The 115343-nt window shown below is 69.4% G+C and carries 106 protein-coding genes and 1 pseudogene (2 of these 107 cut by a window edge); 41 read left to right on the top strand and 66 right to left on the bottom strand.

The genetic code is table 11. From position 1 onward, the window contains the following. Positions 1-976 carry the 3' portion of a hypothetical protein gene (locus tag IEZ13_RS29000; RefSeq protein ID WP_183224049.1) on the top strand. The gene continues 632 nt to the left of window position 1, outside the view, so the window shows 976 of its 1608 coding nt (coding positions 633-1608); its start codon lies beyond the left edge, outside the window; it ends in the stop codon at positions 974-976. 66 nt (positions 977-1042) lie between these two features. On the opposite strand, the gene IEZ13_RS28995 is transcribed toward IEZ13_RS29000, so the two are convergent. Beyond that, positions 1043-3247, bottom strand: coding sequence for a galactose oxidase-like domain-containing protein (locus IEZ13_RS28995; RefSeq protein WP_183224051.1), 2205 nt, complete (start codon positions 3245-3247; stop codon positions 1043-1045). 340 nt (positions 3248-3587) lie between these two features. On the opposite strand from IEZ13_RS28995, the gene IEZ13_RS28990 reads away from it, so the two are divergent. Both IEZ13_RS28990 and IEZ13_RS28985 read left to right on the top strand, forming a co-directional pair. After that, positions 3588-3998, top strand: coding sequence for an SSI family serine proteinase inhibitor (locus tag IEZ13_RS28990; RefSeq protein WP_183224053.1), 411 nt, complete (start codon positions 3588-3590; stop codon positions 3996-3998). Between the two features lie 62 nt (positions 3999-4060). Then, complete coding sequence (locus tag IEZ13_RS28985) at positions 4061-4516, top strand: hypothetical protein (protein ID WP_183224055.1); 456 nt, start codon at positions 4061-4063, stop codon at positions 4514-4516. Between the two features lie 99 nt (positions 4517-4615). Here the strand turns inward: IEZ13_RS28985 and IEZ13_RS28980 are convergent, their stop codons facing one another. After that, positions 4616-5536, bottom strand: a complete 921-nt coding sequence (locus IEZ13_RS28980) for a universal stress protein (protein WP_183224057.1) — start codon at positions 5534-5536, stop codon at positions 4616-4618. Between the two features lie 351 nt (positions 5537-5887). On the opposite strand from IEZ13_RS28980, the gene IEZ13_RS28975 reads away from it, so the two are divergent. Then, the gene (locus IEZ13_RS28975; RefSeq protein ID WP_183224059.1) at positions 5888-6373 is read left to right on the top strand and encodes a DUF1269 domain-containing protein; all 486 of its coding nucleotides are present in this window, start codon (positions 5888-5890) and stop codon (positions 6371-6373) included. Between the two features lie 58 nt (positions 6374-6431). Here the strand turns inward: IEZ13_RS28975 and IEZ13_RS28970 are convergent, their stop codons facing one another. The 5 genes and pseudogenes from IEZ13_RS28970 to IEZ13_RS47585 form a co-directional block, all read right to left on the bottom strand. Continuing rightward, positions 6432-7361: a SpoIID/LytB domain-containing protein gene (locus tag IEZ13_RS28970; protein ID WP_183224060.1), complete on the bottom strand. Its 930-nt coding sequence runs from the start codon at positions 7359-7361 to the stop codon at positions 6432-6434. After that, on the bottom strand, positions 7358-8134 hold the full coding sequence (locus IEZ13_RS28965) for a peptidase inhibitor family I36 protein (protein ID WP_183224062.1): 777 nt from the start codon (positions 8132-8134) through the stop codon (positions 7358-7360). Before IEZ13_RS28965 ends, IEZ13_RS28970 begins: the two co-directional genes overlap by 4 nt. 38 nt (positions 8135-8172) lie before the next feature. Next, positions 8173-9036: a peptidoglycan-binding domain-containing protein gene (locus tag IEZ13_RS28960; RefSeq protein WP_183224064.1), complete on the bottom strand. Its 864-nt coding sequence runs from the start codon at positions 9034-9036 to the stop codon at positions 8173-8175. A 175-nt stretch (positions 9037-9211) separates the two neighbouring features. Further along, entirely contained in the window at positions 9212-9805 is a 594-nt protein-coding gene (locus IEZ13_RS28955) for an NBR1-Ig-like domain-containing protein (protein WP_229795163.1), read from the bottom strand. Between the two features lie 75 nt (positions 9806-9880). Further along, positions 9881-10090, bottom strand: a pseudogene (locus tag IEZ13_RS47585) (helix-turn-helix domain-containing protein); the annotation flags it as partial. A gap of 137 nt (positions 10091-10227) precedes the next feature. Here IEZ13_RS47585 and IEZ13_RS28950 point away from each other — a divergent pair. After that, positions 10228-10647 carry a hypothetical protein gene (locus tag IEZ13_RS28950; protein WP_183224068.1) on the top strand — a complete coding sequence of 140 codons (420 nt, stop codon included), beginning with the start codon at positions 10228-10230 and terminating at the stop codon, positions 10645-10647. 85 nt (positions 10648-10732) lie between these two features. Here the strand turns inward: IEZ13_RS28950 and IEZ13_RS28945 are convergent, their stop codons facing one another. Further along, on the bottom strand, positions 10733-12355 hold the full coding sequence (locus IEZ13_RS28945) for a methyl-accepting chemotaxis protein (RefSeq protein WP_183224070.1): 1623 nt from the start codon (positions 12353-12355) through the stop codon (positions 10733-10735). A gap of 150 nt (positions 12356-12505) precedes the next feature. Then, positions 12506-13072, bottom strand: coding sequence for a hemerythrin domain-containing protein (locus IEZ13_RS28940; RefSeq protein WP_183224072.1), 567 nt, complete (start codon positions 13070-13072; stop codon positions 12506-12508). A 144-nt stretch (positions 13073-13216) separates the two neighbouring features. On the opposite strand from IEZ13_RS28940, the gene IEZ13_RS28935 reads away from it, so the two are divergent. Further along, a complete protein-coding gene (locus IEZ13_RS28935; RefSeq protein ID WP_183224074.1) occupies positions 13217-13375 on the top strand; it encodes a hypothetical protein in 159 nt (52 codons plus the stop codon). A 42-nt stretch (positions 13376-13417) separates the two neighbouring features. Here the strand turns inward: IEZ13_RS28935 and IEZ13_RS28930 are convergent, their stop codons facing one another. Further along, a complete protein-coding gene (locus IEZ13_RS28930; protein WP_229795152.1) occupies positions 13418-18250 on the bottom strand; it encodes a sensor histidine kinase in 4833 nt (1610 codons plus the stop codon). A 163-nt stretch (positions 18251-18413) separates the two neighbouring features. Here IEZ13_RS28930 and IEZ13_RS28925 point away from each other — a divergent pair, with 163 nt between their 5' ends. From IEZ13_RS28925 to IEZ13_RS28915, 3 genes are all read left to right on the top strand, one after another. Continuing rightward, entirely contained in the window at positions 18414-18695 is a 282-nt protein-coding gene (locus IEZ13_RS28925) for a PLDc N-terminal domain-containing protein (RefSeq protein WP_183224078.1), read from the top strand. A gap of 391 nt (positions 18696-19086) precedes the next feature. Beyond that, entirely contained in the window at positions 19087-20106 is a 1020-nt protein-coding gene (locus IEZ13_RS28920) for a PKD domain-containing protein (protein ID WP_183224080.1), read from the top strand. 253 nt (positions 20107-20359) lie between these two features. After that, complete coding sequence (locus IEZ13_RS28915; protein ID WP_229795150.1) at positions 20360-21526, top strand: WD40 repeat domain-containing protein; 1167 nt, start codon at positions 20360-20362, stop codon at positions 21524-21526. Here the strand turns inward: IEZ13_RS28915 and IEZ13_RS28910 are convergent. Both IEZ13_RS28910 and IEZ13_RS28905 read right to left on the bottom strand, forming a co-directional pair. Further along, positions 21495-23132: an aspartate:alanine exchanger family transporter gene (locus IEZ13_RS28910; protein WP_183224081.1), complete on the bottom strand. Its 1638-nt coding sequence runs from the start codon at positions 23130-23132 to the stop codon at positions 21495-21497. The genes IEZ13_RS28915 and IEZ13_RS28910 overlap by 32 nt on opposite strands. A gap of 63 nt (positions 23133-23195) precedes the next feature. Then, the gene (locus tag IEZ13_RS28905; protein ID WP_183224083.1) at positions 23196-23819 is read right to left on the bottom strand and encodes a calcium-binding protein; all 624 of its coding nucleotides are present in this window, start codon (positions 23817-23819) and stop codon (positions 23196-23198) included. A 157-nt stretch (positions 23820-23976) separates the two neighbouring features. On the opposite strand from IEZ13_RS28905, the gene IEZ13_RS28900 reads away from it, so the two are divergent. After that, on the top strand, positions 23977-24774 hold the full coding sequence (locus IEZ13_RS28900) for a calcium-binding protein (RefSeq protein ID WP_183224085.1): 798 nt from the start codon (positions 23977-23979) through the stop codon (positions 24772-24774). Positions 24775-24833: 59 nt separating this feature from the next. Here IEZ13_RS28900 and IEZ13_RS28895 read toward each other — a convergent pair whose 3' ends face one another. Further along, a complete protein-coding gene (locus IEZ13_RS28895; RefSeq protein ID WP_183224087.1) occupies positions 24834-26036 on the bottom strand; it encodes a glycosyl hydrolase family 18 protein in 1203 nt (400 codons plus the stop codon). A 28-nt stretch (positions 26037-26064) separates the two neighbouring features. Beyond that, the gene (locus IEZ13_RS28890; protein ID WP_183224089.1) at positions 26065-27330 is read right to left on the bottom strand and encodes a chitinase; all 1266 of its coding nucleotides are present in this window, start codon (positions 27328-27330) and stop codon (positions 26065-26067) included. Between the two features lie 158 nt (positions 27331-27488). On the opposite strand from IEZ13_RS28890, the gene IEZ13_RS28885 reads away from it, so the two are divergent. Beyond that, positions 27489-28475, top strand: a complete 987-nt coding sequence (locus IEZ13_RS28885) for a calcium-binding protein (RefSeq protein ID WP_183224091.1) — start codon at positions 27489-27491, stop codon at positions 28473-28475. Between the two features lie 109 nt (positions 28476-28584). Here IEZ13_RS28885 and IEZ13_RS28880 read toward each other — a convergent pair whose 3' ends face one another. Both IEZ13_RS28880 and IEZ13_RS28875 read right to left on the bottom strand, forming a co-directional pair. Further along, positions 28585-29655, bottom strand: a complete 1071-nt coding sequence (locus IEZ13_RS28880; protein ID WP_183224093.1) for a calcium-binding protein — start codon at positions 29653-29655, stop codon at positions 28585-28587. A 70-nt stretch (positions 29656-29725) separates the two neighbouring features. Continuing rightward, entirely contained in the window at positions 29726-30802 is a 1077-nt protein-coding gene (locus tag IEZ13_RS28875; RefSeq protein ID WP_183224095.1) for an LCP family protein, read from the bottom strand. Positions 30803-31081: 279 nt separating this feature from the next. Here IEZ13_RS28875 and IEZ13_RS28870 point away from each other — a divergent pair, with 279 nt between their 5' ends. Beyond that, positions 31082-32329: a glycoside hydrolase family 16 protein gene (locus IEZ13_RS28870; protein WP_183224097.1), complete on the top strand. Its 1248-nt coding sequence runs from the start codon at positions 31082-31084 to the stop codon at positions 32327-32329. Between the two features lie 47 nt (positions 32330-32376). Here the strand turns inward: IEZ13_RS28870 and IEZ13_RS28865 are convergent, their stop codons facing one another. From IEZ13_RS28865 to IEZ13_RS28840, 6 genes are all read right to left on the bottom strand, one after another. Next, a complete protein-coding gene (locus IEZ13_RS28865; protein ID WP_183224098.1) occupies positions 32377-34002 on the bottom strand; it encodes an Eco57I restriction-modification methylase domain-containing protein in 1626 nt (541 codons plus the stop codon). Positions 34003-34110: 108 nt separating this feature from the next. Further along, positions 34111-34458, bottom strand: coding sequence for a hypothetical protein (locus IEZ13_RS28860; RefSeq protein ID WP_183224100.1), 348 nt, complete (start codon positions 34456-34458; stop codon positions 34111-34113). Then, on the bottom strand, positions 34455-35087 hold the full coding sequence (locus IEZ13_RS28855; protein ID WP_183224102.1) for a hypothetical protein: 633 nt from the start codon (positions 35085-35087) through the stop codon (positions 34455-34457). The genes IEZ13_RS28860 and IEZ13_RS28855 overlap by 4 nt, the downstream gene beginning before the upstream one ends. 28 nt (positions 35088-35115) lie before the next feature. After that, entirely contained in the window at positions 35116-37266 is a 2151-nt protein-coding gene (locus IEZ13_RS28850) for an AAA family ATPase (protein WP_183224104.1), read from the bottom strand. A 30-nt stretch (positions 37267-37296) separates the two neighbouring features. Then, positions 37297-37548, bottom strand: a complete 252-nt coding sequence (locus IEZ13_RS28845) for a hypothetical protein (protein ID WP_183224106.1) — start codon at positions 37546-37548, stop codon at positions 37297-37299. Between the two features lie 62 nt (positions 37549-37610). Next, positions 37611-38093 carry a hypothetical protein gene (locus tag IEZ13_RS28840; protein ID WP_183224108.1) on the bottom strand — a complete coding sequence of 161 codons (483 nt, stop codon included), beginning with the start codon at positions 38091-38093 and terminating at the stop codon, positions 37611-37613. A 46-nt stretch (positions 38094-38139) separates the two neighbouring features. On the opposite strand from IEZ13_RS28840, the gene IEZ13_RS28835 reads away from it, so the two are divergent. Beyond that, complete coding sequence (locus IEZ13_RS28835) at positions 38140-38688, top strand: hypothetical protein (RefSeq protein WP_183224110.1); 549 nt, start codon at positions 38140-38142, stop codon at positions 38686-38688. Positions 38689-38707: 19 nt separating this feature from the next. On the opposite strand, the gene IEZ13_RS28830 is transcribed toward IEZ13_RS28835, so the two are convergent. Together IEZ13_RS28830 and IEZ13_RS28825 are read right to left on the bottom strand one after the other, a co-directional pair. After that, entirely contained in the window at positions 38708-39301 is a 594-nt protein-coding gene (locus IEZ13_RS28830) for a hypothetical protein (protein WP_203833925.1), read from the bottom strand. Next, entirely contained in the window at positions 39262-40278 is a 1017-nt protein-coding gene (locus IEZ13_RS28825) for a hypothetical protein (protein WP_183224114.1), read from the bottom strand. Before IEZ13_RS28825 ends, IEZ13_RS28830 begins: the two co-directional genes overlap by 40 nt. Positions 40279-40444: 166 nt before the next feature. Here IEZ13_RS28825 and IEZ13_RS28820 point away from each other — a divergent pair, with 166 nt between their 5' ends. Continuing rightward, entirely contained in the window at positions 40445-42310 is a 1866-nt protein-coding gene (locus tag IEZ13_RS28820; RefSeq protein WP_229795149.1) for a site-specific DNA-methyltransferase, read from the top strand. A gap of 3 nt (positions 42311-42313) precedes the next feature. Further along, entirely contained in the window at positions 42314-44599 is a 2286-nt protein-coding gene (locus tag IEZ13_RS28815; RefSeq protein ID WP_183224116.1) for a DEAD/DEAH box helicase family protein, read from the top strand. Here IEZ13_RS28815 and IEZ13_RS28810 read toward each other — a convergent pair. The 4 genes from IEZ13_RS28810 to IEZ13_RS28795 all read right to left on the bottom strand — a co-directional run bounded on the left by IEZ13_RS28810 (position 44520) and on the right by IEZ13_RS28795 (position 48209). After that, on the bottom strand, positions 44520-45260 hold the full coding sequence (locus IEZ13_RS28810) for a heme ABC transporter ATP-binding protein (RefSeq protein WP_229795147.1): 741 nt from the start codon (positions 45258-45260) through the stop codon (positions 44520-44522). The two genes, IEZ13_RS28815 and IEZ13_RS28810, sit on opposite strands and share 80 nt — an antisense overlap. An 11-nt stretch (positions 45261-45271) precedes the next feature. Next, entirely contained in the window at positions 45272-46279 is a 1008-nt protein-coding gene (locus IEZ13_RS28805; protein ID WP_229795145.1) for a FecCD family ABC transporter permease, read from the bottom strand. A 95-nt stretch (positions 46280-46374) separates the two neighbouring features. Then, positions 46375-47409, bottom strand: coding sequence for a heme/hemin ABC transporter substrate-binding protein (locus tag IEZ13_RS28800; protein ID WP_229795143.1), 1035 nt, complete (start codon positions 47407-47409; stop codon positions 46375-46377). Positions 47410-47450: 41 nt separating this feature from the next. Beyond that, positions 47451-48209 carry a hypothetical protein gene (locus tag IEZ13_RS28795; protein WP_183224122.1) on the bottom strand — a complete coding sequence of 253 codons (759 nt, stop codon included), beginning with the start codon at positions 48207-48209 and terminating at the stop codon, positions 47451-47453. 105 nt (positions 48210-48314) lie between these two features. On the opposite strand from IEZ13_RS28795, the gene IEZ13_RS28790 reads away from it, so the two are divergent. The 3 genes from IEZ13_RS28790 to IEZ13_RS28780 all read left to right on the top strand — a co-directional run bounded on the left by IEZ13_RS28790 (position 48315) and on the right by IEZ13_RS28780 (position 51513). After that, positions 48315-49457 (top strand): HtaA domain-containing protein, encoded by a 1143-nt coding sequence (locus IEZ13_RS28790; RefSeq protein ID WP_183224124.1) that lies wholly within the window; start codon positions 48315-48317, stop codon positions 49455-49457. Between the two features lie 90 nt (positions 49458-49547). Further along, positions 49548-50666 carry a WxL protein peptidoglycan domain-containing protein gene (locus IEZ13_RS28785; protein WP_183224126.1) on the top strand — a complete coding sequence of 373 codons (1119 nt, stop codon included), beginning with the start codon at positions 49548-49550 and terminating at the stop codon, positions 50664-50666. 88 nt (positions 50667-50754) lie between these two features. Beyond that, a complete protein-coding gene (locus IEZ13_RS28780; protein WP_183224128.1) occupies positions 50755-51513 on the top strand; it encodes a biliverdin-producing heme oxygenase in 759 nt (252 codons plus the stop codon). A 208-nt stretch (positions 51514-51721) separates the two neighbouring features. On the opposite strand, the gene IEZ13_RS28775 is transcribed toward IEZ13_RS28780, so the two are convergent. Further along, positions 51722-55057: a DUF4132 domain-containing protein gene (locus IEZ13_RS28775; RefSeq protein ID WP_183224130.1), complete on the bottom strand. Its 3336-nt coding sequence runs from the start codon at positions 55055-55057 to the stop codon at positions 51722-51724. Between the two features lie 57 nt (positions 55058-55114). Here IEZ13_RS28775 and IEZ13_RS28770 point away from each other — a divergent pair, with 57 nt between their 5' ends. Next, on the top strand, positions 55115-56227 hold the full coding sequence (locus IEZ13_RS28770) for a threonine aldolase family protein (RefSeq protein WP_183224132.1): 1113 nt from the start codon (positions 55115-55117) through the stop codon (positions 56225-56227). Here IEZ13_RS28770 and IEZ13_RS28765 read toward each other — a convergent pair. Then, the gene (locus tag IEZ13_RS28765) at positions 56206-56376 is read right to left on the bottom strand and encodes a hypothetical protein (protein ID WP_183224134.1); all 171 of its coding nucleotides are present in this window, start codon (positions 56374-56376) and stop codon (positions 56206-56208) included. The genes IEZ13_RS28770 and IEZ13_RS28765 overlap by 22 nt on opposite strands. A 233-nt stretch (positions 56377-56609) precedes the next feature. On the opposite strand from IEZ13_RS28765, the gene IEZ13_RS28760 reads away from it, so the two are divergent. Together IEZ13_RS28760 and IEZ13_RS28755 are read left to right on the top strand one after the other, a co-directional pair. Further along, positions 56610-57752, top strand: coding sequence for a Gfo/Idh/MocA family protein (locus IEZ13_RS28760; protein WP_183224136.1), 1143 nt, complete (start codon positions 56610-56612; stop codon positions 57750-57752). Next, positions 57749-58888 (top strand): dihydrodipicolinate synthase family protein, encoded by a 1140-nt coding sequence (locus tag IEZ13_RS28755; protein ID WP_183224139.1) that lies wholly within the window; start codon positions 57749-57751, stop codon positions 58886-58888. The genes IEZ13_RS28760 and IEZ13_RS28755 overlap by 4 nt, the downstream gene beginning before the upstream one ends. A gap of 37 nt (positions 58889-58925) precedes the next feature. Here IEZ13_RS28755 and IEZ13_RS28750 read toward each other — a convergent pair whose 3' ends face one another. Further along, positions 58926-59906 carry an RNA-guided endonuclease InsQ/TnpB family protein gene (locus IEZ13_RS28750; RefSeq protein ID WP_203833923.1) on the bottom strand — a complete coding sequence of 327 codons (981 nt, stop codon included), beginning with the start codon at positions 59904-59906 and terminating at the stop codon, positions 58926-58928. 114 nt (positions 59907-60020) lie between these two features. Here IEZ13_RS28750 and IEZ13_RS28745 point away from each other — a divergent pair, with 114 nt between their 5' ends. Next, positions 60021-60812, top strand: a complete 792-nt coding sequence (locus tag IEZ13_RS28745) for a sugar phosphate isomerase/epimerase family protein (RefSeq protein ID WP_183224141.1) — start codon at positions 60021-60023, stop codon at positions 60810-60812. Between the two features lie 178 nt (positions 60813-60990). Here IEZ13_RS28745 and IEZ13_RS28740 read toward each other — a convergent pair whose 3' ends face one another. Further along, positions 60991-61317, bottom strand: coding sequence for a TfoX/Sxy family protein (locus IEZ13_RS28740; protein ID WP_183224143.1), 327 nt, complete (start codon positions 61315-61317; stop codon positions 60991-60993). A gap of 133 nt (positions 61318-61450) precedes the next feature. On the opposite strand from IEZ13_RS28740, the gene IEZ13_RS28735 reads away from it, so the two are divergent. The 4 genes from IEZ13_RS28735 to IEZ13_RS47980 all read left to right on the top strand — a co-directional run bounded on the left by IEZ13_RS28735 (position 61451) and on the right by IEZ13_RS47980 (position 65179). Further along, on the top strand, positions 61451-62386 hold the full coding sequence (locus IEZ13_RS28735) for a phosphotransferase (protein WP_183224145.1): 936 nt from the start codon (positions 61451-61453) through the stop codon (positions 62384-62386). 88 nt (positions 62387-62474) lie between these two features. Then, positions 62475-63890, top strand: coding sequence for a calcium-binding protein (locus tag IEZ13_RS28730; protein ID WP_183224147.1), 1416 nt, complete (start codon positions 62475-62477; stop codon positions 63888-63890). An 86-nt stretch (positions 63891-63976) separates the two neighbouring features. Further along, complete coding sequence (locus tag IEZ13_RS28725) at positions 63977-64738, top strand: calcium-binding protein (RefSeq protein WP_183224149.1); 762 nt, start codon at positions 63977-63979, stop codon at positions 64736-64738. Positions 64739-64768: 30 nt separating this feature from the next. Further along, entirely contained in the window at positions 64769-65179 is a 411-nt protein-coding gene (locus IEZ13_RS47980) for a calcium-binding protein (protein WP_183224420.1), read from the top strand. Here the strand turns inward: IEZ13_RS47980 and IEZ13_RS28715 are convergent. Then, a complete protein-coding gene (locus tag IEZ13_RS28715; protein ID WP_183224422.1) occupies positions 65176-65514 on the bottom strand; it encodes an ArsR/SmtB family transcription factor in 339 nt (112 codons plus the stop codon). The genes IEZ13_RS47980 and IEZ13_RS28715 overlap by 4 nt on opposite strands. Before the next feature lie 287 nt (positions 65515-65801). Between IEZ13_RS28715 and IEZ13_RS28710 the strand changes: the two genes are divergently transcribed. Both IEZ13_RS28710 and IEZ13_RS28705 read left to right on the top strand, forming a co-directional pair. Next, positions 65802-66173 carry a hypothetical protein gene (locus IEZ13_RS28710; RefSeq protein ID WP_183224151.1) on the top strand — a complete coding sequence of 124 codons (372 nt, stop codon included), beginning with the start codon at positions 65802-65804 and terminating at the stop codon, positions 66171-66173. A gap of 61 nt (positions 66174-66234) precedes the next feature. Continuing rightward, on the top strand, positions 66235-66954 hold the full coding sequence (locus tag IEZ13_RS28705; RefSeq protein ID WP_183224153.1) for a YqjF family protein: 720 nt from the start codon (positions 66235-66237) through the stop codon (positions 66952-66954). A gap of 63 nt (positions 66955-67017) precedes the next feature. On the opposite strand, the gene IEZ13_RS28700 is transcribed toward IEZ13_RS28705, so the two are convergent. From IEZ13_RS28700 to IEZ13_RS28690, 3 genes are all read right to left on the bottom strand, one after another. Further along, positions 67018-67608, bottom strand: coding sequence for a biotin transporter BioY (locus IEZ13_RS28700; RefSeq protein WP_183224424.1), 591 nt, complete (start codon positions 67606-67608; stop codon positions 67018-67020). 159 nt (positions 67609-67767) lie between these two features. After that, positions 67768-69726, bottom strand: a complete 1959-nt coding sequence (locus IEZ13_RS28695) for a M4 family metallopeptidase (protein WP_183224155.1) — start codon at positions 69724-69726, stop codon at positions 67768-67770. A gap of 138 nt (positions 69727-69864) precedes the next feature. Beyond that, positions 69865-70455, bottom strand: coding sequence for a DNA mismatch repair protein MutL (locus tag IEZ13_RS28690; RefSeq protein WP_183224157.1), 591 nt, complete (start codon positions 70453-70455; stop codon positions 69865-69867). Positions 70456-70491: 36 nt separating this feature from the next. Between IEZ13_RS28690 and IEZ13_RS28685 the strand changes: the two genes are divergently transcribed. The 5 genes from IEZ13_RS28685 (at position 70492) to IEZ13_RS28665 (ending at position 75224) form a co-directional block, all read left to right on the top strand. Next, entirely contained in the window at positions 70492-71178 is a 687-nt protein-coding gene (locus IEZ13_RS28685; protein ID WP_183224159.1) for a response regulator transcription factor, read from the top strand. Then, positions 71175-72479 (top strand): ATP-binding protein, encoded by a 1305-nt coding sequence (locus IEZ13_RS28680; protein WP_183224161.1) that lies wholly within the window; start codon positions 71175-71177, stop codon positions 72477-72479. The genes IEZ13_RS28685 and IEZ13_RS28680 overlap by 4 nt, the downstream gene beginning before the upstream one ends. 104 nt (positions 72480-72583) lie before the next feature. Next, positions 72584-73393: a lytic polysaccharide monooxygenase gene (locus IEZ13_RS28675; RefSeq protein WP_183224162.1), complete on the top strand. Its 810-nt coding sequence runs from the start codon at positions 72584-72586 to the stop codon at positions 73391-73393. Next, positions 73390-74007, top strand: a complete 618-nt coding sequence (locus tag IEZ13_RS28670) for a DUF305 domain-containing protein (protein ID WP_229795139.1) — start codon at positions 73390-73392, stop codon at positions 74005-74007. Before IEZ13_RS28675 ends, IEZ13_RS28670 begins: the two co-directional genes overlap by 4 nt. Positions 74008-74090: 83 nt before the next feature. Then, positions 74091-75224, top strand: a complete 1134-nt coding sequence (locus IEZ13_RS28665; RefSeq protein WP_183224164.1) for an outer membrane protein assembly factor BamB family protein — start codon at positions 74091-74093, stop codon at positions 75222-75224. Here IEZ13_RS28665 and IEZ13_RS28660 read toward each other — a convergent pair. Further along, positions 75205-75618 carry a hypothetical protein gene (locus IEZ13_RS28660; protein ID WP_183224166.1) on the bottom strand — a complete coding sequence of 138 codons (414 nt, stop codon included), beginning with the start codon at positions 75616-75618 and terminating at the stop codon, positions 75205-75207. The genes IEZ13_RS28665 and IEZ13_RS28660 overlap by 20 nt on opposite strands. Before the next feature lie 190 nt (positions 75619-75808). On the opposite strand from IEZ13_RS28660, the gene IEZ13_RS28655 reads away from it, so the two are divergent. After that, positions 75809-77056 carry an MFS transporter gene (locus IEZ13_RS28655; protein ID WP_183224428.1) on the top strand — a complete coding sequence of 416 codons (1248 nt, stop codon included), beginning with the start codon at positions 75809-75811 and terminating at the stop codon, positions 77054-77056. 48 nt (positions 77057-77104) lie between these two features. On the opposite strand, the gene IEZ13_RS28650 is transcribed toward IEZ13_RS28655, so the two are convergent. Then, the gene (locus IEZ13_RS28650; RefSeq protein WP_183224167.1) at positions 77105-77548 is read right to left on the bottom strand and encodes a hypothetical protein; all 444 of its coding nucleotides are present in this window, start codon (positions 77546-77548) and stop codon (positions 77105-77107) included. An 81-nt stretch (positions 77549-77629) separates the two neighbouring features. After that, positions 77630-78115: a very short patch repair endonuclease gene (locus IEZ13_RS28645; RefSeq protein ID WP_183224169.1), complete on the bottom strand. Its 486-nt coding sequence runs from the start codon at positions 78113-78115 to the stop codon at positions 77630-77632. A 53-nt stretch (positions 78116-78168) separates the two neighbouring features. On the opposite strand from IEZ13_RS28645, the gene IEZ13_RS28640 reads away from it, so the two are divergent. Continuing rightward, a complete protein-coding gene (locus tag IEZ13_RS28640) occupies positions 78169-79275 on the top strand; it encodes a DNA cytosine methyltransferase (protein ID WP_183224171.1) in 1107 nt (368 codons plus the stop codon). Between the two features lie 50 nt (positions 79276-79325). Here IEZ13_RS28640 and drmB read toward each other — a convergent pair whose 3' ends face one another. The 7 genes from drmB to IEZ13_RS28610 all read right to left on the bottom strand — a co-directional run bounded on the left by drmB (position 79326) and on the right by IEZ13_RS28610 (position 92070). After that, positions 79326-81128, bottom strand: a complete 1803-nt coding sequence (drmB, locus tag IEZ13_RS28635) for a DUF1998 domain-containing protein (protein WP_229795135.1) — start codon at positions 81126-81128, stop codon at positions 79326-79328. Next, complete coding sequence (locus IEZ13_RS28630; protein WP_183224175.1) at positions 81121-84297, bottom strand: helicase-related protein; 3177 nt, start codon at positions 84295-84297, stop codon at positions 81121-81123. The genes drmB and IEZ13_RS28630 overlap by 8 nt, the downstream gene beginning before the upstream one ends. Further along, the gene (locus tag IEZ13_RS28625; protein WP_183224177.1) at positions 84294-85814 is read right to left on the bottom strand and encodes a nuclease-related domain-containing DEAD/DEAH box helicase; all 1521 of its coding nucleotides are present in this window, start codon (positions 85812-85814) and stop codon (positions 84294-84296) included. The genes IEZ13_RS28630 and IEZ13_RS28625 overlap by 4 nt, the downstream gene beginning before the upstream one ends. Further along, complete coding sequence (locus tag IEZ13_RS28620; protein WP_203833922.1) at positions 85811-89437, bottom strand: DEAD/DEAH box helicase; 3627 nt, start codon at positions 89435-89437, stop codon at positions 85811-85813. The genes IEZ13_RS28625 and IEZ13_RS28620 overlap by 4 nt, the downstream gene beginning before the upstream one ends. A gap of 52 nt (positions 89438-89489) precedes the next feature. After that, on the bottom strand, positions 89490-90485 hold the full coding sequence (locus IEZ13_RS46895) for a sacsin N-terminal ATP-binding-like domain-containing protein (protein WP_203833921.1): 996 nt from the start codon (positions 90483-90485) through the stop codon (positions 89490-89492). Between the two features lie 47 nt (positions 90486-90532). Continuing rightward, positions 90533-90739, bottom strand: coding sequence for a hypothetical protein (locus IEZ13_RS28615; RefSeq protein WP_183224179.1), 207 nt, complete (start codon positions 90737-90739; stop codon positions 90533-90535). A gap of 221 nt (positions 90740-90960) precedes the next feature. Then, entirely contained in the window at positions 90961-92070 is a 1110-nt protein-coding gene (locus IEZ13_RS28610; protein WP_183224181.1) for a NaeI family type II restriction endonuclease, read from the bottom strand. Between the two features lie 181 nt (positions 92071-92251). On the opposite strand from IEZ13_RS28610, the gene IEZ13_RS28605 reads away from it, so the two are divergent. Beyond that, positions 92252-93088 (top strand): phosphoribosylaminoimidazolesuccinocarboxamide synthase, encoded by an 837-nt coding sequence (locus tag IEZ13_RS28605; RefSeq protein ID WP_183224183.1) that lies wholly within the window; start codon positions 92252-92254, stop codon positions 93086-93088. 44 nt (positions 93089-93132) lie between these two features. Here IEZ13_RS28605 and IEZ13_RS28600 read toward each other — a convergent pair whose 3' ends face one another. The 4 genes from IEZ13_RS28600 to IEZ13_RS28585 form a co-directional block, all read right to left on the bottom strand. Further along, positions 93133-93738, bottom strand: a complete 606-nt coding sequence (locus IEZ13_RS28600) for a malonic semialdehyde reductase (RefSeq protein WP_183224186.1) — start codon at positions 93736-93738, stop codon at positions 93133-93135. A gap of 197 nt (positions 93739-93935) precedes the next feature. Then, a complete protein-coding gene (locus IEZ13_RS28595) occupies positions 93936-94274 on the bottom strand; it encodes a winged helix-turn-helix transcriptional regulator (RefSeq protein WP_183224188.1) in 339 nt (112 codons plus the stop codon). A 10-nt stretch (positions 94275-94284) separates the two neighbouring features. Further along, on the bottom strand, positions 94285-94479 hold the full coding sequence (locus tag IEZ13_RS28590) for a hypothetical protein (protein ID WP_183224190.1): 195 nt from the start codon (positions 94477-94479) through the stop codon (positions 94285-94287). Then, positions 94476-94778 (bottom strand): hypothetical protein, encoded by a 303-nt coding sequence (locus IEZ13_RS28585; RefSeq protein ID WP_183224192.1) that lies wholly within the window; start codon positions 94776-94778, stop codon positions 94476-94478. The genes IEZ13_RS28590 and IEZ13_RS28585 overlap by 4 nt, the downstream gene beginning before the upstream one ends. 281 nt (positions 94779-95059) lie before the next feature. Between IEZ13_RS28585 and IEZ13_RS28580 the strand changes: the two genes are divergently transcribed. Continuing rightward, positions 95060-95950 (top strand): helix-turn-helix domain-containing protein, encoded by an 891-nt coding sequence (locus IEZ13_RS28580; RefSeq protein WP_183224194.1) that lies wholly within the window; start codon positions 95060-95062, stop codon positions 95948-95950. 59 nt (positions 95951-96009) lie between these two features. On the opposite strand, the gene IEZ13_RS28575 is transcribed toward IEZ13_RS28580, so the two are convergent. Then, complete coding sequence (locus IEZ13_RS28575) at positions 96010-96246, bottom strand: DUF397 domain-containing protein (RefSeq protein WP_183224197.1); 237 nt, start codon at positions 96244-96246, stop codon at positions 96010-96012. 261 nt (positions 96247-96507) lie between these two features. Here IEZ13_RS28575 and IEZ13_RS28570 point away from each other — a divergent pair, with 261 nt between their 5' ends. After that, positions 96508-96741, top strand: a complete 234-nt coding sequence (locus IEZ13_RS28570) for a hypothetical protein (RefSeq protein ID WP_183224199.1) — start codon at positions 96508-96510, stop codon at positions 96739-96741. Continuing rightward, positions 96734-97093, top strand: a complete 360-nt coding sequence (locus tag IEZ13_RS28565) for a hypothetical protein (RefSeq protein ID WP_229795133.1) — start codon at positions 96734-96736, stop codon at positions 97091-97093. The genes IEZ13_RS28570 and IEZ13_RS28565 overlap by 8 nt, the downstream gene beginning before the upstream one ends. Before the next feature lie 454 nt (positions 97094-97547). Here IEZ13_RS28565 and IEZ13_RS28560 read toward each other — a convergent pair whose 3' ends face one another. From IEZ13_RS28560 to IEZ13_RS28550, 3 genes are all read right to left on the bottom strand, one after another. Next, positions 97548-98369 (bottom strand): SAM-dependent methyltransferase, encoded by an 822-nt coding sequence (locus IEZ13_RS28560; RefSeq protein ID WP_183224201.1) that lies wholly within the window; start codon positions 98367-98369, stop codon positions 97548-97550. A gap of 90 nt (positions 98370-98459) precedes the next feature. Further along, on the bottom strand, positions 98460-100034 hold the full coding sequence (locus IEZ13_RS28555) for a GGDEF domain-containing protein (protein ID WP_183224203.1): 1575 nt from the start codon (positions 100032-100034) through the stop codon (positions 98460-98462). A gap of 116 nt (positions 100035-100150) precedes the next feature. Further along, positions 100151-101722, bottom strand: coding sequence for an MDR family MFS transporter (locus IEZ13_RS28550; protein WP_183224205.1), 1572 nt, complete (start codon positions 101720-101722; stop codon positions 100151-100153). Between the two features lie 110 nt (positions 101723-101832). Between IEZ13_RS28550 and IEZ13_RS28545 the strand changes: the two genes are divergently transcribed. After that, complete coding sequence (locus tag IEZ13_RS28545) at positions 101833-102432, top strand: TetR/AcrR family transcriptional regulator (protein ID WP_183224207.1); 600 nt, start codon at positions 101833-101835, stop codon at positions 102430-102432. 5 nt (positions 102433-102437) lie between these two features. On the opposite strand, the gene IEZ13_RS28540 is transcribed toward IEZ13_RS28545, so the two are convergent. Beyond that, positions 102438-103001: a TetR/AcrR family transcriptional regulator gene (locus tag IEZ13_RS28540; RefSeq protein WP_183224210.1), complete on the bottom strand. Its 564-nt coding sequence runs from the start codon at positions 102999-103001 to the stop codon at positions 102438-102440. Positions 103002-103059: 58 nt separating this feature from the next. Here IEZ13_RS28540 and IEZ13_RS28535 point away from each other — a divergent pair, with 58 nt between their 5' ends. Further along, positions 103060-103815: a dienelactone hydrolase family protein gene (locus IEZ13_RS28535; RefSeq protein WP_183224212.1), complete on the top strand. Its 756-nt coding sequence runs from the start codon at positions 103060-103062 to the stop codon at positions 103813-103815. On the opposite strand, the gene IEZ13_RS28530 is transcribed toward IEZ13_RS28535, so the two are convergent. From IEZ13_RS28530 to IEZ13_RS28480, 11 genes are all read right to left on the bottom strand, one after another. Continuing rightward, complete coding sequence (locus IEZ13_RS28530; protein WP_183224215.1) at positions 103808-104230, bottom strand: VOC family protein; 423 nt, start codon at positions 104228-104230, stop codon at positions 103808-103810. The genes IEZ13_RS28535 and IEZ13_RS28530 overlap by 8 nt on opposite strands. Before the next feature lie 38 nt (positions 104231-104268). Then, complete coding sequence (locus IEZ13_RS28525; protein WP_183224217.1) at positions 104269-104619, bottom strand: hypothetical protein; 351 nt, start codon at positions 104617-104619, stop codon at positions 104269-104271. Positions 104620-104624: 5 nt separating this feature from the next. Continuing rightward, positions 104625-105788 (bottom strand): non-hydrolyzing UDP-N-acetylglucosamine 2-epimerase, encoded by a 1164-nt coding sequence (wecB, locus tag IEZ13_RS28520; protein WP_183224219.1) that lies wholly within the window; start codon positions 105786-105788, stop codon positions 104625-104627. A 290-nt stretch (positions 105789-106078) separates the two neighbouring features. After that, a complete protein-coding gene (locus tag IEZ13_RS28515) occupies positions 106079-106852 on the bottom strand; it encodes a hypothetical protein (protein WP_183224221.1) in 774 nt (257 codons plus the stop codon). A 122-nt stretch (positions 106853-106974) separates the two neighbouring features. Next, positions 106975-107601 (bottom strand): GTP-binding protein, encoded by a 627-nt coding sequence (locus IEZ13_RS28510; RefSeq protein WP_220147543.1) that lies wholly within the window; start codon positions 107599-107601, stop codon positions 106975-106977. Continuing rightward, positions 107579-108040, bottom strand: a complete 462-nt coding sequence (locus tag IEZ13_RS28505; protein ID WP_183224223.1) for a DUF742 domain-containing protein — start codon at positions 108038-108040, stop codon at positions 107579-107581. Before IEZ13_RS28505 ends, IEZ13_RS28510 begins: the two co-directional genes overlap by 23 nt. Beyond that, entirely contained in the window at positions 108037-108483 is a 447-nt protein-coding gene (locus IEZ13_RS28500) for a roadblock/LC7 domain-containing protein (RefSeq protein WP_183224225.1), read from the bottom strand. The genes IEZ13_RS28505 and IEZ13_RS28500 overlap by 4 nt, the downstream gene beginning before the upstream one ends. Beyond that, positions 108480-111431: an ATP-binding protein gene (locus IEZ13_RS28495; RefSeq protein ID WP_183224227.1), complete on the bottom strand. Its 2952-nt coding sequence runs from the start codon at positions 111429-111431 to the stop codon at positions 108480-108482. Before IEZ13_RS28495 ends, IEZ13_RS28500 begins: the two co-directional genes overlap by 4 nt. After that, complete coding sequence (locus IEZ13_RS28490; protein WP_229795131.1) at positions 111418-112482, bottom strand: hypothetical protein; 1065 nt, start codon at positions 112480-112482, stop codon at positions 111418-111420. Before IEZ13_RS28490 ends, IEZ13_RS28495 begins: the two co-directional genes overlap by 14 nt. A gap of 514 nt (positions 112483-112996) precedes the next feature. Further along, positions 112997-114667, bottom strand: coding sequence for a DUF885 domain-containing protein (locus IEZ13_RS28485; RefSeq protein ID WP_183224232.1), 1671 nt, complete (start codon positions 114665-114667; stop codon positions 112997-112999). Positions 114668-114686: 19 nt separating this feature from the next. Continuing rightward, positions 114687-115343, bottom strand: partial view of a PHP domain-containing protein gene (locus tag IEZ13_RS28480; protein ID WP_183224234.1) — the 3' portion only. It continues 402 nt past the right edge of the window; the window shows 657 of its 1059 coding nt (coding positions 403-1059); its start codon lies off the right edge, out of view; the stop codon is at positions 114687-114689.

Here is a 115343-nt window from a genome sequence, read left to right as displayed (position 1 = left end):
CGGCACGGTCACCGTCGACTCCCGGCGGGGCCCGTCCGGCTCGAACAGTGCCGATCTGGCCATCCAGCCGCAGACTGGCGGGTGCGGCAACAACATGTACACCGGCCTGTCGTACTCGGACCAGCCGGGCACCTCGAAGATCCACCTTAGCCCCGGTACCTGGCACATCGACAGCAGCGCCTACGGGCACGCGAACAATGGCGAGGGCAGCTACCTCAGCAGCTTCTATGCCGAACGCAAGGTCGCGGCGAAGAAGTCGTACTTCGTCCGGTTCTATGGGGCGACCTGGGGACCCGGCGTTATCCTCCCGATGATCGTCCGGGGCGAGGTCTTCTACGGGCTCGACAACATGTTCGAGGATCCCGCCTTCAATGATGTCGTCGGCAGTTGGGGCAGCGAGGCCGGCGAGAAGGCGAAGGCCACCCTCAAGTTCGGCGACAAGACCGTGAAGACCGCGCTGGACCGAGGCGCCACGCAGTACCCGAACCTGGAGTACCGGGTGAAGAAGGCGGGCTGGTACACGCTGACCAACACCGCCACCCGCTACCGCGCCGGCTACACCTACCCGAGCGGGATGCTCTCCACCGCGTCGACCGTCACCCACCGGTTCTACGCCAAGCCGAGTTCCAACACGATGATCCAGTCCTACGCCGTGCAGCAGATCCCGGCCGGCCTGGACGGCTACAACCGGGCCGACGCGGGCAGCAGCACCGACGTGGCGCTCCGGCTCACCCGGTACCGCGCGTACGACGACGTCCCGCGGGGCGCGAACCCGAAGCTGAAGTCGCTGGCCACCAAGGCGTCGTTCGACGGCGGGAGGACGTGGCGGGCAGTTCCGGTCAAGAAGATCGGCGGGGTGTGGACGGCTGTCGTCCCCAACCCGGACTCCGGCGCGGTGTCGCTGCGCACCCGGGCCACCTACACCAGTGGGGGCTACACCGAGGTGACCGTCTACCGGGCGTACGCCATCGGCTGATCGGGAAGGTTCTCGAAAAACGGCCCGGCCTGATGCCGGGCCGTTTTTCGTGAGCCGTGACGGGTGTCAGCGGCGGTAGGTGCGCTTCGCGGTGTACACGACGTTTCCGGCGCGGTCGTACGCCCGGAGCCGCATGACGAACGTCTTGCCGTACTTCTTCGGGTCCAGGACCAGCCGGTAGGCGGCCTTCTTGTCGATGGCGACCACCTTGCCGTCGATCAGCAGCTCGACCCGCTTGATGCCGGACTTGTCCGCGGCGGTGGCCGTGATGGTCACCTCGGCGCGCAGCTTGCTGTTGTTCGACGGCGCGCTGGTGATCCGCAGCGTCGGCTTGGTGTTGTCGACGACCACCTTCCTGGAGACCACCGTGACGTTGTTCAGAGAGTCGTAGACGCGGACGGTCATCGTCGCCGTACCGTTCTTGGCCTTCGGGTCCCAGCGCAGCGAGGGCTGGCGCTTGCCGTTGATCAGCAGCTCGGTGCTGGTGATCCGGTTGGCGTCACTGGCGTCGACACGGAGGGTCTGGCCCGCCTTGATGTAACCGTCGGTGACGGGGAAGCGCACCTTCACGCTCGGGCCGGCGAAGTCGGCGGCAGTGCGGTCCTTCTCGTAGACGGTGACCGTGCCCGCGCCGGACCTCTTGACCGTGACCAACTGCGCCGGAGTCGGCACACCGTTCTTGTCCACACCGGACAGCAGGTACGCGCCGGGCGGCAGCAGGTTCGCGTTGGCCGGCATCGTCGCGGTCACGGTGTTGCCGGACTGGCGGAACGACAGGGGCACGCGACGCTGGTCGGTGTTGTAGGAGTGGGTGACGCTGGTGGCCCGGATCAGCGACAGCGACGACAGCTTGCGGCTGTCGGAGAGGCCGAGCGACACCGTGCCGCCGTAGGTCAGCGAGCCGCTGATGCCGGTGATCTGCGGCCGGTTCGCCCAGCGCACCCGTCCGGCGGCGCCCTTGGCGAACAGGTACGGCGGGTAGTAGATCTCGGCGTTGAAGTTGTCCTCCGGGCCGGGCACCCCGCCGCCCGCGGTCAGCACCGAACCGCTCGGCATCAGCACCGCGGTGGAGTGGTAACTGCGGATCCGTTGCGCCTTGGCGGCGTCACGCCACTTGCCGGTGACCGGGTTCCAGATCTCCGAGTCGTAGGTGGAGTTGGCCGCGCCCGACTGTGTGCCGACCCGGGTGCCGCCGTTGGAGAGCACCTCGCCGTTGGGCAGGACCGTCAGGTTGAGCCAGTTACGGGCGAGCCGCATCGCGCTGGTCGCGGCGGTCCTCGGGGTGGCGCCGTTGATGTCGACGACGGTGGCCCGGTTGGTGGCGACCTGGTTGCTGCCGTTGTTGTACTGGCCGCCGCCGGCGAACAGCAGCTTGCCGGGCGCGTACATCACCGAGGAGCCGGAGACGCCGATCGGCACGGGCAGCGTGCCCAGCGAGGTGACCTTGCCCGTACCGGACGGATCGAGTTTCCACATCCGGTCGTACGAGACGCCGAAGACCTTGCCGTCCGGCGCGACGTACGCTCGCGGGTACCACCAGCGGTTGTCCCGCGCGCCGAACGCCACCGTGCTGTCCGCTCCGGTCAGCCTGGTCCACGCCCCGGTCCCGTTGCTGATCTCGGGGGTGGTGGCGACGGTCGTGTTGTCGTTCGGCTTCTGGAAGGCGTCGACGTTGTAGGAGTTGCCGCCGCCGAGGGTCAGCATCCGGTCGTCGGGCAGGCGCAGCACCGTGGCGTACCACCGCTGGCGGTTGAGCTGGGCGCCCATCGTCTGCCCGCCGGTGGCCGGGTTGTAGATCATGGTCGCGGTCGTGGAGTTGCCGCCCACCATCAGTAGCCGGCCGTCGGGCAGCCGCTCCAGCGAGTTGCAGAAGGCGTCGTACGAGTGCATGGACGCCGTCTGCCGGTGCGCGTCGGCCCCCACCCCGGTGGCCGGGTTCCAGTCGTCGTAGGAGAAGCCGCCCTGCCTCGCCTCGCCCGGCGGGGTCCCGTAGCCGACCACGTGACCGTTGGGCAGCAGCGCCATGTGGATGCCGACCAGCGGCCAGGCGACCTGCGACGAGTACATGCCGGTCACGTGGGCGTTCGAGCCCGGGAGGATCTTTCCGAGGTAGGGGTCGGCCGGCTGGTTCAGGGTGATCCGGCCGGATCCGACGGTCACCTGGGCTGCGCCGGCTATCGCGGCGAGCGCCTGGTGAGCCGTGTGGTCCTGCTCGACCGACTGCGCGGTGCCCGCCGACAGCGCCATACCTCCGGCGACCGCGGCCGTCACAGTGGCTCCCGCCATCAGCCGGCGACCGAGACCCGACACTCCACGAACCATTCCAGCTCCTGTCGAGAGTTTCCCGCATCGGACGTCGATACGATGCCGGTCGATCGTACGGTCATCGATGTACGCCATGGCGGGAGGGTCCCCCGGCCTCACCCTTGTGGCTGTCCGGTGCGACGCGGCGCCCCTCCGAAAATAGAGAATTCGCCTTGTATCGATACCGGGCGGTTGACTCGACCCGATGCCGCAATTAGCTTTGCGATGACAGATGCAAGCGATCCGAGGGTGCGGTTCCACGAGAACGCATCGAGATCGCGTCAACCCCCTTCCACGAGGAGGAAAAATGAAATTGTTGCGTCAATTCGGCGTCACGATCGCGTCATTGTGTGCGGTGACCGCTGCGGCTGTCGCGGTGCCGGGGCAGGCGCAGGCGCGCGACGACCGGCCGAGCACCGCCCTCCTGATCAGCGTCCAGTTCGTTGACGAGCCCGAACAGCCCAGCCGGACCGCACTGCTGTACTGCGAGGCCGATGGCGGAAGCCACCGATCGGCCGCGGCGGCGTGCCAGGATCTGCGCGCCGTCGACGGCGACTTTCACGCTCTGCCGGACACCGGCGGAATCTGCACGCGGGAATATCGTCCGGTGGTTGCCACCGCCGTCGGGCTCTGGGCCGGAAGAATGACGTCGTACCGCGAGGTCTTCGGTAACAATTGCCTTCTGCTGCGCGCCACCGGCAGCGTATTCGACATCTGAACGACTCCGTCGAGTCATTATTCGTATTCTTGTGACGATGACATGAAAAGATGGAGATCAAGATGAACAATTCGATCGCTCGCCTGTTCCGGAACCGCATTCCAGCCGTCCTCGTGCTGGTGACGCTGCTGAGCGTGGCCGGCACCACCGCGCCGGTACCGGCGGTCGCCGCCGCCCCCGACGAGCCGCGGACGGAGTCGGTTCTGATGCGACGCTCGGGCGGCCTGACAGGCATGGTTGAACACTTCACCGTCGACCGCACCACCGCGAACCGCTACGCGGCCGAGGTGCTGACCACGACGGCGAGCCGCCGGTTCCGCGTCCTGCGGTCGGCGTACCTGCCGGCCGACCCCTGCTGCGACCGGTTCACCTACACCGTCGTGGTTCGCTACAGCGACAACACGGTCAAAACGGTGACGACGGTCGAGAACACCGCCGGCACCCCGCAGGTCCTCCTCGACGTCATCCAGTCTACCCTGCTCGCCGGGCGGACGGAGAGACGAGCGCAGCCTGCCTGACGAACGGCCGCCGCCGTCCTGAACGGTGAAACGGCCCGGTCCCGCATGTCGGCGGGGCCGGGCCGTCCGCGTTGACGACGGATCGAAGGGTTACGTTCGTCAGAGGCGCTCAGCGGTGACCGGCGGGGTATCGGCGTCAGGAAGGTCGACGATGGCGACCGGCCGGTCGGCGTCGTTCAAGATCTCCCGGCTCACCGAACCGAGCAAGACCCGGTGGACCAGGCCCTTGCCGTGCGTGCCGACGACGATCAGCTGCGCATCATCGGCATGCTTCAGGATCGCTTCGGCCGCGCGGCCCTCCACTACGACGGGGCTCACGCTCACCGACGCGGTGTCCATGCCCTGCACCTCGTCGAGCGTCCGGGTGATGGCTTCGGCGGCTTCCGCCTTGGCGCCCGCCCGCATCCGGGCCAAGAGCTCCGGGTCGAGCTGGGGAAACGAGCGGGGTAGCAGAGAGTCCATGGCGGCGACAGCTCTTACAGAAGTCTTGCGCACAGCAGCCTCGGTGATGGCGTAGCGGAGTGCGTTCGTGCCGAACTCCGACTCGTCGACGCCCACGACGATCGGGCCCGTCAACGGGCGCTCGCCCTCTCCGACGACGACCAGCGGGCACTTCGCCTCGATCGTCAGCCGGTTGCTCACCGAACCCAGCAGGGCGCTCGCGGCGCTGCCCAGGCCGCGCCGACCGACCACGACGGCGTCTGCGCCCTCCGAAGCCGCCGCCAGTGCGCCGGCGGGATGGCCCATGGTCGAGGTCTGAGTGCAGGTCAGGTCGGGGGCGAGCTCGCGTACGTGCGCCGCCGCAGCGTCGAGCACGTGCTCGGAGAACTCGATGAGCTGCACCGTGGACTGGCTCGATGGGAGGCCGTGGAAGCCGAAGAAGTCGACGGTGGGAATGAGCGTGTAGGAGTTGACCAGCTCAAGCTGTTCGCCGCCGAGACGTGCTCGGGCCACCGCCCAGTCGAGTGCGTAACCGCTCTGCTCTGAGCCGTCGATGCCGACGACGATCCGGCCGGTCATGTGATGAACTCCCCGCGAGAGAACCAACGGATCCGAACCCGGCCCGCAACAAGCGGGTGCAGCGGCGCGGCACGGCGGACGTGGTGGGCCACCCCCAGCAGCATGCCACGGATGGCCCGCCCACTCCGGTCAGTTGGTCACTACGGGTTACCTGCCTGTGCGGATGGCGCAGGGTGGCCGCGATGCAGAGGTTCTGAGGCCAGCCGGTTTCGGCCACATTCGCCAGATTTACTTCGCTGGACCCGGCAGGATGGGAGGCGTTGGCGGATCTTGAGTCAGGTCCATCAGGAGCGGAACGGTGACCGAGTCGGATCAGGCTGACGAGCGTGCCGATGCCGATTTGGAGGGAAGATGTCCGAACTGATCATCATCGGGTACGAGGGCCCGCAGACCGCTCGACAGGCCTATGAGCAGGTGCAGCGTCTGCAGGACGATTTCGTCGTCGAGTTGCGCGGACTGGCCATCGTCGACGTCGACGCCGATGGCAAGACTCACGTCGACACGCCTCAGCGGATCGTCGGAACGTCCGCGGCTGGTGGTGCGCTCTTCGGCCTGCTGCTCGGCCTGCTGTTCTTCGTCCCGGGCATGGTGCTGCTGGGTGGCGCGATGGGCGCGCTGATGGGCAAGTTCAACCAGAAGGGAATCGATGCCGAGTTCCGCAATCGCGTCGAGCATCTGGTCGAACCCGGCCACTCCGCGATCGTGATCATGGCTTCGAAGATCACCGAGGACAAGTTCGCCAAGGCTCTGCAGCCCTTCGGCGGCACCATCCTCAAGACCTCGCTGTCCGAGAGTGATGAGAAGGAACTCGCCGAGGACCTTGCCGAACAGAGCTGAGACACAACCCTGCCGCCCGCCGCGGACATGCGGCGGGCGGCTCGGTCGGCTCGTTACGTCAGGAGAGAACCACGTTGCTGTAGTAGTACCGCAGAATCGCCTGGTAATTCTTGCCGTCGTTCGCGAGGTCACGCGAGCCGTACTGCGACAGCCAGTCCCCGGTCACCCATCCACCGCACGCCGTCGTGGTCGCGCAGTAGTGGGCTCGCAGGATGCTGCCGCTCCGGGTCATCCGGGTCGACCAGGTGCGGTCCACCGCGGCTGACGTCGAGGACTGCGCCGACGACGGCTTGTAGACCTGGTCGTTGGTGTTGTCCGCTACGTCGTAGCACTGTCCGCCGGGGGTCTTCCGGGTCGAGTGCAGCGCCCAGTACCAGGCGTAGCTCTTGACCGCCACGGCGCCGGCCTCCAGCGAGGCGTCCGGCCAGCTCGTCACCCATTCGTTCGGGAGGACGTTCTTGACGTACGTCTTGAAGTCGACCCGGTCGACCCGGCCGAGACTGACCCGGTAGACCAGAATGCTGGTCGGCAGCGTGCTGTTGGTGCCGTCGGTGGTGCAACCCGTCGACCCGCCCATGAACTGGTGCGAGGCGTTGTTGTTCTTCAGCGTGGCGTTGAGGTTGCCCTTCGCCCCGGCCGCGAAGTCCTGGGTCGCTCCGCCGAAGTCGCTGTTGAAGTAGACCCGCACGGTCTTGCTCGTACGGTTCCACACCGAGGCGGCGTTGTTCTTGACGCACAGGCCCTGGCCGTTTCCGGCGCTCTTGAATTCGTAGCAGGACGGCTGGGTGGTCCCGTAGTCCTCGATCGAGTCGTCGAAGTCCGAAGCCGAGCCGGCCTGACCACTGTTGTAGTAGTAGCAGAACTCGCCGCTGTCACAGACGCCGTCACGGTCGGCGGCGTATGCCGCGCCCGGCGCCACCGCGATGCTGACGAACGCCGCCAGCACGGCAACCAGAATTCCCGGAATCCTCTTCACCGCGGTCGTCACCAGCCGCTCGGGACGTACGCCCAGCCGAGGTAGTCGGCCCGGTCGCGGAACGTGTTGGTCTGGTAGACCGTCGGGCCGGTGCTGATGGCGCTGTTGCCGCCGATGGAGAGCATGACGTGTCCGGCCGAGTCGGTGGAGGTGAAGAACACCGCGGTACCGGCGGGCGGCACCGAGCCGGTGTGGATGCGCCCGTTGTCCCGCTGCCACACGTAGTGGGCGCGTGCTGTGGCGAACCGGCCGCTGGTGCCGAACGCCCGCTCGACGAAGAGCTCGCACTCGCGGTTCCAGTCGGTGGCGCCGAGCCGGGCCCGAGCGAACGCGACGGCCTCGGAAGCGCGCGGGTCGGCCGGGAAGGTGGTGCTGCCGCCGATGGCGTGCGAGGCGTTGTTGTTCTTCAGGGTGGCATTGAGGTTGCCCTTGGCCCCGGAGGCGAAGTCCTGGGTCGCGCCGCCGAAGTCGCTGTTGAAGTAGACGCGTACGGACTTGCCGGTGCGGTTCCACACCGAGGCGGCGTTGTTCTTGATGCACTGGCCCTGGCCGGCGCCGTCGCCCTTGAATTCGTAGCAGGACGGCTGGGTGGTGCCGTAGTCCTCGATCGACTCGGTGAAGTCCGAGATCGAGCCGGCGTTGCCACTGTTGTAGTAGTAGCAGAACTCGCCGCTGTCGCAGGTCCCGTCGCGGCCCGCCGCCGATGCCGGCGAGCCGAAGCTCAGGATGGAGGTGGTCATGGCGAGTGCGGTACCGACGAGGGCGAGGTTCTTACGGATGTTCATGCCATTCCTTTTTGTGGATGAGAGAGGGATGGGAGCGGTCACTGGGCGCGCTTGTACTGCTCCCAGGTCTTGATGGAGACCTGAGGGCCGTCGTCCGGGCCGCGGTTGGCCAGGCCGTTGAGGCCGAGGTAGTAGTCGCCGACCTGGTGCTGTGCCTGGGTGGACAGGTCGGTGTCGTTGATCGCGGTGGCGTGGATGTGCCACGGCCAGTCGCCCTGGCTCGGGCTGCGGACCCAGGCGGCGAAGCCGACCTGGCGCAGGGCCTTGGCGACGGCGGTGCGCTTCGCCGCGGTCATGCCGGTGACGGAGATGTCGACAACGCCGCCGCCGTCGTGGGTGCCGGCCGAGGTCGGGTCACCGCCGGGGTTGTACGAGCCCTGGTCGAGCACGATCTTGTAACCGAGCAGCCGTTCGGCCTCGGTGAGCATCGCCTGGGTACGGGCGTTGACGACGTATCCGTCACGCGCGACCTCCGCGCCGGGGCTGATCGTGTTGCCGACGGTGTACCGGTCCTGGCCGAGCTTCGTCAGCGACGTCGTTCCGGGCAGCCCGTTGGCGTCCAGGCCGGTGTAGCCCAGCGAGCGCTGATAGGCCGCGTACGCCGAGACGGTCTGGGTGCCGAAGTAGCCGTCAACCCACTGTGCGGCCAGCAGGCTCTTGGCCTGGAGCGCCTGCTCGACAGCGAGGACGGACGCCTGCGCGCCCGGGGTCAGGGTGCTGTCGGCACGGCGGGGGTCGATCTGGGCCGCCAGGACGGTGGCCTCCATGTCCACGACCGGCCGGGCGGCCGTGGTGAGAGTCTGCCGCGTTGTGGTGTCGGACGTCCCGGCCCAGGCGTGGACCGGGAGACCGACGGCTACGCAGAGCGTGGCGAGCCCGATGGCTAACCGCGGACGGCGCATGGTCGAACCTCCTCGAAGGTGGTGAGTCGCGTTCGGAACGGACATCACCTTGCGAGAAGGGACCTACTGTTCGGTACCCCGTGTTTCCTGTCAGATCCGTCAGACCTCAGCTGACCTCGACGGATAAAGCGTTGTCAGTTCGGACGGTGCCTGGGACTGACACCGGAGCCGGTGTTCAGACGGTGACGTTGACCAAGAAATACACCGGCCGACGGCTGGGAAAGTAGGGCTGCCCCTGTTCGTCGACCATCTTCCAGCTCACCATGCACTTTCCCGGGTTGCTCGGAGCGACGACCGGAACGGTGATCATCACCTGTTCGCCAGGTGGCGTGTCACCGATCTGAACCCGGTCCGGTACGGTGCAGCCGCCTTCACCGGTGGGGTTGATCGGAGCCAGGAAGCGTTTGTGCCAGGCGACCTGTCCCACGTTCGCGAGCGCCCACACCTTGTCGAAGTGTTGGTTCACCTTCACCTTCGCGCCGTCGGGAAAGGTGATGTCGCCGACGAACCTGCTCGCGTCCCCGGGGATCAGTGAGTCCGAGAAGCTTCCTGACGGCGATGGGGTCGCCACGGGGTCGTCACCGCGGCCGCGGATGATGACGCCCACGGCGGCGAGGCCCGTCACCACCGATGCCGCCATGGCCGCGATCCACCGGCGGCGCGGTGTGCGCTGAACCGTCGGCGCGACTTTCGAAGACGTGGCGACGCCGGGCACGACGGCTCCGCTGACCGCCGGGGCATCCACGTCGCTGAACGTCCTGATGTCCACGGCGCCGGAAGCATTGTCCTCTGTGGTGGACTCGACCTCGTCCTGGCGCTGAGCGTCCTCCCAGAGGCGCCGCCACTCGGCCTCGTCCGCCTCGCAGGCCCGGACGAACTCGCGTGTGGTCTCCCAAGAGGGAAACCTGGTCCCAGCGGCGGCCTCGTGCAGTGTCGTGTGTGAGATCCGGCCCGATCGCCCGGCCATCTTCCGGAATGACGGATTGCCCACGCTGGTCCGCAAGGTCCGCAACTGGTCTGCGAACTTCTCGGTGGCAGCACGCTGGTCTTCCATCCAACCCCCATGTCAGGCGTCTTCGTCAGACGTTGTCAGAGCGTGTAAGAGGGTACCGAACACGTCTCGTCGGCCATCAATGTGATCGGCGACGACACCGGGCGCGACGGGTTCCGGTGCATTGAAGGAGGTCACCGATGAAGAGCCTTTCCCGACGTGGCGTGCGCATCCTCGCGGCCGCCGGGTTGGCTGTGCCCGCGGTGCTGGCGTTCACCGGGCCCGCCCAGGCGGCTGAGGTCAATCCGCGCTGTGCGGACTCGGTGCAGATCGGCGCGACGGCGTACGTCACCGCCGGTGGCATGACGGCCGCATCGGTCAAGCAGTACAAGGGATGCGGCAAGAACTACGCCTACACGTACGTGTGGCAGCAGTACCGGGACAGCCACGGCTCGTACCAGGTCTGCACCTCGATCGTGACCGGAAGCACGCTGCGCGACCTGCAGTGTTCGAGCGGCAAGGAGGTCTGGTCCCTGGGTGCCAACACGCTGTCGGTGTGCACCCGGGCGATGGGCGGGATCTCCGACGTGGCGCACAAGGAGACCGAGGAGCGCTGCTGACCGCACGACTGTGCGGATACGTCCAGGAATGTGCCGGCGGGCCGGCCGGGGTGATAATCACCCCGGCCGGCCCGCCGGCCGCCTGTCAGGGCTGGACCGAGAATCTGCCGGCTACCCCGCGGAGTTGGTCGGCGGTCGACCCGAGCTTCCGTACGGAGTCGGCGGTCGCCGCGGTCGCGGCGGCCATCCGCTCGGTGGACTGCACGTTCGCGCTGGCGAACACACCGACCTCGTCCAGTGCGACCCGCAGCGAGGAGGTGCCGGTGGCGATCCGCTCGAAGGCGCCGCGGGCGTGCTCGTCCACCATCCGTACGGCGTCGCCGCTGGTCCGCTGAATCTCGGCGACCAGGCCCGCAATGGACTGTGCCGAGGCGCCGCTCTCCTCGGCGAGCGCGCGGACCTCGCCGGCCACTACCGCGAAGCCGGAGCCGTGCACACCCGCGCGGGCGGCCTCGATGGAGGCGTTGAGCGCGAGCAGGTTCGTCTGCGCGGCGATTCGGGTGATCGCCTCGACGATCCCGCCGATTTCCTTGGACTTGATGTCGAGCACCCGCATCACACCGTCCAGCTGCTGCACGGTCGCGATGCCGCCGGTGACCAGATCGACGGTCTGCTCGGCCGCGTTCTGCGCTTCCCGGACGAGGGTGACCTGCCGCCCGGCGTTGTCGACGACCTCGCTGGAGGCGCCGCGTACCCCCTCGGAGACCTCGGTCAGGTCCTGGGAGGCTTCATCCAGGGCAACTACGGCGGAGTGAACCTGCCCGATCGAGTCGTTCAGGTTCGCCACCATTGCGGCGAACGCCTGCCCGAGACGGTCCTGCTCCGACTTCGGCCGCGCGTTGACGGCCAACTGGCCCTCGGCCATCCGCTGCGACACGTCGGCCATCCCGGTCAGGTACTCCACCATCCGGTCGAAGGCGGCGGCGACCTGGGCGATCTCGTCGTCGGTCGTGGTCTCCACCCGCTGCTCCAGATCACCGCGGGCGATGCCCTCCGCCGCCTCCGTCAGGGTGTCGAGCCCGTCGGTGATCCGCCGTGACAGCGTCCGCCAGACCAGGAACGCGACCGCCACGGCGATCGTCAGCAGCACCCCGAGCAGGCTGAACGCGACGATCACGGAAAGCTGGGAGGCGTCCCGGTCCGTGTTGGCGATCTCCGTGGCGGTGGCGTGCCAGGACTTCACGTCGTCCTTGAGGGCGTCCCACAGTTCCTCGCCCTGGCCGTCGTCGAACGTGCCCCGCGCGGCCTCGTGGTCGCCCTTGTCAGCCAGCGCCGCCTCACCGGCGGTGGCTTGCACGTACTCGTTCCAGTGCGCCTCGAACGTCGCCAGCGCCGTCATGCTCGTGTCCTCGACCGGCAGCTTCCGGTAGTCCGCGAAGAACTCCTTCATCTCCGCGTCCTCCTCCTGCATGGAGGCCAGCGTGTCGGTGCGCCCCTCGTCACCGGGAGGCAGCGCCAGGTACTGCCACTGCTCCTTGCGGTATTCGTACATCAGCGCACTGATGCGGCCGACGATCTGCTCACCCGGCACCGAGGCGTCGGCGAGCGAACTGACCCGCCCGGTCGACTGCCCGAGGCTGACCGCGGTCACCACGGCCGGCAAGACCAGCAACGCCACCACCACGGAGAAGCCCAGGCGCATCGAACGCCGGATGGGCAGCGTGGTCAGGATCCGGTTCATCGTCAGGGACTTCAGAATTCGAGGCATGGCACGTCTCTCATTCTCGAGGGGGCGCGTGTCCGGTCACCCATCCCGATCGACGTTCCAGCGAAAACTTTGACCTTAATCCCTAGCGAGTTACTGGATAAATGCTGTGAGCCTGATCCCGAGCAGCGTCGGAATATCGGCCCGGTGTTCTCACTCCTCGTTCGTCCGGTGCCAGTCCCGAACGGCGTCGCGCATCCGGTCGAAGAGCGCCATCGGCGGCCCGGCCAGCATCATCGTCGTGCCGCTCTCGCCCACGCCGGCGTGTGGGCGGGTGGGCGAGACGGCCTCGGCGGCGCGCACGGCACCCGCCATGCGGCGAAGCTTCGCCGGGTCCATCTTGCGCCGCAGCATCGGGAACTCCCGCTGCTCCTCGTGCGTGTTGTGGGCCATCACGGCCTGCTCGAACGCGGCGAACATCTCGTCGAAGCCGGGCCCGTCGGTGCCGATCGCGTACAGGTTGTTCAGCTCCCGCTTCATGTCGCCCTCCTCCCGGAGGAAGCCGTCGATCGTGGCCTTGCTGATGTCGTGCCGGGAAGCCGGGTGCACCACCAGCTCCTCCGCGCTCTCGTGCACGGCGAGCAGGCGTACGAGTTGATGGAAGGCACGCTTGCGGGGCTCACCGGTCGTGCTCTTCACCTCGGCGAACAAGGCCCTGATCTCGTTGTGCTGGGTGAGGAGCAGGTCGATCACGTCCTGGTCCTGCTGCGTCGTCGTCACGGCGAACCTCCACGTCTCGTTGGCGAAACCTCTGCCGGATACCCGGCGTGGGCTCGCCTATCCCTGCGAGTCGAGGGCAGCGTTCCGCCGGGTGCCCGGAATCCGGCAGAACGTCACCTTTTCGAAGGTTCTGGATGCGTACAGATGCTGGTCAACGGCAAGGTGGTGGCGACCGATGCGCAGGCCGCCTACAGCTTCGTGCCGAATCCGAAGAAGTACGGCAAGAAGTTCACCGTGCAGCTGCGCGCCTACGACAAGGCCGGCAACCTCAGGTACAGCGCGAAACGCACCTACCGCCGCTGACGCCGGCGCCCTCCACCTGACCGGAGCAGGGTGAACAGATCCTCATGAGCCGGATGCCGGGGGGAGTGAGATCACGAAGACCGATCCTCCCCTGGGTGAGGGGCGGTAGCGTACGTCTCCGCCGTTGGCGCGGGCGAGTTCGCGGACGATGTAGAGGCCCAGGCCGGTGCCGGGGGCCTTGCCGGCGGTGGATTCGGCGCGGGCGAAACGGTCGAAGAGGCGGTCGCGGAATTCCGGTGGTACGCCGGGGCCCCGGTCGGTGACGTCGATGGTGACGGGGCCGCCGTCGGAGGCGTGTGCGTCGATCGTCTCGACGCCGCCGCCGTACTTGGCGGCGTTGCTGATCAGGTTGGCGAGGATCTGGTCGAGGTGGCCGGGTTGGACGGCGGCGGTCAGGTCGGGCGGGCAGGAGACGGTGACCGCGGTGGTGGTGGCGAGTGCGGCTTCGATGTGGTCGGCGACCCGGACCGGGCGTGGGGCCGCGGTGAGCCGCCCGGCGTCGATGCTGACCAGGGCCAATACTTCGTCGACGATGCCGGCCAGCCGCCGGGTGGTGTGCTGGACCTTGACGACCAGTTCCTCGGCTGACGGTGGCAGGGGGTCGTCGGTCAGGATGAGGTCGAGGTAGCCGAAGATCGTGCCGAGCGGGTTGTTGATCTCGTGGCCGAGCATGCCGATCAGGTCGGATTTGAGTTGGCCGGCGGCTTCCAGGTCGCGGTTGCGGTCGGCGAGTTCCGCGGTACGGGCCCGGACCTCGTTCTCCAGGGAGTCGTAGAGCAGAGCGTTGTCGAGGGAGACGGCCAGTTGTCCGGCGATCAGTTCGACGGTCTGTAGACGGCTGGTGGAGAAGACGCCGCGTTGCCTGCGGTTGGCCAGGACCAGGACGGCGTCCTCGGCGCTGTGGCAGGGCACCGGGAGGACGAGCAGGCTGCATGCCTCCAGATCGGCCAGGTAGGGGTCGTGGGCGAACCGGTCGTCGTGGGTCGCGTCGGCGACCAGCAGCGGCTGGTGGGTGCGCTGGACGTAGCGGACGGCGGCCGACGGCAGATCCGTGTGGCAGCCGCTGGAGACGGTGCGGTTCCGCAGCGACAGGCACACGTCGGTGGCCCCGGTCATGGCACACAGCACATCGGTGACCTGCGCCGACAGTCCGGCGAGGGTGGTCTGCGAGCTGAGCGCCCGCGCCGCGCGCAGGATCGCCATCAGGTCCAGATGATCGGCGGCCCGGCTGTCCGAACCACCACTCGCGGTGTTCCGCAGGAAGGGGTGCGCGGTCTCCAGCCGTGCGACCGGCGCCCCGGCGCCCCACGCCCGGTACGCGTCGCGCGCCTCGGCCAGCAGCCGGCGTCCGGTGTGTGTCAGCCCCTGTTCCAGGTGCAGGCGGGCGGCCCGTTCGGCGAGCAGGGCGTGATGCCACGGGCGGCCGGTCACCTCGTGCAGACCCGTGTCGAACAGCCGGAGGGCAGCGGCGGCGTCCCCCTCGGCCCGGGCGATCTCGGCGTCCACGAGCAGCAGCAGCGGCCGGAAGTTGCGGGGCGCGTCGGTGGCCCGGCGAGCCAGCCAGTCACGGGCGTCCGTGGTCGCGGGCGAGGGATCGCTGAGGCATCGGGTCACCCGGGCGAGCGCGCCGCCGTAGAACCCACGAAACGCGTCGCAGTACCGCATCGCCTCGGCCGAGTGCTTCTCCAGGGCCACGGTGTCGTCGCCGAGCAGCGCCGCCAGCGCCCGGTCCAGGTGATAGCCGGCCAGAGCGGGCAGGTTGTCGTCGATGTCCTTCAGGTGTGCCGTCTCGTCGAAATCTTCGGCGGCGAAGGATCCCTGCCCGCGCAGCGCCCGGATCAGCTGCCGGTGCCCGAGAACGAACAGCCGGGTGTGCCGGTTGCCGCTCCGCTCCGCGAAGGCCAGCGCCGCCGCGGTGTCCTCGGCGCAGGTCTCCAGGGAGTCCTCGGTCTCCAACTGGAGGATCAGCAGAAGAGCCCAGTGCAGCACGCCGAGCTGTACGTCGCCGACCGCGAGGAGATCGTCACGGACCTGCCAGCAGCTCTCGACGACCTCCTCCAGCGGCTCGAACCAGGGCGCGGCCAGCATCAGATGCTGGTACGCGGCCCCCGCGGCCGCCGTGTGGTAACCGTGCTCCCGGGCGGCTCGCAGCGCGTACCCGGTCAGCAGGTATCCGGTGCGGTAGTCGTCGAGCAGCCAGGTGGTCACCCGGATCACCAGGCCCAGGGTGGCGGCCAGCGGCTCGCACACCCCGTTGTGCTGCCACAGCGTGTGCATCTGCAGCACCAGCCAGGCGTGCCAGTCCCGGTCGATCAGGTAGGCAGGTCCGGTCATCCGTCGCAAGATCCGGGCCACCGCGATGATCCGCGGATCGGTGGACTCCCGGGCCGGATAGGCCGGTCCGTGGGCGGCGACCCAGTCCCGGAGTTCGAGCAGCGTGCGCTGGTTGTCCGCGACCAGATCGGCCGGCGGGGTGATGTCGAAACGCCGCAGCGCGTCGAGCCCGAGAGCGATCGCCGCGCGGCATTCGCCACGCACGGTCAGGCTGTTGATCTGTACGGCGGTGGCTGCGGCCAGAGTGAGCGGGTCCGGGGAACGAGCGGCGAGATCGTGGTAGATCCGGTCGGCGTCGGCGTGCCGGCCCAGGCAGTAGAGGGTGGCGTGCCGGTCCACCGCGATCGCGTCCCGGTCGGCGGCGGCGTCGGCGGTGGCCAGCATCCGGTCGGCCGCGGCCAGCAACTCGTCGGCGACCGGGTAGTTGGTGGTGCGCGCGGCGCGGCGGCCGGCCCGGTGCAGCAGGGCGGCCGCGGTCCGGCGCTCGCCGTCGTCGCCGATCAGGCCGGGGACCTCGAGGTACTGCTCGGCGGCCTGCTGCTCGTAGCCGTCGTGGGCGGCCAGGCGACGGGCCATCGCCAGCCGCGCTCGATCCAGCTCGACGGCCGGGAGCAGATCGCGGGCCGCCCGCAGGACCAGGTCGTGGCAGAACGTGACGGTGCTGTCCACGCTGATCAAGCCGTCGGTGACGGCGGGAGCCAGGTGGGCCGGCAGGGTGTCCGGCTGGGTCGCGGTGGCGGTGGCGAGCAACTCCGGGGGTACGCCGGAACCGAGACAGGTCAGCGCGACCAGCAGGCGCCGGGTCGCCGGGGACTGCTGCGCCAGCCGGGTGGTGAGCAGTTGCGGCAGGTGGTGGCGGGTGACGAAATCCCGTACCGGATCCGGGTCCCAGTCCCAGCCGGCTTCCGCCGGTCTCAGCAGGCCCTCCGTGCGGAGCCCGTTGATCAGTTCAACGGTGGCGTACGGGTTTCCGGCGCTCGCCGTGCCGATCAGGTCGGCGAGCGCCGCCGTGGCCGCGGGCTCCGCCCGCAGTACCGCCCCGGTCAGCTCGGCCAGCCCGGCCCGGTCCAGCCCGGTCAGCCGCAGCGGCGGCGCGACGAGACCGTCCCGCTCCCAACGCGAGACGAGGCTGGCGAGCGGATGGCCGGCGTCGACCTCCTCGTCGCGGTACGCGCACACGACCAACACCCCGGGGACCGGACCGACGGTCACCAGCCCGTCCAGCACCCGCAGCGACACCCGGCCGGCCCACTGCAGATCGTCGACGACCACGACCAGCGGGCGATGGACCGCCACCGTGCGCAGCAGCGTGATCAGACTGTCGCTGGCCCAGGCCGGTGGGGTCACCAGCTCCGGCGGCTCGGCCGTCACCCGCCCGCCGAGCAGGACCTCCACCTCGGGAGCGGCTTCGGACAGCACCTGGCCGGCCTCACCCAGCGCGGCGGCCAGCCGCTCCCGATGGCCCTCCAGTTCCGTCTCCGGCAGGGCGAGCAGCCGCCGGGCCAGGCCGCCGACGACCTGGACCAGAGCGCCGCCGACCCCGGTGCCGAACTGCTCGTACTTGCCGGCGAGGAACCAGCCGTCGTGCGCGGCGACCAGCGGGCGCAGCGTCCGCAGCAGGGCGCTCTTGCCGATCCCGGGCGGGCCGCTGACCAGCACCGCCCGGCCGTCGCCGGCCAGTGCCCGGTCCAGGGCCGTGGTGAGCGTGCCGAGTTGCCGGTCCCGGCCGACCAGGGTGGGCGGCGCGGGCAGGAACGGCGGGAAGTCACGCTCGCCCAGCTCCCAGTCGCCGTCCGGGTCGGCCGTCCACCGGGTCAGATCGTGGGCCAGGCCCTCGGCGCTCTGGTAGCGCCGGTCCGGGTCCTTCTCCAGCAGCCGCATGATGATGTCGCCCAACCGCGGCGGCAGGCCCGGTGCGGCCGGCGTCCCGACCAGGGTGGCGTGCATCAACTCCAGCGGGTCGCGGCCGGTGACCGGGGCGACGCCGGTGGCCAGGGCGTAGAGGGTGGCGCCGAGGCCGTAGAGGTCGGCGCGGCGGTCGATGCCCAGACCGCTGCGGCCGGTCTGCTCCGGCGGCAGGAAACCGGGGGTGCCGACCGGGCCCTCGCCCGCCTCCGGCGTGCCGGTGACGGCGAGATCGAAATCGATGAGCAGTGGCGGCGCGTGGGACCGCAGCAGCACGTTGGCCGGGGTGATGTCGCGATGCAGGACGCCGGCGCGGTGGACCCCGGCGAGTGTGGTGGCCAGGGCGTGCGCGGTGCGAGCCAGGTCGGGCAGCGGCATCGGTCCGGCCGGTGGCGGGGCACCGCCGTCGTCCTGCATGACCAGGGTCCGGCGCGGCTGGTGTGCGGCCGGGCGGGGGACGCCGGGCAGGCCGGCGAGCTTCTCCAGGACGGCGCGTTCGTGCTCGATGCGGTGGGCGGCCCCGGGCCCGGCGGCATGTTTGCAGACCACGCCGGGGCCAGCGGGTGAGATGTGGCGGGTGACCTGCGTCCGGTCACTCAGGTAGAGCGATTCCTCACCCTGGTAACGGATAATCACACCTTCGACGTGATCTTCTTCCGCTTCCATAGCCAGCCGATCTCGTGGACCCCCGTGTTCCGATGGTAATCATCGGACGACCAGGGGCACCTCGGATGCGCGGCAACCAATCGGCACCGTGGGGGGACCGGCACTGCCGCCTACGGCCGCCACCGTAATGGGCATGACCCGACTGCTCACCATTCTTCTCTTCGCCGTCGTCGCGCTCAGCGTGCTGGCCCTGATCGACTGCCTGCGCACCGACCGGTCGCGGGTCCGGTCGTTCCCGCGCGCCGCGTGGGCCGCGATCATCCTGCTCATCCCGGTCAGCGGCGCGGTCGTGTGGTTCCTCGGCGGTCGTGCCGCGGCCGCGCCGGCCGGCGTCGCGGCCGCTCGTCGCCCGATGGGGCCGGACGACGACCCCGTGTTCCTCCGCCAGCTCACCGAGCAGTTGCGCCGGCGCTGAGGGATCACCTGGTCAAGACGGGCCGGCCGGTGATCGTTGATCACCGGCCGGACTGCTGTCGGACCCGCACCGCGGCGCTGGTGGCACGGCCGTCGGCGTAGCCCACCCTCACCACGATCACCGTCACGGTGATCTTTTTTGCGTTTCGGAGTCGGTGGGGCGCAGGAATGACACGTCTTTTCCCGTTTCGCCGGAGCCGTCGTTCATCGGCGGCTCCTGATCTGGTCCGGATCCTGAGGCATGGCGACACTCAATCGTTACGACGAACCGGGAGCGATCCGTCGCACGAATCGATCCCGGTTGAGTATCTTGATCGAACTCTGCACCGTCGGGACGTCGTGGCACGGCTGGCCCGGTCCGGCATCCCCCTCGTGACATTTCCGGGAGAACCATGCGACCCCTGCGACACCGCGCGCTGTCCGCGTTGATCACCGTGGTGACAGGTGCCATGTCGGCCCTGGCCGTCGGTGCGCCCGCCAGGGCCGACGACCCGGACGTCACCGCGCCGGTCGGGCGCTACCAGCTCGACTTCACCAAGCTCTGGGACGGCCAGAGCGCCACCCTGACCGCGCTGGAGGTCTCCGACGACGTCACGGCGCAGGCGGACATCCGCCAGTACATCGACTGGGGTGACGGGGACTTCTCGTACCTGGACGGCGACGAGAAGTCGGAGCGGCACCAGTTCTACAACCCCGGCACCTACACCGTGACCGTCCGGCTCACCGACCGGGCAGGCAACTCGTCGTCCGGAGTCTTCGCGGGGACGGCCGCGGTCACCGTGGTGAGGATGCCCGGCACCTTCAAGATCGCCAAGAAGGAGGTGTACGTCGGTGACCCCGCGATCGTCACCCTGGCCGGCATCCCCAGCGATGTCACCAAGGTGCGGGTGTGGTGGGGCGACGGCACGGACACCACGGTCAGCCGGACGACCACGCAGGTCAAGCACTACTACACCAGCCAGACCAGTTGGTACGTGAGGGTCATGCTGACCAACGCGGCGGGCGAGGCCTACGGTCAGGAGATCGGCCCCATCAACACCCCGTTCGACGAGATCCCTCCTCAGATCTCGCTGACCAGGCCGAAGAAGCCGACGTACGTGTCGTCCTGGCGCACCGTCGGCGGCAAGGTCTACGACCGGGGCCGGGGGACGACCGCGGTGGGTACCGCCTTCATTCAGCAGCGGGGCAGCTCCTGGTACTACTACACCGGCAAGAAGTGGATCAAGGCCAAGACGCTCAACCAGGCGCTGAGCAAGGCGCGGACGATCACGGTGCGCCCGACCGCGAAGAACACCTGGCAAGTCAAGATCAAGGGCCTCAAGAAGGGCACGCTGTACGCCTTCTACGCCGCCGTGGACAAGGACGGCAACCAGTCGGAGGCGAAGGTCAAGAAGCAGAAGCTGACCCGGTGACCCGATAGCCCCAGCCAGAATGGCCGTGACCCGCGAATACACGGGTCACGGCCATTCTGTTTGCCGCTCCTGGTCAGCGCACGTCGATGTAGTCGGAGACGCTCCAGTCGGCGCGGGTGAGCCGGAAATGATCAGTGCCGACGCGCCGTCACGGTATCGATCCGTCGATCGAGGCACAAGCGTGCCCGCACCCGGGTGGATGAATTGGGTAAAACGGAACATTAGCCACAAGGCATGTCGTTATCGTGCAGATGTGACTACCAAGAGTAATTTTGCGGTGGCTCTGGCCGGGTTGCTCGCGCTCACCGCCGTGGCGGCCGGCCCGCAGCCCGCGCACGCGGTGGAGGCCGAGCCCGTCGCGGCGAGTAGAGCTCGCGTCGTCGTGCCCGGTGAGGACGGGGAGATCGCCATGCGCCCCGGCGGGCGGGCGTTCGCGACCGTGAGTCACGGGACGGTGCGGCAGTGGAGCGCGAGGACCGGGCGCCCGGTCGGCGCGACGATCACCGGCCATACCGGACCGATCCACTCCGTGGCGTACAGCTTCGACGGCAAGCGGCTGGCGATCGCCGGTGATGACGGCGTCTCGCTGTGGGACGCCGCCACCGGGCAGCCGGCCGGGCCGTCGCTGACCGGCCACACCGGGCCCGTGCGCTCGGTGGCGTTCAGCAAGCCCGCCCGGCTGATGGCCACCGCCGGTGACGACGGCACGGTGCGGCTGTGGGATCCGGCCGGGGAACCGGTGCGGACCATCGAGGCCAACCCCGGCGGGGTGCACTCGGTCGTGTTCAGCGAGGACGGCGAACGGCTCGCGACCTCCGGCGCCGGCGACGTCCTGCGGCTGTGGGAGACCGGCACCGGCCGGCCCGTCAGCGAGGTGCTGACCGTGAAGCCGGGCCCGGTGTACGCGATGAGCTTCAGCCCGGACGGCAGGCTCTTCGCCGCCTCCGGTGGCGACGACGTCGTGCGGCTGTGGAACCCGGCCACCGGCGAGTCGGCGGGCCGGCCGATCATCAGCGCGTCCGGGCCGGTCTACGCGCTCACGTTCAGCCGGGTACGGAAGCTCCTGGCCACCTCGTCCGGCGGCGACAACACCGTACAGCTGTGGAACACGGTGACCCGCCGGCCGGCCGCCGCGCCGCTCGCCGGGCACACCGGGCCGGTGCGGGCCATGCGGTTCGGCCCGAACGGCAGGTTGCTGGCCACCGGGGGCGACGACGGGACCGTACGGGTGTGGGAGTCCCGGACCGGGAAGGCCGTGGGCGTGCCACTGACCGGGCACCGCGGGGCGGTCTGGTCGGTGCGGATCACCCCGAACGGCAAACGTGTGATCAGCGCCGGCGCGGACGACAAGGTTCGGCTCTGGCGGGTCCCCACCAGTGGGTCGCCGCTCAGAGCAGCACGATCATCAGCTGGGCGATGAGGACCTTCAGGACCATCGCGATCGGGAAGACCATGGCGTAGGCGAGGGCCGGCAGTTCGTTCTTGGTCCGGTCCTCGGCGAAGGTGAGCACGGCGGGGTTGGTGTCGATACCGGCCATGACGCCCATCAGCCAGGAGAGGGGCATGCGCAGGAGCCGGCCGCCGACGATGCAGACGACGGCGGTGCCGGCCGCGACCAGGGCGCCGGCGGCGATGATCTTCCAGGCGTCGCCGTCGGAGAAGCCGCGTACGAGCACGCCGCCGGATTTCAGGCCGACTCCCGCGAAGAACAGCGCCACGCCCAACTGGCGCAGCACCAGGATCGTGGAGCGGGGCTGGTGCCAGGTGATCGGGCCGGTCCGCCCGGCGCGGCCCAGGACCAGCCCGGCGATGAGCGGGCCGCCGGCCAGGCCCAGGCGCAGGGTGGCGTTACCGGTGAGCGGTATCGCGACGGTGCCCAGGAGCAGGCCCAGTGCGAGGCCGAGGGTGAGGCCGGTGAAGTCGACCCGGGTCAGCGACTGGTCGGAGTCGCCCAGCAGCGCCGTCACCTCCGGCATGCGGTCCCGGTCGGCGACCACCCGGACCCGGTCGCCGAGTTGCAGCCGGGTGGCGGGCGTCGCGATGAGGTCGTGGTCGCCCCGCCGTACCCGGGTGATCATCGCGTGGTGACGGCGCGGCAGGTCGAGTTCGGCGACGGCCATGCCGGCCAGGCCCGGATCGGAGACGGTGATCCGGCGGAAGTCGAGGGTGCCACGATCCAGCGACAGCGCCGGTTTGACGTTCTCGCCGAGCCGGGCGACGAGGTCCCGGGTGGCGTCGCGGGTGCCGACGACCGACAGCAGGTCGCCCTCACGCAGGGTGGGGACGGTCTCTGCCAGGTACATCCGGTCGCCGCGCCGCAGCCGCACCAGCAGGGCCTCGCCGTCCTGGGCGAGCTGGCCGGTGAGATCGCGAATGCCGGTGCCGGCGCCCCGGGTGACGAGCAGGGTGCGTTCGACCAGCCTCTTCGGGGCGGGCGCGAGGCGGGTGTTCTCGGCGGCCTCACGCCCGAAGTCGACCCGCACGAAGATCATGTAGGTGATCAGGGCGCCGATCATGGCGATCACGCCGTACCCGTAGGTGAGGCTCATGCCGACCGCCGCGTCGTTGGCGAGCCGTCCCCCCTCGGCCGGGTCGACGGCGCGTAGCGCCTCCTGGGCGCTGCCCAGCGCCGGCACGTTGACCAGCGCGCCCGCGAAGACGCCGGCGGCGGTGGCGGGATTCAGGTGGAGGACGGCCGCGGCGCCGACCGCGGTCAGCGCCGCGACGGTGAGGACCGCGGCGACGAAGGCGTTGTCGCGCAGACCGCGCCGGCGCAGCGCCGCGAAGAAGGTCGGGGCGCTGGCGAGCCCGATCAGGTAGACGAACAGGGCCAGGCCGAACTCGTCGGCGAAGTCCGGCAGCCGCAGCCGATCGTCCAGCGCGCCGATGCCGAGACCGACGAAGAAGACCGCGGCGACACCGAGGGCGACGCCGCGGATCCGGAGATTGCCGAGGAGATGTCCGAGGCCGAGGACGATCGCGCAGAGCAGGACCTCGTTGGCCGCCAGAATCTCGATCGGGGACAAGATCACCCTCCATACCCCGTGATCACACTACAAAATCCAGATCACGGGGTACGGCGAACGCCCTTACTGGGTGATCCGGTCGACCCCGGGGCCACCGATGAGCTCGTCCCGGCCGGCGCCCCCGACGAGGGTGTCGTCGCCGTGGCTGCCGTTCAGCCAGTCCTTGCCGGCGCCGCCGAAGAGGTGGTCGTCGCCCGCCTCGCCGTCGATCGCGTCGTTGCCGCCGTTGCCGCTCAGCCTGTCGTTGCCGGGGCCACCGATCAGCCGGTCACCGTTCGAGCCGCCGCTCAGGACGTCGTTGCCGGTGCCGCCGTCGGCCGCCATGAACACGCCGGTGCGGTTGTAGACCCTGTCGCTCCGGTCGCCGAGCAGGATGCTGAGCTCGGTGGGCGTACGGGAAGTGGTGCACTTGACCTTGGTCTTGTCGCCCTTGACCGTCTTGCAGCCCTTGCCGGCCTTGATCGCGACCTTGTCGTCGAGCGTGACGGTCCGGCCGGAGATGGTGATGGTCAGCGAGTTCGCCTGTCCGGCGGCGGCGGTGAACCTGACGATGCTCTTGTGCGCGCCCACCACCTCGGCCTTGCCGACGGTGGCGGCCTGTGCCGCGGAGGCGAAGAGGGCGCTGGTGGCCACGGCCGTCGCCGTCGCGCCGATGAGGGCCAGGGTCTTGCGGTTGAAGATGTTCATCGGATTCCCCCGTTGTGCTCGCTGTCGCTCGGTCATCTGGTGCGATGCGGGGCCGGCCGGGGTGGTTCGCGGATTCTGATCACGGATCGATAACGGTGGTTGCGGGCGGCCGTTACCGTACCGTCCCGTGACGTTGATCGATCTTGGAAAGGTAGCCATGACTTCTATTCCGCGCATCGCGACGGCCGGCCTGATCGCCGCCCTCTCGGCCACCGCTTTCGCCGCGCCCGCGCAGGCCGCCTCCGTCGGTGTGGCCTCGGTGACGTCCGCGTCCGAGGTTCATTTCAAGGCGGCGTCCGGTGCGCAGAGCCGGGTGGTGGTGCTCCGCACCGGGAACCAGATCACGATCTGGGACGAATTCGCCCCGCTCACGGCCGGCAAGGGCTGCGTGGCGGACGCGGGCGACAAGAGGATCGTGCTCTGCACGACGGCGGAGACGCCGAAACGGGTCACCGTCTGGGCCTACGACCTGAACGACGAGATCGTCAACGACTCGGACGTGGCGACGACCGTCTACGCCGGAGCCGGTGACGACCGCATCATCGGCGGCACGAACCGGGACCGGTTCTTCGGACAGTCCGGCAAGGACAACATCGACGGCGGTGGCGGCAACGACAGCATCTGGGGAGGGGCCGGCAACGACACCCTCGCCGGCCGCACCGGCGACGACCGCCTGTTCGGCGGCTCCGGCCGCGACAGCCTCTACGGCAGCGAGGGCAACGACATCCTCCGCGGTGAGAACGGTGTCGACTACCTGAGTGGCGGGGACGGCAACGACCGGCTCGTCGGCGGCAACGGCAAGGACGCGCTGTCCGGCGGAGCCGGCGACGACAGGCTGTACGGCAAGGACAGCCGCAAGCAGGTCGCCGACACGCTCGACGGCGGCGTCAACGGCACCAACGGGGACATCTGCCGCGGCACCCGCCTGGACAGCCGGGTCAACTGCGAGAAGTGACCACCGAACGCTGAGGGCCGGCATCCCGGAAAGGATGCCGGCCCTCAGCCGTCGCTACCTCAGAATCCGGCGCTCACCCTGGTGAACGCCCAGTCCGCCTGGGCGATGCCGGAGCAGTTGCTGACCACGCCGCCGCCGGCGCAGCCGCGGTCCCGGTTGACCGCCCAGAACGCGAAGCGGGCCAGGCCCTTGCTCGTGGCGTAGTCACGGATCCGGGTCCAGGTCTCCACCGAGGTGACCTCCTGCTGGTCGGAGAGACCGTTCATGCCGGAGATGCCCATGTGCGAGTACGCCTGCGCGTCGGTGTACCCGAACGTCGACTTGAGCACGTTCTTCAGGCCCTCGGTGGCGCCGACGGTCGCGGCGTACATGTCCGCGTGCCCGCTGAAGTCGAACGGCATCTGGGTGAAGATGTCGATGTTCGCACCCTTGGCCTTGGCCTGCTGGATCAGCCGTACGCCGTGCGCGTTCGGGCCGGTCGTCGAGGTGCCGAAGGTGAGGATGGTCTTCACGCCCGGGTTGCGCTGCTTGACGATCTTCAGCGCGTCCACGATCCGGTCGGCCACCACGTAGTTCTCGAACTCGTCGGTGTTCTCGATGTCGACGTCGATCGCCTTGAGCTGGAAGGTGTCGATCACCTTCTGGTACGCGCCGGCGAGCGCCTCCGGGGTGGAACAGTTCGGGCCGAGCTTGTTGCCGCTCCAGCCGCCGATCGACGGGACCACGTCGGCGCCGGCCGCCCGGATCGCCGCGATGGTGCTGGCGTGCGCGCCGCCGGTGAGCCCGCTCGAGCCGTCCCATGCCGGGTTGCAGCCGTTGCTGGCCAGGACGAACGCCATGGTGAACGCCTTGATGCCGGTGGCGTTGACGACCGTGGACGGGGCCGGCGGGTTACCCCAGCCCGGGTAGATGTAGGGGGCGGCGGCCATCTTCGTACCGGTCGCCGGGGGTGTCGTGGGGTTGGTGGTGGGGTTTGTCGTCGGGGGCGTGGTCGGGTTGGTGGTGCCCCCGCAGACGCCGTTGTCGATCCAGACCGCCCACTGGCTGCTGTTGGTGGCCGGCGACTCGTTCTGGGTCCACCACTTGGCGGTGTAGTTGTGGCCGCTCTGCGAGGCCACGTTGTCCTTCACGTAGACCGCGGAGGCGCTCCACGCCGGGGCGCACGCGACGGCCGCGTTCGAGGTGGCCATCGGGAGGATCGCGGCGGCCGCGCCGACCGCCCCGACCGATGTCACGAGGGCGATCTTCCTGCTCAGCTTCATGGGGATGCTTCCTGAGAGGGGTGAGAGTTCAGGGGAGGGTGGCGAGGTGCGGGTCGATGGTGTTGGCCCAGGCGTTGCCGTTTGTCACGTCCCAGTTGATCGACCAGGTCATCGCGCCGCGGATACCCGGGTAGGTGGCCGGCGGCTTGAAGGTGCCGCAGTTGGTGGCCTTGGCCAGGCAGTCCAGGGCGTTGTTGACGACCGACGGGGCGACGTAGCCGCCACCGGCGGCCCGGGTGCTGGCCGGCAGGCCGAGGGCGATCTGGTCCGGGCGCAGCCCGTTCTGCAGCGGGATGCAGGCCAGCGCGGTCAGGAAGTTGACCGTGCCCTGGCTGTACGCGGCGTTGTTGTCGCAGCCCAGCATCGAACCGGAGTTGTAGTACTGGGTGAAGACGACGGTCAGGATGTCCTTGATGTCGAGCGCCAGTTTGAAGTACGACGACTGCGGGTTCTGCATGTCGATGGTCTGCGGCGCCATCGTGATGATCAGGTTCGCGCCGGCCTTGGCCCGCAGGCTGCGCAGCGCGCTCGCCATGTAGGTTGGGTTGAGCCCGTTCTCCAGGTCGATGTCGACGCCGTCGAACCCGTACGTCTGGATCAGCGAGTAGACCGAGTCGGCGAACGCGGTGGCCGCGGCCGTGCTGTTGACGGCGACCGTGCCCTTCTCGCCGCCGACCGAGATGACCACCTTCTTGCCGCGCGAGTGCAGGGTGGCGATGTCCGCCTTGAACTGGGCGGTGGTGTAGCCGCCGACCGCGGTGGCCAGGCCCGGGTCGAGGTTGAAGGTGACCGCGCCCTGGGTGGCGGTGGCGTCCGCGAAGGCGACCGCGATCAGGTCGTACGTGGCCGGGACGTCGGCGAGCTTGAGCGGCGCGGCGCCGTTGTCGAAGTTCTGCCAGTAGCCGGTGAGGAAGTGCTTCGGCAGCGAGCCGTTGGGCGGGGTCGTGGTGGGGGGAGTTGTCGTCGGCGGGGTGGTGGGTGGCGTCGTGGTGGGCGGGGTGGTGGTCGGCGGCGTCGTCGTGGGCGGCGTGGTGCCGCCCCCACAGACGCCGTTGTCCGCCCAGACGTCCCACTGACCACTGCGGACGGCCGGCGACTCGTTCTGCGTCCACCACTTGGCCGTGTAGTTGTGGCTGTTCTGCGAGACCACGTTGCCGTTGACGTACACGGCGGTCGGACTCCACGCGGGCGCGCAGGCCGCGGCGGCCGAGGCCTCGCCCGAGAACCAGGTCGCCGCGCCACCGGCGACCAGCGCCGTGACCGTTGCGAGGATTACCGATCGGGAGCGCTTCATCGGCGTCCTTTCGAGTGATCTGGGGATTCTCCAATCTTTAGGACTGTTAACAGTAAAAGTAAAGAGTGTGGCGACCTTAAACATCCTTAAATTTCAATTCGTGACGCTGTGGCGACGGTGATCTATCATCCGGGCACCGATCTTGAGAGGGGACGCGGATGCCCAGGACCACATGGCTGAGCAGGGTTGGCACGGTTCTGGCCGGCAGCACGGCGGTGGTCGGGGTGTTCGCCGCGCCGGCGCAGGCCGCGACCACCGGCAAGGTGTACGTGCAGTACGCCGAGCCGGGCGACCCCGGGCAGATCGTCTACGAAGCCGGCCCGGGCCGGCGGAACGCCGTCGTGGTCACCCGCTCCGGCCGCACGGTCACCATCGACGACCGGGTCACCGTCCGGGCCGGCAAGGGCTGTAGGGCGGTCAAGGGCGACAAGACCAAGGTTCGCTGTACGCCCAAGGCGTTCCAAGGCGTGACCGTGTTCCTCGGATCCGGCGACGACCGGGTCACCAACCGCGGCAACGTGCCGCTGTTGGCCCTGGGCGGCTCCGGGAAGGACACGCTGATCGGCGGCTCCGGGAGCGACATGCTGATGGGCGGCACCGGCGCGGACCGCCTCTACGGTCAGGGCGGCGCCGACAACCTCTACGGTGAGAGCGGCTACGACCTGCTCGTGGCCGGCACCGGCGACGACCGGCTGTACGGCGGCACCGGCAACGACCGGGAGTACGGCGGCGACGGCAACGACCTGCACATCCAGGGCCGGGACACCACCGCCTCCGACGCCGACTGGCTCTCCGCCGGCAACGGCACTGACTCGGTCTACTACACCTACCGGACGAAGGGGGTCAGCGCCGACTCCGACGGCGTGCGCGGGGACGACGGCCGCAGCGGTGAGGGCGACACCATCATCAGCGCCGAGACGCTGTACGGCGGTGACGGCGACGACCGGCTCCACGGCACCAGCGGCGCCGACACGCTGATCGGCTTCGGCGGCGCCGACCAGATCTACGGCCGGGGCGGCGACGACCACCTGGACGCCGGGCACGACGAGAAGGTGGACCTGCTGGACGGCGGCGACAACGGCACGGCCGGCGACACCTGCGTGGCACCCGGCGACGACGACACCCGGGTCAACTGCGAGCGTTGACGAAGGCGTTACCACCGCATCGGCCGTGATCAGCGAAAGACGCTGATCACGGCCGATGTCGTCAGGCGGGTGGGGCGGTCACGAGAGGGACCGCTCCAGGAGAACCGGATCAGCGCTCGCAGCCGACCGTGGTGTCCGGGCCGGAGACGATGCACCGGTCGCCGAGGGTCACGTGGCTGCCGCCGTCCAGCAGGTCCGCGTCCAGGTCCCACTCACCGATCTCGTCGTCACCGGCCTCGCCGTAGATCCGGTCCCGCCCGTCCAGGCCGATGAGCGTGTCGTCGCCCGCGCCGCCGCGGAGCACGTCGTCGCCCATGCCGGAGTCGAACCGGTTGGCGGACGCGTTGCCGGTCAGCCGGTCGTTGCCGTCGCCGGTGTAGACGTCCTCCACGTCGGCGCCGACCGTGTCGTGCTCACCGGCCTGGCCGTCGTCGCCGGCCGAACCGTCGAGGTCGACCGTGACGCCGTTGCGGTAGGTCGAATAGATCACCGAGTCGCGGCCCGGCCCGCCGCGGATGACATCGGCGGTGGGTTCGCCGAGGCCCGGCTCGTCGCCGTAGAGCGAGTCGTTCCCGGAGCCGCCGTCGATCCGGTCGGAGCCGAGCTCACCGCTGAGGAAGTCGTCGCCGCTGGATCCGAGCAGGACGTCGTTGCCGCGTTCACCGAGGATGCCGTCCCGGCCGGCGCCGCCGTTCAGCCGGTCGCCGCCGGTCCCGCCGTAGATCAGGTCGTCGCCGCCGTACCCGTGGATCCGGTCGCCTCCGGAGCCGCCGCGGAGGATGTCCGCGCCCGGCCCGCCGCTGATCGTGTCGCCGCCGGTCCCGCCGTCGGCGGTCATGCCGAGACCGGTCCGGTTGACGATCGTGTCGACGCGGTCGCCGGTGGCGATCCGAATCCGGGTCGGTGCGGTCGCGGTGCGGCAGACGACCCTGGTCCGGTCGCCCTTGACGGCCTTGCAGCCGGCGCCCGCCTTGATCGCGACCCGGTCGTCGACCGTGATCCGGTTGCCGGACCGGGTCACCACGACCCGGTTCTGGGCGCCTTTCGCGGCGGTGTAGAGCACCCGGGTCCCGGAGACCCGGGCGTTACCGGCCGCGGCGGCCTCCGCCGGCACGGCCACGACCAGGCCGCCGAGCAGGGATGTGAAGAGAACGGCTCCAAATCTGGTGGATCGTCGCATATGGGTTCACCTCGTGATAGCGAGACCGGGATCACACAGGGAAACACATCGATGCAAGGAGCGGCAGGGGTCAGCTGTCCTTGTTCACCAGGCCGGGGTTGTCCAGCAGGAACGGGGCGACCCGGTCCTCCCGGACGGCCTTGAAGAAGTCCTCGGCCGTCGTCGCCGGCCGGAACTCCTCGCCCAGGTAGTCGCCGTCGGACTCGAACTTGCCGCCACCGGGCAGCTTGATCGTGGTCATGTCGTCGACGTTGAGGCCCTTGAGCGCGAACGCCCACTCGAGCGGGTCGCTGCCGCCGCCCGCGAAGGTCAGCGACTCGCCGGCCGCGTCCAGGATCTTGGTGAGCTTCTTGACGTCGGTGATGACGCTCTTGCTCATCGCCTCCTTGGCCATGGCCTTGATGAACTGCTGCTGGTGGCGCTGCCGGTCGTAGTCGCTCATCGGGACGCCGGCGTTCGGGTAGCGCTGCCGCACGTAGTCGAGCGCCTGCCACGGCTGGAGCCGGACCGGCTTGGTGCTCTTCTTGTAGGACGCCTGCGGCCCCGTGTACGGGTGCGGGCAGTCACTGGTGACCGGGCAACTCGACTTGCGCGGCCGCTGCTTGCCCTCGGGCGTCAGGTGCTCCGACTTCACGTCCATGTCGATGACCATGGAGACGCCGCCGAGCGCCTCGACCATCTTCTTGAAGCCGCCGAAGTTGATGATCGCCGCGGCGTCGAACTTGTCGATGCCGGTGTAGTTGCGGACCGTCTTGGAGAGCAGCTGGAAGCCGTTCACGACGTCGATTTTGCCGTTCACCTGGCTGCCCAGCGCCATCGCCGAGTTGATCTTCCCGCTGTGCGCGCGGACGCCGGACTTCGAGTCGGCCGGGATGTCCACGTACAGGTCGCGGGGCATGGAGAACAGGTAGGCCGTGCTCATGTCCGCGGGGATGTGCGCGATCAGGATCGAGTCGGACAGCGGCGGCGTCGAGGACTTCCGCGGGTCGATGCCGACCAGCAGGATCGTCAGCGGGCCCTTGATCTCCTTGTCGGCCGGCGCCGCCTGCGCCGCACCGTTGTCGAGCAGGTCGTTGTTGGTGATGCCACCGGTGTACTTGGCGACCAGGGCCTGGCCGCCGACCATGGTCCCTCCGCTGACGACCATGAGTGCGCAACCAGCACTGGCACACAGCCGCGCCCACAGGGGTGTGCGGCGCTTCGCGGACTTTGGCAACCCTGTCTCCAACCTCGATGCGGGCGATGCGGCGGGTGACACCTTATCTGAGAGATTCCACGGCACGGGCCGGTCGATGGTTCACCGAAGGTCGCTGTGCGTTTCCTGTTATCCGGCGGTTCCGGAACCCGTCGTCATTGACTGGCGGTCATCGAACTTTAAAGATTGTTACAAATAAAGTTCAGGTTCCCTCTCCCCCGGAGGATCCCCATGCGGAAGTTACGAGCCCTTCTCGGCGCGGCGACCGTCGCGCTCACCCTCGCCGGAACCCTGACCATCACGTCACGCGGAGACACGGCGGACGCCGCCATCGGCCCGGTGACCTGGTCAGATGAGTTCAACGGCGCGTCCGGCGCGGCGATCGACGGATCGAAGTGGAACTTCGACGTCGGCGGTGGCGGTTTCGGCAACAGCGAGCTGCAGTACTACACCAACTCCACCAGCAACGTCCGCCAGGACGGCCAGGGTCACCTGGCGATCACCGCGCGTAAGGAGAACCCGGCCAACTACCAGTGCTGGTACGGCACCTGTCAGTACACGTCGGGCCGGATCCTCACGTCCGGAAAGTTCACACAGAAGTACGGCCGGTTCGAGGCCAGCATCAAGGTCCCGAAGGGGCAGGGCATCTGGCCCGCGTTCTGGATGCTCGGCGACAACCTGGGCAGCGTCGGCTGGCCGCAGTCCGGCGAGATCGACATCATGGAGAACGTCGGCAAGGAGCCGAACAAGCTCTACGGCACCATCCACGGGCCCGGCTACTCCGGCGGTTCCGCCATCGGGGGCAACCGCACCCTGGGCGCCCCGCTCGGCGACGCCTTCCACTCGTACGCGGTCGAATGGTCTCCGAATCTGATCGTCTGGTACCTGGACGGCGCCGAGTACTTCCGCGTCACCCCGGCCTCGCTCGGCGGCCGCCAGTGGGTCTTCGACCACCCGTTCTTCATGATCCTGAACGTCGCGGTCGGCGGCAACTGGCCGGGCAGCCCGGACGCGAGCACCTCGTTCCCGCAGACCATGCTGGTCGACTACGTGCGCGTCTCGGCCTGGAACGACTCCACCACGCCGCCGCCGGCCACCGGCAACGCGCTGAAGAGCAACCTCAACGGCCGCTGCATCGACATCCCCGGCGCCAACGCCGTCGACGGCGCGCGACTCCAGATGTACGACTGCAACGGCACCGCCGCCCAGCAGTGGACCTTCGCGAGCGACGGCACCCTGCGAGCCATGGGCAAGTGCATGGACCCGGCCGGCGGCGCGCTGGCCAGCGGCACCCCGATCCAGTTGGTCACCTGCAACGGCAACCCGGTCCAGCGGTTCACCCTGTCGGCCGCCGGCGACCTGGTGAACATCTCGGCGAACCGGTGTGTCGACATCACCGGAGCGAACAGCGCCAACGGCACCCAGCTCCAGCTCTGGGACTGCAACGGCACCGCCGCCCAGAAGTGGGCCAGGGCCTGATCCGCCCCCCGGTGGGAGACCGGCGACCCGGTCTCCCACCGGAAGGATCAGGAGCGGTTCCGGTCGAGGCGGCGCTGGAGAAGCGTGCGACGGGCGTCCGCGAGGGTGGCGATAACCGAGTCGTCCAGGCCGTCCACCGCCTTCGCCAGCCGCCGGTCCGTCTCCTCGACCAGCAGGCTGTCCTTGTCCGGATCGGTGGACCGGGAGATGCCGTCCAGCCGGCCCAGGTCCTCGGCGAGCTCGTCGGCCACGAAGATCCGCAGCCGGGCCACCTCGCTGGGCACCAGCTCCAGCACCCCGCCGCCGAAGCTGCGGCCCTCGATCTCGGCGCTCAGGATGGTCAGCGAGTTGTGGAAGGACGCCGCCACGGCCCGGCCCCGCCGCGCGTACGCCGCGGTGAGCCGGCCCTGGTAGATCGTGTCGGTGGTGGTCGCCGACATGGTGTTGAGGACGACCCGCGGGAACAGGTGCGACCGCTTGGAGAGCAGCAGTTCCCCGGGCGCGACCACGGGAACCCGGTACCACGGGGTACGGATCCGGCACTTGTACCGCTCGTGCAGCAGATCCCGCTCACCCAGGCCGAGGTAGCCGGTGGGGCCGGGCATCCCCATCGGGTCCGGTGCGGTGGCGGAGAAGTCCAGGAGCCGGCCCTTGCCGCCCTCGCTCCGGATCAGCTCGTGATCCTCCCGGGTGAAGACCAGGCCGGGCGCGTTACGGATGCGGGGCAGCAGCGGCCGGGCCCAGGGCGCCAGCTCGTGCCGCTCCACGGTCGCCTCGTCCACCGAGAAGAAGTCGTTCGCGCCGGTCACCGTGGCGACCCTGAACCGCACCGCGTGACCGAGGCCGATGCAGCCCGCCAGCCGGGAGGCCCCGGTGTACGCGTCCGCCTGGGCGGGGGTCAGCAGGAAGTTCGTCCATGTGGGTGTGCCCGGACGGACCCGATGGCTCCAGGCCGGCCGATCTCCGCTGTGGTCGAAGACGGTGAGGCTCGCCGTCCCGGCGGAGACGTCGAGCCGCCGTCCGCTGAGCACCACGACCTCCTGGAGCACCGCCGGGAAGGAATTCGGCGGGAAGAGGTCGATCCGCAGGTCGGTGGTGTGGGCCAGCAGCCAGTCCCGGACCGTCGAGGCGGAGATCCCGGTGAGGAACTCGGCGGGCAGGATGAAGGCGAACACCCCGCCCGTACGCAGGCAGGAGACCGCCTTCAGCAGGATCGGGATCCACAGGTTGGAGACCCCCTTGAGGGTCACGCCGAGCCGCGTGGCGATCGCCTCCGCCTTGCGCCGCTCGTCGGCGTCGACGAACTGGAAGCGGACGAAGGGCGGATTGCCCACCACCACGTCGAAGGACGGCGCCAGCCCGACGTGGTCGTCCAGAAAGCTGCCGTGGTGCACGTGCAGATCCTCGCCGAGAGCCGCGCCGCCGTCCCGGCAGGCGGCCGCCTCGCGCTCCAGGATCTCCACGGCCACCACGTCGCCGACCCGCTCGCGGAGCGGATGCGCCACGATGCCGCGCAGGAACGCCCCGTCACCGGCGCTGGGCTCCAGCACTCGAAGGGAATCGGTGCCGGTCACCAGGGCGGAGACCCGCTCCAGGCACACCCGGACGAGCCCGGCCGGTGAATAGAAGCCGCCCCGTAGCTTGTCGGCGGAGACCTCACGGGCCAGCTTCACTGTGGATCTCCCTGGCCGATCGGTCTCCGGGCGCAGGCCCAGTCTAGGCGTGGCCGGATCGACCACGAAGGAGCCGGTGGCGTACCTGCCCCGGCTCCTTCGCCATTCTCACCACTCGCCGAGGTTCTCCAGGAACCGCTGCATCCACTGCCGGCCGGCCACGCTGGTGATCTGCCCGGCGGTGGACAGCGCGTTCGCCAGGTGCGCCGACGAGGTGGGGCGGAAGTCGGTCTGGTGCGCCTCGCACGCGTACCGCCAGCTCTTCACGTGCTCGACGCACCGGCAGCTCGTGCAGCGGTACTGGGCACTGCTGCCCACCTGCACGAACCCGTCGTCGGAGGCGTGGAACCACTGCGCCGCCGGGCCGGGTTCCTTCTGTTCGGACAGGCAGGCCGGGCAGCGCATCACCAGGCTGAACCACTCGGCTTCCGGAACCTGGGTGTCGTACTGGCTCATCTGGGTTCCTCCTTCGCGGGCTGGGGGTGGTCGATCACATAGGCCAGGTGCACGGCCAGCATCCGGTTGAGTTCGCTGAGCCGGACCAGACCGCTGCTCCGGCTGCGGGCGCGGGTGTGGAGATGCCGGGTGGCCTCCAGCCGGGAGTCGGCGAGGAACCGTTCCTCGATCTTGTCGGACTCGTGCAGGCCACGGCCGAGCGCCTCGGCGGCGTCCAGGATGTCCGTCTCGGTGGGCACGACCTCGTCGAGATCCGGCAGCTCGTACGGGTGGTCCATGATGCAGTGCAGGACCGGTACGGCGTACTCGTCGGTGACCGCGAGCGGCCGCCGGGCCCGGCCGCCGAACCAGCGCAGGAAGTCGTCGATCATCCACTGCGCGTCCTCGATGACCGGCTTGACGATCCGCTCGAGGCTCTTGATCTGGAGGTGGACCTCCCACCGGACGTCCAGCTCCGACTCGGTGATCCGGTCCCGGTCCGGGTGCTGGTCGAGCCGGGTGGCGGTCAGATTGCGGTAGCCCTCGCTCACCTGCTCGAGCCGCTCCAGCGAGTTGAGCAGCCGCTCCCAGGTGTCGTCGAGGAACTGGAGGGTCACCTGCTTCGGCGATTCCACGGTCTGCCGTGGCACGGCTTGACGGCGACCTCCGTTGGGGATGTCAGACACTGAGCTCGTCCTCCTCCGGACTGGTGGTACGGGTGTGTGTGGCACGGTCGAGAGCCGTGATGAGGTGTTGTTTCCGGACGACCGGGTGATCCGGTTCGTCCCACAGCGCGCCGGTCAGCGCGTCGTCGCAGACCCGCAGCGCCTCGCCGATCGAACGGTCGCGGAGTTCGGCGGCCAGCTCGTCGGCGGTCACCTCGCCGTCCAGGTACGGGGCGAGGCGGCGCTGCACGACCGTACGGATCTCCGTGGACGACGGCGGGCCCAGCTCGACGACGTCGGAGAAGAGCGGGTCGTGCCGGACCGCCGGAGGCAGGCCCCCGGTACGGGCGGTCACGATCACCGAGGCCGCGGTGGCGTACGTCAGCTGGGTCATCTCGTTGTCCACCTGCGCGAGCAGGCGGCGGACCAGGTCGGGATCGCCGGCGGTGAGCCGGTCGAGGTCGTCGATGAGCACGATGCTCGGCGACGTCTGCCGGGCCTTCACGAAGGTGTCGCGGATCATCCGCTCGGCCTCACCCGCCCACGGGCTGAGCAGCTCGATCGCCGGCAGCCGCAGGAGTGTCGCCGACATCCGCCGGGCCAGCGCCCCGACCAGGCAGGTCTTGCCGCCGAGTGGCGGTCCGGTGAGCAGCAGCGCGCCGGGCCGGGCCACGCCCAACCCGGCCAGCCGTTCCCGCCGGGTGAGCGGCCAGTCGACGAGCTGGAGCAGGGCCTGTTTCGCCGCCTCCAGGCCGGTCAGATCGTCCCAGTCCGGTCCGCTGAGCGCCGGGCGCAACTCACGGAACGCCGACGGCTGCACGGTCCGCAGCCCTTCGGCGAAGTCGTCCGGGCCCACCTCGGCGCGGCTCACCGACGCCGGATCCAGGCTGGTACGCATCAGGCGCCGGGCCGCCGCGAACGCCGCCTCCTGCACCAGGCTGGCCAGGTCGGCGCCGACGAACCCGACGGTCCGTTCGGCCAGGTCATCGAGGTCCACGCCGACGGCCAGCGGGGTGCCACGGCTGTGCACCCGCAGGATGTCGCGGCGCCCGGCCTGATCCGGTGCGGCGATCTCCACCTCGTGGTCGAAGCGGCCCGGGCGGCGCAGGGCCGGGTCGATCGCCGCGGGCCGGTTGGTGGCGCCGATGACCACCACCTGGCCGCGGCCGTGCAACCCGTCCAGCAGCGTGAGCAGCTGGCTGACCAGGCGTACCTCCAGGTCGCCGGAGACCCGGTCCCGGGACGGCGCGATCGAGTCCAGCTCGTCGATGAAGACCACGCTCGGCTGCTTCTCGGCCGCCTCGGCGAACACCTCGCGCAGCCGGCGCTCGGCCTCACCGTAGAACTTGGACATCACCTCGGGACCGTTGATCAGGAAGAAGTGCGCGCCCATCCGCTTGGCCACGGCCCGGGCGAGCAGCGTCTTACCGGTGCCCGGCGGGCCGTGCAGGATGATGCCGCGGGCCGCGCCGATGCCGAGCCGGGCGAACAGCTCCGGCTGCTCGGCCGGCCAGATGACCAGCTCGGTGATCCGCCGGATCGCCGCGTCCAGGCCGCCGATGTCCGCGAAGACGTCCTCCGCGGCCTCCGGGCGGCCGGTGGTGCGGTCGGCGGTGTCCGGGCCGGTGGCGTCCTGGAGGGTCAGCACGGTCTCCGGGGTGCACCGGACCGGTACATCGGGCGGGTCGGCGGCGATCACCTCGAAGGTCAGGTCCGCCCCGCCGGCCGGCAGCGAGAACCGGTGACCGGGCACGAAGGTGAGCCCGGAGTCGGTGAGGCGGACCCGTACCCCGCCGGCCTGCACCCGCCCGGCCGGGAGACCGGCGACCCGGGCCAGCGTCACCTCGGTCGCGGGCCGGGCGTCCCGCTCCGGATCCCACCGCTCCACCCGGACGCTCTCACCGGCGGTGATCCCGGCGTTGTCCAGGATGTATCCCTGCACCGCCACGATGCCCGGCGCGAGGTGCTCGCCGGTGTGCAGGCGGGCATATCCGGCCGCTCCGGTGGCCGGGTTCACCAGCCGGACGTACCGGGGTGCGCGGTCGTCGTGCCCGCCGGAGACGCCGAGTCGCGGGGCGACGTCGGCCGCCACCACGGCCAGATGCATGCCGCGATGCCGCGGCTCCTCCGGCACGGCGGTCAGGACGACGCCGGGTTCGGCCACTCGCAATGCATTTCCCCTTTCGGTACGCCCTCACCAGTCCGCGAGGTTGGTCAGCACACTCATCAGCCAGCGGCGGCCGCCGGCCTGTACGAGGGCGGCGGACATGCTCATCGAACTGGCGAACAGCGCTGAATTGGTGGCGCGGTAGTCACCGCTGTGGTTGCTGCACGAATAGCGCCAATTCGACACATGGCTCTCCTCCCAGCAGCTCGTACAGCGGATCGCCGCATTGCTGCCGAGCTCCAGTGGGCCGCCGCAGTCGTGGTACCAGTAACTGGCCACGGTGCTTCGCATCCCGCTGCCGACACATGCCGGGCACCGGAAGTAGAGGCGGTGATAAGTGATCACCAGTCGCCGAGGTTTTCCAGGAAGGTCATCAGCCAGCGGCGACCGGCGACGCTGGTGAGCTGGCCGGCCGTCGACACGGCGTTGGCCAGGTGGGCCGAGGTGGTCGGCCGGAAATCCGATTCGTGCTGCTGGCAGGCATACCGCCAATTACGCACATGGTGGCGCTGATAGCAGCTTTTGCATTGGTAGTTGGCGTCGTCGCCGATCTGGAGTCCACCGCCGCACTGATGGTGATACCAGTAACCGGGCAATCCGCCGTCCCGCCCGTCGGCGATGCACGCCGGGCAACGGATGACTAAATCGAAGTACTGGGCCATGACGTTGTCTGGCGGACAGGTTCCCGGCCATTCACGTTCCACATCGAGATCACCATCAATTCGCACCCGGACGGGTGGCGAATCATCGACGTTCGGACGAGCGCCGATCCTCCACATCAGCCACCGGCGAACCGGATGGCGCCCCCGTTCGTAAGATGCCATGGGCCGCCGACCGGTGGCTGTCCCGGGTCCGTGGAGGGGAACCACTGTGAAGGCATCGCTGGCCGAGCGGCGACAGGCCGGTTTGACCGCGCTCTACCTGGGTGTCTTCGGAATGATCTGGTTCAGCGTGCCGGACAGCCGGCCGCCTTTGGGCACCTACCTGGTGGTGGGCAGCCTGACCTCGATTCTGGTGGCCGGCATCGGCGCGCTGGTGGTGCTACGGGCGCACCGGGAGGGCCCGGTGGAACGGAACACGACCACCGACCGCCGGTATCTGGTGATCTTCGCGGGGGAGCTGGCGGCGGCCGGCTTCGGCGCCGTGCTGCTCGCCGTCATCCATCAGTCCGAGTACATCCCGGTCCTGGTCGGTGCGGTCGTCGGGCTGCACTTCCTGCCGCTCGCGCCGGTGCTGCGGGATCCCGCGCTGCGGGTGCTCGGCGTCGCGGTCTGCCTGGCCGCGCTGGCCGGCCTGATCGCCGGGCTGGTCTCGGACGTGGCGCCGGCGCGGGTGACCGCCTCCGGCATCGGGGTGCTGCTCCTCGGCTACGCCATCGGAGCGCTGATCCGGATCGTGGTGCGGCGGCCCGGCCGGTGAGACCGGGCCGCCGAAACCATCAACCGATCGCGTACGCCCGGAAGACGGTCGCCTCGGTGTAACCACCGTTGGTGTAGGTGGCTCGGGTGCGCAGCGAGACCGCGCCGGACGCCGGGTTCGGGACGATCGCGTGCCAGACGCCGTTGATCTTCCGAATCGGGACGGAACGCCAAGTGCGCCCGCCGTCGGTGGAGATCTTCGTGCTCAGCGACTTGAGCTTCGGGTTCGCGCCCTTCTTCATGTCGCCGTACGTCAGGTAGCGGGTCAGCTTGAGCGCCACGTTGGTGGTGCTGCTCGGCTTGGCCAGGTTGTAGCTGTTCAGCCCGGCCGGCACGTGCTGCACCGCCATGGTCTGGGTCAGCTCGCTGGTGTTCTTCTTGGCGTAGAAGCGGAAGGTGACGCTGGTGGCCGTCGACAGCATCCCGGCCGGGAAGACGAATCCCGGCTCGTAACGGGTGCCGGTGTTGGTCAGCGTGTACCAGCCGGCCTTCTTGACCCGGAAGTCGATCTCGGATCTGTCCGAAGTCGGGGTGAAGGTCTTGAGCGTCTTGCCGCCGAGCTTGAGGGAGGCCTTCACCTTGACGGTGCGCTCGCTGCCGTAGGTGCTGCCCACCCCGGGGAAGTTCGGGTCCTGGAGCATGTCGTTGAGCTCGTAGACGATCCGGCCCTGATAGGTGGCGGGCAGCCGAGTGCCCGGGCCCCAGGCCGCGCCGAAAAGCGGACGAAGTATGCCTTCCCTGCCGCGATGGTGCGGTTCGTGGTGAAGTGGTTGACGTACCTGCCCTCGCCGTTGGTGGCGGTCCCGGAGCCGGAGGTGCGGATGTCCCACTTGCCAGGGCTCAGGTAGAGCTTCGAGGTGCTCGGCCGGTCGCTGCTGCCGAGACTGGCCATCATGTAGTCACCGCAGCCGCCGCCGACCGCTTGTGCGTCGACCTGAGCACTGGTTCCGGCGGACGGTCCGCGCCGCGAGTCGACCGTGACCGCGCCGAGCTTGGCGGTGCTGAACACCCGGGCCGTCGTGCTCGGCACGCCCTTGGTGGTCTGGTGCAGGACCGCGTAGCCACCGATCGCGTCGTAGCCGTTCCAGTAGCCGAGAGCCGCGTAGCTGAGGTACTTCGACGCGCTCGGGATGACGTAAAGCGAGTCGGCGCCGTTGACGTAGAGTTCGATCCCGCCGAAGGGTGCGCCCTCGGCACAGATACGAGCGCCCTGGGTTCGGCTCAGACCGGACGGGGCCGGGCTCAGACCGAGGTTCACCAGCCGGCCCTGGCGGGCGTCGATGGTCAGCTTAGAGGCACCGGAGACCTTGACGGTCCGGCCGCCGAGCGTGTGGGTGATGCCGGTGCTGATCCGGGCCAGCACGGCGTAGTTGCCCTTCGGCAGCGTCCGCTTCACACCGCTGCGGACCTGGTAATGCTTGGCGGTCGACAGGTTCACCACGGTGGTGGTGACGGCGACCTTGGTACCGGCCCGGTTGAGCGTGGTGACGGTGAGCGTATTCGTGGCCGCGAGCGCGGAGCCGGTCGTGCCGACCAGGACAGCCGCGGCGGTGGCCGTGGTGAACAGGGCCCGAGCGAGTGAAGCGAACATCCAGCTACCCCGTGAATCGAATGAAGAGTCCGGAGATCATCGCATAGAACGGAACGGTATCGATGTCCTGGGGAATCGCCCTCCTGATGGGCTTTGTCCCCCGCGTACCGAAAATGGCTGTGTAAGGTCCGGTTTTTACCGCTTGGGCGAGTAGGCTCCGGGTCCTGTGGACAGCCTGAGGCGGGACAGTGTGGACCCGGCGGCGCGCGACGCCGACCGGCTCGCCGAGCTGTTTCCCATGGTCGTCACCGAGGTGATCGGCGCGGACGGCCGGGCGACCAGGGCCATCGACTTCGATCAGTTGCGGCGGCGTCTCGGCGACTACGTGGTCGAGGGCGAGCGGGAGCGTTACCGGCTGGACTGGCCGGGCAAGCGGCGGGCGCAACGCGAGGCGCGTGAACCGGCATCGGGGACATTGCGTCCCGTCCGCTCCGAGTCGGTAAATTTCGACACCACCGGAAATCTGTTCATCGAGGGCGACAACCTCGACGTGCTGCGGCTGTTGCAGGAGCCGTACCTCGGGCGGATCAAGCTGATCTACATCGATCCGCCCTACAACACCGGCAACGACTTCATCTACGACGACGACTTCTCGCAGACCCGGGCCGGCTATCTGACCGGATCGGGGCAGGTCGGCGCGGGTGGCGTGCCGCTGGTCGCCAATCCCGAGTGGGGCGGACGGTTCCACTCGAACTGGCTGACCATGATGTACCCACGGCTGGCCCTGGCCCGGAACCTGCTGGCCGACGACGGGGTCATCTTCATCTCGATCGACGACCACGAGATCGACAACCTCAAGAAGATCGGTACGGAGATCTTCGGCGAGCAGAACTTCGTCGCGCAGATCATCTGGCAGAAGGTGTACGCCCCGAAGAACTCGGCCCGCTGGTTCTCCGAGGACCACGACTACATCCTGGTCTTCGCGCGGAACCGGGAGCGCTGGCAGCCCCGGCCGCTGGCCCGGACCGAAGCCATGGAGGCGCGCTACCGCAACCCCGACGACGACCCGCGCGGCCCGTGGAAGGCCGAGAACATGTCGGCCCGCAACCGGTACGACGCCGGCGTCTACCCGATCACCACCCCGTCCGGCCGGGTCATCGACGGGCCGCCCCGGGGCAGCTACTGGCGCATCTCCCGGCAGCGGTTCGACGAGCTGGACGCGGACGGGCGGATCTGGTGGGGCGCGGACGGCGACAACGTGCCCGCGGTCAAGCGGTTCCTCTCCGAGGTGGCGGCCGGGCGCACCCCGCAGACGCTGTGGCCGTACGACGAGGTCGGGCACACCCAGGACGCCAAACGGGCACTGCTGCGCTACGTCCCGTTCGGGAACACGGCGAACGTCCTCAACTCGGTCAAGCCGGTCGAGCTGGTCCGGCGCATCCTCCAGTTGGCCGGCGACCCGGGCGACGGCGACATCGTGCTCGACTTCTTCAGCGGCAGCGGCACCACCGCGCACGCCGTCCTGGAACAGAACCTCGCGGACGGCGGCAACCGGCGCTTCATCGGCGTGCAGATCCCCGAGCCGCTGCCGGTCGCCGAGGCCGGGCTGGCGTCCATCTTCGAGATCGGCCTGACCCGGGTCCGCAACGTGGCCGCCGAGATCCGCGCCCGGCACCCCGGGGCGGCCCTGGACCTCGGGTTCCGGGTGCTGCGCTGGGACACCTCGGGTCTCGCCGACGCGCGGGTGCCGCCGGACACGCTCGACCAGGCCGGCCTGGCCGCGCAGACGGACCGGATCCGGCCCGGGCGCACCGGGGAGGACCTGCTGCTCCAGGTGCAGCTGGACTGGGGTCTGGACCCGGCCACGCCGATCACGGTGGCCACGGCCGACGGGCGCGAGATCCTGGTCGCCGGTGAGCTGGTCGCCTGTTTCGCCGCCACGATCAGCCCTGGGGTGGTCCGGGCGGTCGCCGAGCGGCGGCCGCGGTGGGCGGTCTTCCGGGACTCGGCGTTCGCCGGGGACGCCGACCGGATCAACGCCGGTCAGGTGTTCGCCGAGGTGTCGCCGGCCACCGACGTGAAGGTCCTGTGAGCGGTGCGGCTCCAGTTCAAGGTGCAGGCGTACCAGACCGAGGCGGTGGCCGCCGTGGTGGACTGCTTCGCCGGGCAGCCGCGACGGGATCCGAGCGACCGCAACGCGCCGCTGCGACTGGACCCGGAGCGGCTGCTGGCGAACATCCGGGCCGTGCAGAGGCGGGCCGGGCTGCCGCTCTCCACGGCGCCGGCCCGTAGCGACGCGGCCCCGGACGGCACCCCGAACCTGGATGTCGAGATGGAGACCGGCACCGGCAAGACGTACGTCTACATCAAGACGATCATGGAACTGAACCGGCGGTACGGCTGGGCGAAGTTCATCGTGGTGGTGCCCGGGGTGGCGATCCGCGAGGGGGTGCGCCGGTCGTTCGAGGTCACCGGCGAGCACTTCCGGCAGGCGTACGGCACGCGGCCGCGGCATTTCGTGTACGACTCCGCGGAGCTGCACGAACTGGAGCGGTTCCGGGACGGCGCCGGCGTACAGGTGATGATCATCAACGTCCAGGCGTTCAACTCGGCGGCCCGTGACAACCGGCGCATCTACGACGAGCTCGACGCGTTCCGGTCCCGGCGGCCGATCGACGTGATCAGCGCCGCGCGACCGGTCGTGATCATCGACGAGCCGCAGCGGATCGGCTCGGCGCGGTCGCTCGCGTCACTGAGCCGGTTCGACCCGTTGATGGTGCTGCGGTACTCGGCCACCCACCGGGTCACCCACGATCTGGTGCACCGGCTGGACGCGCGGGAGGCGTACCGGGAAAGGCTTGTCAAAAAGATCACCGTGATCGGGCTGGAGTCCCCGTCGTCGGCGCCGGTCACCGCGATCCGGCGGGTGCAGATCCGTGAGGTGATCCGGGCCCACCTGGACAAGGAGCGGGAGCTCTGGGGGCGCGGGATCAAGGTGCTGTCCCTGCTCTTCATCGACCGGGTCAGCCGGTACCGGGACTACTCGGCCGACGACGAGCTGGGCGAGTACGCCCGGATCTTCGTCGAGGAATATGAGGATCTGGTCCGGGCCGAGCCGGACGGCGACTACCGGCGCCACCTGGCGTCGATCCCGGTGGAGCGGACCCATCAGGGCTACTTCGCGATCGACCGGCGCACCCGGTGCTGGGTCGACCCGACATCCACCGATATAGACGCATACAGTCTGATCTTGCGGGATCGGGAGCGGCTGCTGTCGCCGGAGGAGCCGGTCCGGTTCATCTTCTCCCACTCCGCTCTGCGCGAAGGGTGGGACAACCCGAACGTCTTCGTCATGGGCATGCTCAAGAGCAGCGACAACACCGTGTCCCGTCGGCAGGAGGTGGGCCGGGGGCTGCGGCTCGCGGTGGACCGCAACGGCGAGCGGATGGACGATCCGGCCGTTGTGCACGAGATCAACGAGCTGACCGTGGTGACCGACGAGTCCTACGCGTCCTTCGTGGCGGGATTGCAGAAGGAGGCCGGTTTCGGGGCTGTGACCGACGGCCGTCGTCTCACCCGGCTCGCGCGCAACGCCAACTTCCACCGGCCGGAGTTCCAGGCGGCGGTGGAGCGGATCAGTCGTCGGGCCGTCTACCGGGTCGATTTCGACTCCGCCGAGCTGATCGCCCGCTGTGTCGCCGCTCTCGACGCTTCGCTACGTGTCGATCCACTGCGGATCGAGGTGCAGGCCGGTCAACAAGTACGGACATATCCGATCTGCGGCGATGCGCGGGACCTGATCGGCGAGATCGCGGAGGCGACCGGCCTCACCCGGCACACGGTCGGGGCCGTCCTCACCGGAGTCGACCCAAGCATCTTCGGCCTGTACCGCAACGACCCCGCCCGCTTCGCGGAGGCAACTGCAATCCTGATAAATCGGGAAAAGTCTGCATTGGTCCTGCAAGGGCTCAGCTACGACGTCCTCCCGGCCCGTCGGGCGATCTTCACCGATGTCCGGCCGAGGATCGATCTCACCCACGCCGGCCCGCGACTCGCCAAGAACATCTACGACCACGCCACAAACGACCTCGCCCTGGTCCACGAGTTGGAGACCCGCGCGGACGTCGTCGTCTACGCGCGGCTGCCCGGCGACTACGCGATCCCCACCCCACTCGGCGACTACCACCCCGGCTGGCTGGTAGCCCTCGACGACGGCTGCACGGTGATCGCAGGCGACGAGAACACCGACCCGGCGCGGATCGAGTGCGCCAAGCGTTTCTTCGCGGCCCTGGGCGTCCCGTTCAGCGTCGCGGCACCACGAGCGGTGTCCCGGTCCGCGGATGGCCGAACACCTCGACCCCGTGCTGGTACACGTCGCTGAGCAGCTCCTCGGTGAACACCTCCCGGGGCGGCCCCGCACCGCGGACCCGACCAGCGGCCAGCACGTAGGCCCGATCCGCGTACGCCGCCGCCAGCCCCAGATCGTGCAGGACCACGATGACCGCCGCCCCGCCGGCGGCCCGGTCCCGGACGGTACGCAGCACCAGCTCCTGATGCCGCAGGTCGAGTGCCGCGGTCGGCTCGTCCAGCAGCAGCACCGGCGTCCGCTGAGCCAGCACCCGGGCCAGCGCCACCCGCGCCTGTTCCCCGCCGGACAGCACCGGGAACGGCCGCCCGGCGAACCCGGTCGTCCCGGTCAGCCGCATCGCCTCGTCCACCGCGTCCCGGTCGTCGTCGCCCTCCGGCCGGCCGGCCCACGGCGCCCGCCCCATCGCCACCACCTCACCGACCGTGAACGGGAACGACAGCGTCGCCTTCTGCGGCAGCACGGCCCGCTGCCGGGCCAGCTCGACCGGTTTCCAGGCGCGTACCTCCCGGCCGGCGATCTCGATCCGCCCGGCCGCCGGGAGGTCGCCGGCCAGCGCGGCGAGCAGGGTGGACTTCCCGGCGCCGTTCGGCCCGACCAGCGCGACGACCTCACCGGGCGAGACGTGGAGATCGACACCGTTCACGACGGGCCGGTCGCCCAGACGGACTTCCACGGCGACGGCTCTCATCCCCAGCCTCCGGCCCGGGCCCGGGTCCGGCGCAGCAGCCAGAAGAACGCCGGCCCGCCGACCACCGCGGTCAGCACCCCCAGCGGCAACTCCTGGTAGTCGATCGCGGTCCGGGCGACCAGATCACCGGTCACCACCACGATCGCGCCGGCCAGCGCGCTCGCCGGGATCAGCACCCGGTGCCCCGGCCCGGCGATCATCCGGATCAGGTGCGGCACCACCAGCCCGACGAACGTGATGATCCCGGTGAACGCCACCGCCGACGCGGTGAGCAGCGCGGTCGCCACGATCGCGGTGATCCGCAACCGTTCGGTGCCGACACCCAGATGCCGGGCCGGGCGTTCGCCGAGGGCCAGCAGGTCCAGCTTGCGGGCCTGGCCCCAGGCCAGCGCGAGACCGGCCGCGGCACACGGCGCGGCCACCGCGACCGCGCCCCAGGTGGCCTGCGCCAGGCTGCCGAGCTGCCAGAAAGCGATCGCCCGGACGCCGTCGTCGTCGGTCACGAACATCAGCAGGCCGAGCAGGGCGCCGGCCGTCGCGTTGACGGCCACACCGGTCAGAACCAGCGTCACCACCTCGGTCCGGCCACTCGCGCGCGACATGGCGTACACGATGAAGGTGGTCAGAACGCCGCCGGCGAAGGCCGCGGCCGCGGTGGTCCAGACGCCCGCCACCGTGATCCCGCTGACGATGGCCGCGGCCGCGCCGACGGCCGCGCCGGACGAGACGCCGATGACTCCCGGCTCGGCGAGCGGGTTGCCGAAGACGCCCTGCATGAGCGCGCCGGCACACCCGAGAGCCGCGCCGACCACCACGGCGAGCACCACCCGCGGGAAGCGGACCAGCCACAACGCGTTCTCACCCTGCACGGCCGACGGCAGCGGGCCGAGATCCACGCCGATTCGGTGCAGCACCGATCCGGCCACCTCGGCCGGCGAGATCGGCACCTGCCCACGCCCCGCCGCGATCAGGCCGATGGTTACCAGGCCCAAACCCAACCCCAAGATCAAGACCATGCTCCTGTACGCACGACGCGCCCCGTGGCGATCCAGGACACCGTTTCGCCCGGCCGGGTCGTCGTTCCGCGCGGAGCGTTCGATCAACACGGGCCGTAGACCGCCTTGGCGAGCGCCTCGACCGCCTTGCCGGTACGCGCACCGAAGTTCAGCAGGATGCCGTCCTCCATGTCGACGATCCGGCGGTTGATCCCGGCCGGGGTCTGCGCCACGCCCGGCAGCTCGAGCAGCCCGTCCACCCCACCGACCGACTCGAGCCCTTCGGTCATCACAAGGATCACGTCCGGCGCCGCGTTGATCAGCCCTTCGCTGGTGAGCGGCCGAAACTTCGCCAGCCCGGCGGCGGTGCCCGCGTCCACCGCGCCGATCGCCTCGATCATCGCGTCCGAACCGGCCCCGTCCCCGCCGATCATGAAGACCCCGGCCGTGCCCCGGACGTAGAGGAACGCGATCCGTGGCGGCGTCCCGTCCTTCGGCGCCGACGCCCGGGCCGTGTCGATCTCCCCCTGTACCCGAGTGACCAGGCGTTCCCCGGCCTCGGCGACGCCCAGCGCCCCGGCCACCGCCCGGATGTGGTCCGGGATCCGCTCCAGGGTCTGCTCGTCGTCGACGATGATCACCGGGATGCCGGCGTCCCGGATCTGCTTCAGCACGGTGGCCGGGCCGATGCTGTCGTCGGCGATCAGCACGGTCGGGTCCAGGGCCAGGACCGCCTCCGCCGACAGGTCGTGCCCCTGCGGTGTGACCAGCGGAAGCTTCGCCGCCGAAGGGAAGGCCGTCGAGGTGTCCCGGCCGATCACCCGGTCACCGAGGCCCAGGCTGAAGACGATCTCGGCGAGTGAGCCGTACAGGTTGACGGCCAGGATCCGGTCGGCCGACCGCACCGTGACGTCACGCCCGTCCGCCGATTTCACCGTGACCGGCAGTTGCGGGGTGGGGCGCGGGTCGAGCGGGCTGACGTCCTCGTCGGCGAGCCTCGCGGTGGCGATGCCACAGGTGCTCACGGTCTCCGGGCCGACCTCGCTGACCGTGGTGCAGCCACCGGTCAGCAGGATGGCCGCGGCCAGCGCCACGGCTGCCGCCTTTCGGCTCGCGGCTTCATGGAGACGCTGGATCACGGCTGCCGCCTTTCGGCTTGCGGCTTCATGGAGACGCTGGATCACGGCTGCCGCCTTCCGCGGATGCGGCCGACCACGGCGGCCGCCAGGGCACCGACCAGGAACGCGCCGCCGATCGCCCACCAGTGGCCGAGCGGCGTGGCGTTGCTCGTGCGGTTCAGAGTGGGCTCGGCGGCCTGGAGTGCCACCGCCGTGGTGGCCGCGGGTGGAGCGGCCGTGGCCAGCTTCCCGGTCGGCGGCCCGACCGGGGCGGACCGCTTGGCGCCCGGCTTCCCGGTCGTCACCGGGGTCGCCGCGGGCGTGGGCGTGACACCGCCACCGGCTGCCGCCGCGAACCGGATCGGGATGCGCGCGTCCTGCGACCGGTCGGCGGTTCGGGTGTGATCGTTTCGGGTCACGACGGCGCAGCCCCGGACCGCGCAGTCGACGTCGCCGATCATCCGGGTGACCCGCAGCGACACCTTGAACGAGCCGCCCTTGCCGTACGGGATGGTCAATCCCTCCGCATAGGAGGGTGGATTCGACGAGACCCACACCGAGGCGCCCGAGCCGCCCGACGTGTCGGCACCGCCACCGCACGGCGACGGCAGCACCCCGGGGCCGTTGTCCAGGCAGAACGCGATGTAGATGCCCTTCGTGACGTCGTAACCGCGACCGGTCACGGTGACCGTCTCGCCGGCCCGGTCCAGGCCCCTGGTCTTGGAGACCGAGAGCCGTCGCGCCGCCAGCGCGGGTGAGCTGGTCGTGGCGACCACGAGCAGTGCCATGGCGGCGACCGCCGCCCGCGACCCGATGCGCACCGCGTCCTCCATCCCGGATCCGGATCTCACATGCCTTGATTGATCTCGTGAGTTAGGTGAGGCTACCCTAACCGAACCTGAATCGAAGCTCATCGGAGGCAAAACATGGGCACACGTAACGGCCCGCATCGGGCCGCACTCCTCGCCGGCGCGATCGCCCTGGGCGCCGCGTCGGCGCTGACCGGTGTCACGCCGGCCTTCGCCGCCCCGGTCGACGTCGCCGGTGGCAGCCTGGACTGGGGCTTCAAGGCCTCGTTCCGGGCGTACGTCTCGACCGGCAACGGCAACCCGCCGATCGCCACGAGCAACGGGGCCACCCGGAACGCGGACGGCACGTTCGACTTCCCGGCCACCGGGGGCACCTACGACGCCGCAGCTGGCACCGCAACTGTCAGCTACGGCGGAACGGTCGTGTTCTCGTACCCCGCGCATCTGTTCGAGATCACCGTCTCCAACCCGACCCTGGTCGTGGACGGGGACGGCATCGGCTCGCTCAAGGCCGACGTCGACCTGGCCGCTCAGAACGGCGGCACCGACCAGCACCTGGACCAGGCCGAGATCGCCACCCTGGTGACCACGGCCCCCACGGTCACCGACGGCGACGTCTCGTTCAACGCGCTCGCCGCCACGCTGACCGCGTCCGGCGCGTCGGCGTTCGCCGGGTTCTACCCGGCCGGCACCGCGCTCGACCCGGTGACCGCGTCGGCGTCGGCCTCCGGCGAGGGACCGACGGACCCGACCGACCCCACCGACCCGGGCAATGGTGGCGGCGGCTCCGCGGCGCAGACCGTCACGGCGGCCGTCTCCGGCGGCGCCCTGACCCTGGCCTCGGCGGGTTCGGCCGTGGCCCTCTCAGCGGCGATGCCGGGCCAGACGGCGACCGGCAACCTCAACGCGGTCACCGTCAGCGACCTGCGAGGCACCAGCGCCGGCTGGGACCTGGTCGGTCAGGTCACCGAGTTCACCGCGGCCGGCGGGGCCGTCATCCCGGCGGCCAACCTCGGCTGGACCCCGAGCGCCCAGGTCGCCACCAGCGCCCTGGTCGCGGCGAACGGCGCCAAGAACGCGGTGACCGCCGGCGCCCCGGTAGCCCCCGGCACCGGCCTCGGCTCGAGCCGCACCCTGTGCAGCGCCGAGACCGGAAGCAGCCTGGGCAGCGCCACCTGTGGCGCCGCCCTGAACCTCGGTATCCCCGAGTCCAGCGCAGCGGGTGAGTACAGCGCGGTGCTCACCCTGACGCTCGCCTGATCCGGGCGTCGCCCGGCATTCGCGGGTGAGGGAACCGGCCGGGGATTCCGCAACAATCCCCGGCCGGCCCGCCCCATCGTAAGGAGCAACATGGTCCTCCGAGGCGCCCTGGCCGCGGTTCTTCTTCTGACGGCGCTGCCCACCCCGGCCCAGGCCGCGCCGATCCCTGCTCAGGCCGCGCTGGCCCCGGCTCAGGCCGCGCCGATCCCTGCTCAGGCCGCGCTGGCCCCGGCTCAGGCCGCGCCGATCCCTGCTCGGGCCGTGACGGCCCTGGCCCACGCCGCGCCGGGCGGCTCCGACGTGCGGTGGTCCGTGCAGCCGTCGAGCGCGAAAGGCCCGGACGGCCGCGATTTCATCATCCGGCGCGCGGCGCCCGGCGAGCGCCTCACCGACTACGTCGGCATCACCAACCTGACCGCCCGGCCGATGACCTTCACGGTCTACGGCACCGACGCGTACAACACCGAGGACGGGTCGTTCGCCCTGCTCCCGGCCGCGCAGAAGGCCACCGACGTGGGTTCGTGGATCGCACTCGGCGCGACCGGGTACACGGTGCCGGCGAACACCCGGCTGGACGTGCCGTTCGCGATCACCGTCCCGGCCGACGCCACCCCCGGCGACCACGCCGGCGGGGTGATCGCCTCGATCGCCGAGGAGACCACCAACGCCCAGGGCCGAAAAGTCCTGGTGGACCGCCGGGTCGCGGCCCGTGTCTATCTCACGGTGGCGGGCGCCACCGCGCCGACCTTGAAGATCGATACGGTACGGCTGGAGTACACGGCCTCCACGAACCCGGCCGACGGCGGTGTGATGACCATTCGTTACCTGGTCCGCAACACCGGCAACGTCCGTCTCGGCGGCACCGGCTCGGTACGGGTGAACGGCCCGTTCGGCTGGCGGCTGGCCGGCACCGAGGCGATGGAGATCCCCGAGCTGCTGCCCGGCGGCTCGGTGGCCGTCACAGAGCGGATCCTCGGCGTCCAGCCCACCGTCCGGCTCACCGCCGAGGTGGCTCTGGAACCCGCAAGCTTCGACCGGAAACTCCCCGTGATCACCCGGGGCACGTCCGTCTGGGCTTGGCCGTGGGCCCTGATTGCCCTGCTGGCGGTGGGTATCTTGTACCTCGCCTTCCGACTTGTCCGCCGCGGGCTGTCCCGCAGGCGGCTGAAGAACCGCCCAACGGGTCTGGACCCGGCGGCCGCTCAATGAGGATGATCGAGATGACATCGACGTCGTGTCGCGTCCTCGTGGCCCCCGGCCGCGCCACCAACTCGATGATCAGGAAGGACGAGCCGAGATGACCGACTTCTCCACCCGCATCCGCCGCGCCACCATGGTTGAGCACCGTGAGGCCGAGACCCGCAGCTTCATCTCCCGCCTGATGGCCGGTTCGGTGCCGATGGCCGGTTACGCCGCCCTGACCGCCCAGTACCTGACCATCTACCGGGAACTGGAGTCCGCAGCCGCCCACATGCGCACCGCCGCGCCATCGTCCCCCACCAACCGCGCGACCGCCGGTTCGTCCTCCGGCCCGGCTTCCGACCGTGTGGGCGCTGGTTCGGTTTCCGGTTCGGCCGCTGAGCTGGTCGCGGGCTTCGCCGATCCGGCGCTGACCCGGGTGCCGTCCCTGGAGGCCGACCTGGCCCACCTCTACGGCCCGGACTGGGAGTCGGTCATCACCGTCCTAGACTCCACCCGCCGTTACGCCGAGCGCCTCCGTGCGCAGGCGGCCACCTCACCCACCCACTTCATCGCCCACCACTACGTCCGCTACCTGGGCGACCTCAGCGGCGGCCAGATGATCGGCCGCACCCTGGCCAACCTCTATGGTCTGGGCGAGGCCGGCACGTCGTTCTACCGCTTCGAGCAGATCCCCGACCCGCGCGCCTACAAGATCGCCTACCGGGCGCGACTCGACGCTCTCGACCTGACCGAAGACCAGGCCGAGATCATGCTGGCCGAGGCCCGGCTCGCCTTCCGCTGCAACGCCGACATCTTCGTCGAACTGGGCGCCCACTACCCGGAGAACCCGGAAGACCTGGCCCCCGCCGCCTGACGCCCCATGCTTGGCGCCCGACCGGGCGCCAAGCATCCTCCCGCGTCGGGCCGGGTGGCCCACTCTCCGTCGTGGTGCCGGTGCGGGTTGTAGCGGGTCGGTGAGCGCACACGGTCACGCTCTTGTGGTCGCCTACATGGCCTACTGCCGTGCTGGCCGCACACGCGCCGTCTTCCGTGTGCGGCCACCGAGTGCTTGGCGGCGGGTGTTATGGCCGGGTCAGCTCCTCAAGGTCCTTGAGGAGCTCGGAGACGGTCACCGGATCGAGCCGATCGAGGGTGAGGTGGCCCTCCGAGCGCCACCGGTTGCCCGTGCCGTCGTGCAGGTAGACCCGCTCCAACTGCTGGTCCGGGAAGACGTCGAGGGCGCCGATCGCGATGCCGGGCTCCAGCTCGACGACCATCTCCAGCCCGGGGGCGATGACGAACTCGATGTGGCCCTGCACGCCCGCGTCCTGGGGCGCCTCCCGGCGCCAGCCGCGCCGCTCCAAACCGATCACCTTGGTGGTCGGCACCTTGACGCCTTCGAACCGGGCCAGCCGGGCGACCGTGCGCTCGTCCTCACCGAGGGCGAAGACCGGCCGTCCGAGCTGCGGGAACGGTTGCAGGATCTGGTAGTCGGCGAACACCTCGCCCCAGGCCGCGACATCGTCGCCGAGGTTGAGCGGGTGCGCCAGCCCGACCACGGCGTCGTCGGCCAGCGTGGTCTCCTCGTCGTCGACCGTGGTGATCGAGCGGTCCTCGGCGACCCGGAACGATCCGGCCGGCACACCGGCGGCGTCGAACGTGACCCAGACCAGGCGGCGCACGATGTGCCAGACGAGTGGGTGCTCGGCGAGGAGCCGCCGGAAGTCGGCGCCGCTCCACCGCCGGTTCGTGACCATGGCCCGTTCCAGTCGGCGGACCTGGTCGGCCGCGATCGTCCGGACGTCCTTCTTCAGCGCGGAGAACCGCTGGTACGCCGCCGGCGCCAGCTCCGCGTCGTCGCGCGCCCCGGGCTTGGGCAGGGCCTTGAGCCGCCGGCCGTCGGCGTCCGCCACGAACGGCCGCAGCTGCTCGTCGAAGCCCACCACGAACTGCCGGGGACCGTAGTCGAGGCGCAGGCTGCCGTCCGCCTCCAGGCCCAGGTCGGGGACGAGCCGGTCGGCCAGCTGCTCGGCGGTCAGCCCCAGACCGGCCGCCACCTCGTCCATCTTCTGCCGGGCGGCGTTCTTGAGCCCGGTGAACTTCGCGCGCTGGGCGATGTGGTGCAGGTGCATGAGCGCCACGTCGCTACCGATGACGGCGAGCACCTGCAATCCGGTGACCGCCTTCGTGTGCCCGCCCTCGCCGGGCCAGGCCAGGATCAGCGGGGCGAGCCTGCGGACCGTCTCGTCGTCACCGAGCAGGCCGAGCGCGTCGAGTGCCCAGTTCTCCTTCGAGAGGCCGCCGGACGCCCGCCACCGCTCGAAGAGGCTCCAGGCGAACGCGGCCAGGCTCGCCGGCTCGCACGCCTCCCGGATCCGGTCGAGACCGGGGTACGGCGTATCGAGCCGGGACATCGCCAGCATGGTGACCAGGTTCGTCACCGGCTCGGCGGGAAGCGCACCGGAGCCGTCGCGCAGCAGCACCGGCTTGAGCAGGCTGGGGTCGGCCCACGCCGGAACGGGCGGGACCTTGGTGGGGGCGAGGCGGAGCGGATCGGTGGCGAGCAGGATCTCGATGGCGGCCGCGGCCTCCGGACCATATCCCTGGGCGGCCGTGCGCACCACCTCGGAGTGACCGTTGGTGTGCAGGGTGACCAGCGCGTTCTCCGCCTGCTGCCGGGCCTTGCCGGACTTGCCTAGGGCCGGCGGGACGAGCGCGCGGGCGGCCGTGGCGGGGTGCCGAAGCAGCCACGCCAGCGCGTCCGGCCGGACGGTCTTGAGCCGGGCCAGCCAGTCCGCCGCCAGGACGGCGATCTCCGGCGCGACGAACGGCAGCATCATCGGCGCCATCTCGCTCGGCGCCCGCCGGGCCAGCCGCAGCAGCAGGGGAAGCGCGTCGATCCCGTGGCGGACGGCCACCGGCCGCATATACGTCCCGACGGACCAGGTGTCGCTCGGATCCCAGGCGGCCATCACCCGGCGGGCGGTCTCCTCCGGCGCGTCGAGGAACAGCAGGGCCGCCTCACGCGCGCTCAGGTGCACGGTGCTCACCTGGCTCGCGTAGCTCTCCCACTCGCGAGAACCACCGTACCGATGGATCTCGGTCCTGGACCATCGCTCCCGCTCGCCCTCCGGCCAGTCGAGGGAGGCCGGATCGTCGCAGGCCAGGCCGGTGATGACGACCGGCTTGACGGGTTTGGCGACGCGTTTCCACGGCGGGTCGGCGAGCACCGGCGGCACCGCGGACAGCGGCGCGGGCGGGGCGGCGACTGCCTCCTCGGCGAGGATCCGCTCGACCCGGCCGGCCGCCTCGGGGCTCAGCCCGGCGGCGGTGACCCCGGCGGCCAGAACCCGGTGTTTCAGCAGGTGGGCGCGGAGCAGCTCGGCGATCTCGCGTTTGTCGGCGGCCTCGGCGAGCAGGCGCAGGGCGGGCTCCGGGTAGCGGTCGGCGTGCTCCAGCAGGGCCGGGGAGACGTATTTCCGGTCGATGCGCTCGATCAGCCCCCGGCCCACCTCGTCGCCGGGCAGCACGGTGAGCACCGACAGCAGCCGCCGGAGCGTCTCGGCGTCGTGGTAGCCGGTGTCGAACCAGTGGAACAGGGCCGGGACGGCGGCCGGGCCGACGCCCTCCACCAGAGTGGACAGCATGTGCAGCGAGCTCGACATGGTGTAGTCGCTCGCCACCGGCAGCAGCGCCGCCACGTCCTCCGGGGTGCTCACCGCGGTGAACAGCAGGGACGCCAGGTATTCGTCGTGGGCGCCGGCCGCCGCGGCCACATCCTCCTCGAGCCAGGCGCGCTCTTCGGGGAACAGGACGGAGACCGCCGCCCGCTCATAGACATGCCGCTGCCGGAACGGCTCGAGAGCGGCTTTCACCTCGCCGAACTCCTCTTCGGAGGTGGCCGCGAGCGCCTGCCGGACCCGCAGCAGGATCAGCATCGACGGGTCCGCCACCCCGGTCCGGTTCACGTCGCCGGGCGCCTTCGGGCACACGCCCGTCTTGTCACCGTTCGCGGCACCGCGCGGGACGAAGGCGTCCTTGACCGTCAGGCCCAGCAGGCCCACCGCGGCCTCGGCGGCGAAACGCAGCCCACGCTCGCCGATCCACACGTCGGCGTAGAGGTGCACCCAGTCGGTGCTGTCCCATCGGTTGAGCTGGGCGATCGCCGGGACCGCCGCGGCGCCGATCGGGGTGGTCCCCGGCGAACCGGCCAGCCATGCGAGGGCGTCGGCCCGGATCGGCTCCGGCGTCGTCGGCGCGCCGAGCCACTGCCGGAGCCGCTCCCGGTGGTGGGCGGTGTCGGCGTCCACCGCGGCACGCGCCTTCGGGGATGGCACGAAGGCGGCCACTCCGGCGCTGCCCCGGCGCGCGGACCGGTATCGATACCAACCTGACGGGAAGACGAAGGAGCTCCGCATGGCGCGAACAGTAGCGACCGGGTCCGACAAAAACGCGCGGCATGCGATCATCCGCTGATGCCGGACTCCTTGATCCAGCGGCGCCAGACCGCCATGCGAGCCTGCGACCGCATCCTCTCCGGGGTCAGACCGCTGACCATGCGCGAGCACGTCGCCGCCCTGGAGACCGCCGCCGACCTGGACGGCCTGCCCGACTTCTACGGCGGCGGCCCGGTGACCGTGCTGGAGAAGCGGGTGGCCGCGCTGCTCGGCACGCAGGACGCCGTGCTCTTCCCGACCGGGACGATGGCCCAGCAGGTGGCGCTGCGCTACGGCGCCGAACGGCTCGGCGTCCCGGCCGCCGCCCTGCATCCGCTCGGCCACCAGGAGGTGCACGAGCGGCACGCGTACGCCGAGCTCACCGGCCTGCGCGGGATCCGCTCGACCACCGCGCCACGGAACCCGACCGCCGCCGAGATCGTCAGCCTGGCCGAGCCGGTCAGTACGGTCGTCATCGAGCTGCCGTTGCGCGACGCCGGTTTCGTGCTGCCCACCTGGCGGGAGCTGGTGGAGGCGACGAAGGCGGCCCGCGGCATCGGCGCCCGGGTGCACTTCGACGGCGCCCGGATCTGGGAGTCGGCCCCCTACCTGGGCCGGTCGATCCGGGAGATCGCGGCCCTGGCGGACAGCGTCTACGTGTCGTTCTACAAGACGCTCGGTGGGATGAGCGGCGCCGTCCTGGCCGGCACCGCCGACCTGACCGAGTACGCCCGAACCTGGCGGCACCGGTACGGCGGCCACCTCTTCCAGCAGTGGCCGGTCGCCCTGTCCGCGCTCGCCGGCCTGGACCGTGAGCTGCCCCGGATCCCCGAGTACGTGGCACACGCCCGGGTGATCGCCGGGGCACTGGCCACGCTGCCCGGAGCCCGGGTGCACCCGGAGCCGCCGCACACCCACCAGTTCCGGTTCTGGCTGCCCTATCCGGCGGCGGTCCTCAACGAGGCGATGTTGACGATGGCCGAGAAGGAGGGCGTCTGGTTCGCCGGTGGCTGGTCGGATGCGGACGTGCCCGGTTACGCGATGACCGAGGTCACGGCGGCCGGGCCGGCTCTGGAGTGGACGGCTGCGGAGGTCGGCGCGATCGGCGTACGCCTGCTTGATCTTTTGAATCAGGAGACGCAGCGCACGTGACCGGTCCTCGCCCGGCCGGAATCGGTGGAGCCGTCCAGACAGGTCAGCATCCAGCGTTCGCCTGACTCACCGGCGGCCCGGAACCAGCGGGCCGCCTGTTCGACCTGCCGCAGCTCCTCGATGCTGCCGGAGTCCTCACTCGTGCTCATGCGGCTTTGCCCTCGGGATTAGGTATCCCCACGTGTGGTGTCAAAGCATGTGAATCCCGTCGAGTGAAATTCGCCGAACCGTCATCCACCTGCCGTTTCTCGTGTGGCAACCGCCCGGTAGGGGCCCCTGCCGCCGATCCGGGTGATCAACTCGGACTTGTCGGAACGGCTTCGGCCGCCTACGCTGCCAGCAGCAGGAAAGCGCTTTCCTCATCACCGGCGGAGGGTTCCACATGGCAGCGCGCAGATCGATCGGCATCATCGTCAACGGGGTCACCGGGCGGATGGGCTACCGGCAACACCTGGTTCGTTCGCTTCTCGCCATCCGCGAGCAGGGTGGCGTGCCGCTGGCCGGTGGCGGGCACATCTGGCCCGAGCCGATCCTGGTCGGCCGCGACCCCGACAAGCTGGCCGCCATCGCCGCCCGGCACGGCCTCACCGAGTGGACCACCGACCTGGACGCGGCCCTCGCCCGCCCGGACGTGGAGATCTACTTCGACGCCCAGGTGACCGCCCAGCGGGAGAAGGCGATCCGTCAGGCCATCGCCGCCGGCAAGCACGTCTACACCGAGAAGCCGCTGGCCGAGAGCTCCGCCGCGTCGCTGGAGCTGGCCGAGCTGGCCGCCACCGCGAACATCAAGAACGGCGTCGTGCAGGACAAGCTGTTCCTGCCCGGCCTGCGCAAGCTCAAGCGCCTGATCGACGGCGGCTTCTTCGGCCGGATCCTGTCGGTGCGCGGCGAATTCGGCTACTGGGTCTTCGAGGGCGACTGGCAGGTGGCCCAGCGGCCGTCCTGGAACTACCGGCTCGCCGACGGCGGTGGCATCGTGATGGACATGTTCCCGCACTGGAACTACGTCCTCGAGGAGCTGTTCGGGAACGTCCGGGCGGTCCAGTGCACCACCGCGACCCACATCACCAAGCGGATCGACGAGCGCGGCGAGGAGTACGCGGCCGACGCCGACGACGCGGCGTACGCGATCTTCGAGCTGGAGGGCGGCATCATCGCCCAGCTCAACTCCTCGTGGACGGTCCGGGTCAACCGGGACGAGCTGGTCGAGTTCCAGGTCGACGGCACCCACGGCAGCGCGGTCGCCGGCCTGCGCGGCTGCAAGATCCAGCACCGGGCCACCACGCCGAAGCCGGTGTGGAACCCGGACCTGCCGCTGACCGGGAAGTCGTTCCGCGACGAGTGGACCGAGGTGCCGGACAACGAGGAGTTCGACAACGGCTTCAAGGTGCAGTGGGAGGCGTTCCTGCGGCACGTCGTCGCGGGCGAGACGTTCCACTGGGACTTCACCTCCGGCGCCCGCGGTGTCGCGCTGGCCGAGGCCGGCCTCCAGTCGGCCCGCGAGGGACGGCGGATCACGCTGTGAGCATCGTCAACCTTCCCGACGGGCGGCGGCTGACGCTCTCCACGAAGACCTGGGAGAAGCCGGCCGGTGCGCCGAGCAGCCGGATCGCGTACGCGGCCGCCCACGTCGTCGCGGATCCGCGCGCGGAGAACGCGCCCGGCGCCCCCGCGGTCCTGGACTGGGAGCGAACCCTGGCGTTTCGCCACCATCTCTGGTCGCACGGCCTCGGCGTCGCCGAGGCGATGGACACCGCACAGCGCGGCATGGGCCTCGACTACACCGCGACCAGGGAGCTGATCCGGCGCAGTGCCGCGGAGGCGGCCTCGGTCGGCGGCAAGATCGTCGCGGGGGTCGCGACCGATCAGCTGGCGCCGGGTCCGGCGTCTCTCGATCAAGTGCTTTCGGCGTACGAGGAACAGCTCGCCGACGTCCTCACCGCCGGCGCCGTACCGGTGCTGATGTGCAGCCGCCACATGGCCGCCACCGCCCAGGACGCCGATGACTACCTCACTATCTATCGCGAGCTATTGAACAGGTCGGGCAAACCGGTGGTCCTGCACTGGCTGGGCACGGCGTTCGACCCGGCGCTCGAGGGCTACTGGGGCTCGTCCGACGTGGACAAGGCCACCGAGACCGTGCTCGAGTTGATCAACAGCAACCCGGCGAAGGTCGACGGCATCAAGATCTCGCTGCTGGACGCCGACCACGAGATCGGGCTGCGCCGCCGCCTGCCCTCCGGGGTGCGCCTCTACACCGGCGACGACTTCAACTACCCGCAACTGATCCGCGGTGACGAGCAGGGCTGCTCGGACGCGCTCCTCGGCATCTTCGCGGCCATCGCACCGGCGGCCGCCGCGGCCTTCGCGGCCCTGGACCGGGGTGACCTGGAGGAGTACGACCGGATCTTCGCGCCCACCGTGCCGCTGTCCCGGCACATCTTCGAGAAGCCGACCTTCTACTACAAGACCGGCATCGTGTTCCTCGCCTGGCTGGCCGGCCACCAGGACCACTTCACCATGGTCGGCGGCCTCCAGTCCGGCCGCTCGGTGCCACACTTCGCCAAACTGATCGAGCTCGCCGACGCCGCCGGCCTGCTTCCCGACCCGGACCTGGCCGCACGCCGCGCCAACAGGTTCTTCGAGGTGACAGTGGGTTAACGACATCCCCACGGATGAATCCGGGGGATTTCCCAGCTCAGACCGCACCTGATCCGCCGTCCCGGAGGGAGGGGATTCGATGTCTGACGTCGTCGGCACTGGCACGGTCGCGTTCGGCCGTGGCGAGGATCGTCCTCGCGGCGTTGAGGTCGCGGTCTGCGGTGTAGCCGCAGACGGTGCACTCGAAGACTCGGACGCCCAGTCCGAGGCGGAGGTTGGTTCTCTCTCCGCACCCGGAGCAGGTCATGGTGGTGTAGGCGGGCGGCACCAGCACCACCTTTCGGCCCGCCCGCGTGCCACGCTCGATCAGTTCACGTTTCGCTGCGCCGATCGCGTTGTCGGCGGCCTTACGGGCCATCGTCGTCTTGGCGAGGAACCTCGGTTTGAAGTCCTCGACGGCGATCAGGTGGTGGTGCTCGACGACGGTCTTGGCCCAGACACGGGCGTCGTGGGTGTTCTGCCGGGCCGCCTTCTTCGTGATCCGGGCGGCCTGCCGTTTCGCCGTCTGGTAGCCCTTGGAGACCGGCCGGCCTTTCGGTCGGAGGCGGCGGGCCATCGTGCGTTGGGCCTTGGCCAGTTCGGCGGCACACCGTTTGCGGTGGCCCAGGTGGGGAAGGTCGAAGGCCGGGTTCGTGGTGGTGGCGGTGGTGGTCACGCCCCAGTCGACACCGATGCCCGGCAGGTTCGGATCTGGCACGGTGTCGGACTCGCGCTGGATGACGAAGGACGCGTACCAGTGCCCGAGATTGTCCTGGTAGACGCGGACGCTGGTCGGCTCGGACGGCAGCTCGCGGGACCAGGCGACCGGGATGGTCACGCCCTTCGGCAGGCAGAGTCGGCCGTTCTTGATCGAGAAGCCCCGGGTCGTGTACTCCAAGCTCGGCAGCGCCTTGTTCTTACGCTTGACTATCGGCCGGCCCCGGCCCCGGCCCTTGACCTTGAACGAGTGATCCAGGGCGCCACCGTAGGCGGCGCAACGCTGCGGAAGCGTGAAGAGGTATGTGGAGAACCAGCGCAACGCCTGACCAGACGCCTATCCGCCCCGACATCGGATGGGCTACCCCTGACCTGCTCCGCAGGGAATCCGTTTCCTCCCCACGGCTGAACCCGGGGTATCCACGGAAGGATCTCGATGAACCGTTTCTCCTTCAACCAGATCACCGCGAAGCACTGGGCGCTGACCGACCTGGTCAAGGGCTGTGTGGACGCGGGCGTCGACAAGGTCGCGCTGTGGCGTGAGCCGGTCGCCGAGTACGGCCTGGCGCGCTCCGCCGCCCTGGTCCGCGACGTCGGCCTGACCGTCACGACGCTCTGCCGCAGCGGCTTCTTCCAGCTCGACGGCTGGTTCGACGACAACCGCCGGGCCATCGACGAGACCGCTGCCCTTGGAGCGCCGGTCCTGGTCCTGGTCTCCGGCGGCCTGCCCGAGGGCTCGAAGGACATCGCCGGCGCCCGCGCGCACGTCGCCGACGCGATCGCCCAGCTCGTGCCGCACGCGGCCGCCGCCGGAGTCACCCTGGCGATCGAGCCGCTGCACCCGATGTACGCGGCCGACCGCTGCGTCATCAACACCTGGGACCAGGCCATGTCGATCGCCGAGCAGCACCCGGTCGGCCAGGTCGGCGTCACCGTCGACACCTACCACCTGTGGTGGGACGACACCGTGCTGCCGAAGATCGAGGCGGCCGGCGACCGGATCGCCATCTACCAGCTCGCCGACTGGATCACCCCGCTGCCCGCGGGCGTCCTGACCGGCCGCGGCCTGCCCGGCGACGGCTGCATCGACATGCGCGCCTTCCACGACGCCGTGGCCAAGGCGGGCTACACCGGCCCGATCGAGGTGGAGGTCATGAACGAGGAGCTGTGGCAGCGCCCCGGCCCCGACATCCTGGCCGCGACCATCGCCGGCTACCGGAGCATCTGACGCCCACCCTCGACCGTCCCGGCCCGTCCTGGACCGGGCTGCTTCACCGGCACGGAGTCGGCGCTCCCGCCGCCCGCGCTCACTGAACCACCGGTCCGCGGTCAACGACGCTCGCGGACCGGCTCAACCTTGTGCGGGATGAGCCGTCGTCGGGCCGCCCGCCGCTTCCCGTCCGGAGTCATTTCGGTGGCAGCGAACTCGCGAACGCCACGCCGGCCCGCAGCCAGCGCGCCAATGCGTCGTCGTCGAGGCGTTCGCCGTCGACGACGACCCAGTTCCTCATGGGCCGCCGGGTGATGTCGAAGACCCGGGTGCCCGGTTCGCTGAGAGCCGCCTCCGCCGCCTGCTCACCGAGCCGCACGATGAGGTCGTCGCCCATCACGCCCACGGCCATGTTGCCGTGCACCATGAAGATGAGCCCCCCGAACATCTTGCGATCATCGACCCCGTCGAGGTCCCCGAGCTCGTCCCGAATCCGATCCGCAAGCGCCTGATCAAAGGCCATACCCCAACCTATCGGCTCCCCGCCCGCCGTCGCTCGGTGCCGAGGCGGGTGATCTTGCTGGCTGGGTGGTAGTTGCCGCTGCCGGTTCGGTGGGTGATATTTCTATTCAAGATCGGTCAGGGGAGGGCGATACGTGGCGGGGATCGACACCCCGGCCGGCTACACCCGGTTGCAGCGGATGAGCACCGGCGCCGAGGCTGATCTCTACCAGGCCTGGGACGAACGGGCCGGCCGCCGGGTGGCGCTGAAGCTCTTCCACCGTTTCGTCCGGGGCCGCGCCGAGGAGTCCGCGTTCGCCGCGCATGTCGCCGCCTCGGTCGGCCTGGGCGTCACCGCCGCGATCGTCCCGGTCCGCTCCGGCGGGATCACCGCGACCGGACGGCCCTGGCTCGCGCTCGACCTGATCGACGGCCGCACCCTCGACGACGTGCTGCGCGACAGGCCTCCGTCGCCGGCCGAGGCCCTGCACCACGCGATCATCCTGGCCGACGCGCTGGCCCGTACGCACTCGATGCGCCCGCAGATGGTGCACGGCCGGATCCGCCCGGAGGCCGTCCTGATCGGCGCGTCCGGCGAACCGATGCTCACCGGCTTCGCGGCGCCGCTCGGGCGGACCATGCCGGCGCCCCGCGACGACGTGACGGCGCTCGGCGCGCTGCTCTTCCGGGTGCTGACCGGCGACGACTGGCCCGGTGACATCGACCGCGCCGACCGGATCATCTCGGCCTGGCCCGGTCTGTCGCGGCTCTTCGACGAGGTGCTCACGCCGGTTCCGGCGGTCGACAGCATGGCGGGCTTCGCGGTCCGGTTGCGCCAGGTCTGGCACGCCTCCGGCGCGACGATCCCGCTGCCCGCGTCGCCCGGCCGGGAGATCACCCCGACGTCACCGGTGGTCCTTCCGGCAACCCCTCCGGCGTACGTCTGGAAGCGCCGAATCGCAGCGATGACCCTGGTGGCGGCCCTGCCCGTGGCGATCGGCGCCTTACTGCTGTACGGGAAGCTGACCGACTCGTTGCGGCTCACCATGCCACCGACCGGGATCGCCGGGATCGTCGAGAGCAGCCACTGAAAACGGGGGCTGCGCGAAACATTCCTGACACTTACGATCTTGCTACCGCGCGGTAGTTGACCGCCGGAACCATGGGGGAGGATCCACAATGGTCCGTTCCGTCTGGCTGCCTCACATCGCCCTCACCGTTCTCACGACCGCATCCGCCGTGGCACTCGCGGCGCCCGCGCAGGCCGCCTCGGTCGGCGTGGCCTCGGTCGTGGAGACGACGAAGGTGCAGTTCAAGGCAGCCGCCAAGAAGAAGAACAGCGTCGTGCTGACCCGCTCGGGCAACACGATCACCATTGACGACCGGGTGGCGCTCAAGGCCGGCCCCGGCTGCAAACCGGTCAAGAACGACAAGACCAAGGTCCGCTGTACGACGGCCAAGGCGCCCACCCTGCTGCGCGTCTACCTGTACGACTATTCCGACGCGGTCTCCAACCGCACGAACATCCCGCTCAGCGCGAGCGGCGGCGCCGACCACGACACCCTCGTGGGCGGCTCCGCGGCCGACACCCTGTACGGCGACGCCGGCAACGACGCCCTGTACGGCGGCGCCGGCAACGACGGCATCTGGGGCCTCGACGGCGACGACCGGATCTCCGGCGGTGACGGCGACGACCGTCTGTACGGCTGGACCGGCGCCAACCAGGTGTCCGGCGGCAACGGCGACGACCACGTCGAGGTCTGGATCGGTGGCAGCCGGGTCTGGGGTGACGCCGGCAAGGACACCATCTACGGCAGCAACGAGGCCGACCGCATCTCCGGCGGCGCCGACTACGACCAGCTGTTCGGTCAGGGCGGCAACGACGTCATCGACGGCGGCGACACCCGCGACTACCTGCGCGGTGGCGAGGGCGCCGACTCGCTCTACGGCGCGGCCGGCGACGACGTGGTCTTCGGTGACGGCGGCAACGACATGGTCTCCGGCGGCGACGGCGACGACGAATTGCGCGGTGACTACGGCGACGACGTGCTCTACGGCGGCGACGGCATGGACCGGATGCAGGGCGACTGGGGCCGGGACCGGGTGTACGGCGGCGGCGACAACGACTTCATCGACGCCGGCACCCTGGCGGGCGAGGGTGAGAAGGAGGCCGAGGACGCCGACTACTACTCCGGTGGCGAGGGCGACCTCGACAGCGTCATGTACGACCGCTACCAGCACTCGGACGTGACCGCCGACGCGGACGGCGTCACCGGGGACGACGGCGCCGACGGCGAGGGAGACACCATCGCCACCGACGTCGAGACCCTCTGGGGCGGCGGGGGCGACGATCGGCTGACCGGCCGGGCCGGCGCTGACTCCCTGCACGGCGGCCCAGGAAACGACAGCATCCACGGTCTCGGCGGTGCCGACTTCCTCACCGGTGGCGACGGCGACGACTACCTCGACGGCGGCAACGACGGCGTGGAGGACCAGCTCGACGGCGGCGAGCACGTGACCGAGCCCTCCGGCGACAGCTGCGCCCAGTGGGAGTTCGACCGCCTCCAGCGCTGCGAGATCTTCGTCGTTCCCTGACCGGGCCTTGACGACCCGGGCCGGCCATTTATGATCTTGCTTCCCGTGTGGCGCATCGGCCGCCGGTTCTCAGGGGAGCATCCACTGTGTCCCGTCATATCTGGCTGTCCCGGGTCGGCATGACCCTTCTCGCAACGATCTCGGCAGGTGCGCTGGCCACGCCCGCAAAGGCCGCCACGACCGGCGTCGCGTCCGTCTACGCGACCACCAAGGTCCAGTTCAAGGCCGCCGCCGGTAGGACCAACCGGGTGGTGATCACCCGCTCCGGCAACACCGTCCTGATCGACGACGCGGTCGCGCTCAAGCCCGGCACCGGCTGCAAGGCCGTGAGTGGCGACAAGACCAAGGTCACCTGCAAGCTTCCGAAAACCCCCACCGCGCTGCGGGTCTACACCTACGGCGGCGCGGACACGGTCACCAACCGCACCGCCATCCCGCTGACCGCGGACGGCGGGGCCGGCAACGACGTGCTTACCGGCGGGTCGGCCGCCGACGTGCTGAACGGCGGAACCGGCAACGACAGGATCTACGGCGTGGCCGGAGACGACACGCTCGACGGCGGCAGCGGCAACGACGTCATCTCCGGTGGCGCCGGGTATGACCTGCTCCGTGGCCAGACCGGCAACGACTTCATCGACGGCGGCACCCACGCGGACGTGGTCGAGGCCGGCGCGGGCGCGGACACGGTGCTGGGTGGCACCGGCCACGACTATCTTTCCGGTGAGGCTGGCCCGGATCGGATCGACGGTGGGCCCGGCAACGACAGCATGGCCGGTGACGACCCGCTGAGCCACGCGGTGTCGCCCGACGTTCTCATCGGCAACACCGGACTCGACCTGGTCGACTAATACAACTATTTCGATGCGGTCCGTGTCGACCTGGGTGGGCCGGCGAAGAACGACGGCCGGGCGGGTGAGGGTGACACCGTCGGCGATGACGTCGAGTGGATCTGGAGTGGCAGCGGCAACGACGTCCTGATCGGCAACGGCGCGGCCAACTACATCCGGGGTGGCGACGGCGACGACGAGATCCGGGGTGGTGGGGGCTACGACGACATCTCCGGAGGGTGGGGAGACGACGTCGTCTACGGCGGCGACGCCCGCGACTTCATCCACGACACCGCGGGGGCCGACACCTTCTTCGGTGAGGGTGGTGACGATCTGCTCCGCGCGGACACCGGCGACTTCGAAGACGATGCGGACCGCCTCGACGGTGGCGAGAACGCCACGGCGGCCGGTGACGAGTGCGACTACGCCGCGCCGGACGTGGTGGTGAACTGCGAGCGTTAGCTCGTCGAGCCCTGGGCGCGGAGCTCCACCAGGAGGCCGTCGCGATCGGTGAGGACCGCGCCCAGGATGCGCCGGCCCGCGGCGAGCAGGTCGGCGACGTCCGGGGTGCTGAGCATGTACATGACCAGGGCCCCGTCACGGAACGATGTCACGATGCCGGCCCGGCGCAAGACCGCGAGCTGCTGGGAGAGGTTCGACGCCTCCACGTCGATCTCGGCCAGCAGGTCGCGGACCGGTTTCGGGCCGTCCTGGAGGAGTTCCAGCACCCGGATCCGGACCGGGTGGCCGAGAGTCCGGAACATCTCGGCCTTCGCCTGGTACAGCGGCACTGACACCATGCGTCCCCTCCGCCTAGACCCCGGCTCTACCGACGCCCAACTTCGGAGAATCGGGCGCGGTTACGGCGTACCCCCAAGGGTTTTCGATCCGTGAGCGTGACCACGACGGACCGCAACGTGAAGTCATGAGCAGTTTCTGACTTGAAGAAAACCGCAACTCGGCCGCCGTTCACCTGAAAGATCTCATGACCGGATGCGGCCGAGGCGCACATCGTGTGCGACCGGTTACCGCCGGTGTCCATCACGCTCAGGCCCAGACCCGAGGAAGTGGGAGGACACCCGAGATGCCGGACATGGACGTAGCCCTCAAGGACGCGATGCAGATCGACGGCGCCATCGGCGTCGCCCTCGTCGACCGATCCAGCGGTATGGCGCTGGGCATCGCCGGCGGGAGCAGGGACTTCGATCTCCAGGTGGCGTCGGCCGCGAACACCGAGGTGGTACGGGCGAAGCTGCGCACCATGGAGATGCTGAGCCTGCACGAGAAGATCGAGGACATCCTGATTTCGCTGGACACCCAGTACCACCTGATCCGCCCGTTGACCGGCCGTTCCGGGCAGGGCCTGTTCCTCTACCTGGCGCTGAACAAGGATCGTGCCAACCTGGCCCTGGCCCGGCACCAGTTGCGGCGGATCGAGGAGGCTCTGGACATCTGAGCGTTTTCCCGGTCCGATTCTTGCGGTGGACCGGGACACTCGAGGCGGGAGGTGGTCGATCGTGCTCGCCCCGCCGATGACCGAGGTCCGCACCGCCATGATGATCCAGTGGTGGCGCCGGATGACGTTTCTGCACTGGCGTTACCCGGCCGAGGTGGTGAGCCCGCTGCTCCCGGCCGGGCTCACGCCGGACGCCGAGGACGGCCTGGTCTGGGTGGGCATGCTCCCGTTCCTGATGGACGAGATCCGCCCACCCTGGCTGCCCGCCCTGCCCTGGCTCTCCACTTTCCCGGAGACCAACCTGCGCACGTACGTACGCGGTCCGGACGGCGGCGCCGGGATCTACTTCTTCTCGCTCGATGCCGCCCGGCTGCCGGCCGTGGTGACCGCCCGGGCCGGCCTCAACCTACCGTACCGGTGGTCCCGGATGACACTATGCACGGACGGTGACGTGACCGTGTATCGCGGCAGCCGTCGCTACGAGCCGCGCGGTGCCGGATACCGGCTACGGGTCCGGTCCGGAGAACGGTTCCCGGACGCCGAGCTGGGCCGGATCGACCATTTCCTGACCACCCAGTACCGCCTCTACACCGTGGTCGCCGGCCGCCTGACCAGCGTCGATGTGTGGCATCCGCCATGGGTGCTGCACCGGGCGCGGGTGCTCGACCTGGAACAGGACCTGACCACGGCGGCCGGTCTGCCGATGCCGCAGGGCGCCCCGCTGGTGCATTCGTCGCCCGGTGTGCGAACCCGGATCGGGCTACCCAGGGTGATCCGCTGACCGGATTCGCACATCTGTTCGAGTTATCCACAGGCTGTGTGCACAGCCTGTGTGTATCGCTTGTCAGTAGCGATCGCCGGTGTCGACGTGCCGGTGGATCAGCGCCCAGACACCCGGCAGCAGAGCCGCCGCCAGTGCCATCTTCAGCACGTCACCCAGCAGGTACGGGGTGAGGCCCAGGCTCAGCGCGGTGGTCAGGCCGATGCCCGTGGAGAACGCCAGCCACGGCACCCCGACCAGGTAGATCAGCGCGTTGCCGGCGGCCATCAGCCCGATCGTGTGGACCGGGCGGCGGTCCCCGCCGAGGGCCGCGAGCTGGCCGGCCAGGGCGGCCGCCAGGACGAACCCGATCAGGTAGCCGGCGGTGGCCGAGGGCCAGCCGGAGGCGCCGTCCGCGAACCACGGGACGCCCAGGGCGCCGGCCACCACGTACAGCAGCATGCCGGCGGCGCCGCGGGTCGCGCCCAGGGTGGCGCCCGCGAGCAGGACGGCGAAGGTCTGCCCGGTGATCGGGACCGGGGAACCGGGAACCGGGAGGGAGATCTGCGCGGCCAGGCCGACCGCGGCGGCCGCTCCGACGGTGAGTGCCACGTCCCGGACCAGCGAACGGCCCCACACGTCGGCCAGGACCCCGGTGGGACGCCCGGCCGCCATTCCATACACGCTGTAAGTCACCGGGGGCCCTCCTGTCCGTACATCTAGGAGGCACCTTATGGCCCTCCCGGCCCGAGCGGCAGATCTGAGTGACGAACGTGATCAGCTGGTGATCGTTTCCGCCGGCGCCGCGGGTGCGGCGCCGGCGGAACGGGGCTCTCAGAGTGTGAGAGTCCAGGTGTTGATGTAACCGGTGTCCGACGAGTACACGTCCTGCGCCTTGAGACGCCAGGTGCCGTTCGCCGCCTCGCCCGACAGGTTCGCGGTGTAGGTGGCGCTGATGTTGTCGGTGCTGTCGGAGCTGGACGTCGCCTTCAGGGCGTAGGTGGAGCCGTCCGGCGCGACCAGGTCGAGCTTCACGTCACCCCGGTACGTGTGGACGACGTTCACCGCGATCGTCGAGGTGGACGACGCGTTGCGGGCGCAGCCGCTGATCGCGATGTCGCTGTAGACCGCCGAACCGGCGTCCGGGATCGAGACATCGGTGGCGTTGGTTCCGGTGCAGCTCGCCGGCGCGGTCGTCGGCGAGGTGGTGGGCGACGTGGTGGGCGTGCCGGTGGTGCAGGTCGGGTCGGCGGTCTGCGCCGGCACGCTGACCGCGTCCCAGGCGGCCTTGGTCTTGTTGAACAGGCCACAGGTGCTGTCCAGGGCCTTGGCCGAGGTCAGCGTCCAGGTGCGGTACTTCAGGTACGACGAGCTGGAGGTCTTCATCAGCATCGCGTTGTAGAAGATCTTGGTGGCGGTCTGGATGCCGACGCCGGTCAGGGCGCCGGAGCCGCTGCACCGGGTGCTGGCCGGCTGCCCGTTGGTCGGGTTGGTGCCCTCGGCGAGCAGGTAGAACCAGTGGTTGCCGGGACCGGCCGCGGCGTGCACCTCCTGGCTCGGGGTGCTGCTGGAGTAGCAGTTGTCGTCACCGGCGAGCGACGGGTTGTACATGTACCGGATCGGGCCGCTGCCGACCAGGTTGACCTCCTCACCGACCTGGTAGTCGGCCGGGTCGTTGGCGTTGGCGGCGTAGGCCTCGGTGGCCGCGCCGAAGACGTCGCCGACGAACTCCTGCGTGCCGTTGCCGGAGATGCCGCCCGGGGTGTTGTCGTCGATGCCGTGACCGATCTCGTGACCCACCACGTCGAGCGACGAGATCCACTGGCCGGCGCTGTTCTTGCCGATCTGGACCTGGGTGCCGTCGTAGTAGGCGTTCGTCTCGTTCAGGCCGACACGGATCGGCCAGGCGCCGCCGCTGCTGGTGAAGCCGGTGCGGCCCAGCCAGCTGGAGAGCATCGCCTTCTGCTTCTGCGCCGCGTAGAACGCGTCCACGCAGCCGGTCTCCTTGTTGCTGCCGGTGCCGTTGCCCCACACGTTGTCGGTGCCGCTGAACACCGTGTTGGTCGACGAGTCCTGGCAGGTCAGCGTGGTCAGCGACGGGTCACGCAGGCTGTAGGTCGAACCGGACAGCGTGGTGTCCAGGGTGACCGAGCCGGTGATCCAGCCGGTCCCGGTGCCGCTCACCCCGGTGACGTGCTCGTGGGTGCGCAGGACCGCGCCGGAGTTCGCGTCCACGTCCACGGTGAGGCGGCTGACACCCAGCTCGCCGTGATCGTCGACCCGGGTGCCGTTGATGGTGGACTCCCAGGCCAGCGCCGGGGCGCCGGTGGTGTGGACCACGACCAGGCGGGTGCTCTCGACGTTCGCCACCGTCTTGAGCTCGCCCTTGGCGACGGCCACCGACTCGGCCGGGGAGAGCTTCGGGGTGACCGAGAGCTCACCGATCGGCCGGGTCTGTGCGACCGACGTGTACTTCGTCTGCCCGGCCGCGTCGGTGACCACGACGAAGTCACCGCCGATGACCGGCAGTCCCTTGTAGGTGCGGTCGAAGGGCACGTATTGCAGATTGTCCGTGGTGATCACCTGGTGCTGCACGAACGCCTCATCCGCGCTGGCCTGCAGCACTGATGGGCGATCGGCGACGAGGGCCGACGCGGTGCCCGCCGCCCGGGCCGCGACGGCGGCCGGATCGGTGGGCGGCAGGGCGGTCGCCGGTCCGGCAACCGCCACCATCGCGGACGCCGCCGCGGTGGCGGCGGTCAACGCGATGACGACGGGGGTACGGTGTTTCACGCCTTCTCCTCTCCCGCCCGGGGGATGGCGGGCGGGCCTCGACCGTCCCGGGGGAGGGACGGCGGGTCACACCGAGGTGACTTGAGGTGAGACGTTAGATATCGACCGGCGTCAGCGAATCGGGGAAAACCCTTGCGGTCACTCGCCTACTTCGCTGACCTCGACGAAGGGCGCGCCGTTGAACCACTGCGCGTGAACGATGAAGCTGTGGTTCGTCTCGTTGAAGTAGACCGCCAGGTTGACGTCGGAGCCGGTCTTCTCCACCCGGTAACCGTCCGCCGGAGTAGCGGTGACCAGGGAGACGATGCCCTCGCTGGTCATCTTGATGACCGCCGTGCCGCCCTCGGTGGTGAAGGACCGGACGTAGGTTTTGATGCCGTCACTCGTGGTGACGGTCCACCCGTCCTCGGTGGTGGTCGCCGGCTTCGTCGTGGCGGCCGGCGTGGTCGTGGCGCCGGTGGGCCGGGCCGACGAGGGCCGGGTCCGGCCGGGCTTCGCGGACGTGGTGGGCCGGGTGGTCCGGGCCGGTGCGGTCGTCTCGGCCGGCGGTGGCGCGTCGCTGGTCTCGGAGACCGCGGCGGGCGCCGGAAGCTGATCGATGTCCGGCAGCGCCCCGTTGTCGGCGCGGGCCGCGGTCAGCACCGGGGACAGCGCCACCGAGCCGAGCACGATGCTGGTGGCGGTGGCCAGGCACCAACCCGCTATCGGCACCCACCTGGAAGATCGCACGCGGCCATCTTCTCACCCGGTCTTATGGTTGTCGCCATGGCGATGATCCTGTTGGTCGAGGACGACCGCATCATCACGGCCGCGCTGACCCGTGCGCTGACCGAGGCCGGGCATGTGGTGCGCCCGGTCGGTCAGGCTGCCCAGGCGCTGAAGATCGTCACCCAGGAGCGGCCGGACCTGGTGATTCTCGACCTTGGACTGCCCGACATCGACGGCACCGACGCGCTGCGGATGATGCGGACCGTGTCCGACGTACCGGTGATCGTCGCCACTGCCCGGCGGTCGGAGGCGGACATCATCGCGCTCCTCTCGGCCGGCGCCGACGACTACGTGACCAAGCCGTTCTCCGGCGGGCACATCCTGGCCCGCATCTCGGCGGTGCTGCGCCGCGCCCGGACCACCATCGAGCAGCAGCCCAACACCATCACCGTGGGTGAACTGGTGATCAAGCCGAGGCAGCGCCGGGTGGAGTTGCGTGGCGAGCCGTTGCAGCTGACCCGGCGCGAGTTCGACGTTCTCGCGTATCTTGCCGAGCGGGTCGGCCAGGTGATCAGCCGGCGCGAGCTGATGAACCAGGTGTGGCAGCAGGCCCGGATCGGCGAGGAGCAGACCATCGACGTCCACATCTCGTGGCTGCGCCGCAAACTCGGCGAGACCGCCGCGAGACCGCGTTTCCTGCACACCGTCCGAGGGGTGGGCGTCATGATGGTCGATCCGCAATGAGATGGGCGCTCAACCGGCTGGCGCTGGCCATCACCTCGATGGTGGCCCTGGCCTTCCTGGTGCCGCTCGCGGTCGCCACCCGGCAGATCGCGTATGACCGGGCCATCTCGGACGCGCGGCAGCAGGCCACCTCGATGGTCACCGTGCTCGGTGTCGACAGCGACCTGGTGTCCCTCACCAACGCGGTGGCCAGCACCGCCGCGGGCAGCGCCGGGAACCTGGCGGTCCACCTGCCCGGCATCGAGCCGATCGGCGCCAGCCACCTCAGCGACACCACCGTGCAGCGGGCCGCGCAGGAGCGCCGGGCCGCCACCGCGGACAGTGCCGGCGGCGTCGCCTACCTCCAGCCGACCGTGCTGACCGACGGCCGGACCGTGGTCGTCGAGGTGTTCATCCCCGAGGCGGACACCCGGCGTGGCGTCGGCACGGCCTGGCTCTACCTGGGCGCGCTCGCCGTCGTCCTGGTCGGCGGCTCGATCCTCTTCGCCGACCGGCTCGGCAGCCAGCTGGTCCGGGCCACCCGCGGGCTCGCGGCGGCCAGCCGCCGCCTCGGCGGCGGCGAACTCAACGAGCGGATCACCCCGATCGGCCCCAGCGAGCTGCGCGACGCCGCCACCGCCTTCAACGGCATGGCCGACGATCTGCGGCGCCTGCTCGACCGGGAGCGCGAGCTCGCCGCGGACCTTTCACACCGATTGCGTACGCCCCTGACGGGTCTCCGTCTCGACGTGGAGGCGATGCCACCCGGCCCGATCGCGGAGCGGATGCGGCAGGCGTGCGACCTGCTCGACGAGGAGCTGGAGGCGATCATCACCGGCGCCCGGTTGGGCAGCATCGAGAAGCGCGGCTCCCAGCAGTGCGACCTGGTCGAGGTGCTCGCCGACCGGCTGGCCTTCTGGTCGGTGCTGGCCGAGGACCAGGAGCGCCCGTGGGAGGTGGTCGGCGGCAACGAGCCGGTGATGATCCCGATGCCGGCCGGCGATGTGATCCTGGTGGTGGACGCGCTGCTCGGCAACGTCTTCTCGCACACCCCGGACGGCACCGCGTTCCGGGTCAGCGTCTCGGCCAGCGGGCTGCTCGTCGACGACGCCGGCCCCGGCATCCCGGACCCGGAGACCGCCGTGCAGCGTGGCGTGAGCGGCGCCGGCTCCACGGGTCTGGGCCTGGACATCGTGCGCCGGACCGCGGAGACGGTCCGTGGGCAATTGGTCATCGACCGTAGCCCGCTGGGTGGCGCGCGCATCGGATTCCTCCTCCACGCACCCGTTCTTGAGCCCGCTGACCAGCGCAGACGTCGGTAGGTCAGGCTTTTAAAGGGGTTTGACGGTTCCGTTAAGGCTCCGTTATGGCAGCCGCTCCTAATGTTCGTCCGGTAACTGCCGGGCCGAACCGATGGAGAGCTGACATGCGCAGGAAGATCGCCTACCCGCTGGCCACCCTCGGGATGGTCGCCTCCACCCTGGCGGTCGCGTCGTCGCCCGCCCTGGCGCACGGCTACGTCTCCTCGCCCCCGAGCCGGCAGGCGCTCTGCGCGGCTGGCACGGTCGCGAACTGTGGCGCCATCCAGTTCGAGCCGCAGAGCGTGGAGGCCCCGAAGGGGTCCAAGCAGTGCAACGGCGGAAACGCCAACTTCACGGTCCTGAACGACGAGTCCAGGAACTGGCCGGCCACCACCGTCGGTAAGTCGGCGACGTTCAACTGGGTGCTGACCGCCCGGCACCGGACCGCCACCTGGGTGTACTACGTGGACGGCGCCGCGGTCGCCACGTTCAACGACAACAACGCCATCCCCTCGGCCACCGTCTCGCACACCGTCGACCTGAGCCGGTTCTCGGGCCGGAAGACGGTCCTCGCGGTGTGGAACATCGGGGACACCGTCAACGCCTTCTACAACTGCGTGGACGTCAACATCGGCGGTTCCGGCTCGACGACGCCGACCACGGCGCCGACCACGGCCGCGCCGACCACCGCTCCCACCACGGCGCCCACCACCGCCCCGACCAAGCCGACGGCGACCGCGACGGCGACGGCCACGACCGCCCCGACCCGTACGACGGCTCCGGCCAACGGGACCGCTTGGGCGCCGGGCGTGTCGTACCGGACCGGTGACGTGGTGAGCTACGAGGGAGTCTCCTACCAGTGCCGCCAAGGGCACACGTCGATCCGCAGCTGGGAGCCCGGCATCTGGACGCTCGCCCTCTGGCTGCCGCTGTGAAGGCCCGTCACGTAGCCGCCCTGGTCGTCGCGGCCGCGCCGTTCCTGCTCGGGGCGTGCGGCACCGCGGTCGACAAGAAGGAGGCCGCGCCGGCCGCCACGACCCAGGCGCAGAACGTCAAGAACGTCTCCGAGATCACCGCCGGGTCGACCTTCAACGACACCGACGTGATGTTCCTCCAGATGCTGATCGACAACCAGCAGCAGGGGCAGCAGATGGCGCAGATCGCCGCCAAGCGGGCCGGCCGCCCCGAGGTCGTCGAGCTGGCCAAGGCCGTACAGGTCACCCAGGCCGACGAGATCAAGATGATGACGAACTGGCTCACCGAGTGGGGCAAGCCCGCCACCCTCGACGAGCGGACCAGCCTGCACGCCGATCACGGTGGTCTGCCGGCCACCAGCGAGAAGGAGATCGCGGCGCTGAAGACGATGAAGAAGGCGCAGTTCGAGACCGCCTTCCTCAACCTCTTCCTGGGTCATCAGCACAACGCCGTCGAGTTCGCCCAGCTCGAACTCTCCAAGGGCGGCAACGAGCAGGCCAAGGCCTTCGCCGAGCGGGTCAAGCAGTCCCGCAGCGACCAGGTCCAGCAGATGCTCAAGCTGCTCGCCGGCTGAATCCGGGGGATCAGAATGGGGCGGCCCACCCGGGTCGTCCCATTCTTGCTCTTTGGGCAGGTTAGTCCGCATACCTTATGTGCATGCTTGCCTGGTTCCTCTCCGTCACCCTCGCCGCCGGCGCGGCCGTGAGCCCAGCCGCCGCGGCCGCCGCGCCGGCCTGGGACCACCCCGGCTACGACGCCGAGAACAGCTACTACAACCCGGCGGAAGACGTGATCAACGTCGGCAGCATCCGCCGGGTCGGCAAGAAGTGGCAGGTCAGGCTCCGGTCCAGCGACACCAGCTGCTCCGGCTACTCGGCCCCGCTGCTGTCCGGAGGGCGCGTCGTCACCAGCGACCAGCTCGGCGTCTCGGCCTACGCGGCGGACACCGGGCGGCTGCTGTGGCGTTACGACTGGGACGACCCCGGCGACAACGGGACACCACGGCTGGGCATCGCCGACGGGCTCGTCATCCTCGCCAACAACGGCTGCAACTCACAGAGCGACCCGGACGGGCAGCTCATCGCCCTCGATTTGCGCACCGGGCTGCCCCGCTGGCGCCAGGGCATGGACATCCCGGTGAACGACACCGCCGTCGACAAGGGCGTCATCGTGGTGTCCGGTGGATCGCCCTCGGACGAGGACCAGGTCATGGCGTTCGCGGCCCGGGACGGGCGGACCCTCTGGACCAGGGCGAAACACCTGTCCTCCGGGGTGTCCGCGAACGGGACGATCCTGCTGCGCCGGACCGACGGCAGCGAGGCCGCCGAGGGCGAGAGCGCCGCCGTGGACATCGTCAGCGGGCGGGTGCGATGGACCCACAAAGCCGACTGGACCGCCGAGGCCGCCGACCCGGACGGCGCCCGGTTCTACGTCCGGGACAAGCAGGACGAACGGCTCAGCGCCGTCCGGGTCGCCGACGGGCAGCCCGCGTGGACGGCGCCGCCGCTGCCCTCGTCCATGATCGCGATCGACGGCAACCGGCTCTACCGGGTGTTCGACCAGGGCATCGAGGCGCTCCGGGTGACCGACGGCAAACGGCTCTGGAGCGTACCGGCGGCCGCCGACATGGCTCAGCCGGTCCGGGCCGGCGGGCTGCTCTACAGCGCCGGGCAGGTGCGGAAGGCCGCCGACGGGACGGTGGCCGGCCCCGCCTACGACGGAGCGGTCATCGTCGCCGGCGGGCGGATCCATCAGGTGCTCGACGGGACGCTCAGCGCCTACGCCCCCTGAGCCGCCGATGCCGGAGGTGCAGCGAGAGGAACCCGACCAGGACCGACGCCGACGCCAGCGAGATGAAGATCATCAGCGCGCCGACCGCCCACAGGCCGCTCTCGTCCTCGGAGGCCGTCACGCTGAACGCCGCGGTGAACGCCAGCGTCATGGCGGCCGCCGCGGACAGCGGCAGCACACCCAGCTGCACGGCGCCGAACATGATCACGATCAGGGTCAGGACGCAGCCCGCCACCTGCCACGCCTGGTACGGGCCACTGCCGTCGGCCTGGTACTCGTGGTCCCAGCCCAGCCAGCCGAACCAGGTGAGCGCGGAGAGGACGGCCACGGCCAGGGCGCCGGTCGTCTGGAAGATGGAGCGAGCCCTGGTGGACTGCGCGGGAACCTCGGTCATGGCACGGAGCGTAATCCGGGTGCTTTCCGCGTACCGGGAAAGGTCTTCCTGAGGACCGCAACCATGCAGGTTGCGTTTGCGGTGTTCCGGAGGCTCAAGCCGAAGCGGAACGCGAGGCCGGCCCGAAGAAGGGGGTGGCGCCGAGAGACGGCGCCACCTTCCTTCCGGGGGTGCCGCCGCCTTGGCTCCGATGTTCGCGCCGCTCCGAGAGCGCAACTACCGCCTGTGGGCGACCGCCGACCTGGTCTCGGTCAGCGGCACGTGGATGCAGGTGCTGGCGCTGAACTGGCTGATCCTGACGGCGACCGGCTCGGCCACCGCGATGGGCGCGGTCGTCATGCTGCAATCGCTGCCGGTGCTGCTGCTCGGCAGCTGGGGCGGCGCGCTCGCCGACCGCCTCCCGGCCCGGCCGCTGCTGATCACCTTCCAGACGCTCCGCGCGCTGCTCGCCCTCGCCCTGGTGCTTCCCTCCCTCCTCCCGGCCGGCCTCACCAGCGGAAACTGGCTGATCTACGGCGTCGCGCTGGCCTCCGGCGTGATCGGCGCCTTCGAAGGCCCGGTGCTCGGCCGCTTCGGCTCGGCGCTCGTGCCCAAGGACGTCCTCGCCTCCGCCCTGGCGCTCGGCTCGGTCCTCAGCTCGGCCGGCCGCATCGGCGGCATGGCCCTCGGCGGCGTGCTGATCGGCATCACCGGTCCGTCCGCCCTGTTCCTGATCAACGCCGTCTCGTACCTCGGCGTGATCCTCGCCCTGCTCGCCATGCGCCTCGGCGACATGCGCACCCTCGCCTCCGCCCCCACCGGCCAGGGCGGCGTGCTGGCCGGTTTCCGCTACCTCCTCGGCCAGCCGGTCATCCTGATCGTCCTGGCGCTGTCGTTCGTGCTCGGCTCCCTCGGCCGTAACTACCAGGTCTCGATGGCCGCCATGGTCTCCGGCCCGCTGGGCGGTTCGTCCGGATCGTACGGTCTGCTGTCGACGGTCTTCGCGGTCGGCGCGGTCGCCGGCGGCCTCCTGCTGGCCGGCAGCGGCCGCTCCACCCTGCGCGTCCTGCTCGGCACCGGCTTCCTGATCAGCGCCCTGCAATTCTGCTCAGGACTGGCCCCGAACATCCTCGGCTTCGCCGCCCTGATCCTGCCCATCGCCGCCGGCGCCGTCATCTTCGACACCGTCGTCTCCACCCGCGTCCAGCTCGACACCCGCGAGGAGATGCGCGGCCGCGTCCTGGCGACCGTCGGCATCGTCTCGTCCCTCTCCGGCATCGTCGGCGCCCCCGCCATCGGCTGGCTCTGCGACTCGATGGGCCCCCGCGGCGCCCTCCTCCTGGCCGGCGCGGTCACCACGGCCGCGGCGGTGGCGGGTGGGGTTGCGCTGGTGCGCTTGAAGGGGCGGTCGCTCAGCCTGGCATTCCTGCTGGGTCGCCCGGCCGAACAGCCCGCCTGACGCCCCCGACGATGCCGCCCCGCCACCCCGGCTGGGCGGCATCGCCTGTCAGGCGTAGCGGCTCGAGGAGCGAATCATGCGTGGTTCGAGTGATTCGAGGACGTACTGTCCCGGGCTGAGATCATCGCGATGCACGTTCGAGGAGATCATCCATCCGTGGATCTCGCGCAGCTCACGCAGCCTTCGGGTCGTGTCCCGCACCCCGGAGACTCCGCAAAGCTGGTCGTTGGTGACGACCTCACCGACGTGGTCTTTAAGGTAGCGAAGGATTCGGGACTGCGCTGATGTGAGGCCGAAATGGCTGTTTATCGCATTGGCCGCCTCATCCATGGCCGCCATCCGCGTACCAAGCGCGGCCGCTGCGTTCTGCCAGGTCTCCAGCGTCAGACTTCCCGATTCGAGCGTCGCGATGTGTTGAGAGAGGCCGCGGATCGCTTGGTCCAGGAGTCGTAGTTGATCGGCGAGATCGGCGGTTCCGGGATGCTTGGTCACGCGGCTAGCCTGCCCCGGGTGGTCAGCGCCATGCAATGGGTCCGGTTCACTGAGTCTCGACCGGTGTCGCATTCAGGACCTCTATTCGAGTTCGGGGTCATCCGAAACCGCGTCCATGCCCTCAGCGCTATGGAAGTGGGGGCCGGCATGGCGCATCCGGTTGACCGCTTCCACGATCGTCTCAGCCGCTTGATCGGTCGCTTCGTGTTCCCAGATGCGGACGACGGTCCAGCCTGCATCCGCGAGCCGCGTATTGGTGTCGATGTCTCGGCTGCGGTTGGCGGCGACCTTGTCGGCCCAGAATGCGGCGTTCGTCTTGGCGACGGTGTGGTGCTCGGGGCATCCGTGCCAGAAGCAGCCGTCCAGGAACACCGCCAACCTGATACGCGGAAACAGTAGGTCGGCGGTGCGGCGGACCGCTTTGATCGGTCGCCGGTTCACGTAGTAGCGGAGGCCACGAGCGTGCACGGCGCGGCGCAGCGCGAGTTCAGGCTTGGTGTCGCGTCCGGTGTTCGCCTGCATCGACTTCCGGACACCCGCGGATGACGCCCAAGATTTGTCGGACATGCGTTCTATCTCACCCGCGTGGCGGTCTTGCCTCGAGACCAGGGGGAGCTAACATGTCGCGGGTGAGCGACCGCCTGAGCACGATCGACTTGTTCGCGGGATGCGGCGGTATGACCGTCGGGTTCCAGCGTGAGGGCTTTCGTCCGATCATGTCCGTCGAGTGGGATCTCGCGGCCGCCGCGACGTACGCCGCGAATTTCGGTGAGTCGCACACCCATTGGGGTGACATCGAACTCGTGCGTGACGGCGATATCCCCGATGCTGAGGTGATCATCGGTGGTCCTCCGTGCCAGGGCTTCTCCAACCTCGGCAGTAAAGACGTCGACGACCCGCGCAACATGCTGTGGAAGCAATACCTACGGTTCGTCGTCAAGGCTCGCCCTCAGGTCTTCGTCATCGAGAACGTCGAGCGGTTCTCCCGTACCAGTGAGTTCCAGCTCCTTCTCGAAGAGGCCGATCACGGTCTACTCAAGAACTACAAGCTCTCCTACGGTGTCCTGTTGGCCGCCGACTACGGCGTCGCGCAACGCCGACCGCGGACCATCGTCATCGGGTCGCGTATCGGTGAGATTCCGCTGCCCGAGCCGACTCACGCCAAGGTGCCGACCGGGGATCTCCTCCCGTGGGAGACGGTGCGTAGTCGTATCGACTGGGTCGACCCGCACCCCTCCACCACCGAGCTGCCCGACTCGATGACCGAATATTTCGGGCAGCGTATTCGGGGCGAGTTCAAGGGAACCGACATTCACTTCGGCCGACAACCGACGGCGATGTCGCTGGAGCGCTACGACCACATTCCTCCGGGCGGCGGCCGTTTCAATCTCCCGGATCATCTGCTCTCCCGATGCTGGCGTGAGAAGAAGACCGGTACGACGGACGTCATGGGCCGTATGCGATGGGACGCTCCGTCCTTGACCATCCGTACCGAGTTTTTCAAGCCGGAGAAGGGCCAATACCTGCACCCGCAGTGGGAGCCCGACAGGTCGGACCGTCGAGTCAACCGAGTCATCACCCACTATGAGGCCTCACTGCTGCAGGACTTCCCGAAGGATTACCTGTGGTGTGGCTCGAAGACCGAGATCGCGAAGCAGATCGGTAACGCCGTGCCGTCGGGCTTGGCCGCAGCCATCGCAAGACACCTGAAGAACTACCTGAACTGAACTCGGATCACGGGGTCGCCGTGGAGGCGACCCCGTGACCCTGCCGGTTCCTACCGGATCGAACCGCGTCGGACCTGATCGAGGACGCTGTCCAGGAGTCCCGGCACGTTCCCGCCGCCGAGCACGAGCTGCCGGTCGAGCAGGCGGTTGGCGGTCTCGCAGGAGGTCTCGCTGACGAGCGCGCATCCGTGGCACGCCGACAGGTTGAGCTGGGAAGACCCCTGCCGGTCGCTCTCGATGCACACCGGGTCGTTCGAGCAGACGTCCGCGTCGCCCAGAGCCGCCACAAGCAGCGGCAGGATCTTGTCCGGCTCACCCAAGCGGACGAGCCCTCCGAGGGTGCCCTGTGCATCGCCCGCGGCCGTGTAGATCAGGATTCCGGCGGTGCGGTCGGGACGATCAGAGTTCGCGTAGATCCGTTCCTGGAGAGAGGCGGACGAATAGCCGCTCGCGAAGGCCAGCCGGCGAATCAGCAGGTGAGCGACCGTGTGCAGGGCGATGAATCGCGGTTCCGGCACGTCCAGGTTCTGCCCCCACTGGCTGTACTCTCGCCGCTTCACCAGGATCTCGGCTCGAGCTCGGACCTCGGGCAGGTCCTCCCACTCGGAGAGCCGATCCTCGTCGAAGCGGAGGAAGATCCCCTCACCGAACATCTCCACGGCCGGGTACACCGGCTTCCGGCCCTGATCGAGGCCGAGGTCGGGAGGGATCAGGGCCGCGCCGGAGTCGTGCCGCCGGAAGCCCTTCAGCGCACGGACCTCACGTACTCGACGCACCTGTCCCACGGCGACGAGCCGACCGGTCAGCGCCGACGGCCACGCCGTGTCCGTGGGCACCTTCCAGCCGTCGACGATGAAGTCTCCACCGCTGTGGTCCCGACCTCCTTCGAGCTTCCTCAGGAAGGCGGCCCACTCGCCGTCTTTGAGGCCGAGGAGTGGGGCCTCCTCCTGGTCGTCGTCACCGGCGGCCACGCGTAGGACGTCCTCCTTCGAGACGCCCAACTCTTCGGCGATCCATCCGGCCACCATGTCCGCCTGAGGGCCGCCGTTGTCCGAGACCACCTTCTCGAAGTAGACGTGGGCGCGGATCTGGTCTCTCTGCACGACCGATTGCGGCGCCTCCTCCGGGATGTCTAGAGCCGACAGCCGTTCGGCGATGTAGTTCCCTGTGGCCCCCCGCTGGACGGCGACTAGGCGGTTCTCGCAGGGATCCCCGCGATTCGCCTCCTCCCACGGCTGCCGACCGTCGCACCGGATGCCGTCGCGCTGCAGTGAATCCTTGCCGACCAGGTCGGACAGGGGACGGTCGCGCTTACAGCCGTTGCAGACCACTCGAAGCGAGGCGAGGCCCTCCCCGTATCGGGTGGAACGGACGAACTTGAGCTCCTTGTAGGCGCGGCAGAACCGGACGGCTTCCGTGACGTCCCCGTCGGTTCCGCGATGGGCCCATTTGAACCAGTGGATGTCCTGGATGTGGCTGCCCTTGTCGCAGATCGCGACGTACCGCATCGGGACGAGTGATCCACCGCAGTCGCACTTGTTGACCCAGCGGCCACGGCTCTTACCGGTGAGCATCGACAACTTGGTGCACTGCTCACAGAACCGCCATGCCGGAAAGCGCCAATAGAGCAGGTGGGAGGTCTCCTTGGCGGCGCGGCCGGCGTGCGCGGGTGGTTGCCGGAGGACACCTCGACCGAGAGGAAGCCGCGCGACGAGTCGATCGCAGCTGATCTCGGGGGCCTGGGCGCGGGGCCACCAGGAGGTGTCGGGTGCGATCAGCGACTCGCCGCGGACGTCGACGATCGCACCCACCCCGAACGGTGTGATCGTCTCGGAGAGTCGAAGGTCATGCATGATGGGTTCCACGGCGGACCTCCTCCATCGGCTCACGTACATGGACGGCGACGTTGGGTTCGACCGACCTCATCGAATCCGCGACGAGCCAACCCTCGCCACGTTGGTCGAACCGTTGCAGCAAGGCCTGGTCGTCGGCCTTGACGCGGTCGTACAGCAATCGGGTACCACCCTCACGTGCCTGCTTGGCACGACGATCCCAGTCCCGGAGGAGCTCCCACACCTGCTCCTCGGTCTCCTCCGCCTCGATCGGCTCGGAACGTGTCACCAGGCTGAGGAACGTCTCCACCAGGCGTTCGACGGTTCGGGACACACCGTCGTCGTCGAGATCGAAGTTCGACGCGGCATCGTTCGCGGCCAGTGCCGGCACGGAGTGCCGAAGTAACGCCACCAGGGCGCCGGCCAAAGATCGTGCCCGGGAGGCCAGCGACCACGGGGTGACGCTCGTCGGCTCGACGCTGCGGTAGAGCGCCTCGTGATAGCCGCGGAACGTCTCGAAGTGCGATCGGTCCCGGGCCCGATTGGATCGGAACAATGTGGCGACGATGCCGTTGTTCAGGCCTCGGCCGACGCGACTGGTGGCCTGGATGTACTCGGCGGTCGTCTTCGGTTGGCCGACCATGAGCATCAGTGCGAGGCGAGGGATGTCGATGCCTACAGACAGCATGTTGGAGGAGAGCACGACATCGACGGCCTGATCGCTCTGATCGATACTGCGGGCGAGTTCCCGCAGGTCGTTGGGGAGTTCCTCCGGACCGCGACGACTCGTGAGCTCGAGGACCCGATCAGCCCGCACCTTACGGAAAGGCAGGGCCAACCGGTCCGCCCGCGGCTCCAACCGGCCGTTCACGTCGTCGACCACGAGGGTTCCCGTACGGCCGAGTTCGCGGAGACTGTTGTGGTACATGACGGCGGTCCAGTAGGAGTCGCGGGTCGTACCGGTATCGGTCTTTGTGGCCAGGACCTCGGGAATCTCCATCAGTGGGGCGGCGGTGGAGATCACCGCGGAAACCTGCGAGAGCGACTGCGGCATGAGGCCGACGTACAGGCGCCCCTCGCCGCTTTCGACCGGCCGGGAGAAGAAGGTTCGATCACCGTCCAGACCGCTGGGGGGATAGAGGGCGACGCTTCGGCCGTACAGGCCCTGGATCTGTTCATCCGAGGCGCGGATGGTCGCCGTAGAGGCCACGATCTTCGGAGCCGTGCCGCCGCTGCCCAGAAGCATCTGGATCACGGCATCGAACACCGCGACCGTGGTTCCGAGCGGTCCGGAGAGCAGGTGCAACTCGTCCTGGATGATCAGAGACGGCTGGCGGAACGGGGTTCCGAGACCGAGTAGCCTGCCCGCCTCGGGACGGAACTGGAGACGAGCGAACTTGTCGACGGTCGCGAGCAGGATCGTCGGTGGTTCCTCGTACAACACCTCGTCGACCACGGAGACCGGGAGCTCCCGACCGAACTCGCAGCCGGTGGCCGTGCAATGGATGACGACGTCGTGGCCCTCGAGACGTACGCCGTATCCGCTCCTGTCGTCGGAGCGCTTCTCCGGCAGGAGCGCCGTGCCGCACCACGGACAACTCTCGACCTGGAACCGGTTGGCCTCCTCCGGCCGGGCGGCCTTGTACAGACGGTCGAGAGCGGCCTTGGCGTCCCTCCTCGTACCGGGGGTGACCTCGTTGCCCACCCACAACCCGATGGAGAACCGGGCCATGCCCTTCACCCGCGTGTCGGTCCGGCGGAGGAGCTCCATCGCGCAGACCAGGGAGGCCGCACGCTGGAACTGCTGTGCGGTGAGTAGGCGCAGCGTATAGCGGGTGAGCACCGCGGTACCCGCGCCCGCGACCCCGTGGTCGAGCCGGCGCCGGAAGATCTCGATCGCCGCCAGCCCGAGGTACGCCTCGGTCTTCCCGCCACCGGTAGGGAACCAGATCAGGTCCACCAGCTCTCGATCCGGGTGATCCTCGTCGACCGTCGATGCGAGCGCGACGAGGAGGAAGCCGAGCTGGAACGGTCGCCATCGTGGCTCGGCCACCGTCTCCGGATCGTCACCACGTCGTACCGAGGTCTGGCGCATCTGTAGTCGCATGGCGGTCATGCCGAGCGCGAAGGCCGTTCGTAGGGACCGCTGCCGAGGGTCGCGCAGCAGCTCGACACCGGCTTCCATCCGGCGTAGGGCCTCTCGAGCTCGATCAGTGATCGAGCGTGCCACCGGAGCATCCGCACCGAAGCCGGCTACGGAGGCCTCCTGCTCCCCGACCCAGTTCGAGAAGGCGCCGACGAACGCGTCCAACATCGGAAGGACCTCGTCGGGATGGGTGTCGACCCGTGCCAGGTTGTCGAGTCGTAGGGCCGCGGCCTCAATCGTGCCCTGGGCGAAACCCGTCGTCTCAACGGCGGGGACGACGAACGCGGGCACGGGATCGAGGAGTACGCGTGTGCACAGACCGTCGGCGAGCTGCCAGTCGGCCGCCATACCGTGTCCGACCGCGTAGATCTTCTTGTCTCGATAACGGAGACGAAGCTTCGCGGACTCCGCGTCAAGATCGATTGCGGTCGAGCCCCGGTATTCGAGGATTCGTCCACCGGGAGCGGGCGTCACGGCGAGGGCGATCTGGAAGAGCATCAGGGGGATGTCCAACCGGTCGTCGCCGGTCGACTTCGCCATCACCCGGGCATGCACCGTCACGAGATGTGTGTCGCCGTACGGCCGCCACCTCGATCCGACCTCGATCGGGACCTCGTCGGCCTTCAGCTGGTGTGGTGGTTGTCCCGGGGAGAGATCCAACCCGTTGAACCGGAACGGGCGACGTCGCCACCGGGGCGGCCCGTCGTCGCTGATGGGTTGGTAGGTCCCGCCGGAGAGATCGCAGGAGACGTTCGGTCGATCCGTCACGAACGAGATCGCGACCGATGAGGGCCGCCAGTCCTCGGCGAGTGGGACACCCGCGCCACCCTCCTCGACATCACCGGCGGGCACGTCGGAACCGATCGGCTCATCCGTCCCGGATCCGTCGGACGGTGGCTGCTCGGATCTGATCGGGAAGAGCATCCCGACCGCGTACTGACGGTCGGGCAGGTTGGTGATGACCTCGTCGTCACCGTCGTCGGGCCCCACGTACGCGCTCCGCAGATGCGCCAACGCGATCGTCTGTCCTCTGGTCAACGTCATCTCGTCACCAACCGTTGTCGGAGGAGTTGCTGAAGGCGCCGTCTGTCGTCCTTGCTCACCACGATGTCCAGGGAGACGCGAGCGCGAGTCACGGCCACGTAGAACGCGGCCATGCCGGCGGAATCGAACGAGGCGGGGAGATCACAGACGATGATGCCCTCGGCCTCGAGACCCTTCGCGAAACGAGGGCTGGTCAGCGTGAATCCACCACTCGTCACGGTGGGGGACGCTGTGGAGCCCGCCCGAATGATCCAGATGTCCTCTCGGCGGATCCCGTCAGCCACCAGCCGCCCCGCCACCACCTCGGCCTCGGCGACACCGGAGTCTCCGTCGTAGGTGTGCCACCGGACCTTCTCCCCGTGGACGATGCCGGGATCACCGACGTCCGCACCGAGGTACTCCTGAACCATGTGCACGATCGCCCGAGTGTTCCGAACGTTCAGATCCAGGTCCACGGAGACGCCCTCCGACGCGACGATCTCGAATACGTCGTCGTCGTAGCCGCCGTCGATGTGCGCCTGGTTGTTGCTGTCCAGGAACATCCGCCATCGACCACGCTCTCGCCCGCCGACGGTGACGGTGTCCAGCCGGTCCATCATCTCGGCGGTCATCAGGTCCTGAGCCTCGTCGACGAAAACGGCGTCATAGACCCGATCACCGCCCAACCTATCGATGGGCAGGACGTCGATGTCACGGCCTACCACGTGCGGGGAGAAGAACCGGAGCAACTCCGGTGAGTGGAAGGTGATCAACACCTTTCGGCCCTGATCGGCCTCCTGCTTAGCCGCCTCCACGAGGACCAGGGACTTGCCGGTGCCGGCACCGCCGAGCACCATCACCCGAGGATTACGTGCCAGCGAGGCCAACACCCTGGCCTGACCCGCGGTGGCACGGTTCTGCTCCTCGATCACCGCACCACGCTGCGCATCGATCACGGGCATCCGGGTGAACTCACCGAACAGTCGCGTTCGCAGGTCCTCGACCCTGGCGAGTCGCTGTGCCGCGGGTGCTGAGCGTGCGGTGGCCGCGATCGCGTCGAGAACGTCCGTCAGCCTCGTGACGGTCATGTCGTCCTTCGCGAGCCAGCGGGTGGGCTGCCACTCGACCGAGTGCGGTGGAGTCTCGATGTCGGGCGTCATGACGACGGCCTCGTGCGCGTACCAGCCGATGCCCTCCTCGCGGAGGATGTCTCGGAGCGCGTACATGGCGGATTTCGCCTGCTCCATCGGAGAGCCGGTCAGCTTGTGCCAGTCGTTGCGGCGGTCGATGCTGTACCAGACACCGTCGTGCTTCCGGACGCCGCCGCCTTTGACCTCGACGACGATGAGGACCTTCTTCCATAGAACGACGAAGTCGGCCTCGGCTTGCTGCTTGTACGCATGCGACCGCAGCTTCACCGAGTGGAAGGCGACCGCGTCCGGGTCGCTGGTCACCTCACGCAGCAGCCGGGCGACACGGCGCTCCGCGTCGCTGCCCGCCGTCCGCACGATGTCGGACAGATCCGGTACGAGGATCATGAGCGGTGCTCCTGCCAGAGATCCTCATACTCCTTGTATCCGAGGAGGTCGGTGACATCGCCGAAGTTGTCGGCCATATCTACGATGAGGCACTCATCCTTTCCGCCGTTCTCGGGCCCGCGTAGGCCGCGACCCGCCATCTGGATGTAGGCGTTCGGGCTGAACGTCGGGCGGGCGATGTAGAGAGCGCGGACACCCGGTGCGTCGAAGCCTTGGATCAGCAGGTCACAGTTCGTCAGGACGCGGATCTCGTTGTTCTTGAACTGCTTGATGCTCTCGCGGCGTTGCCGTCGGCTGGTCTGCCCGCTGACCGCGGCCGCCGTGATGCCGCGGTATCGCAGTGTCGCCGCCAACACTTGAGCCGACAGGACGTTCGGCGTGAACACCAGGACCGGCCAACTGCTGTCGAGGCTCATGATGTGGTTGACGAGAGTCGACATGCGGGCATGGTCGCTGCCGATCCGGTCCAGGACCGTGGGGCTGACCCGGCGCAGGGTCTTGGCGTCGTTCTGCTCACTCGGCTCCAGGCGGACGTTGATGCCCTCCAGGATCCTGTGCTGGACGCGAGCGAGTACCCCGCGGGCGGCCAGTTCCCGGTAGGCGTTCCCCTCGAATGCCTTGATCTTGTGTCGACCGAAACGTCTCGCCAGGTTGTCCGTGGCTTGTATAGAGGTGCCCTTGAACGGCGTCGCGGAGAGGCCCACCAGCGGACGTGCGAAGCCTCGACCCGCCACACCCAGCCAGTTGAGGATCCGCGTATACAGCTCTGAATCACCCGCGCGGTGACCCTCGTCGATGAATACCGCCGCCGCCTCGCTCAACCACTCGTATTCGGCGTCACCGATCTTGAGGCGTAGTTGAGCGTCCGTGGCGACGATGAAGCTGAATTCGGTGTCCGGCTGGCTCACGGTGTTGCCGTCCCACAGCCGGCCGATCGTCAGCGGACGCTCGTCACCGAGACCCCGCCAAACCGTGCTCGCGGTCTGCACCGCCTGCTCGCAGAGTTCCTGGGACTGCGCGATCCAGAGGACGGAACCGCGGAGGTGGTCCTCCGTGAAGAGCCGCAACACGGTCTCCGTGGCCACTCGGGTCTTGCCGGCGCCGGTGGGCAGTTCCACCATCGCCTTCTGGTAGCCACCGTCCGGCGTACGCCGTGTCAGAACGTCACGCAGCTGCTCGCTGATCGTCTCCTGGAAGTCGTGCAACGGGTTGAGCCGTACAGCGCCGGGAACTACGAACTCCTGGTCCTGGCGTTGATTACGACGGCCGGCGAATTCCGGACCGAACCCCATCTTGCGCAGCCAGCCGATGGTGGTCGGGCTGCCCGCCCATTTCGTGGGGACGTCCGGGAAACGGCGGTCCCGGAAGTTCTGGGCGAGTTGCTCGACCGAGTCGTCTCGATACACGGTCAGGAAGAGTTCCGCCACCGACGTGTTGCCGTCGACGAGTCCCTGCGCCTTGAGCGCCTGCCACAGGCCCTTCGGCAGGGCCTCACGCAGGTCGTCCGGTCCGAAATAGACGTCGAGTCGCTCCGCGTCCGTCGCGGCGGCCTTGGCGCGCTGCCGTTCCTCCTCGAGCTGATGATCGAGGCCGACCTTGAGGACCTGCTCCAGGTCGGCGTTCGTGAGACCGAGCTCGAACGCCTCATTGACGAAGCGAAGCAGCCGACGTTCGTCGCTCACGTTACGGACGATGAGTCGCAGCCCGTCGAGGTGCCATTCGAGTGACTGGGGTTCGACGCCCTCCTCGGTCGTGACGAGCTTGACCACCTGCACTGCACGGGTCATGGTCGCGTTCTTCAGACGACTCGAGATGTATGTGGTACGCAGGCCGGGGAAGACGTCGACGATCGGCTCCTCGTCCTGCTCGCCCTCCACCAGGATCGAGAACGCGAAGGTGTCCTCGAACCGGCGGCAACCCACCGACTCCACGAATTCCGACACCTGCTCGTCCGCCACCCGCAGGTACGGGCGCTGGCGGGACTTGAGGAACGTCTCCTGTTCGTCGGTGGTGGCGAGATACACCGTGGAGGGCGAACGCGACTCGGTGATCTGACCGACCTTGGCCGGGATCGCGGGCGGTTGTGCGTCGGGGTAGGCGATTCGGGATACGGCCAGGATGAAGTCGAGGAGAACCGCGTTCGGGATACGAGGGTTGAACAGATCCGCGCCGAGTGCCTCCCTGAGGACCTCGGCCGGCACCGCCTCGAGTTCGTTCGGCAGGTCCAGGGCCGCGGCGAGCTGAGAGCCCCCGCTGCGGAGCAGCGGGAGAAGCAGCTCATATCTGAGCAGGGACGGGGCCACGACCTTGGAGGGCGGACGGAACCCCCTGGTCGAGTTCACGATGCCGGCGTTGTCGACCGCCCAGCGAACCGGTGACCAGTGCACGTTGTACGACATCCCGGTGTCTAGGTCGTCGCACGTCCAATCGCCGTTGTCCGCCTGGACCAGCGCGGCCGTCCACTGCGCACGCAGCTGCAGTGGCGCGTCCGCGTCGCGGAGGATGTACAGCATGGAGAAAGGACCGGGCCCGACACCGGGATAGAGCTCGATACGCTCGACCGGCCGCTCACCGGGGCCCTGATTCGCGTTGATGTCCTCCAGGATCCAGTCGCGGTACTTCTCGAAGTACAGCTCGTCCTCGGAGGGGTACTCGCGAACCGGGTCGTGGACCACCCCGAGCGTGTGGGCGGCGCCCGCCAGGCATCTGGCACGGTCCAGCGCCTTGACGCCGGGGACGTCCTTCACCGGGATGTCGATGTCGATCACTTCGCGCGGCCATGCCCAGTCGCCGTCTCGCGTGGGCACCTTGACCAGGCTGGAATACGCGGCGAGAGCCTTCTGCGCGGTGGGCAGGGGCACCTCGACGGCAGCCTGCCAGAGCTTGGCGTGCTCCTCTTCGCTCGAGACAGGCGAGAGACGGGCGAGGTGGGCGTTGAGGATCGCCAGCGGGTCGAGCGCTCGGAATCCCGCGCCCCGGAGCAGCTTGTCGACGCCGCTCTGCGAGAGGAAGGCGGGATCGACGAAGACCCCGTCCTCGATCTTCAGCCCTTCGAGCTGGTGGAGGAAGACGACGTTCTTGTCCTGCAGCGTCCGCAGGCCGTCGGTCGTCGGAATGACCTTCGCCCGTTCCACCTCGGGGAGGCGGCTCCGCTGGCGGCATACCAACCGGAGCGCGCTTGCGGCGGACACCGGATCGTCTCCCTCGGCCCACTCCCGTAGCCAGGAGAGGAGTCCGCGCTTCGACATCGCGGCCAACGTCCGCTTGAGGTCGGCCTCGGTGGCGTCCAGCGGAGCGCCGTTCGCGGCTGCGAAGATCTGCCGCAGACGCGCGACCCGCTGAGGCGAGGTGTAGCACTGCCAATGCGGGACGTCGGATCCGGTGTTCGGCGAGCTGATCCAGTCTTTGTGGGCCGACTCCGCCTCGTCCAGGGCGATCCCGAAGTCGAGAGGCTTCAGGTCCTCCGTACGCGTCAGAGTCCCACCGGCGTCGGGGATCAGGTCGGATCCCACCGCCATGTGCGGCACCTGCGCACAGAGCACCTCGTCGCCGTAGGAGAGCACCTCACGACCTCGAGCCGGCAGGTAGTCCAGGTGTGCCGCCGCATCATCCGAGGTGCGCACTCGCGGCATCATCTGGACGAACATCTCCGCGAGCTCTACCAGGATCCCTCGGTTATAGGCGTTGCGAAGGAGCGTGGTTCGGTCGTCGTTCACGCTCCATGGAGCGTTGAAAAGAGCGGATGCCGAGGTCTTGTCCTGCAGCGGGGAAGTACGACCAGAAGCGCCCGACCCGGTTCTCTCGTCGTAGCCTCCGCGGAACCGCGACGGTCACCTTGACCTCGGCGCGGGAGACGGCCTCCCCGACCTGCCTCCGCGCCTCCGCGGTCGGTGCGTGCATCCGGTCCTCGACGAGCCACTCCTCACCCTCGCCGTCGGGGCCTTCGATCTTGAACAGGCCATCGCCGAGGCTTCGGGACACATGACTGGTCTCGAAGGGGTCGGCCCCGATGATCCGGAGTCGCACCCGACGGACGGCACTCACGAAGAGCAGGAACTCCGACGAGAAGTCGATGATCTCTCGCCGAAGTCGAGTGGTGTCGGAGACGTCGGGAAGCTTGACGATCGTGGCCGCCCACTCGGAGAGTTCGGCCAGGATGCGGTCTTCGGTGAACGCACGATCCGCGTCGAGGACGGTGGCGGTGCGCAGCGCGGGAAGGCGTCTCGTCGCCGAGCCGATCCCAGTGATGGCCGACCGTGCCTCCGCGGAGTTGAACTCGAACGACACCGAACGGCTGTAGACCTTCGGCGCGCTGGACACGGCTAGGACGGACTTGAAGCCGAGTCCGAAGCGACCGATCTCATCGCCTCGCTTGCCGCTGAGGTGTGCGTGCGTGATGGCTGTCAGACCGCTTTTGGAGAACGGCCGTCCGGCATTGGCGCAATACAGGGTGTTGCGGGTGGTGTCGAGGACGATCTCGACCCGGCCGGCGTTCGGGTCCGAATCCGCCCCGGTTCCCGACATGGCGTCGGCCGCGTTCTGAACGAGTTCGAGGAGCGTCCGATTGGCATACCCGCCGACGCGGATGGACTCCTCATGATTCGCGTGTTCCGAGATCAGGTCCGGCTTCACCCGGTAGGAGGCGATGGTGCTGTCGAACAGGTTCTTCACTTCTCGGACGAGACCCGCGTCGGGCGTCCAGGACGGTCTCATCATCGTCACAGTCGGCAGCCCTTCGTGCGGGTTCGTCCGGTGCGGAGGGCTTCAAGATAACCATGCTGTCGGAAAAGCGAGATCGCACCGCGGGTGCGGTCCTTGGTTGAACCGGCATCGGCCATATGGAGACAGGCGTCGAACCGTTCGGTGACGGCGCCGACAACTCTTGGCCTGATCTTCTCCCGAATCTGCAAATCCGACTCCCGCATGTCGCATCCCTAGCAGTCGAAGAAGCCGGAACGGCGCCTCCGATAGCGGTGAAATCTAATGGGTATGGCTGATGGGTGCGTCATCGCCACTCGGAAAATGAAATCCGTGCGGACGACGGCCGTATGCGTCAATGACTATTAGGTTCATCTCGGGCTAAATAGACATACTCGATGCCTAAGGAAATATCCGACCTGATCTGATCGAGGTGGAGCCGCGATGATCAATCGCGTAGCTTTCGGGGCTCGATGTCGGGGGCCGGAACAACCGGATCGCCGAGGCGCGCGAGTCGCCAGCGGGATCCGTGGATGACCGTGTACGGCTCAGTGTCGCCCTCCTCCCAGGGGTGCAGGCGTGCGCTGACGAACCGTCCGAGGGTCGGCGTGGGAAGGTCGAGCTCCGCGGCCATCTGAGGATGCGGCCGGTAGTGCCCGAAGATCACCATGCCCTCCGGCCGCAGGTTCCGGCGGGCATCTCGTACCCGTTTCGCACTGTCGACCTGCTGAGCCGCGGTCTGGATCGTCGCGCGATTGACCAGTTCCCCTGGCAGTTCGCGGAAGAGACTGTCGACCGCGGACTGTCCGCCCTTCGCGTATGCGATGAGTTCCAGCTTCCTCGGGTCCGTGACGTGCAGAAGTGTGTTCTTCACCAGGTCCGCGCCCGCTACCAGCCAGAGGATCCGGCCGCGGGCCTCTTCGTTGAGCTGGCGCTTCTTGTCACGTTGATTGCCTCGGGGCCTCAGGACCTCCTCGCTGATCCGGATCAGACCGGATGCCCAGCGGGCGGTGTACTCGTTGGCCCAGACCACGAGGGCGATCTTGTTTCCGCGGCTGTACATCTCTTCCGGAATCTCCCATTCGTAGAGATTTCGGGACCATTTGCAGTCGATGTCGGCGCCGGCGATGCTGTAGTCCAGTTCGACGCCGTCACGAAACTCGAATTCCCGTTGGATCCAAATCTCCACAAGGGTGCCGATATGTGTTTTCTCGGTCTTGAGGAGTTGCGTGAAATCCCAACGGCCGGTCCGTTGCCCGTCGTAGATCTGGTCAAGTGCTTCACGGATGGCATAGCCGGTCCGATCGCCATACGGATCCAGTCTCGAGATTGCGGCGTGCACCGCCCACAGCTCCGGATCCTCGTCAGCCGTGGGCGGTTGCGTGCCGAGGATCTCGACGGGCCCCCTGGAGGGCTTCGGTCGGTTCTTCGTCGTGGGGCGGGCTGGGCGGAGACGTTGCCGCCGTGCCCGCAGGGTTCGGGGCAGGTATACGTTGCCATCCTCTTCCTCAACCCCCTCTTCCCAGAGTGGGTCTTGTCCGGGGAAAGTCGATGCCATCGTTGCCCCCACCTCTTCGATGCCGGTGTTAACTCCGCGGCGTGACTTATGTGTTGACCACGCTAACACGCATCTTGCGGATGCGCTACGGTGAATTCGTGTGGCGGCTCACCGGACCGGTGTCGTGGTCCTTTCGGTAGCGTGAAAGCGCACCTCACCCACCGCCCACCGAGGGGAACAAGTGGAGCTCCTGCACTCCGGCAAGGTCCGGGACGTCTACGCCGACGGCGACGACCTGATCCTGGTCACCTCTGACCGGATCTCGATCTACGACGTCATCCTGCCCACGCCGATCCCGGACAAGGGCAAGATCCTCACCCAGCTCTCGCTCTGGTGGTTCGACCAGCTCTCCGACGTCATCCCGAACCACGTCATCTCGGCCACCGACGTGCCGGCGGAGTGGAGTGGGCGGGCCATCCGGTGCGAGCGCCTGGAGATGGTCATGGTCGAGTGCATCGCGCGTGGTTACCTGGCCGGGTCAGGGCTCAAGGACTACGAGCGCAACCGGACGATCTCCGGCAACGTGCTGCCGGAAGGGCTGGTGGAGTCCTCCCGGCTGCCGGAGCCGATCTTCACGCCCAGCACGAAGGAGCCGGTCGGCGGAGGCCACGACGAGCCGCTCACCTTCGAGCAGACGGTCGACCGGGTGGGTAAGGAACTGGCCGAGGAGCTGCGCCGGGTCACGCTCGAGGTGTACCGCCGCGGGTCGGAGATCGCCGCCGCCAAGGGCATCGTCATCGCCGACACCAAGATCGAGGTCGGGTACGCGAACGGGACGCTGAAGCTCGGCGACGAGGTGCTCACGCCGGACTCGTCCCGGTTCTGGGGCGCCGACGAATGGAAGCCGGGCAGCGTGCCGCGCTACCTGGACAAGCAGTTCCTGCGGGACTGGTCGGGGCAGCTCACCGACTGGAACCGGACGGCGCCGGGCCCGGAGATCCCGGACGAGGTGGTCGAGGCCACCCGCAACCGGTATGTCGAGGTCTACGAGCGCCTCACCGGCGACCGCTGGCGCTGACGAGAACGGCCCGGCGGCGAACCACCGGGCCGTTTCTCACGGATTCACGCCCACTGGACCGTGGTCTCGTGGGGCAGGCGGGGCAGCCGGTCGCGCCACGCGTTCTCGCCCGGGTGACCCAGGTTGACGACGACCAGCGACCGGTAGCGCCCGCCGGGGAAGAATTCGGCGTCCACACCCGCCTTGTCGAAACCGGTCATCGGCCCGGCGACCAGGCCGATCGCCCGCGCCGCGAGGATGAAGTAGCCGATCTGGAGCCCGGCGCTCAGGTTGCCGGCGGCCAGACGCAGGGCCTCGTTCGCCTCGTAGACGTCCTTCAGCCCCGGATTGTGCGGGAACACCTCGGGCACGAACTCGTGGAACGACGTGTCCAGCGCCAGCACGGCCACCGCCGGGGCGCTCTGCGACTTGGGCCGGTTGCCCTCGGCGAGATGCGGGATGAGGCGCGCCCGACCCTCCGCGCTGCGCACGAACAGCACCCGCAGCGGCTGCGTGTTCGCCGCGGTCGGCGGCCATTTGGCGAGATCCCAGAGCTCCGCGAGCTCCTCGTCGGTCACCGGCGTCGCCGCGAACGCGGACGCCGTGCGCGCCTCGGTGAACAGCAGCGCTCGCGCGTCCGAGGTCAGACCAGCTCTTGAAAAAGTATCCACTTCTAAAAAACTAGTGGCTTACCATCAGAAGGCCCCCGTGAAGATGATCACTAAGAACCGAAAATCCCTGTCGTAGCGGAGTGGTGGGTACAGACCGCTGCTCCCGCCGAGGGCCCGGCGCGTCTCGCTGGCCGCTGGCGCGTCCAGAACGCGAGCCCCACCGGGCGACGTGCGTGAGCGGTTGCGCTCCGAAACCCTCAGGGCAGGTGCTCGTTGGCCCAGAGCGCGATCTGATCCAGGGCCGGCATCAGGGCGCGCCCGGCCTCAGTCAGCGTGTAGGAGACGGAGACCGGTGGGCCCTCGTCGACGGCCCGGATGATCAGGCCGGCCGACACCAGGCTGGACAGACGGTTGGAGAGCACCGAGTCACTGATGCCGTCGATGCCGCGGGACAACTCCCGGAAACCGACCGGGCCGTCGTGGAGCTTGCCCAGCACCGCGGCATTCCACCGGCGGCCGAGGAACTCGAAGGCCCGGGACAGTGCGGCATCACGAACGCGGCACGACAGCTGTTGCTCCTCATTCACCGCTGTCATGCGGGTAAAGCTACACGGGTGAGCGTTGCGCGGTGCTCGATTGCTGCTCCGACCAGTTGATCGGCATCTTGCAGGCGCCGCACGAGAGCTGCTCGCCGCAGGTTGGGCACCAGTCGTTGGTTCGACGTAGATACCACCCCAGGGCGACCCCGGCGAAGAGGCTGAGCAGCCCGACCACCGCCGACACCGTGACCGCGCCGGTCATCGCAGCGGACTCCGGCGAACGAGGCGTAGAGCACGCTGGTCGAGGGCCGGGTCGGCGTCGCCCCGCCACGTCACGTAGGGCGCCGTGAAGGTGTCCACACCGGTGCCCCGATGGTTCTCCGGCCGGTAGGTGACCGTGACCGCGCGGGGAGAGGCCGCCTCGATGACACCCGCGCGCCAGCCGTCCCGATAGACCCACACCGGATCCGCTGGCCGGTAGCTCTCGGCCGGGGCCACCTCTGCCGGGTCACGGTAGGGCGGGGTCACGGTAGGCGTGGTGGACGCCATCAGATTCGGCATGAGGGATTGCCTCCAAGGTGTCGAGGCGGTGCTCCGGTGTTCATGAGCAACACCCACAACCGGCTGAGCAGCCGAAGATTTCGGCACGCTCCGTCAGCGGTTGGTACGTGTCTGTCAGCTATCATGCTCGTCATCAAGTGCGTTCGCAAGGCCGGATGCACGTGCATCCGCAATAGACGAACGTTCGTGAGGCCGCGATCCCGCCGGTTTCGCGAGAAGGATCTCCGCTCTAGGATGCGTAAGGCTGCGCCGGCAGTCACAGAGCAGCGACAAGGAGTCAGGTGAGCGCGGGTTCGCAGGAGGAGGCGCCGGGAGGCGGCCCGACCGTGCTGCGCATCCTGCTCGGCTCCCAGCTTCGAAAGCTGCGGGAGTCGAGGGGGATCACCCGGGAGGCCGCGGGTTACGAGATCCGCGCGTCCGGGTCGAAGATCAGCCGCATGGAGCTGGGCCGCGTCAGTTTCAAGGAACGTGACGTCGCGGACCTGCTGACGATGTATGGCGTGAGCGACTCGGCCGAGCGGGACGCGTTGATCAACCTCGCCCGTCAGGCCAACAACCCCGGCTGGTGGCAGCATTTCAGCGATGTCCTTCCGGGCTGGTTCCAGGCGTACCTCGGTCTCGAGGCCGCGGCCTCGCTGATCCGGACGTACGAGATCCAGTTCGTTCCCGGCCTGCTCCAGACGCCCGACTACGCCCGTGCCGTGATCATGTTGGGTCACGCCGGCGCCAGCGCCGACGAGATCAACCGGCGGGTCGACGTTCGTCTCCAGCGGCAGCAGATCCTCACCCGTTCGGGTGGCCCGCAACTGTGGGCGGTGATCGACGAGGCGGTGCTGCGGCGCCCGATCGGCGGCGTCGAGGTGATGCGCGCCCAGATCGAGGCGCTCATCGAGGCGTCGAAACTGCCAGGCGTCCGGCTGCAGATCATCCCGTTCCAGGCGGGCGGCCACGCGGCTGCCGGCGGACCGTTCGCGATCCTGCGGTTCCCCGAGCCGGAGCTGCCCGACGTGGTCTACGTGGAACAGCTGACCAGCGCCATCTACCTGGACAAGCGCGAGGACGTGGACCACTACGCCATGGCGATGGAGCGCGTCTGCATCGACGCGGAGCCGCCGAACCACACGCCGGACATCCTCGGCAAGCTGCTGAACGAGGTCGGCCGCCCGGCCTGATCAGCACGAAGGGCCGGCCGCGACGTCGCGCGGCCGGACCCGGTACGAAGGCCTGAGGGTCAGGCGATCAGGTTGTCGAAGTCTCCGTCGCGGACGCCGCCGAGGAACGCCTCGATCTCGGCCCGGGTGTAGATCAGTGCCGCACCCTCGGGATCGCGGGAGTTACGCACGGCAACATCGCCACTCGGCAGGACGGCGCACTCCACGCAGTTGCCACTTGGGTTGCTGCGCCGGCTCTTCTGCCAGGTCACGCCCTGCAGTTCGCCGGCAGGCATGCCGTTGACCACATAGGTCATTCCAAGCTCCCTAGATTTGCCCCGGATCGCCCATCGATCCGGGAATCGGTGGTCTCTGCGTGCCTAAACTGGGCGCTGATGCAAATGCACGTGCATCTGGCCTTGCGTAGTCACGAGATTCTGAGCATGATAACGCACGTACTGGTTCCTAGGGGTGTCACTCAGGGTGACATCTTTAGGTGACGGGTCGGCTGCGGAGCGACGTCTGCGGCCTCGGCGCGAGGCTCCCTGGCGGGGGCGTCCGAGCGAGAGGTGACGAGCATGTCGATACCCAACATCGGCCCCGAACACCCCGATTCGAGTGAGCCCGGCGCGACCGACAGCTCGCGCCGGGCGAACCCGTTGGTCTATCGAGACGAGCCGTTCGCGGACGATGTGTTCGCGGCGTCGACCCGGGCCAGCGCGGTCACCCACCGTTTCGGATTGAGCCGGCCCGGCGGGACCATCCTGCGGCGGCCGCCTGCTGAGGAGGATGAGTCCGACGCGCGTGACTGAGCTCGTCCGTTGCCACCGCCAGCAACGATCCGCCGGGCTGCCACGGCCCCGGGCGCCGCGCGTCCGAGACCACCGGCTGCGGCCCAGCGGTCCGGCCTGGCCGGTGTACGAGTTCGCCGAATCGGACTACTGCTACGGCATCGGCCCGATCCGGATCCGCCTCGTCCGGGTGAACTGGGCCCAGCCCATCCCGCACGAGGGAGACCTCTGGCTCGGCGTCCACGCCATCGTCATCGACCGATCCGGCAGGGAGGGCGCGGTCCGCGAGATGCTCGTCCGCGCCGACAGCGTGCCGGTCCCCCCGGCGTGCAAGCGCCCCCGACTACGGGTGTTGCGCAGCACGCCCGTTTGATCACCGGGTGGGCGGCGCGGTTCCCCGTGCCGGGCCGCCCACCCGGCTGTGTTTAATGGCTTCGCTTCGCTCCGCGGCAAAACGCCTTGTAACCGGTGTCGAGGCAGGTGATTTCCCGCCGCCAGCAAACCCCGCTGGCGTCGGGAAATCACTTGCCTCGACACCGGCGGCGTTTTGCGGGGGACGTTGAGTGCACCGCCGTCCACCTCGACGTGACCGCTCCCCGGCCAGAACAAGTGCCGTGGGAAGCAGATCTCCCCAGCTGGCTCCCAGAGCCATCCGGACCCGGTGACCCGTGCGGCGCCAGCCGACCGGGTCGGACCGTGCGGCGTCAAGCCGCCCGGTCAGGCTCAGGCCGGCGGGCGGGTCACCGGCGTGAGCGGGCAGGTGATCGCGTGGTGCGACGGAACGGGCAGGTTCGGCGGGGCGGTCTGTCCCCGTACCGGAGAAGGGTTTAAGGCTTGCGGGCCACGCCTGACCAGTAGTAGGCGGCCTCCGGGTTTTCGACCTTGCCGTCCGGGCGCCAGGCCGAGACCGGGACCAGGCCGGGCTCGAGGAGCTCCCAGTCGCCGAAGAAGCGCTCGACCGCCTCGCGGCTGCGGGCCACCAGGGTCATGCCGGCGCCGGTGGCGGCGGCGACCGCGGCGTCGACCTCGGCCGGGTTGAAGTCGGCGGTCGGGTGGGTGATGGCGAGGCAGCTGCCCGACGGCAGGGCGTCGCGCAGCTCGGCGACCTTGGACCACGGGTCGTCGGCGTCGGCGAGCAGCATCAGGATGGCGATCAGGGTGAGGCCGACCGGCTGGGTCAGGTCGAGGGTGTCGCGCAGGGCCGGGTCGTCGAGGATGGAGCGCGGCTTGCGGATGTCGGCGGCGATGTACTCACTACGGCCGGCGGGGTCACTGAGCATCAGTGCGCGGGCGTGGACCAGCACGATCGGGTCGTTGTCGACGTAGACGACGCGGGTCGACGGGGCGATCCGCTGGGCGATCTCGTGCAGGTTGGGCCGGGTCGGGATGCCGGTGCCGATGTCCAGGAACTGGCGGATGCCCTCCTTGGCGACCAGGTCACGGGCCGCCCGGTGGACGAACTTCCGGTTCTCGCCGGCCATGTACTTCATGCCGGGAATGGCCTGGATCATCGCCTCTCCGACGGCGCGGTCGACGGCGAAGTTGTCCTTGCCGCCGAGCCAGTAGTCGTAGATGCGGGCGGAGTGCGGCACGTTGATGTTGACCCCGGGCGGGGCCACCTCGGTAGGTGCGGAACTGCCCTCTGTCACGACCGCCTCCTTGCGACAAAACCCGTCGAGCCCAAGCGCAAACAGCCTAGCCCGAACGATCGACCGACTTCACCCCCGCGATCGGGGATTTCAGGCGGCCGAGGCGTATCCCCGGGAGGCGGCCGAGACGACACGATCACGTCCGGCGTGCTTGGCAGAGTACAGGTGACCGTCCGCAGTGGACAGAAGGGTCGGCTGGGTGGGCGCCGCGACGTCCGCGGCGGCGGCGACACCGATGCTCACGGTGACCGGAAGGCCGTGCGTGAGGTCGCGCCAGTCGTGCTCCCGGATCGTCCGGCGGATGCCGTCGAGCAGGGCGAAAGCCCGGGCCGGGAGGGTGCCGGGCAGCACGACGAGGAACTCCTCGCCACCGATCCGCGCGGTGAAACCCTCCGGGCAGGCGGCCGCCACCCCGTCCGCGATCAGGGCGGCCACCTTGATCAGCACCTGGTCGCCGACGCTGTGCGAGAGCCGGTCGTTGACCTGCTTGAAGTGGTCGAGGTCGACCAGCGCGATGGTGAGCGCCGGGTCCGACTCGATCAGAACGGGCAGCACCTCGTCGACGTGGCGGCGGTTGTGCAGCCCGGTGAGCGGGTCGCGGCGGGCCTGCTCGCGGAACCGCTCGGCCTCCTGCCGGGCCTCGACCGTCTCGAACATCGCCTGCCGGGTACGGGTACGCGCTTCCCGCTGGAGCGAGTGCAGATTCTGGTACGCCAGGAAGAACGTCTTGTGCACCGCGAACGCCTCGGCGAACTCGCCCCGGACGGCGTGCAACTCGGCCTGCTCCTGGTGCACCCGGACGAGGACCTCGACGAGGTCCCGGTCGGCGCACATGGCCCGGCACTCGTCGAGGCTCTCCTGGGCCCGTGCATATGCCTGTAGACCGCGCTGCGCCTGGGCGAGGGTCAACAGGTACTCCGGGAGGGCGTCGGCGTCCTCGTGCCGGCCCTCGGCGTGCCGCTCGATGCACAGCCGCATGGTGGTCTCGGCCTCGGCGAACCGCCCGTTGCCGATCTGGATGGCCCCGATCGTGTCGAGGAAGGCCGGTTCGAGGGGGATGCCGCGTTCCTCGGCCAGTCGCTGGAGGCGTTTCGCGACCTCTTCGGCGCGCTGCTGGTGGCCGGTGTCGTACTCCGCGTAGGCATGGTTGTTGAGTAGGCTGAGCAGGACCGGTGACCCGGTGAGAACGGCGAGCTCCTCGGCCTGCGCGTAGCGGATCCGGGCGGCGTCCATCGAGCCGGCCGCCCACAGCGCGTCGGCGAGTTTGGTGCGGTGCCAGATGTGCATGTGGGTGGTGGACTCGTCGTCGAGCAGCTCGACCGAGAGCAGCGCGTGCTCCAGGGCCTGCTCGGAGTCGCCGAGGTGCTGGTGGATGCAGGCCCAGATCAGATGGGTGCGGGCGAGCAGGAGCCGGGCGTCGTTGCCGACCGCCCACTCGTGGACCTGCCAGATCTGCTCGGCGGCCCCGGCGATGTCGCCCGAGCGCATCCGCATGTTGGCCTGGCAGAGCCGGGCTCGGGCGATCAGGAGTGGATCGCCGAGGACCCGGGCGGCCTCCTCGATGGAGATCGCCCGGGTCAACTCGGCCTGCGCGTCCCAGGAACGCTCGTCTTCGATGGTGAGCAGAGCGGCCGAGAGCACCTCGGCGTCGACCGACCGCACCATCCGAGCCTCCTCTGTTCTGCCGACGTGAACCATCGGCCGGGGAACGCTACGACTGAGGAAACCCGAGATTAGCGCTGTGTGAGCGGATCATTCCAAGGAGTGCGGCGTGATCTGCCCTACTTCGTAGCAGCGGGGACCTTCGCCGGGGCGGTGACGTCGACCGTCGAGCGCAGCTTGGCCGGTTTCATGGCGACCGCGGCCACCACGCCGATCACCGCGATGCCCATGGAGATCAGGAAGATGTGCCCGGTGGCGTCCCCGTACGCGGACCGGACCACGTGCTGGATCGACTCCGGCAGGCTGCTCAGGTTGAGCGAGCTGGTGCCCGAGCCGCCGCCCGCCGGTACGCCCATCGCGGTGAGCTGCTCGTTGATCGAGTCGGTGACCCGCCGGGCGAGGACCGCGCCCAGGACCGAGACGCCGATCGTGCCGCCCAGTGACCGGAAGAACGCGACGGTCGAGCTGGCCGCGCCGATGTCCTTGAGCGAGACGGTGTTCTGCACGGCCAGGACCAGGTTCTGCATGGACATGCCGACACCGACGCCGACCAGGGCCATGGCCGAGCCGATGTACCAGAGCGGGGTCTCGTGGTCGAGCACGGAGAGCCCGGCGAACCCGATGACCAGGATGATCGTGCCGGCCACCACGTACGGCTTGATCTTGCCGCTCTTGGTCATGGCCTTGCCGGCGATGGTCGAGGACAGCATGATGCCGATCATCATCGGGATCATCAGCAGGCCGGCCTCGGTCGGGCTGTAGCCGCGGCCGATCTGGAAGTACTGGCCGAGGAAGACGGAGCCACCGAACATCGCCATGCCGACCGCCAGGCTGCCGAGGATGGCCAGGGCCGTGGTGCGCTGGCGGACGATCGGCAGCGGCACCACCGGCTCGGCGACGCGCGACTCGACCCGGGTGGCGATGCCGAGCAGGGCCAGGCCGCCACCGACCATGGCGAAGGTCTGCCAGGAGACCCAGCCGAACGAGCCGTCCACGAAGGACACCCAGATCAGGATGACGCTGACGCCGGCGGCGATCAGGGTGGCGCCCAGGTAGTCGACCTTCACGTTCTCCCGGCGGATGACCGGCAGGTGCAGGGTCTTCTGGAGGACCAGCAGGGCGATCACGGCGAACGGCGCGCCGATGAAGAAGCACCAGCGCCAGCCGAGCGCTTCGGTGTCCACGATCAGGCCGCCCAGCAGCGGGCCGCCGACGGTGGCGAGCGCCATCACGCCGCCCAGGTATCCGTTGTAGCGGCCGCGCTCCCGCGGCGGGATCATCGTGGCGATGGCGACCTGCACCAGCGCCTGCACGCCGCCCATGCCGATGCCCTGGAAGGCCCGGGCGGCGATCAGCTGCTCGGTGGTCTGGGTGAAGCCGGCCGCCAGCGAGCCGAGCACGAACAGCACGATGGAGAGCTGGACCAGCAGCTTCTTGCTGTAGAGGTCGGAGAGTTTGCCCCAGATCGGGGTGGTCGCCGTGGCGGTCAGCAGGGTCGCGGTGACCACCCAGGTGTACTGGGTCTGGCTGCCGTTCAGGTCGCCGATGATCTTCGGTAGGGCGGTGGAGACGATGGTGGAGCTGGCCATCGCGACGAAGAGCACGAGCAGGAGGCCGGACAGGGCTTCCATGATCTCGCGGTGCGTCATCGGGCTCTGCTGCTCCACCCGGTCCATGGTGGGTGCGCTCATCAGGCGGCGGGCCTCCTCGGAATGCTTGTGCAGTCAACTGTCGGCCCAAGGTTGCCTAGTGTGCAACTTTGCACGTTGGGAACTGAATCACACGCCGGTAGGCTCAGGTCATGAGTGAGGCGGGCCTACGGGAGCGCAAGAAGGAGGCCACCCGGCAGGCCCTGTACGAGGCGGCCCTGCGGCTGGCGCTGGAGCACGGGCCGGATCGGATCACGGTCGAGGCGATCGCCGACGAGGCGGGTGTCTCCCGGCGGACCTTCTCCAACTACTTCGCCAATAAGGAGGAAGCGCTCTTCTACGGTGATCAGCACCGCATGCGGAAGCTGGTGGGGCTGGTCCGGGCCCGTCCCGTGGACGAACCGCCGTGGGTCGCGCTGACCGCCGCCGCCGGCGAGTTCTACGGCGACCAGGGCGATCCCGACCCGGATTGGGTCGTTCGGAGCCGTCTGGTCCGCCGGCATCCGTCGCTGGCGGCCGCTCAGGTGCGGACCTTCGCCGGGCTGGAGCGCGAGCTGGCCGCCGAGGTCGCGGTCCGGATCAAGGACCCAGACCCTTCAGGGGTACGGGCGACGCTGCTCGCCGCCACCTTCCTGGCCGCCCTGCGCATCTCGATGAACGCGTGGCTGGAGAATCCCACGGCGAGGTCTTTCTGGGCGCTGGCCGGGGAGGCGCTGGCCGACGCGGGCCGGGGATTCGCCGTCCAGCGATAGGGTCCTCAGACCGGCCGTGTGCCGAGGCCGCCGATGACGAGGGTGAGTTGTCGCCGCCAGGCGTGCGGATCGGCCGAGTGCTGTGCCACCCCGGCGTTCGCCATCATCAGCAACCCCAGGTCGTCCCGGGTGAAGTCGGACCGCAGCCGGCCCGCCCGCTGGGCCCGGGTCAGCACGTCGACGGCCCGCCGCTGGGCGGCGACCCGCAGCGCGGCCAGCCGCTCGTCGTCGTCGAAGGCCGTGGTGACCAGCAGCTCGGCGAGCCCCCGGTCGGTGGCCTGCAACTCGCAGACCCGGGTCAGGTAGCCGACGAACGCCGCCCACGGGTCCGGATGCTCGAGCGCCTGCTCGGCCAGATGGACCGCGGCGGTCATGTGGCTCGCGAAGACCTCGGCGATCAGATGGCGGCGGCTCGGGAAGCGCCGGTAGAGGGTGGCGTTGCCGACGCCGGCCCGCCGGGCGATCTCGTCGAGCGACGCGTCTAGGCCCTGCTCGGCGAAGACCTCGCGCGCCGCGGCGAGCAGGGCTGCACGGTTACGGCGGGCGTCCGCACGCAGCCGGGTGGCCATGGGCCACAGGATACGGCGTGCGACGTGAATCACGGAGATCCGATGTTACGGTGCCGCTATGTCACCCAGTGAGATCCATGTCCCGGCTGCTGACGGCGTCGCCGAGGCGTATTTCGTGACGCCGGCCGGCCCCGGCCCGTACCCCGCGGTCCTGATGTTCATGGATGCCTTCGGCCTGCGGCCGCGGCTCATGGAGATGGCGCGGCGGATCGCCGCCCGGGGGTACGCGGTTCTCGTCCCCAACCTCTTCTACCGCGACGCGAGCGGTCCCCTGGTCACCCCGGAGGAGCTGACCGACGGCGCGAAGCGGGGCGCCGCGTTCGGTCGCCTGATGCCGATGATCCGTGCCCTCACACCGGAGCGGATCACCGCCGACGCCACCGCCTACCTGGACTTCCTCGCCGGGCAGGAGAAGGTGGCGGACGGTCCGGCCGGGCTGGTCGGCTACTGCATGGGCGGGCGCAACGCGCTGATCGTGACGGCGGCGCTGCCGGACCGGATCGCGGCGCTGGGCAGCTTCCACGCGGGCGGGGTGGTGACCGACGCGCCGGACAGTCCGCACACGGGTGTCGCCGCGATCACCGCCGAGGTCTACTTCGCGCACGCCGACGACGACGGCTCGATGAGGCCCGAGCAGATCAAGACGCTGGAGGCCGCCTTCGACGCGGCGGGCGTCACCTACACCTCGGAGCTGTACGAGGGCGCGCCGCACGGCTTCACCATGTCGGATACCTCGATGCACCACGAGGAGGGCGAACGGCGGCATTGGGAAGCGCTCTTCGCCCTGCTGGGCCGCACCCTGCCGGTCAGGTGACGCAGAACTCGTTGGACTCCGGGTCGGCCATCGTCAGCCACGAGTGCGGCCCCTGCCGGCCGGCCCAGAGGAAGGTGGCGCCGCGCTCGACCAGCCGGTCGCGGACCGCGTCCCGCTGGTCGGCGCCGACGAAGACGTCCAGGTGCACCCGGTTCTTCACGCTCTTGGCGGCGGCGTCGAACTGGAAGAGGACCCGCTGATCGGTCTCCGGGTGACGGATCGCCGCGCCGGCCCGCCACACGAGTTTCCCGCGGTGGTGGGTGGTCTCCTCGTCGGTGGCGAAGCCCTTGGCGACCATCTCCTTGATGAACGCCTCGTCCTGGGGCTCCACGTTCCAGCCCATGGTCTCGGCCCACCAGTCGGCGAGCGTGTGGGGTTCGGTGCAGTCCACGACGATCTGGAAGTCGTATGCCATGGACCGCACGCTACCCACGGAAGAGGACAGAAAACGGCCTAATTGGCGTACAGGCCGGGGAAGAAACGATCGATGGCGGTCACGTCGTACACATGCCGGACCTCGTTGATGCGTCGATCCTCGACGCCGAGGAACTCGACCAGCCGGGCCGTGCCGAACGGCGCCGCCAGGTCGTAGATCAGCGCGGACCCGTCCACCGCGTCGGTCCGGGCGACCACCGAGACACCGTCCGCGAAGGCGGCGATCCGGTGCAGGACCTGGAGCATCTCCTCGTCGTCGACCGGGGCGTCGAGATTCCACTCCGCCTCGACGTCCGGGGCGAGCAGCTTCCGCGCACCGGGCAGGTCGTCACTGGTCCACGAACGGATCCAGAAGTCCACTACGTCCATGTTCCTCAGCCGTTCAGGATCGCGTCGGCGATGTGCGGGGTGACGGGCATGGCCTCGGGGGCGGGTGCGAGACCCAGGAGGGCGGCGGTGGCCTGCGCGGTGCGCCGGGCGGCCAGACCATCACCGTACGGGTTCCCGCCGGCCGTCATGGCGTCGCGGCGGACCCGGCTGTTCAGCAGCGCGGACGCGTCCGACACGATCAGCGCGGTGTCCGGCCCGACCAGCTCGGCGCAGCCGGCGTACAGCGACTCGACCCGCTCGGTGACGTCGCGCAGCACCAGGGCCGGCACCCCGAACGACGGCGCCTCCGCCAGGAGGTCGCCCGAGTCGGTGAGCAGCAGGTAAGCCTCGGACAGCAGCCGGGACAGGTCCGGGTAGGACAGCGGGTCGGTGACCGTCACCCGCTCCACCCCGGCCAGCGCGGTGTCCACCTGGGACCGGGCCTCCGGGTCCGGGTGGCCCGGCAGGATCACGTCGATGTCCGGGTAGCGGTCGATCAGATCGCGGACCGCGGCGAGGATCCGGTCGTGGGGTTCCGCGGTCACCAGGATCAGGCGGTTGGTGCCGGCGACCCGGGCCGCGGCGACGTCCGGGTTCTCGAACGGCGGCTTCCGGCCGGCCACCGCGAGCGTCGCGTCCACCACGGTGTCGCCGGTGATCAGCACGTCGCGGGCCGGGATCCCCTCGTCCAGCAGGTTCATGGCGGCCAGCGGGGTGGGCGCCAGGTGCAGGGCGGCGACCTGGGCGGCCAGGCGCCGGTCGCCCTCCTCCGGGAACGGCGACCCCGGGTCACCGGAGCGCAGGCCGGCCCCCAGGTGGACGACCGGGATGCGGCGCCAGAACGCGGCCAGCGCGCCGGCCAGGCTGGTGGTGGTGTCGCCCTGCACGATCACGGCGGCGGGGGTGCGCACCGACCACAGCTCGTCCAGCTCGCGGATCATCGCGGTGAGCGCCTCGGCCCGGCCGTCGGCGGACGGTTCGGCCTGGAGCGTGATGTCCGGCTCGAGACCGAACGCGCCGAGCGCCTCGGTGACCATCGTGGCGTGCGGACCGGCGGCCAGCAGGACCGGCTCGAGCAGGCCGGCTTCACGCATGGCGAGAGCGACCGGGGCGAGCCGGACGGCCTCGGGATGGGTGCCGCCGACCAGGTGGGCTTCACGACGAGACATGCGGAGCCTCTTCTCGAGGGGATCTCAGGCGGGGATCTCCTCCGCAATGATCACTGTCTGTGCGTCAGCCGAGGTAGTAGGACCGTATGTCGCTACCGAGCGTGACTCAAGGGCGGTGAGCGGAACGGAGGAGAAGATCGGCCAAACAGGCGAACTCAGACATCTCAGACCGTGCTGATCACCGGAAACCGGGCGTTCCCGACAGGCGGGAAGAGTGATCAAGTGACTTCGGAGAGTAATGCTGCGGCTCGCGTGAGGTCGGCTCGCCACGAGCAGTGGAACTGCCGCGGTCAGTCGAGGAGGCTCGGGTTGTCGCGGAGCATGGCGGCCAGACGGCGGGCCGCCAGCTCCGTCTCCTCCGGACGCTCTACCTGTAGCGGGATCGGCTCGGGCAGCGGCTCCGGGAAACCCGGCTGTGGCTCGGGGTGCGACGGCTCCGGGTAGGCGTGTGCGGCCGGCGCGGGCGCGTACGAATGCGGGGTCGCCTGGGATGGCACCTGCGGAGGCGGCGTCGGAGCGAAGGGATGCGGCGTGGTGTTGCCCAGGTCGGCGTAGCCGGCCGGATCGTGGCCGAAAGCGTGCTCGTGGCGGTTGCTGACGAAGGGCTGCTCGGCCGTGGTCGGCTCGTCGTAGGCCACGTGCTCGGCGTAGGCGGCCGGCTCCTGGTAGACGGGCTCCGGGTACTCGAAGTCGGTGGGGCCGAAGCGGTCCTGGTCGTCGCGGCTGGCCCGGGGGACGGGCGCCGGCTCCTCGGCCGGCTCCTCGACGTCGATCTCGAAATCGGCGTGCCGCGGGGCCGGGTCGGTGGCCCGGGCCGCGACCCGATTGTCGGCGTTCACCTGGACCGTGCCGTCGGCGAACGAGAATTGGAGCAGCACCGGGTCGCCCGCGCCCTCGACGCCGACCGTGACGCCCAACTGGGGATTCCGGGCCACCACGGCCGCGATCGCCTCGACCAGCTCGGTCACCGCCGGCGGGGTGCCGTTGGCCTCGCCGGCGGCGCGGCGCCTCAGCTCATCCCGCCGGGCGAGCTTGTCGAGCGCGTCGTCCAGTCCGCCTCGCACTTCACCGTCCTCTTTCGCTGCGCGGTCGCCCGGTTTCCACTCTGCTCCTCGACGGGCCGGTTTGGGAACCGTCCCGTCCTGGGATCGCTGCGGAATCCGTGACCGGGCAACCGGTCACAACCCTATGACTTCATCCGGATCGCCTTGTCGAGTGCCTGGTCCAGCACAACGAGAAGGGCATCCCGCACGGATGCGCGGAACCGTGCGTCAAAGGATATGACCGGCACGTCCTCGCGAACCGCGAGGGCCCACCGAACCTCGTCGATGCTGTAGGACATCTGCCCGTTGAAGGTGTTGATGCCGACAACGAACGGGAGGCCCTGGCGCTCGAAGTAGTCGACTGCCGGATAACAGTCGTCTATTCGGTTGGTATCTACCACAACCAGTGCGCCAAGGGCACCCCGGACCAGGTCGTCCCACATGAAGGCGAACCGGGTCTGGCCGGGCGTGCCGAAGATGTAGAGCTTGAGCGTCTGGTCGATGGTGAGGACGCCGAAGTCCATCGCGACCGTGGTGCCGGTCTTCATGGTCGCCTGACCGGGGTCGTCGATGCCGACGGACTCCGAGGTCATCTCGGCCTCGGTGGTGAGCGGCGAGATCTCGGAGATGGCGCCGACGGTGGTCGTCTTGCCGACCCCGAAGCCGCCGGCCACGATGATCTTGACCGGAACCGGCGCCTTCTTGGGCTCCGGCGCGCCGGGTATGCGCGCGGTACCGACGACGCGGTTAGCTGATGGATCGAAGTCCACGGATCACTCGCATGATGGTCTCGGGGTCAGGTGTGTCGTTGTCCAGCACGTGGACGTCGAGCTGGCCGGTGGCACGCAGGTCGCCGACCAGGATTCGGGTCACGCCCAGGTGCAGGTGGAGTCGTGCGGAGATCTCGGCTACCGAGATCGGGCTGTCCTCGCAGAGAGCCACGATCGCCCTGGTTTCCGGAGAGAGCCGGGACGCCGGCGCACCCGGCACCAGCGTCACCTGAGTCTCCATACCGATGTCGGGATCGCCTCCATCGGTCCGCCCGGACGTGATGACGAACGGGCGCAGCGTATTGGTCGATGCCTCGACCGGCGGGTGCTCCCCGGTGGGGGTGTAGCCGCCGGTCGAGTGCTGGGTACCGGATTGCAGGAAGGGCCGGACTCCGGGTCGCGCCGGAGGTACCGGGTCGTCGGAATCCGGCGGGGTCACTGCTGGACTGCGTTCTTCAGCTCGGCGATGAGACGCGGGCTCAGGGCGCCACCGGCACGGGTCGCGAAGAGCGTCATCTCGTACGCCAGGGTGCCGAGGTTCGCGGACCGGTCGGCGATGACGCCCAGCACCGAGCCGGCGCTGATCGCGGTCACCAGCAGGTACCCGTCGGCCATGTCGATGATGACCCGGTTCAGGGCGCCCAGCCTGTACCAGCTCGCCGCACCACCGGCGAGGCTGGTGAGCCCGGAGACCACGGCCGCGAGGCGCTCGGCGTTGGGCCGGTCCTTGATCGCGGACATGGCCATCAGGAGGCCGTCCGAGGAGACCGCGATGGCCTCGATCACGCCCGCGGTGCCGGAGGTGAACGAGTCCAGCAGCCAGTTGAAGGTTTTGGCTTCGGCGCTGAGCTGACTTGACGCGGTGGAGTAGGGGGAAGTCATCGCGGTTGTCCCTCGTGTTGTGGCTGACTTTCATTCAGTGCGAGTGCGACCCCGTACTCGAACTGATCCATCAGGGCTCGGGCGGCCTCGGGGTCGAGCGTGGCCGGGGCCGGCGGGGTGATCGGTCGGTGCATCTCGTCACGCGGCAGGCTGGCGCCCGGCACGCGACGGCTCAGCGGTGCGCCGCCGTTGGACGACGGCGGGGCCGGCGGAGCGACCGGCGCGGGGGGCGGTTCCCAGGCGGCGGGAGCGGGTTCCTCCCAGGCCGGGGCGGGGGTGTCCCACACCGGAGCGCTGAGGTCGGGAGCCGGCATCGAGACGCTGGTGTCGCTGATGTCGCCGTGGGCCCGGCTGACACCGGCTTCGAAGGCGTCGAACATGGCCCGGGCGGCCAGCGCGTCGTCCTGTGTGGTGGGTACGGCCATCCGCTGCACGGTGGTGTCCTCCGCCGCCGGGAGCTGGCTGCCGGGAACCCGGCGGCGCAGCGGGGGGGCGGTGCCCTCGCGGTGCGCCGACGGAGCGGCGACCGGCTCCGGGGTGTACGGCGCGGGGCTGACCGGGGCGGGGCTGACCGGCGCCGGGATGGCGGCGGCCGGGGCCCAGGCGGTCTCCTGCGGCATCGGGGTGTGCCAGCCACCCTGCCCGGCGGGCAGTTCCGGCCGCGAGTTCGGGACGCGGCCGGCCACCGGGGTGCCCATGTCGTAGGCGGGCGCCGGCTCCTGGTACGCCGGGCGCGGCGAGTACACCGGCTCGGCGTCGTAGACCGGCTGGTCCGCGTACGGGTCAGCGGCCGGGGCCGATTCGAGGGCGGGCGCGGACACCGGACCGAACGCGTTCCAGGACCGGCCGGCCTCGACGATCTCGGTGGCCCGGCCCAGCACCACCGGGTCGAACGGCTGCTGGCTGCCCGGCACCGAACGGACCGCGCCGCTGGCGATCGCGACCTCGGTGGTGTTGCCCCGCAGGGCGGGCGAGTAGGCGGGCGCGGCCGCGACCGGCTCGGGGGCCCGGATCTGCGGCGGCACCGGTGCGGCCGGGAAGGCCGACGGGAAGCTCGGCGCCGCGATCGGGGTGAGGTTCTCCACCCGGGTGACCAGGTGCGACGGGTTCAGGTCGATCCAGGCGGTCAGACCGCCGTCCGGGGTGTCGGTGAGGGTCACCTCGATGCCGTGCCGGCGGGCGAGCCGGCCGACCACGAAGAGACCGAGCACCTCGGTGGGGGCCAGGTCGAGACGCTCACGGCGGGTCAGTCGCGCGTTCTCCTCGGCCAGACGCTCGGGCGCGAGGCCCAGGCCGTGGTCGATGATCGCGAGGCGGACGCCGCCGCGCAGCTCGTCGGCGGTGACCGTGACGTTGGTGTGCGGCGGGGAGAACGAGGTGGAGTTCTCCAGCAGCTCGGCCAGGAGCAGCGTCAGGTCGGCCAGGATGGCCGGGACCACGACGATGTCCTCGGGGATGTCCACCTCGACACGGGTGTAGTCCTCGATCTCACCGAGGGCGAGACGGACCACGTCGGAGAGGGCCAGCGGGGCCATGTGCTCGTTCGCGCCGGCGCCACCGGAGAGCACGACCAGCGCGGACGCGTTCCGGCGCAGACGGCTGGACATGTGGTCCAGGCGGTACAGCTCGCGGAGCCGGTCGCTGTCGGTCTCCTTGCGCTCCAGGGAGTCGATCAGGCTTAGCTGACGGCCGACCAGGTTCTGGGTACGACGGCCGACGTGGCCGAACATCTGGGCGACGTTACGGCGACCGAGAACCTGGCGCTCCACCAGCCGGGCGGCGGTGGTCTGTACGCGGTCGAACGCGCGGGCCAGGTCACCGATCTCGTCCTGGGCCTCGACGTCGACCGGGTCGAGTCGAATCGGCCGGACCTGGGCCTCGGCCTCGTCGTCGGCCACGCGCTCCAGCTCGGACTCGGCGGCGCGGGCGATCCGGTCGGCCGAGACGGTCAGACGGCGCAGCGGCCGGGCGACCGCGCGGGCCATGATGATCGACAGTGTGGCGACCAGGATCAGCAGCAGGAAGGTGCCGCCACCGAGGAGCACCGACTGGCGGATGGCGCTTTCCCGGTTGTCGGTCGCCGTGGTGTCCACGTCCTGGGCCACGCGCTTCTCGACAAAACTACCCAGAACGACCACCGTCTGGAGGGACGGGAAGACCGTCCTGATGTTCAGTTTCTGCAGCGCCCCCGTCGGGTTCGTCTGAAGGCCCTTGACGAAGGTGGCGCCCATACGGGCGGCGAACGCCTGCTGGTTGGCGAGGTAGAGCTTGTACTGCGGGTCGGTGAAGTAGATCCGCGACGAGCGGATGATCGATTCGACCTGGGCAAAGGTCGCGTTGAACTGGCTCAGCAGGAACGCGGCGTCCCGCGGGTTGCTGCTGGCCGCGACCGCCGCCGAGGCCATCCAGCAGGCCGCTTGGTTGATCAGGTCGTCCGAGCGCATGGAGCGGTCCAGCGCGAAGATCTGTCGGCCGAGGCCGGTGGTCAGGTCAGCCTTGCCGGACAGGCCCAGACCGTCGATCAGCGGGTCGACCGCGCCGGTGAAATCCGCGACGACCTGGGAGACGTCGATCGCTTGGTTCAGCACGTTCTGTCGAGTGCTGGTGAGTCGGGTGGCGGCAGCGACGGCACGGCGTAGGGCCACCGGGGCGTCATCATCGGCGAGCCCGGCCACCGCGTCGGCGGCCTCCGCGCTCTGCACCACCAGGGTCGTGCGGTCGATCAGACCGAGTAGATAGCCGACCGAGAGCAGGCGCTCTTCCTGGATCTCGATAAGCGCCGAACTGACCTGGGTGGCCCGCTGGATGGTGTCCGAGATATCACCGGCGACGCGAGCCGCGTCGACGCGTTCGTAGATGACCGGAACACTCAGGCCGAGGACGCCGACCAGCGGTACGAGGATCAGCAGGGCGAGTTTGCCCAGGATGCGGAACTTACCGAAGAGCACCGGAACGCTCCCGCCCAGTAGCACTGCCGCCGTAGCCGGGGGCCTGGTCGTACGGGCTGACCGCGGACGGCCCTGGGCCGTCGCTGTCGGCACGCACCGAGAGGTCCCGGCTGCTGTCGAGGGAGTCGCGGACCTGGGCGGCCCGGCTCCGGGTCCAGAAGGCGGCGACCACCAGCAGCGCGATGGAGACGCCGAGCAGCGCCCACGCCTCGATCTGACGGATCTGGAGGTCGTCGTCGCGCTCCTCGAGCAGCGTCGACAGCTCCTTGAGGGTCACCGTGGTCAGCGCGTTCAGCGCGGTCGACAGCGTGCTCTGCGCGGTCACCAGGGTCGACACGTTCGGGTCGCCACCGTAGTTGGTGCCACGGTTGGCGGACTCGACGCCACGACGGAACGAGTCGAGGTTGCTCACCAGGTTGCCGGCGAGCGTGGAGCTCTCGGTGTCCTCGGCGGCGGCCTGGAGGTGGTCGGTCAGCTTTTCGACGCTCTCCTCGACGGCCTCGACGGCGACGCCGAGCTGCACCTGGAGGACGGCCCGCTGCCGCTGCTGGGCGGCGGCCAGCATGTTGGCCGAGTCGCTCATCCGGCTCACGTTGGTGACGGCCTCGGGCATGTCCACCGTGATGGTCTCCTGGAGGAACCAGATGTCGGACTGCTGGTCCATGTTGAGCTTGGAGTTCTCGCGGACCTCGCTGTACAGCTCGAGGGCCAGCTCGCCGACCTCGACGTGGGAGTCGTAGACGGTCTGCGCGCTGCCGGCGATGCCGGGCAGGCGGCCGATCTTCTCCTTCAGGCCGGCCCAGCGGCTGGAGGTGTCCAGCTCCTCGCCGAGACGCGCGTCCGCCTCCTGCACCCGGGCGACGGCGGCGGTCAGCGACTGAGGCTCGGTGGAGACCCCCTGCAGAGCCTGTGACTGCGACTCGGCGAGGGCGCTGACCAGCGGCGCCAGGGTCGCGAGGTACTCGACACCGTGTTGCTTGAGCTGCGTCTCGTCCCGCTGAGTGTTGATCTCGTCCAGGACACGCAGGAACAGGGCTGCGGTCGGCAGCACGACGAGAACCGTCAGCACCACCGCGAGGGCGGAGCGTAAACGCGTTCGCCGGCTGTTCACCGAGACTGACATTGCTTTAGTCCTCCGCCATGCACACGCGATGGGCCGATGGGGGGCTACGGAGAGTAGCCATGCGGGCGCACCGATCCGGGTCAATCTATCCGAGAAATCCTCAGAAAACCCCTTTCCAAGGGTCAGAGTTCGCTCGGCTGATCGGGGGATACGCGGCGCTGCCGACTTGGTTGTACGAACGCCCGGGATGAGGCCGGATCGAGAAAGGCCCAGTCCACGCTGCTTCCGGAACAAGTGCGGAGCGCCGCGGGAGATCGTATCCGCACCTCAGGCGGGACGTGAATATGAGTTCTACTTCGGATTTGTTACATCTGGGTAGCGACGCATTCACGGATCGTGGCTGAACGATCGCTCAGCGGAGGATTTGTGCGCAGAGTAATGGATCAAATACGTAACGACGGGTCCCTCCGTCCCGTTTTCGGCACGGAGGGACCCGAATGACTCAAATCCTGGCCAGTGCCTTACGGAGCGGGTCGAGCCCCAGCGAACCGAGGTCGAGCGCGTCCCGGTGGAACCTCTTGAGGTCGAAATCACTGCCTTTGCGGCGCTTCGCCTCGTCGCGGGCCTCGAACCAGATCCGCTCGCCGACCTTGTACGAAGGCGCCTGCCCCGGCCACCCCAGATAGCGCTTCCACTCGAACCGGAGGACCTCCTCCGGCATCCGGGTGTGCGCCCGCAGGAACTCCCAGCCGAGTTCCGGCGTCCATCGTTCGCCCGGGTGGAAGCCGAACGGGTTGTCCCGCGGGATCGTCAGCTCCAGATGCATGCCGATGTCGACGATCACCCGGGCCGCACGCAGCGCCTGGCCGTCGAGCATGCCGAGCCGGTCGCCCGGATCGGTGAGGTAGCCCAGCTCGTCCATCAGCCGCTCGGCGTACAGGGCCCAGCCCTCGCCGTGGCCGGAGCACCAGCAGAGCAGCCGCTGGTACCGGTTGAGTCGGTCGGCGCGCAGCAGCGTCTGGCTGACCTGGAGGTGATGGCCGGGCACACCCTCGTGGTAGACGGTGGTGACCTCGCGCCAGGTGGAGAAGACCTCCTGGCCCTCCGGCACCGCCCACCACATCCGGCCGGGCCGGGAGAAGTCCTCGCTCGGGCCGGTGTAGTAGATGCCGCCGTCGCTGGTCGGCGTGAGGCAGCACTCCAGCTTCTGGGCGGGACCCTCGATGTCGAAGTGGACACCGTTCAGCTCGGTGATCGCCCGGTCGGAGAGGGCCTGCATCCAGTCCCGGAAGGCCTCCTTGCCGCGGATGTTGCGGGCCGGGTCGGCGTCGAGCACGGCGACCGCCTCGTCCACCGTCGCCCCGGCGCCGGCAATCGCCGCCGACACGGCGCGCATCTCCCGCTCCAGCCGGTCCAGCTCGGCGAAACCCCACTGGTACGTCTCCAGCTGGTCCACCTTGGCGCCGAGGAAGTACTGCGAGGCCAGCGCGTACCGCTCGGGGCCGGCCGCCTCCTTCTCCCGGCCGCGCGGGGCCAGCTCGTCGCGGAGGAAGTCACCGAAGGAGGCGGTCGCCGCGGTCGCCGCCGCCGCGCCCTGCTCCAGCTCCTTGGCGAGCGCGCCGGACGCGCCCAGCCGCCGGGCCAGCCCGTGGAAGAAGTCGTCACGGGCCGGATCGGTCCACGCCTCGCACTGCTCGGCCACCGCCAGCAGCTGCGCCCGGGCACTGACCCGGCCGTCGCCGGCGCCCTCGAGCAGGGTCCGGCGGTACTGCTCCAGGGCGTACGGGAAGGCGTTGAGCCGGGCCGTGATGTCGGCGACCGCCTGCTCGCCCTCGGTGGGCATCACGTCGAGGACCATCCGCAGCTCGTGCAGCGAGCTGGTGATGACGCTGATGTCGGTGCTCACATAGCCCGCGTCGTGCTGCGCCAGTTGCAGGCCCAGCCGCTCCAGCATGGCGTCCTTGGCGACCTGCTCGGATTCGTGCTCCGGCTCGGTCACGTCGAGATCGTTGATGGTCCGGCGGAGCAGCTCGGCCTGGGCCTCGAAGCCCTCCGGGGAGAGGTCGTCGGTCTTGTCCTCGTAACCGGTTATGCCGGTGGCGGTGGCGCCGGTCGGGTTGAGCGCGGCCCATTCGTCGACGTATCGGTTCGCGAGTTCGTCAATTCGTCCCACGCGCCGACCCTACGGGATCTCAACCGTGTGATCCGGTCCACTCCAGCAGGCGTTCGGCCGTCCAGGTGTTCACCACCCGGTCGGCCGGCACCCCGCACAGCGCGGCCCGCCCACAGCCGAAGTCCAGCCAGTCCAACTGGCCGGGGGCGTGCGCGTCGGTGTCGATGCTGAACACGCAACCCGCCTCCACCGCGACGGTGAGCATCCGCTTCGGCGGGTCGAGCCGGTCCGGCCGGGAGTTGATCTCAATGGCCTTGCCGTGGTCGAGGCATGCGGCCAGCACCTTCTCCAGGTCGAAGTCGCTGGGCGGCCGGGTCCGGGCCCGGCGGTGCGCGGCGTCGCCCTCACCGGCGGCCGACACCTTGCGCCCGGTCATGTGCCCGAGGACGTCGAGATGCGGGTTGCCGATCGCGGTCACCATCCGCCGCGTCATCCGGGACGCGTCGTCGCGCAGCTTGCTGTGCACCGAGCCGACCACCACGTCGAGCCGGGCCAGCAACTCCTCCTCCTGGTCCAGGCTCCCGTCCTCGAGGATGTCCACCTCGATGCCGGTGAGGATGCGGAACCCGTCGGGCAGCGCCTCGTTCAGCATCGCCACGTGATCGAGCTGGCGCCGCAACCGGTCGGCGGTCAGCCCCCGGGCCACGGTGAGCCGCGGCGAGTGGTCGGTCAGCAC

This window comes from Actinoplanes campanulatus, assembly GCF_014647795.1.
GTDB lineage: Bacteria > Actinomycetota > Actinomycetes > Mycobacteriales > Micromonosporaceae > Actinoplanes > Actinoplanes campanulatus.
This window is presented reverse-complemented; position numbering and strand designations above follow the sequence as displayed.

What these genes read in the sequence shown, in the direction of transcription:
- IEZ13_RS28960 (WP_183224064.1), bottom strand. Translation starts at nt 9,036, where the DNA reads ATGCGCCGTCCGCGGTTAGCCATCGGGCTCGCCACGCTCTGCGTAGCC.
- IEZ13_RS28885 (WP_183224091.1), top strand. Translation starts at nt 27,489, where the DNA reads ATGCCCAGGACCACATGGCTGAGCAGGGTTGGCACGGTTCTGGCCGGC.
- IEZ13_RS28965 (WP_183224062.1), bottom strand. Translation starts at nt 8,134, where the DNA reads ATGAACATCCGTAAGAACCTCGCCCTCGTCGGTACCGCACTCGCCATG.
- IEZ13_RS28900 (WP_183224085.1), top strand. Translation starts at nt 23,977, where the DNA reads ATGACTTCTATTCCGCGCATCGCGACGGCCGGCCTGATCGCCGCCCTC.
- IEZ13_RS28710 (WP_183224151.1), top strand. Translation starts at nt 65,802, where the DNA reads ATGCCGGACATGGACGTAGCCCTCAAGGACGCGATGCAGATCGACGGC.
- IEZ13_RS28500 (WP_183224225.1), bottom strand. Translation starts at nt 108,483, where the DNA reads ATGACTTCCCCCTACTCCACCGCGTCAAGTCAGCTCAGCGCCGAAGCC.
- IEZ13_RS28785 (WP_183224126.1), top strand. Translation starts at nt 49,548, where the DNA reads ATGGTCCTCCGAGGCGCCCTGGCCGCGGTTCTTCTTCTGACGGCGCTG.
- IEZ13_RS28530 (WP_183224215.1), bottom strand. Translation starts at nt 104,230, where the DNA reads ATGGCATACGACTTCCAGATCGTCGTGGACTGCACCGAACCCCACACG.
- IEZ13_RS28700 (WP_183224424.1), bottom strand. Translation starts at nt 67,608, where the DNA reads ATGGCGGCCGGGCGTCCCACCGGGGTCCTGGCCGACGTGTGGGGCCGT.
- IEZ13_RS28740 (WP_183224143.1), bottom strand. Translation starts at nt 61,317, where the DNA reads ATGGCCTTTGATCAGGCGCTTGCGGATCGGATTCGGGACGAGCTCGGG.
- IEZ13_RS28760 (WP_183224136.1), top strand. Translation starts at nt 56,610, where the DNA reads ATGGCAGCGCGCAGATCGATCGGCATCATCGTCAACGGGGTCACCGGG.
- IEZ13_RS28770 (WP_183224132.1), top strand. Translation starts at nt 55,115, where the DNA reads ATGCCGGACTCCTTGATCCAGCGGCGCCAGACCGCCATGCGAGCCTGC.
- IEZ13_RS28775 (WP_183224130.1), bottom strand. Translation starts at nt 55,057, where the DNA reads ATGCGGAGCTCCTTCGTCTTCCCGTCAGGTTGGTATCGATACCGGTCC.
- IEZ13_RS28990 (WP_183224053.1), top strand. Translation starts at nt 3,588, where the DNA reads ATGAAATTGTTGCGTCAATTCGGCGTCACGATCGCGTCATTGTGTGCG.
- IEZ13_RS28870 (WP_183224097.1), top strand. Translation starts at nt 31,082, where the DNA reads ATGCGGAAGTTACGAGCCCTTCTCGGCGCGGCGACCGTCGCGCTCACC.
- IEZ13_RS28675 (WP_183224162.1), top strand. Translation starts at nt 72,584, where the DNA reads ATGCGCAGGAAGATCGCCTACCCGCTGGCCACCCTCGGGATGGTCGCC.
- IEZ13_RS28980 (WP_183224057.1), bottom strand. Translation starts at nt 5,536, where the DNA reads ATGACCGGCCGGATCGTCGTCGGCATCGACGGCTCAGAGCAGAGCGGT.
- IEZ13_RS28645 (WP_183224169.1), bottom strand. Translation starts at nt 78,115, where the DNA reads ATGTCCGACAAATCTTGGGCGTCATCCGCGGGTGTCCGGAAGTCGATG.
- IEZ13_RS28880 (WP_183224093.1), bottom strand. Translation starts at nt 29,655, where the DNA reads ATGCGACGATCCACCAGATTTGGAGCCGTTCTCTTCACATCCCTGCTC.
- IEZ13_RS28610 (WP_183224181.1), bottom strand. Translation starts at nt 92,070, where the DNA reads ATGGCATCGACTTTCCCCGGACAAGACCCACTCTGGGAAGAGGGGGTT.
- IEZ13_RS28590 (WP_183224190.1), bottom strand. Translation starts at nt 94,479, where the DNA reads ATGACCGGCGCGGTCACGGTGTCGGCGGTGGTCGGGCTGCTCAGCCTC.
- drmB (WP_229795135.1), bottom strand. Translation starts at nt 81,128, where the DNA reads ATGCATGACCTTCGACTCTCCGAGACGATCACACCGTTCGGGGTGGGT.
- IEZ13_RS28860 (WP_183224100.1), bottom strand. Translation starts at nt 34,458, where the DNA reads ATGAGCCAGTACGACACCCAGGTTCCGGAAGCCGAGTGGTTCAGCCTG.
- IEZ13_RS28545 (WP_183224207.1), top strand. Translation starts at nt 101,833, where the DNA reads ATGAGTGAGGCGGGCCTACGGGAGCGCAAGAAGGAGGCCACCCGGCAG.
- IEZ13_RS28585 (WP_183224192.1), bottom strand. Translation starts at nt 94,778, where the DNA reads ATGCCGAATCTGATGGCGTCCACCACGCCTACCGTGACCCCGCCCTAC.
- IEZ13_RS28950 (WP_183224068.1), top strand. Translation starts at nt 10,228, where the DNA reads ATGAAGAGCCTTTCCCGACGTGGCGTGCGCATCCTCGCGGCCGCCGGG.
- IEZ13_RS28975 (WP_183224059.1), top strand. Translation starts at nt 5,888, where the DNA reads ATGTCCGAACTGATCATCATCGGGTACGAGGGCCCGCAGACCGCTCGA.
- IEZ13_RS28625 (WP_183224177.1), bottom strand. Translation starts at nt 85,814, where the DNA reads ATGATCCTCGTACCGGATCTGTCCGACATCGTGCGGACGGCGGGCAGC.
- IEZ13_RS28555 (WP_183224203.1), bottom strand. Translation starts at nt 100,034, where the DNA reads ATGGTGCGGTCGGTCGACGCCGAGGTGCTCTCGGCCGCTCTGCTCACC.
- IEZ13_RS28790 (WP_183224124.1), top strand. Translation starts at nt 48,315, where the DNA reads ATGGGCACACGTAACGGCCCGCATCGGGCCGCACTCCTCGCCGGCGCG.
- IEZ13_RS28685 (WP_183224159.1), top strand. Translation starts at nt 70,492, where the DNA reads ATGGCGATGATCCTGTTGGTCGAGGACGACCGCATCATCACGGCCGCG.
- IEZ13_RS28840 (WP_183224108.1), bottom strand. Translation starts at nt 38,093, where the DNA reads ATGGCATCTTACGAACGGGGGCGCCATCCGGTTCGCCGGTGGCTGATG.
- IEZ13_RS28935 (WP_183224074.1), top strand. Translation starts at nt 13,217, where the DNA reads ATGCTGGTCAACGGCAAGGTGGTGGCGACCGATGCGCAGGCCGCCTAC.
- IEZ13_RS28890 (WP_183224089.1), bottom strand. Translation starts at nt 27,330, where the DNA reads ATGAAGCGCTCCCGATCGGTAATCCTCGCAACGGTCACGGCGCTGGTC.
- IEZ13_RS28875 (WP_183224095.1), bottom strand. Translation starts at nt 30,802, where the DNA reads ATGGTCGTCAGCGGAGGGACCATGGTCGGCGGCCAGGCCCTGGTCGCC.
- IEZ13_RS28730 (WP_183224147.1), top strand. Translation starts at nt 62,475, where the DNA reads ATGGTCCGTTCCGTCTGGCTGCCTCACATCGCCCTCACCGTTCTCACG.
- IEZ13_RS28655 (WP_183224428.1), top strand. Translation starts at nt 75,809, where the DNA reads ATGTTCGCGCCGCTCCGAGAGCGCAACTACCGCCTGTGGGCGACCGCC.
- IEZ13_RS28595 (WP_183224188.1), bottom strand. Translation starts at nt 94,274, where the DNA reads ATGACAGCGGTGAATGAGGAGCAACAGCTGTCGTGCCGCGTTCGTGAT.
- IEZ13_RS28525 (WP_183224217.1), bottom strand. Translation starts at nt 104,619, where the DNA reads ATGGACGTAGTGGACTTCTGGATCCGTTCGTGGACCAGTGACGACCTG.
- IEZ13_RS28575 (WP_183224197.1), bottom strand. Translation starts at nt 96,246, where the DNA reads ATGACCTATGTGGTCAACGGCATGCCTGCCGGCGAACTGCAGGGCGTG.
- IEZ13_RS28660 (WP_183224166.1), bottom strand. Translation starts at nt 75,618, where the DNA reads ATGACCGAGGTTCCCGCGCAGTCCACCAGGGCTCGCTCCATCTTCCAG.
- IEZ13_RS28640 (WP_183224171.1), top strand. Translation starts at nt 78,169, where the DNA reads ATGTCGCGGGTGAGCGACCGCCTGAGCACGATCGACTTGTTCGCGGGA.
- IEZ13_RS28945 (WP_183224070.1), bottom strand. Translation starts at nt 12,355, where the DNA reads ATGCCTCGAATTCTGAAGTCCCTGACGATGAACCGGATCCTGACCACG.
- IEZ13_RS28570 (WP_183224199.1), top strand. Translation starts at nt 96,508, where the DNA reads ATGTCGATACCCAACATCGGCCCCGAACACCCCGATTCGAGTGAGCCC.
- IEZ13_RS28630 (WP_183224175.1), bottom strand. Translation starts at nt 84,297, where the DNA reads ATGACGTTGACCAGAGGACAGACGATCGCGTTGGCGCATCTGCGGAGC.
- IEZ13_RS28540 (WP_183224210.1), bottom strand. Translation starts at nt 103,001, where the DNA reads ATGGCCACCCGGCTGCGTGCGGACGCCCGCCGTAACCGTGCAGCCCTG.
- IEZ13_RS28985 (WP_183224055.1), top strand. Translation starts at nt 4,061, where the DNA reads ATGAACAATTCGATCGCTCGCCTGTTCCGGAACCGCATTCCAGCCGTC.
- IEZ13_RS28535 (WP_183224212.1), top strand. Translation starts at nt 103,060, where the DNA reads ATGTCACCCAGTGAGATCCATGTCCCGGCTGCTGACGGCGTCGCCGAG.
- IEZ13_RS28920 (WP_183224080.1), top strand. Translation starts at nt 19,087, where the DNA reads ATGCGACCCCTGCGACACCGCGCGCTGTCCGCGTTGATCACCGTGGTG.
- IEZ13_RS28550 (WP_183224205.1), bottom strand. Translation starts at nt 101,722, where the DNA reads ATGAGCGCACCCACCATGGACCGGGTGGAGCAGCAGAGCCCGATGACG.
- IEZ13_RS28765 (WP_183224134.1), bottom strand. Translation starts at nt 56,376, where the DNA reads ATGAGCACGAGTGAGGACTCCGGCAGCATCGAGGAGCTGCGGCAGGTC.
- IEZ13_RS28895 (WP_183224087.1), bottom strand. Translation starts at nt 26,036, where the DNA reads ATGAAGCTGAGCAGGAAGATCGCCCTCGTGACATCGGTCGGGGCGGTC.
- IEZ13_RS28745 (WP_183224141.1), top strand. Translation starts at nt 60,021, where the DNA reads ATGAACCGTTTCTCCTTCAACCAGATCACCGCGAAGCACTGGGCGCTG.
- wecB (WP_183224219.1), bottom strand. Translation starts at nt 105,788, where the DNA reads ATGTCTCGTCGTGAAGCCCACCTGGTCGGCGGCACCCATCCCGAGGCC.
- IEZ13_RS28925 (WP_183224078.1), top strand. Translation starts at nt 18,414, where the DNA reads ATGACCCGACTGCTCACCATTCTTCTCTTCGCCGTCGTCGCGCTCAGC.
- IEZ13_RS28905 (WP_183224083.1), bottom strand. Translation starts at nt 23,819, where the DNA reads ATGAACATCTTCAACCGCAAGACCCTGGCCCTCATCGGCGCGACGGCG.
- IEZ13_RS28615 (WP_183224179.1), bottom strand. Translation starts at nt 90,739, where the DNA reads ATGCGGGAGTCGGATTTGCAGATTCGGGAGAAGATCAGGCCAAGAGTT.
- IEZ13_RS28780 (WP_183224128.1), top strand. Translation starts at nt 50,755, where the DNA reads ATGACCGACTTCTCCACCCGCATCCGCCGCGCCACCATGGTTGAGCAC.
- IEZ13_RS28825 (WP_183224114.1), bottom strand. Translation starts at nt 40,278, where the DNA reads ATGTTCGCTTCACTCGCTCGGGCCCTGTTCACCACGGCCACCGCCGCG.
- IEZ13_RS28680 (WP_183224161.1), top strand. Translation starts at nt 71,175, where the DNA reads ATGAGATGGGCGCTCAACCGGCTGGCGCTGGCCATCACCTCGATGGTG.
- IEZ13_RS28665 (WP_183224164.1), top strand. Translation starts at nt 74,091, where the DNA reads ATGCTTGCCTGGTTCCTCTCCGTCACCCTCGCCGCCGGCGCGGCCGTG.